The organism is Rhodanobacter ginsengisoli (genome assembly GCF_042657065.1).
Taxonomy (GTDB): domain Bacteria; phylum Pseudomonadota; class Gammaproteobacteria; order Xanthomonadales; family Rhodanobacteraceae; genus Rhodanobacter; species Rhodanobacter ginsengisoli.
This window is the reverse complement of sequence record NZ_JBHSNF010000001.1, coordinates 1,617,543-1,729,506: the sequence shown is the minus strand read 5'-3', so window position 1 is coordinate 1,729,506 and position 111,964 is coordinate 1,617,543. Positions and strand designations below refer to the sequence as shown.

107 protein-coding genes and 1 tRNA gene (1 of these 108 running past the window's edge) are annotated in these 111,964 nt (G+C 66.0%); 42 read left to right on the top strand and 66 right to left on the bottom strand.

Annotation, left to right across the window (positions count from 1 at the left end):
• Positions 1 to 45 precede the first annotated feature (45 nt).
• From ACFPPA_RS07980 to ACFPPA_RS07970, 3 genes are all read right to left on the bottom strand, one after another.
• Positions 46 to 861: an amidohydrolase gene (locus ACFPPA_RS07980; RefSeq protein ID WP_377318997.1), complete on the bottom strand. Its 816-nt coding sequence runs from the start codon at positions 859 to 861 to the stop codon at positions 46 to 48.
• The gene (locus ACFPPA_RS07975; RefSeq protein ID WP_377318995.1) at positions 849 to 1,991 is read right to left on the bottom strand and encodes a pyridoxal phosphate-dependent aminotransferase; all 1,143 of its coding nucleotides are present in this window, start codon (positions 1,989 to 1,991) and stop codon (positions 849 to 851) included. Before ACFPPA_RS07975 ends, ACFPPA_RS07980 begins: the two co-directional genes overlap by 13 nt.
• Before the next feature lie 64 nt (positions 1,992 to 2,055).
• Positions 2,056 to 3,033 carry a LysR substrate-binding domain-containing protein gene (locus tag ACFPPA_RS07970; RefSeq protein ID WP_377318993.1) on the bottom strand — a complete coding sequence of 326 codons (978 nt, stop codon included), beginning with the start codon at positions 3,031 to 3,033 and terminating at the stop codon, positions 2,056 to 2,058.
• Positions 3,034 to 3,145: 112 nt separating this feature from the next.
• On the opposite strand from ACFPPA_RS07970, the gene ACFPPA_RS07965 reads away from it, so the two are divergent.
• The 6 genes from ACFPPA_RS07965 (at position 3,146) to ACFPPA_RS07940 (ending at position 7,479) form a co-directional block, all read left to right on the top strand.
• On the top strand, positions 3,146 to 3,730 hold the full coding sequence (locus tag ACFPPA_RS07965) for an FMN-dependent NADH-azoreductase (protein WP_377318991.1): 585 nt from the start codon (positions 3,146 to 3,148) through the stop codon (positions 3,728 to 3,730).
• A gap of 502 nt (positions 3,731 to 4,232) precedes the next feature.
• Positions 4,233 to 4,574, top strand: a complete 342-nt coding sequence (locus tag ACFPPA_RS07960; protein ID WP_377318989.1) for a hypothetical protein — start codon at positions 4,233 to 4,235, stop codon at positions 4,572 to 4,574.
• A 5-nt stretch (positions 4,575 to 4,579) separates the two neighbouring features.
• Positions 4,580 to 4,969 (top strand): GntR family transcriptional regulator, encoded by a 390-nt coding sequence (locus ACFPPA_RS07955; RefSeq protein ID WP_377318987.1) that lies wholly within the window; start codon positions 4,580 to 4,582, stop codon positions 4,967 to 4,969.
• On the top strand, positions 4,966 to 5,823 hold the full coding sequence (locus ACFPPA_RS07950; protein WP_377318985.1) for an ABC transporter ATP-binding protein: 858 nt from the start codon (positions 4,966 to 4,968) through the stop codon (positions 5,821 to 5,823). Before ACFPPA_RS07955 ends, ACFPPA_RS07950 begins: the two co-directional genes overlap by 4 nt.
• On the top strand, positions 5,820 to 6,776 hold the full coding sequence (locus ACFPPA_RS07945) for a hypothetical protein (protein WP_377318983.1): 957 nt from the start codon (positions 5,820 to 5,822) through the stop codon (positions 6,774 to 6,776). Before ACFPPA_RS07950 ends, ACFPPA_RS07945 begins: the two co-directional genes overlap by 4 nt.
• Before the next feature lie 115 nt (positions 6,777 to 6,891).
• A complete protein-coding gene (locus ACFPPA_RS07940) occupies positions 6,892 to 7,479 on the top strand; it encodes a YggN family protein (RefSeq protein ID WP_377318981.1) in 588 nt (195 codons plus the stop codon).
• Positions 7,480 to 7,504: 25 nt separating this feature from the next.
• Here ACFPPA_RS07940 and ACFPPA_RS07935 read toward each other — a convergent pair whose 3' ends face one another.
• Complete coding sequence (locus ACFPPA_RS07935; protein WP_377318979.1) at positions 7,505 to 8,893, bottom strand: class II fumarate hydratase; 1,389 nt, start codon at positions 8,891 to 8,893, stop codon at positions 7,505 to 7,507.
• 158 nt (positions 8,894 to 9,051) lie between these two features.
• Between ACFPPA_RS07935 and purB the strand changes: the two genes are divergently transcribed.
• Positions 9,052 to 10,419 (top strand): adenylosuccinate lyase, encoded by a 1,368-nt coding sequence (purB, locus tag ACFPPA_RS07930; RefSeq protein WP_377318977.1) that lies wholly within the window; start codon positions 9,052 to 9,054, stop codon positions 10,417 to 10,419.
• Between the two features lie 103 nt (positions 10,420 to 10,522).
• On the opposite strand, the gene murB is transcribed toward purB, so the two are convergent.
• From murB to amaB, 6 genes are all read right to left on the bottom strand, one after another.
• Positions 10,523 to 11,551 carry a UDP-N-acetylmuramate dehydrogenase gene (murB, locus tag ACFPPA_RS07925; RefSeq protein WP_377319463.1) on the bottom strand — a complete coding sequence of 343 codons (1,029 nt, stop codon included), beginning with the start codon at positions 11,549 to 11,551 and terminating at the stop codon, positions 10,523 to 10,525.
• Positions 11,552 to 11,603: 52 nt separating this feature from the next.
• Positions 11,604 to 12,641 (bottom strand): quinone-dependent dihydroorotate dehydrogenase, encoded by a 1,038-nt coding sequence (locus ACFPPA_RS07920; RefSeq protein WP_377318975.1) that lies wholly within the window; start codon positions 12,639 to 12,641, stop codon positions 11,604 to 11,606.
• Positions 12,642 to 12,643: 2 nt separating this feature from the next.
• Complete coding sequence (locus ACFPPA_RS07915) at positions 12,644 to 13,423, bottom strand: class I SAM-dependent methyltransferase (protein ID WP_377318973.1); 780 nt, start codon at positions 13,421 to 13,423, stop codon at positions 12,644 to 12,646.
• The gene (locus ACFPPA_RS07910) at positions 13,416 to 14,192 is read right to left on the bottom strand and encodes an SDR family NAD(P)-dependent oxidoreductase (RefSeq protein ID WP_377318971.1); all 777 of its coding nucleotides are present in this window, start codon (positions 14,190 to 14,192) and stop codon (positions 13,416 to 13,418) included. The genes ACFPPA_RS07915 and ACFPPA_RS07910 overlap by 8 nt, the downstream gene beginning before the upstream one ends.
• A gap of 10 nt (positions 14,193 to 14,202) precedes the next feature.
• Positions 14,203 to 14,505, bottom strand: a complete 303-nt coding sequence (locus tag ACFPPA_RS07905) for a DUF4190 domain-containing protein (protein WP_377318969.1) — start codon at positions 14,503 to 14,505, stop codon at positions 14,203 to 14,205.
• A gap of 108 nt (positions 14,506 to 14,613) precedes the next feature.
• Positions 14,614 to 16,149 (bottom strand): L-piperidine-6-carboxylate dehydrogenase, encoded by a 1,536-nt coding sequence (gene amaB, locus ACFPPA_RS07900; protein ID WP_377318967.1) that lies wholly within the window; start codon positions 16,147 to 16,149, stop codon positions 14,614 to 14,616.
• 173 nt (positions 16,150 to 16,322) lie between these two features.
• Here amaB and ACFPPA_RS07895 point away from each other — a divergent pair.
• Positions 16,323 to 16,399 (top strand) — tRNA-Arg (locus ACFPPA_RS07895).
• Positions 16,400 to 16,460: 61 nt separating this feature from the next.
• On the opposite strand, the gene ACFPPA_RS07890 is transcribed toward ACFPPA_RS07895, so the two are convergent.
• Positions 16,461 to 18,020 (bottom strand): protein adenylyltransferase SelO, encoded by a 1,560-nt coding sequence (locus ACFPPA_RS07890; protein ID WP_377318965.1) that lies wholly within the window; start codon positions 18,018 to 18,020, stop codon positions 16,461 to 16,463.
• A 272-nt stretch (positions 18,021 to 18,292) separates the two neighbouring features.
• Between ACFPPA_RS07890 and ACFPPA_RS07885 the strand changes: the two genes are divergently transcribed.
• Both ACFPPA_RS07885 and ACFPPA_RS07880 read left to right on the top strand, forming a co-directional pair.
• Positions 18,293 to 18,883, top strand: coding sequence for a DUF1415 domain-containing protein (locus ACFPPA_RS07885; protein WP_377318963.1), 591 nt, complete (start codon positions 18,293 to 18,295; stop codon positions 18,881 to 18,883).
• 47 nt (positions 18,884 to 18,930) lie between these two features.
• Positions 18,931 to 19,263: a YkgJ family cysteine cluster protein gene (locus ACFPPA_RS07880; protein ID WP_377318960.1), complete on the top strand. Its 333-nt coding sequence runs from the start codon at positions 18,931 to 18,933 to the stop codon at positions 19,261 to 19,263.
• A gap of 65 nt (positions 19,264 to 19,328) precedes the next feature.
• Here the strand turns inward: ACFPPA_RS07880 and ACFPPA_RS07875 are convergent, their stop codons facing one another.
• From ACFPPA_RS07875 to ACFPPA_RS07850, 6 genes are all read right to left on the bottom strand, one after another.
• The gene (locus ACFPPA_RS07875; RefSeq protein WP_377318958.1) at positions 19,329 to 20,042 is read right to left on the bottom strand and encodes a pseudouridine synthase; all 714 of its coding nucleotides are present in this window, start codon (positions 20,040 to 20,042) and stop codon (positions 19,329 to 19,331) included.
• The gene (locus ACFPPA_RS07870) at positions 20,039 to 21,109 is read right to left on the bottom strand and encodes a class I SAM-dependent methyltransferase (RefSeq protein WP_377318956.1); all 1,071 of its coding nucleotides are present in this window, start codon (positions 21,107 to 21,109) and stop codon (positions 20,039 to 20,041) included. The genes ACFPPA_RS07875 and ACFPPA_RS07870 overlap by 4 nt, the downstream gene beginning before the upstream one ends.
• A 96-nt stretch (positions 21,110 to 21,205) precedes the next feature.
• Positions 21,206 to 21,991 (bottom strand): AcvB/VirJ family lysyl-phosphatidylglycerol hydrolase, encoded by a 786-nt coding sequence (locus ACFPPA_RS07865; protein ID WP_377318954.1) that lies wholly within the window; start codon positions 21,989 to 21,991, stop codon positions 21,206 to 21,208.
• A gap of 17 nt (positions 21,992 to 22,008) precedes the next feature.
• Complete coding sequence (gene mprF / locus ACFPPA_RS07860; RefSeq protein ID WP_377318952.1) at positions 22,009 to 24,615, bottom strand: bifunctional lysylphosphatidylglycerol flippase/synthetase MprF; 2,607 nt, start codon at positions 24,613 to 24,615, stop codon at positions 22,009 to 22,011.
• A gap of 108 nt (positions 24,616 to 24,723) precedes the next feature.
• Positions 24,724 to 26,754: an OPT family oligopeptide transporter gene (locus ACFPPA_RS07855; RefSeq protein WP_377318950.1), complete on the bottom strand. Its 2,031-nt coding sequence runs from the start codon at positions 26,752 to 26,754 to the stop codon at positions 24,724 to 24,726.
• A gap of 108 nt (positions 26,755 to 26,862) precedes the next feature.
• Positions 26,863 to 27,744, bottom strand: a complete 882-nt coding sequence (locus ACFPPA_RS07850; protein ID WP_377318948.1) for a pseudouridine synthase — start codon at positions 27,742 to 27,744, stop codon at positions 26,863 to 26,865.
• A 179-nt stretch (positions 27,745 to 27,923) separates the two neighbouring features.
• Between ACFPPA_RS07850 and ACFPPA_RS07845 the strand changes: the two genes are divergently transcribed.
• Positions 27,924 to 28,481 carry a YaeQ family protein gene (locus ACFPPA_RS07845; protein ID WP_377318946.1) on the top strand — a complete coding sequence of 186 codons (558 nt, stop codon included), beginning with the start codon at positions 27,924 to 27,926 and terminating at the stop codon, positions 28,479 to 28,481.
• A gap of 70 nt (positions 28,482 to 28,551) precedes the next feature.
• A complete protein-coding gene (locus ACFPPA_RS07840; RefSeq protein ID WP_377318944.1) occupies positions 28,552 to 28,986 on the top strand; it encodes an FKBP-type peptidyl-prolyl cis-trans isomerase in 435 nt (144 codons plus the stop codon).
• A gap of 112 nt (positions 28,987 to 29,098) precedes the next feature.
• On the opposite strand, the gene ACFPPA_RS07835 is transcribed toward ACFPPA_RS07840, so the two are convergent.
• Complete coding sequence (locus tag ACFPPA_RS07835; protein ID WP_377318942.1) at positions 29,099 to 29,956, bottom strand: PA4780 family RIO1-like protein kinase; 858 nt, start codon at positions 29,954 to 29,956, stop codon at positions 29,099 to 29,101.
• Between the two features lie 83 nt (positions 29,957 to 30,039).
• Positions 30,040 to 31,050: an LLM class flavin-dependent oxidoreductase gene (locus ACFPPA_RS07830; RefSeq protein WP_377318940.1), complete on the bottom strand. Its 1,011-nt coding sequence runs from the start codon at positions 31,048 to 31,050 to the stop codon at positions 30,040 to 30,042.
• 114 nt (positions 31,051 to 31,164) lie between these two features.
• On the opposite strand from ACFPPA_RS07830, the gene ACFPPA_RS07825 reads away from it, so the two are divergent.
• Positions 31,165 to 31,887, top strand: a complete 723-nt coding sequence (locus ACFPPA_RS07825; protein ID WP_377318938.1) for an rRNA pseudouridine synthase — start codon at positions 31,165 to 31,167, stop codon at positions 31,885 to 31,887.
• A gap of 511 nt (positions 31,888 to 32,398) precedes the next feature.
• Complete coding sequence (locus ACFPPA_RS07820; RefSeq protein ID WP_377318936.1) at positions 32,399 to 33,382, top strand: HDOD domain-containing protein; 984 nt, start codon at positions 32,399 to 32,401, stop codon at positions 33,380 to 33,382.
• An 89-nt stretch (positions 33,383 to 33,471) separates the two neighbouring features.
• On the opposite strand, the gene ACFPPA_RS07815 is transcribed toward ACFPPA_RS07820, so the two are convergent.
• The 6 genes from ACFPPA_RS07815 to ACFPPA_RS07790 all read right to left on the bottom strand — a co-directional run bounded on the left by ACFPPA_RS07815 (position 33,472) and on the right by ACFPPA_RS07790 (position 39,372).
• Positions 33,472 to 33,981: a DUF1993 domain-containing protein gene (locus tag ACFPPA_RS07815; protein ID WP_377318934.1), complete on the bottom strand. Its 510-nt coding sequence runs from the start codon at positions 33,979 to 33,981 to the stop codon at positions 33,472 to 33,474.
• A 119-nt stretch (positions 33,982 to 34,100) separates the two neighbouring features.
• Positions 34,101 to 36,824 carry an Ig-like domain-containing protein gene (locus ACFPPA_RS07810; protein WP_377318932.1) on the bottom strand — a complete coding sequence of 908 codons (2,724 nt, stop codon included), beginning with the start codon at positions 36,822 to 36,824 and terminating at the stop codon, positions 34,101 to 34,103.
• 174 nt (positions 36,825 to 36,998) lie between these two features.
• Positions 36,999 to 37,478, bottom strand: coding sequence for a GNAT family N-acetyltransferase (locus tag ACFPPA_RS07805; RefSeq protein WP_377318930.1), 480 nt, complete (start codon positions 37,476 to 37,478; stop codon positions 36,999 to 37,001).
• 8 nt (positions 37,479 to 37,486) lie between these two features.
• The gene (locus ACFPPA_RS07800) at positions 37,487 to 38,257 is read right to left on the bottom strand and encodes a dimethylarginine dimethylaminohydrolase family protein (protein WP_377318928.1); all 771 of its coding nucleotides are present in this window, start codon (positions 38,255 to 38,257) and stop codon (positions 37,487 to 37,489) included.
• A gap of 27 nt (positions 38,258 to 38,284) precedes the next feature.
• Positions 38,285 to 38,476 carry an oxidoreductase-like domain-containing protein gene (locus tag ACFPPA_RS07795; RefSeq protein WP_377318926.1) on the bottom strand — a complete coding sequence of 64 codons (192 nt, stop codon included), beginning with the start codon at positions 38,474 to 38,476 and terminating at the stop codon, positions 38,285 to 38,287.
• A gap of 122 nt (positions 38,477 to 38,598) precedes the next feature.
• Positions 38,599 to 39,372 carry a class I SAM-dependent methyltransferase gene (locus tag ACFPPA_RS07790; RefSeq protein WP_377318924.1) on the bottom strand — a complete coding sequence of 258 codons (774 nt, stop codon included), beginning with the start codon at positions 39,370 to 39,372 and terminating at the stop codon, positions 38,599 to 38,601.
• Between the two features lie 179 nt (positions 39,373 to 39,551).
• Here ACFPPA_RS07790 and ACFPPA_RS07785 point away from each other — a divergent pair, with 179 nt between their 5' ends.
• The 4 genes from ACFPPA_RS07785 (at position 39,552) to ACFPPA_RS07770 (ending at position 48,878) form a co-directional block, all read left to right on the top strand.
• Positions 39,552 to 41,015, top strand: a complete 1,464-nt coding sequence (locus ACFPPA_RS07785; RefSeq protein ID WP_377318922.1) for a hypothetical protein — start codon at positions 39,552 to 39,554, stop codon at positions 41,013 to 41,015.
• Between the two features lie 151 nt (positions 41,016 to 41,166).
• On the top strand, positions 41,167 to 43,473 hold the full coding sequence (locus tag ACFPPA_RS07780; protein ID WP_377318920.1) for a transferrin receptor-like dimerization domain-containing protein: 2,307 nt from the start codon (positions 41,167 to 41,169) through the stop codon (positions 43,471 to 43,473).
• A gap of 441 nt (positions 43,474 to 43,914) precedes the next feature.
• Positions 43,915 to 45,918, top strand: a complete 2,004-nt coding sequence (locus ACFPPA_RS07775) for an alpha/beta hydrolase family protein (RefSeq protein ID WP_377318918.1) — start codon at positions 43,915 to 43,917, stop codon at positions 45,916 to 45,918.
• Between the two features lie 194 nt (positions 45,919 to 46,112).
• Positions 46,113 to 48,878 (top strand): M14 family zinc carboxypeptidase, encoded by a 2,766-nt coding sequence (locus ACFPPA_RS07770; RefSeq protein WP_377318916.1) that lies wholly within the window; start codon positions 46,113 to 46,115, stop codon positions 48,876 to 48,878.
• Between the two features lie 61 nt (positions 48,879 to 48,939).
• Here the strand turns inward: ACFPPA_RS07770 and ACFPPA_RS07765 are convergent, their stop codons facing one another.
• The 5 genes from ACFPPA_RS07765 to ACFPPA_RS07745 all read right to left on the bottom strand — a co-directional run bounded on the left by ACFPPA_RS07765 (position 48,940) and on the right by ACFPPA_RS07745 (position 54,389).
• Positions 48,940 to 50,646 (bottom strand): M28 family peptidase, encoded by a 1,707-nt coding sequence (locus ACFPPA_RS07765; RefSeq protein ID WP_377318914.1) that lies wholly within the window; start codon positions 50,644 to 50,646, stop codon positions 48,940 to 48,942.
• A 213-nt stretch (positions 50,647 to 50,859) separates the two neighbouring features.
• Positions 50,860 to 52,689 (bottom strand): GGDEF domain-containing protein, encoded by a 1,830-nt coding sequence (locus tag ACFPPA_RS07760; RefSeq protein ID WP_377318912.1) that lies wholly within the window; start codon positions 52,687 to 52,689, stop codon positions 50,860 to 50,862.
• 3 nt (positions 52,690 to 52,692) lie between these two features.
• The gene (locus tag ACFPPA_RS07755; protein WP_377318910.1) at positions 52,693 to 52,995 is read right to left on the bottom strand and encodes a hypothetical protein; all 303 of its coding nucleotides are present in this window, start codon (positions 52,993 to 52,995) and stop codon (positions 52,693 to 52,695) included.
• Between the two features lie 18 nt (positions 52,996 to 53,013).
• The gene (locus ACFPPA_RS07750; protein WP_377318908.1) at positions 53,014 to 53,559 is read right to left on the bottom strand and encodes a GNAT family N-acetyltransferase; all 546 of its coding nucleotides are present in this window, start codon (positions 53,557 to 53,559) and stop codon (positions 53,014 to 53,016) included.
• 20 nt (positions 53,560 to 53,579) lie between these two features.
• Positions 53,580 to 54,389 (bottom strand): SAM-dependent methyltransferase, encoded by an 810-nt coding sequence (locus tag ACFPPA_RS07745; RefSeq protein ID WP_377318906.1) that lies wholly within the window; start codon positions 54,387 to 54,389, stop codon positions 53,580 to 53,582.
• 3 nt (positions 54,390 to 54,392) lie between these two features.
• Here ACFPPA_RS07745 and ACFPPA_RS07740 point away from each other — a divergent pair, with 3 nt between their 5' ends.
• Positions 54,393 to 54,689: a hypothetical protein gene (locus ACFPPA_RS07740; RefSeq protein WP_377318904.1), complete on the top strand. Its 297-nt coding sequence runs from the start codon at positions 54,393 to 54,395 to the stop codon at positions 54,687 to 54,689.
• Here the strand turns inward: ACFPPA_RS07740 and ACFPPA_RS07735 are convergent.
• From ACFPPA_RS07735 to ACFPPA_RS07715, 5 genes are all read right to left on the bottom strand, one after another.
• Positions 54,671 to 56,449, bottom strand: a complete 1,779-nt coding sequence (locus tag ACFPPA_RS07735) for a sensor domain-containing diguanylate cyclase (protein ID WP_377318902.1) — start codon at positions 56,447 to 56,449, stop codon at positions 54,671 to 54,673. The genes ACFPPA_RS07740 and ACFPPA_RS07735 overlap by 19 nt on opposite strands.
• A gap of 52 nt (positions 56,450 to 56,501) precedes the next feature.
• Positions 56,502 to 56,804, bottom strand: coding sequence for a hypothetical protein (locus ACFPPA_RS07730; protein WP_377318900.1), 303 nt, complete (start codon positions 56,802 to 56,804; stop codon positions 56,502 to 56,504).
• 187 nt (positions 56,805 to 56,991) lie between these two features.
• Complete coding sequence (locus ACFPPA_RS07725) at positions 56,992 to 57,801, bottom strand: SAM-dependent methyltransferase (protein WP_377318898.1); 810 nt, start codon at positions 57,799 to 57,801, stop codon at positions 56,992 to 56,994.
• A gap of 81 nt (positions 57,802 to 57,882) precedes the next feature.
• Positions 57,883 to 58,641 carry a slipin family protein gene (locus ACFPPA_RS07720; RefSeq protein ID WP_377318896.1) on the bottom strand — a complete coding sequence of 253 codons (759 nt, stop codon included), beginning with the start codon at positions 58,639 to 58,641 and terminating at the stop codon, positions 57,883 to 57,885.
• Between the two features lie 66 nt (positions 58,642 to 58,707).
• Positions 58,708 to 60,108 (bottom strand): NfeD family protein, encoded by a 1,401-nt coding sequence (locus ACFPPA_RS07715; RefSeq protein ID WP_377318894.1) that lies wholly within the window; start codon positions 60,106 to 60,108, stop codon positions 58,708 to 58,710.
• A gap of 143 nt (positions 60,109 to 60,251) precedes the next feature.
• On the opposite strand from ACFPPA_RS07715, the gene ACFPPA_RS07710 reads away from it, so the two are divergent.
• Complete coding sequence (locus ACFPPA_RS07710) at positions 60,252 to 61,745, top strand: amidase (RefSeq protein ID WP_377318892.1); 1,494 nt, start codon at positions 60,252 to 60,254, stop codon at positions 61,743 to 61,745.
• A 32-nt stretch (positions 61,746 to 61,777) separates the two neighbouring features.
• On the opposite strand, the gene ACFPPA_RS07705 is transcribed toward ACFPPA_RS07710, so the two are convergent.
• From ACFPPA_RS07705 to ACFPPA_RS07695, 3 genes are all read right to left on the bottom strand, one after another.
• Positions 61,778 to 62,836 carry a radical SAM/SPASM domain-containing protein gene (locus tag ACFPPA_RS07705; RefSeq protein WP_377318890.1) on the bottom strand — a complete coding sequence of 353 codons (1,059 nt, stop codon included), beginning with the start codon at positions 62,834 to 62,836 and terminating at the stop codon, positions 61,778 to 61,780.
• A 73-nt stretch (positions 62,837 to 62,909) separates the two neighbouring features.
• Positions 62,910 to 63,245: a hypothetical protein gene (locus ACFPPA_RS07700; RefSeq protein WP_377318888.1), complete on the bottom strand. Its 336-nt coding sequence runs from the start codon at positions 63,243 to 63,245 to the stop codon at positions 62,910 to 62,912.
• A gap of 243 nt (positions 63,246 to 63,488) precedes the next feature.
• Positions 63,489 to 65,327: an ABC transporter ATP-binding protein gene (locus tag ACFPPA_RS07695; RefSeq protein WP_377319462.1), complete on the bottom strand. Its 1,839-nt coding sequence runs from the start codon at positions 65,325 to 65,327 to the stop codon at positions 63,489 to 63,491.
• Between the two features lie 105 nt (positions 65,328 to 65,432).
• Between ACFPPA_RS07695 and ACFPPA_RS07690 the strand changes: the two genes are divergently transcribed.
• The 4 genes from ACFPPA_RS07690 (at position 65,433) to ACFPPA_RS07675 (ending at position 69,808) form a co-directional block, all read left to right on the top strand.
• Positions 65,433 to 65,924: a GFA family protein gene (locus ACFPPA_RS07690; protein WP_377318886.1), complete on the top strand. Its 492-nt coding sequence runs from the start codon at positions 65,433 to 65,435 to the stop codon at positions 65,922 to 65,924.
• A gap of 129 nt (positions 65,925 to 66,053) precedes the next feature.
• The gene (locus ACFPPA_RS07685) at positions 66,054 to 68,459 is read left to right on the top strand and encodes a DUF3772 domain-containing protein (protein WP_377318884.1); all 2,406 of its coding nucleotides are present in this window, start codon (positions 66,054 to 66,056) and stop codon (positions 68,457 to 68,459) included.
• Between the two features lie 39 nt (positions 68,460 to 68,498).
• Positions 68,499 to 69,314, top strand: a complete 816-nt coding sequence (locus ACFPPA_RS07680) for a helix-turn-helix domain-containing protein (protein ID WP_377318882.1) — start codon at positions 68,499 to 68,501, stop codon at positions 69,312 to 69,314.
• A gap of 71 nt (positions 69,315 to 69,385) precedes the next feature.
• Positions 69,386 to 69,808 carry a VOC family protein gene (locus tag ACFPPA_RS07675; RefSeq protein WP_377318880.1) on the top strand — a complete coding sequence of 141 codons (423 nt, stop codon included), beginning with the start codon at positions 69,386 to 69,388 and terminating at the stop codon, positions 69,806 to 69,808.
• Positions 69,809 to 69,878: 70 nt separating this feature from the next.
• Here ACFPPA_RS07675 and ACFPPA_RS07670 read toward each other — a convergent pair whose 3' ends face one another.
• Positions 69,879 to 71,525 carry an alpha/beta hydrolase-fold protein gene (locus ACFPPA_RS07670; protein ID WP_377318878.1) on the bottom strand — a complete coding sequence of 549 codons (1,647 nt, stop codon included), beginning with the start codon at positions 71,523 to 71,525 and terminating at the stop codon, positions 69,879 to 69,881.
• Between the two features lie 113 nt (positions 71,526 to 71,638).
• Positions 71,639 to 73,345, bottom strand: a complete 1,707-nt coding sequence (locus tag ACFPPA_RS07665; RefSeq protein ID WP_377318876.1) for a serine hydrolase — start codon at positions 73,343 to 73,345, stop codon at positions 71,639 to 71,641.
• A gap of 165 nt (positions 73,346 to 73,510) precedes the next feature.
• Between ACFPPA_RS07665 and ACFPPA_RS07660 the strand changes: the two genes are divergently transcribed.
• From ACFPPA_RS07660 to ACFPPA_RS07630, 7 genes are all read left to right on the top strand, one after another.
• Positions 73,511 to 73,765: a phosphatase PAP2 family protein gene (locus tag ACFPPA_RS07660; protein WP_377318874.1), complete on the top strand. Its 255-nt coding sequence runs from the start codon at positions 73,511 to 73,513 to the stop codon at positions 73,763 to 73,765.
• Positions 73,762 to 74,595: a DUF72 domain-containing protein gene (locus tag ACFPPA_RS07655; RefSeq protein WP_377318872.1), complete on the top strand. Its 834-nt coding sequence runs from the start codon at positions 73,762 to 73,764 to the stop codon at positions 74,593 to 74,595. The genes ACFPPA_RS07660 and ACFPPA_RS07655 overlap by 4 nt, the downstream gene beginning before the upstream one ends.
• A gap of 91 nt (positions 74,596 to 74,686) precedes the next feature.
• On the top strand, positions 74,687 to 75,121 hold the full coding sequence (locus ACFPPA_RS07650; protein ID WP_377318870.1) for a guanyl-specific ribonuclease: 435 nt from the start codon (positions 74,687 to 74,689) through the stop codon (positions 75,119 to 75,121).
• Positions 75,118 to 75,561, top strand: a complete 444-nt coding sequence (locus ACFPPA_RS07645) for a barstar family protein (protein WP_377318868.1) — start codon at positions 75,118 to 75,120, stop codon at positions 75,559 to 75,561. Before ACFPPA_RS07650 ends, ACFPPA_RS07645 begins: the two co-directional genes overlap by 4 nt.
• A gap of 41 nt (positions 75,562 to 75,602) precedes the next feature.
• On the top strand, positions 75,603 to 75,827 hold the full coding sequence (locus tag ACFPPA_RS07640; protein WP_377318866.1) for an RNA-binding S4 domain-containing protein: 225 nt from the start codon (positions 75,603 to 75,605) through the stop codon (positions 75,825 to 75,827).
• 419 nt (positions 75,828 to 76,246) lie between these two features.
• A complete protein-coding gene (gene msrA, locus ACFPPA_RS07635; RefSeq protein ID WP_377318864.1) occupies positions 76,247 to 76,960 on the top strand; it encodes a peptide-methionine (S)-S-oxide reductase MsrA in 714 nt (237 codons plus the stop codon).
• A 107-nt stretch (positions 76,961 to 77,067) separates the two neighbouring features.
• Positions 77,068 to 78,915, top strand: coding sequence for an ABC transporter ATP-binding protein (locus tag ACFPPA_RS07630; protein WP_377318862.1), 1,848 nt, complete (start codon positions 77,068 to 77,070; stop codon positions 78,913 to 78,915).
• Positions 78,916 to 78,936: 21 nt separating this feature from the next.
• On the opposite strand, the gene ACFPPA_RS07625 is transcribed toward ACFPPA_RS07630, so the two are convergent.
• Together ACFPPA_RS07625 and ACFPPA_RS07620 are read right to left on the bottom strand one after the other, a co-directional pair.
• Positions 78,937 to 79,359, bottom strand: a complete 423-nt coding sequence (locus tag ACFPPA_RS07625; protein WP_377318860.1) for a hypothetical protein — start codon at positions 79,357 to 79,359, stop codon at positions 78,937 to 78,939.
• Positions 79,360 to 80,547, bottom strand: a complete 1,188-nt coding sequence (locus ACFPPA_RS07620) for a DUF6861 domain-containing protein (RefSeq protein ID WP_377318858.1) — start codon at positions 80,545 to 80,547, stop codon at positions 79,360 to 79,362. It lies immediately after the preceding gene.
• Positions 80,548 to 80,873: 326 nt separating this feature from the next.
• Here ACFPPA_RS07620 and parE point away from each other — a divergent pair, with 326 nt between their 5' ends.
• The 3 genes from parE to ACFPPA_RS07605 all read left to right on the top strand — a co-directional run bounded on the left by parE (position 80,874) and on the right by ACFPPA_RS07605 (position 84,182).
• Positions 80,874 to 82,763 carry a DNA topoisomerase IV subunit B gene (gene parE / locus ACFPPA_RS07615; RefSeq protein WP_377318856.1) on the top strand — a complete coding sequence of 630 codons (1,890 nt, stop codon included), beginning with the start codon at positions 80,874 to 80,876 and terminating at the stop codon, positions 82,761 to 82,763.
• A 191-nt stretch (positions 82,764 to 82,954) separates the two neighbouring features.
• A complete protein-coding gene (locus ACFPPA_RS07610) occupies positions 82,955 to 83,548 on the top strand; it encodes a fasciclin domain-containing protein (RefSeq protein ID WP_377318854.1) in 594 nt (197 codons plus the stop codon).
• Positions 83,549 to 83,660: 112 nt separating this feature from the next.
• A complete protein-coding gene (locus ACFPPA_RS07605) occupies positions 83,661 to 84,182 on the top strand; it encodes a 3-hydroxyanthranilate 3,4-dioxygenase (protein WP_377318852.1) in 522 nt (173 codons plus the stop codon).
• A 91-nt stretch (positions 84,183 to 84,273) separates the two neighbouring features.
• Here the strand turns inward: ACFPPA_RS07605 and ACFPPA_RS07600 are convergent, their stop codons facing one another.
• A complete protein-coding gene (locus ACFPPA_RS07600) occupies positions 84,274 to 84,822 on the bottom strand; it encodes an NUDIX hydrolase (RefSeq protein WP_377318850.1) in 549 nt (182 codons plus the stop codon).
• Positions 84,823 to 84,986: 164 nt separating this feature from the next.
• Between ACFPPA_RS07600 and ACFPPA_RS07595 the strand changes: the two genes are divergently transcribed.
• Entirely contained in the window at positions 84,987 to 86,513 is a 1,527-nt protein-coding gene (locus ACFPPA_RS07595; RefSeq protein ID WP_377318848.1) for an amino acid permease, read from the top strand.
• Positions 86,514 to 86,610: 97 nt separating this feature from the next.
• Positions 86,611 to 88,068, top strand: a complete 1,458-nt coding sequence (locus ACFPPA_RS07590) for an amino acid permease (protein WP_377318846.1) — start codon at positions 86,611 to 86,613, stop codon at positions 88,066 to 88,068.
• A gap of 443 nt (positions 88,069 to 88,511) precedes the next feature.
• On the opposite strand, the gene ACFPPA_RS07585 is transcribed toward ACFPPA_RS07590, so the two are convergent.
• Positions 88,512 to 88,844 (bottom strand): high-potential iron-sulfur protein, encoded by a 333-nt coding sequence (locus ACFPPA_RS07585; protein WP_377318844.1) that lies wholly within the window; start codon positions 88,842 to 88,844, stop codon positions 88,512 to 88,514.
• A 165-nt stretch (positions 88,845 to 89,009) separates the two neighbouring features.
• On the opposite strand from ACFPPA_RS07585, the gene ACFPPA_RS07580 reads away from it, so the two are divergent.
• From ACFPPA_RS07580 to ACFPPA_RS07565, 4 genes are all read left to right on the top strand, one after another.
• The gene (locus ACFPPA_RS07580; protein ID WP_377318842.1) at positions 89,010 to 89,660 is read left to right on the top strand and encodes a methylthioribulose 1-phosphate dehydratase; all 651 of its coding nucleotides are present in this window, start codon (positions 89,010 to 89,012) and stop codon (positions 89,658 to 89,660) included.
• On the top strand, positions 89,657 to 90,220 hold the full coding sequence (locus ACFPPA_RS07575; RefSeq protein ID WP_377318840.1) for a 1,2-dihydroxy-3-keto-5-methylthiopentene dioxygenase: 564 nt from the start codon (positions 89,657 to 89,659) through the stop codon (positions 90,218 to 90,220). Before ACFPPA_RS07580 ends, ACFPPA_RS07575 begins: the two co-directional genes overlap by 4 nt.
• A gap of 73 nt (positions 90,221 to 90,293) precedes the next feature.
• A complete protein-coding gene (gene mtnC, locus ACFPPA_RS07570) occupies positions 90,294 to 90,986 on the top strand; it encodes an acireductone synthase (protein ID WP_377318838.1) in 693 nt (230 codons plus the stop codon).
• A gap of 15 nt (positions 90,987 to 91,001) precedes the next feature.
• Positions 91,002 to 92,033 carry a C13 family peptidase gene (locus ACFPPA_RS07565; RefSeq protein ID WP_377318836.1) on the top strand — a complete coding sequence of 344 codons (1,032 nt, stop codon included), beginning with the start codon at positions 91,002 to 91,004 and terminating at the stop codon, positions 92,031 to 92,033.
• 115 nt (positions 92,034 to 92,148) lie between these two features.
• Here the strand turns inward: ACFPPA_RS07565 and ACFPPA_RS07560 are convergent, their stop codons facing one another.
• The 19 genes from ACFPPA_RS07560 to ACFPPA_RS07470 all read right to left on the bottom strand — a co-directional run bounded on the left by ACFPPA_RS07560 (position 92,149) and on the right by ACFPPA_RS07470 (position 106,973).
• The gene (locus ACFPPA_RS07560) at positions 92,149 to 93,276 is read right to left on the bottom strand and encodes a saccharopine dehydrogenase family protein (RefSeq protein WP_377318834.1); all 1,128 of its coding nucleotides are present in this window, start codon (positions 93,274 to 93,276) and stop codon (positions 92,149 to 92,151) included.
• Positions 93,277 to 93,531: 255 nt separating this feature from the next.
• Positions 93,532 to 94,368 (bottom strand): helix-turn-helix transcriptional regulator, encoded by an 837-nt coding sequence (locus ACFPPA_RS07555; RefSeq protein WP_377318832.1) that lies wholly within the window; start codon positions 94,366 to 94,368, stop codon positions 93,532 to 93,534.
• 186 nt (positions 94,369 to 94,554) lie between these two features.
• A complete protein-coding gene (gene hisIE, locus ACFPPA_RS07550) occupies positions 94,555 to 95,190 on the bottom strand; it encodes a bifunctional phosphoribosyl-AMP cyclohydrolase/phosphoribosyl-ATP diphosphatase HisIE (protein ID WP_377318830.1) in 636 nt (211 codons plus the stop codon).
• A gap of 94 nt (positions 95,191 to 95,284) precedes the next feature.
• Positions 95,285 to 96,064, bottom strand: a complete 780-nt coding sequence (hisF, locus tag ACFPPA_RS07545) for an imidazole glycerol phosphate synthase subunit HisF (protein WP_377318828.1) — start codon at positions 96,062 to 96,064, stop codon at positions 95,285 to 95,287.
• Positions 96,058 to 96,786 carry a 1-(5-phosphoribosyl)-5-[(5-phosphoribosylamino)methylideneamino]imidazole-4-carboxamide isomerase gene (gene hisA / locus ACFPPA_RS07540; RefSeq protein WP_377318826.1) on the bottom strand — a complete coding sequence of 243 codons (729 nt, stop codon included), beginning with the start codon at positions 96,784 to 96,786 and terminating at the stop codon, positions 96,058 to 96,060. The genes hisF and hisA overlap by 7 nt, the downstream gene beginning before the upstream one ends.
• Positions 96,783 to 97,373, bottom strand: coding sequence for an imidazole glycerol phosphate synthase subunit HisH (gene hisH / locus ACFPPA_RS07535; RefSeq protein WP_377318824.1), 591 nt, complete (start codon positions 97,371 to 97,373; stop codon positions 96,783 to 96,785). Before hisH ends, hisA begins: the two co-directional genes overlap by 4 nt.
• On the bottom strand, positions 97,373 to 98,437 hold the full coding sequence (gene hisB, locus ACFPPA_RS07530; RefSeq protein WP_377318822.1) for a bifunctional histidinol-phosphatase/imidazoleglycerol-phosphate dehydratase HisB: 1,065 nt from the start codon (positions 98,435 to 98,437) through the stop codon (positions 97,373 to 97,375). The genes hisH and hisB overlap by 1 nt, the downstream gene beginning before the upstream one ends.
• The gene (hisC, locus tag ACFPPA_RS07525; protein WP_377318820.1) at positions 98,434 to 99,540 is read right to left on the bottom strand and encodes a histidinol-phosphate transaminase; all 1,107 of its coding nucleotides are present in this window, start codon (positions 99,538 to 99,540) and stop codon (positions 98,434 to 98,436) included. The genes hisB and hisC overlap by 4 nt, the downstream gene beginning before the upstream one ends.
• Positions 99,537 to 100,874, bottom strand: a complete 1,338-nt coding sequence (hisD, locus tag ACFPPA_RS07520) for a histidinol dehydrogenase (protein ID WP_377318818.1) — start codon at positions 100,872 to 100,874, stop codon at positions 99,537 to 99,539. The genes hisC and hisD overlap by 4 nt, the downstream gene beginning before the upstream one ends.
• Before the next feature lie 58 nt (positions 100,875 to 100,932).
• Positions 100,933 to 101,829 (bottom strand): ATP phosphoribosyltransferase, encoded by an 897-nt coding sequence (gene hisG, locus ACFPPA_RS07515; RefSeq protein WP_377318816.1) that lies wholly within the window; start codon positions 101,827 to 101,829, stop codon positions 100,933 to 100,935.
• A complete protein-coding gene (locus ACFPPA_RS07510) occupies positions 101,826 to 102,164 on the bottom strand; it encodes a YerC/YecD family TrpR-related protein (RefSeq protein WP_377318814.1) in 339 nt (112 codons plus the stop codon). Before ACFPPA_RS07510 ends, hisG begins: the two co-directional genes overlap by 4 nt.
• Positions 102,145 to 102,303 (bottom strand): hypothetical protein, encoded by a 159-nt coding sequence (locus tag ACFPPA_RS07505; protein ID WP_377318812.1) that lies wholly within the window; start codon positions 102,301 to 102,303, stop codon positions 102,145 to 102,147. Before ACFPPA_RS07505 ends, ACFPPA_RS07510 begins: the two co-directional genes overlap by 20 nt.
• Positions 102,304 to 102,397: 94 nt before the next feature.
• Positions 102,398 to 102,559, bottom strand: a complete 162-nt coding sequence (locus ACFPPA_RS07500) for a 30S ribosomal protein THX (protein ID WP_377318810.1) — start codon at positions 102,557 to 102,559, stop codon at positions 102,398 to 102,400.
• 65 nt (positions 102,560 to 102,624) lie between these two features.
• Entirely contained in the window at positions 102,625 to 103,581 is a 957-nt protein-coding gene (locus ACFPPA_RS07495) for a cation diffusion facilitator family transporter (RefSeq protein WP_377318808.1), read from the bottom strand.
• A gap of 73 nt (positions 103,582 to 103,654) precedes the next feature.
• On the bottom strand, positions 103,655 to 104,089 hold the full coding sequence (locus ACFPPA_RS07490; protein ID WP_377318806.1) for a MerC domain-containing protein: 435 nt from the start codon (positions 104,087 to 104,089) through the stop codon (positions 103,655 to 103,657).
• 99 nt (positions 104,090 to 104,188) lie between these two features.
• Positions 104,189 to 104,704 (bottom strand): transcriptional repressor, encoded by a 516-nt coding sequence (locus tag ACFPPA_RS07485; protein ID WP_377318804.1) that lies wholly within the window; start codon positions 104,702 to 104,704, stop codon positions 104,189 to 104,191.
• Between the two features lie 31 nt (positions 104,705 to 104,735).
• On the bottom strand, positions 104,736 to 105,014 hold the full coding sequence (locus tag ACFPPA_RS07480; RefSeq protein ID WP_377318802.1) for a hypothetical protein: 279 nt from the start codon (positions 105,012 to 105,014) through the stop codon (positions 104,736 to 104,738).
• Between the two features lie 35 nt (positions 105,015 to 105,049).
• Positions 105,050 to 106,450 (bottom strand): glutamate--tRNA ligase, encoded by a 1,401-nt coding sequence (gene gltX / locus ACFPPA_RS07475; protein ID WP_377318800.1) that lies wholly within the window; start codon positions 106,448 to 106,450, stop codon positions 105,050 to 105,052.
• A gap of 85 nt (positions 106,451 to 106,535) precedes the next feature.
• Complete coding sequence (locus ACFPPA_RS07470; RefSeq protein ID WP_377318798.1) at positions 106,536 to 106,973, bottom strand: DUF4399 domain-containing protein; 438 nt, start codon at positions 106,971 to 106,973, stop codon at positions 106,536 to 106,538.
• Between the two features lie 167 nt (positions 106,974 to 107,140).
• Here ACFPPA_RS07470 and ACFPPA_RS07465 point away from each other — a divergent pair, with 167 nt between their 5' ends.
• Both ACFPPA_RS07465 and ACFPPA_RS07460 read left to right on the top strand, forming a co-directional pair.
• On the top strand, positions 107,141 to 108,301 hold the full coding sequence (locus tag ACFPPA_RS07465) for a glycosyltransferase family 4 protein (protein WP_377318796.1): 1,161 nt from the start codon (positions 107,141 to 107,143) through the stop codon (positions 108,299 to 108,301).
• Entirely contained in the window at positions 108,270 to 108,833 is a 564-nt protein-coding gene (locus tag ACFPPA_RS07460) for a phosphatase PAP2 family protein (protein ID WP_377318794.1), read from the top strand. The genes ACFPPA_RS07465 and ACFPPA_RS07460 overlap by 32 nt, the downstream gene beginning before the upstream one ends.
• A 475-nt stretch (positions 108,834 to 109,308) precedes the next feature.
• Here ACFPPA_RS07460 and accD read toward each other — a convergent pair whose 3' ends face one another.
• From accD to trpB, 3 genes are all read right to left on the bottom strand, one after another.
• Positions 109,309 to 110,178 (bottom strand): acetyl-CoA carboxylase, carboxyltransferase subunit beta, encoded by an 870-nt coding sequence (gene accD / locus ACFPPA_RS07455; protein ID WP_377318792.1) that lies wholly within the window; start codon positions 110,176 to 110,178, stop codon positions 109,309 to 109,311.
• 46 nt (positions 110,179 to 110,224) lie between these two features.
• On the bottom strand, positions 110,225 to 111,025 hold the full coding sequence (trpA, locus tag ACFPPA_RS07450; protein WP_377318790.1) for a tryptophan synthase subunit alpha: 801 nt from the start codon (positions 111,023 to 111,025) through the stop codon (positions 110,225 to 110,227).
• A gap of 132 nt (positions 111,026 to 111,157) precedes the next feature.
• Positions 111,158 to 111,964 carry the 3' portion of a tryptophan synthase subunit beta gene (gene trpB / locus ACFPPA_RS07445; RefSeq protein WP_377318788.1) on the bottom strand. It continues 405 nt past the right edge of the window, so 807 of the gene's 1,212 nt are visible here — the last part of the coding sequence; the start codon falls outside the window, past its right edge; its stop codon occupies positions 111,158 to 111,160.

The window sequence follows — 111,964 nt, the reverse complement described above, 5'->3', positions numbered from 1 at the left end:
CCAGACGGGGAAACCCGCCTTTCCGGTACCGGATCGGCCGATGGACTAACCCGGGTCGAGCGAAAATCCGTCGGCATCCATCCATGCCGGGAAGCGTTCGCGATGCTCCAGCAAGGCCAGCGGATCAAGCGTGACCGTGGCCAACTGCTCCTGCGCACCGCATTCGATCAGCGGTTCGCCCCGCGGATCGATCACTGCGCTGTCGCCGGCATAGGGCAGTTCGTTGCCGTCCATGCCGACCCGGTTCACCCCGACCACATAGCTGAGGTTCTCGATCGCCCGCGCCCGCAGCAACGTCCGCCACGGCTGCCGGCGCGGTGCCGGCCAATTGGCGACGAACAGGGCCAGGTCGTATTCCATGCCGGCGCCGGCGGACTCCAGCCGGCGATTGCGCAGCCATACCGGGAACCGCAGGTCGTAGCAGACCTGCGGCAGGATCCGCCAGCCCTTCAGCTCGACGATCAAGCGCTCGCTGCCACTGCCGTAACGGGTATGCTCACCGGCCATGCGGAACAGGTGACGCTTGTCGTACCGGGCGAAGCTGCCGTCCGGGCGCGCCCAGAACAGCCGGTTGTAGACGGTGTCGTCTTCCCGGATCGCCAGGCTGCCGCAGATCACCGCGCCGACCTCCGCCGCCAATGCCAGCAACCATGCCACGCCCTCGCCGTCCATGCCTTCGGCGGCGCTGCGGGTATCGTTGCTGAAGCCGGACAGAAACGTCTCCGGCAGCACGATCAGGTCGCTGCCGACGACCTGGCGCACCAGACCGCCGTAGTAATCGCGATTGGCGGCCGAGTCGTGCCAGCGCGTGGCGCCCTGCACCAGCGAAACCTTCAGCGGTTGCAGCTTCACAGTTGGCATAGCCGCTCCGCCGCCGTATCCATGGTCGCGTCACTCTTGGCAAAGCACAGCCGCAACAGGCGTGTCCCCGGCGCGCTCTCGTAGAACGGGGTCAGCGGGATCGCCGCCACGCCACCGTGCTGCACCAGCCAGCGACTGAAGGCGACATCATCCTCGTCACGGATCGCCGAGTAGTCGACCAGCTGGAAATAGCCGCCCGGCACGTCGAGCAGCTTGAAGCGCGACGGCTGCAGCAATGCGCGGAAGCGGTCGCGCTTGGGCTGGTAGAACGCCGGCAGATCCAGATAGTGCTGCGGGTCGCTGGCCAGGAACTCCGCAAACGCCACCTGCGCCGGGTGGAACGTGCAGAACGTGAGGTATTGGTGGACCTTGCGGAACTCGGCCGACAGCGCCGCCGGCGCCACCGCGTAGCCGACCTTCCAGCCGGTGCAGTGATAGGTCTTGCCGAACGAGGAGATCACGATGCTGCGCTCGGCCAGTTCGGGATGGCGCAGCACGCTTTCATGGCGGGCACCGTCGTAGACGATGTGTTCATAGACCTCGTCCGACAACACCACGATGCGAGTGTCGCGCACGATCGCCGCCAGTTCCTCGAGATCGGCTGCCGACAGCACCGCGCCGGACGGATTGTGCGGACTGTTGATCAGGATCATGCGGGTCTTCGGCGTCAGTGCGTCGCGCACGCGCTGCCAGTCGATCGCGAAACTGGGCACGCTCAGCGGGATATGCACCGCTCGTGCCCCCTGCAGCTCGATCGCCGGCTCGTAACAGTCATAGGCCGGATCGAACACGATCACTTCCTCGCCGGTGCGCACCAGCGCGGCGATCGCCGAAAACAGCGCCTCGGTGGCACCGGAAGTGACCGTGATGTCGGTATCGACGTTGACCTTGCGCCCGTACAGCTGCTCGGTCTTGATCGCGATCTGCTCGCGCAGCGCCGCCGTGCCATGGCTCGGCGCGTACTGGTTGCGCCCTTCGTTCATGGCCCGGCTCAGTGCGTCGCGCAACCCCTGCGGCGGCTCGAAATCGGGAAAGCCCTGACCCAGGTTGACCGCCTTGTGCTCCAGCGCCAGCTGGCTCATCACGCTGAAGATGGTGGTGCCGACTTTCGGGAGTTTTGTTTCGATCATCGTCATTCGGCCGTTTGGATGTCCATAAAGTGTCCAGCGTAGCGCATCGATGGCGGCATGCGCATCAGGGCGCCGGCGGCAGTTCATCCAGCGGCCGGCGCTTGCATTGCTCATGCCTGAGCAAGGTGGCGGCGGGCAATCGTTCGGCCAGGAAATCGACCAGTGCGCGCACTCCCGGCAACATGCCGCGCCGACTCGGGTAGACGAAATGCGCGATACCCTCGGGCGCGCTCCAGTCCGGCAGAAGCACTTCCAGCTCGCCACGGGTGATCGCTGGTGCACAGACGAACTCCGGCAGCAGGGCCACGCCCATGCCGCGCCGGGCCGCCTCCAGCAACACCGCGAAATCGCCGGTGATCAGGCGCGCCCGTACCTCGACACTGACCTGCGCACCGTCGGCACCGATCAATTCCCATACCTGAGCCCCTTCGTGTTCACGCATCGACAGCGCCGGCAGCCTGGCCAGCTCGTCGGGCGTGCTCGGGCGGCCCTGCTCATCCAGCAGGCCGGGGCTTGCCACCAGCTTGGTCCGCGCCTGGCCGAACTGGCGGACAACGAGGTTCGCATCCGTATCCAGCTTGTTGCGTACGCGAATCGCCAGATCGTAGCCTTCGCCGATCACGTCGACCCGACGATCGCTCGAGAGCACGCGTACCTGCATCTTCGGGTATTGCGCCAGAAAATCCGGCAGCACATATGCGATGACGGTTTGCGCCAGCGAGACCGGGCAGCTCAGGCGCACCACGCCCCGTGGTTCGGCACGCAACTCGTCCACCGCATCCTGTGCCGCCTGCGCCTCCTCCAGCACCGCACGGCAATGCGCATAGAAGCGCTCGCCGACCTCGGTGACCACGAAGCGCCGGGTGGTTCGTTGCAGCAACCGTACCCCGAGTCGCTCTTCCAGCTGGGCCACCCGTTTGCTCAGTCGCGATTTCGGCACACCGAGCGCGCGGCCGGCCGCGGAGAAACCGGCATGCTCGACCACGGCAGCAAAGAAATACAGGTCATTGAGGTCCTGCAGGGCGCCGCTCAATATCGTCATGATTGTTTCCAAAGTGGAACGATAAGTCCGTTTACTGCCGTCTTATCGGCAGATTGTTTCGAATATATCCTGTTTGCATCGCCGATCAACCGGCTCGACCAGGAACCTCATCATGAAACTGTTGCATATCGATTCCAGCGCACTCGGCGGTTACTCGGTTTCGCGCCAGCTCACGGCCGACATCGTAGCCGAGCTCAAGCTTCAGACGCCCGATGTCGAAATCAGCTATCGCGATCTCGCCGGCCAGCCGCTGCCCCACTGGACGCCGGTCAGCGACGCCAGCGACCCGGTCGCCATCGTGGGCAACGAGGTGATGGACGAGTTCCTGGCCGCCGATATCGTGGTGATCGGCGCCCCGATGTACAACTTCGGCGTGACCAGCTCGCTGAAAGCCTGGATCGACCGCATCCTGGTGGCCGGCAAGACCTTCCAGTACACCGCGAACGGCCCCGAAGGCCTGGCCGGCGGCAAGCGCGTCATCATCGCCTCCAGCCGTGGCGGCCTGTACGGCAAGGACACCGCCGCCGCCGCGATGGACTTCCAGGAGCCCTACCTGCGTGCCGCGTTCGGCTTCATCGGCATCGGCGACGTCGAGTTCGTGCGCGCCGAAGGCGTGGCTTTCGGCGACGAGCAGAAGGCCGCGGCGATCCAGTCGGCGCGTGACAGCATCGGTACGCTGGTGGCCAAGGCCGCCTGATCGTCCCGGGTCATCCTGATACCGATCGACGCCCTCCCGCCCCGGGAGGGCGTTCGCGTTTCTGCAGGGGCTGCGCCACGGTGGCCGGTGGCACACCGGCGGGCTTGCCGACACACGTGAGGACTCGCGCCGTCGACCGGGTTGGCGACAGACACAGACCTGCCCCGCCCAAGAGTGAGTGCGGAGCATCCCCCGACAAGAGGCCCACCTCCGCGGTGGGCTTTTTGCTGATGGTGACGTCGGGATCATCCCCGGTAGCCCGCGCCACCGGCGAGTAACGCTTGTCAGCAACGACGGCCGAGGTTGCTTGCGGGCAGCCTCCAGCCCAGGCGCAAGCCTGTTCCGACCGGCGCGCCTGCCCGCGCGCACGCTGCCCCGCCGGGAAAACCGCGCATAGGCCATCAGTCATGTTGCGAATTGGCATTCTGCCTATTGACGACCTGAAACTCGGTGTTATAGTTCACCACAACACCACCCAACGAGCTCACCAAGGAGGCCCGTCATGAAAGCGCAAAACCTGATCTCCAGCTTCGCCGCTGTCCTGTTCACGTTCGCCAGCCTGAGTGCCGTGAACTACAACGTGGCGCCGCAGCAGCCGGCCGCCACCGGCAACCACACCGCCACGATCACCGATCTGGCTCCTGTCACCGTCCATCCCGGCGCCGCCGAACTGCGCGCTGCCGCGTTGATGAGCGACATGGGCACGGTCAGCTTCGCCACGACGCCATCGCTGTCCCGCGGTGAGGGTGGCAGCGACATGCAGCAGTTCAGTCTGCTCGGGTCGCAATTGGTCATGCCCTACTATTCGTTTGGCAAAAAGTTTGGCCGTATCACCAAGGAATAAACCATATGACCATCACCTGGAACGACAGCGTCCCGATCTATCGCCAACTGCAGCAGCGCGTGGTGGCGATGATCCTGGACGGCGCCTTGAATGAGGGCGACCCGCTGCCGTCGGTGCGCCAGGTGGCAGCGGACTATCAGATCAACCCGCTGACCGTGTCGAAGGCGTATCAGGAACTGGTCGACGAACAACTGGTTGAAAAAAGGAGGGGTTTAGGCATGTTCGTCATCGAGGGCGCCCGCGCGGCGCTGCTGAAATCGGAACGCGAGCGGTTCCTGCGCGAGGAATGGCCGATGCTGTTTGCACGACTGCAGCGGCTGGGGCTGGATCTCAAGACGCTGTTGCGCGAAGCCAGCGCCGAGAAGGATCAGGCCAACCAGGAGGAGCAGTCATGAGCGCGGTGATCACGGCCAGTGGCCTGAGCAAGAGTTACAACTCGTCGGTGGCCCTGGACAATGTCAGCTTCCAGATCCCCGCCGGGCGCATCGTCGGCCTGATCGGCCCCAACGGGGCCGGCAAGACCACCGCGCTGAAGGCCGTCCTCGGCCTCACCGACTTCACCGGTGAACTGAATGTGCTGGGCTTCGACCCGCGCAAGCAGCGTGACAAGCTGATGGGCGAGGTGTGCTTCATTGCCGATGTGGCGGTGCTGCCGCGCTGGATCCGCGTCTCGGAGGTCGTCGACTTCGTCGCCCACGTCCACCCGCGCTTCGATCGCAGCAAGTGCGAGGCGTTCCTGGCCCGCACCAAGCTGCAGGCAGGCCAGCGCGTCAGGCAGATGTCCAAGGGCATGATCGTGCAACTGCACCTGGCCCTGGTGATGGCGATCGACGCCAAGCTGCTGATCCTGGACGAGCCGACGCTGGGCCTGGACATCCTCTATCGCAAGCAGTTCTACCAGAACCTGCTGGAGGACTACTTCGACGAGAACAAGACGATCATCGTGACCACGCACCAGGTCGAGGAAGTCGAGCACATCCTCACCGACCTGATGTTCATCCGCGACGGCCGGATCGTGCTGGATGCGGACATGGATGCGGTCGGCGAGCGCTTCATCGAGGTGATGGTCAACGCCGACAAGGCCGACACCGCGCGCCAGCTGAAACCACTGGACGAGCGCCAGGTGTTCGGCAAGAGCATTTTCCTGTTCGACGGCGTGGGCCGCGATGTACTGGAACAACTGGGCGAGATCCGCCGACCATCCATCAGCGACCTGTTCGTCGCCACCATGAAGGGAACCTACGCATGAAAACCTTCTACTGGCTCGTGAAACGCGAGTTCTGGGAGCACCGGGGCGGCTTCTTCTGGGCCCCGATCATCACCGGCGGCGTCTTTCTGCTGCTGAACATCATGGGCATCATCACCGCCGAGGTGCTCGGTGCCAGCCACGGCATCAGCATCGGTGCCAGCGGCGGGCTGAAGCAGGTCATCGCCCAGATGGACGCCGGTGACATGAGCAAGGTCGGCCTGGCGCTGGATGTCGCGATGTACTCGGCGATGGGTCTGCTGATCGTTGTGCTGGGTTTCGTGGTGTTCTTCTACTGCATCGGCGCACTGTACGACGACCGTCGCGACCGCAGCATCCTGTTCTGGAAGTCGCTGCCGATCTCCGATGCCAGCACCGTGCTGTCCAAGGTGGTCAGTGCCACCGTGCTGGCCCCGGTCATCGCCGTCATCGCGGGCATCGTCGTGGGCATGCTGCAGTTGCTGATCGTGGCGGTCACCCTGTCCTTCCATGGCATCAACGTGTGGCAGTTGCTGGTGCTGGCGCATCCGTTCAAGGTGATGTTCAACCTGATCGGCTACATCCCGCTTTATGTGTTGTGGGCGCTGCCCTCCGTCGGCTGGCTGCTGCTCTGCTCGGCCTGGGCACGCAACAAGCCCTTCCTGTGGGCAGTGGCCTTGCCGGTCGCCACGGGCCTGCTGATCAGCTGGTTCGGCATCATGGGCCTGTTCAACCTGCCGACCACCTGGTTCTGGCGCAACGTCGTGCAACGCAGCCTGCTCAGCGTATTTCCCGGCACCGGCAGCCTGTTCGGCGGCATGCCGCACCATGTCTCCAACATCGATGGCCTGAACGCGCTGGACCTGGGCTCGACCTACCAGCTGCTGGGTTCGCCCAACCTGTGGATCGGCGTGGTGGCGGGAGCCGCCTTGCTCGTCGGCGCCATCTGGTTCCGCCGCTGGCGCGATGACAGCTGAGTGATGCCACGGATGGGTCGCCTCGGCCCATCCGCTTTCATTGAACGGCGAGTTCCCAGTCGCTTCATCGACGCTCACCAAAACCTTTAACGCAAGCCTGCACCGGAGAGTTTCCATGTCACCACGTCACTTGTTCTTCGCCCTGCTCGCCACCGGACTGCTGGCCGGCTGCGGCAACGGTTCGGACATGAGCGATTTCGGCGGCACCTCGATTGCCAATGGCGGCATTCGGGTCAAGCACGGGGTCGCCATCCTGCATGTCAACGGCGCCCCCAACGCGGTGATCTCCGCCGATGGCGAGTTGAGCATCGACGGGAAACCTGTCGCCACCACCCCGGCACAACAGGCGTTGCTCAAGCGCTATGCCCAGTCTGCGCTCGCCGTGCGCGAGCACGGCATTGCCACCGGCAAGGCCGGTGCGGCCGTGGCGGGTGCGGCAATCCAGGGCGTGGTGGCCAGCATCGCCAGCGGCGACAGCAACCAGATCGACAAGCACGTCGACGCCAAGGCGAAACAGGTCGAGGAACAGGCGAACAACATCTGCCTGGATATCGTCCAGATCAAGACGGCCCAGGATGCGCTGGCGGTCCAGCTGCCCGCGTTCAAGCCCTATGCCGGCATCCTCGCCGCCGATGATGGCGAGGATTGCCACAAGCACGACCGCGTGGTGACCCGGGCCGCCGACGACGGCCCTCAGCCATGATGGGCATCGACACGGGCGAGGTCGGCTACTTGCCCTCGCCCTGAATGCCACCACGGGTCAGCGCCAGCGGATCGAGCAGCTTCTTCAGCTCGTCCTTCGGCAGACCGGTGGTCTCCAGCGCCACCTCGAGAATCGGCCGCTTTTCCTTGTACGCCTGCTTGGCGGTGGCAGCACCCTTCTCGTAACCGATCACCGGGTTCAGCGCGGTGACCAGGATCGGGTTCATCGCGAGCGCCTGATTGACCCGTTCCCGGTTGACCTTGAAGCCGGCGATCGCCTGGTCGGCCAGCAGGCGTGACACGTTGGCCAGGATGCCGATCGACTGCAGCAGGTTGTGCGCGATCAGCGGCAGCATCACGTTGAGCTGGAAATTGCCGGACTGGCCGGCGATGGTGATCGAGGCATCGTTGCCGATCACCTGCGCGGCGACCATCGCGGTGGCCTCGGGAATCACCGGATTGACCTTGCCCGGCATGATCGAGGAGCCGGGCTGCAGCGCCGGCAACTCGATCTCGCCCAGACCGGCCAGCGGACCGGAATTCATCCAGCGCAGGTCGTTCGCGATCTTCATCAGCGCCACCGCCAGTGTCTTCAGCTGGCCGGACAGTTCCACCGCGGCGTCCTGTGCCGCCATGCCTTCGAAATAGTTTTCCGCCGACTCGAACTTCACCCCGGTCAGCTTCTTCAGCTGCGCCGCCACCGCCGGGCCGAACGCCGGATCGGCATTGATGCCGGTACCGACCGCGGTACCGCCCAGCGGCAGCCGGCGCATCCGCTTCAAGGCATCCTCGATCCGCTCGCTCGCCGAACCGATCTGCGCCGACCAGCCGGACAGCTCCTGCCCGAAGGTGATCGGCATCGCGTCCATCAGGTGGGTGCGACCGGTCTTGGCCGTGTTCCTCAATTCGCGGGCACGCTTGTCGATCACCTTCCCCAGATGCTTCAACGCCGGCAGCAGTTGCTCACTGGCAGTAAGCGTGGCACTGACATGGATCGCGGTGGGGATCACGTCGTTCGAACTCTGCCCGTAATTGACGTGATCGTTCGGATGCACTCTCGCGCCGCCCTTCACCGCCAGATGCGCGATTACCTCGTTCGCATTCATGTTGGTGCTGGTGCCCGAGCCGGTCTGGAAGATGTCGATCGGGAACTGGGCGTCATGTTCACCGTCGGCCACGGCCAGCGCCGCCTTGCGGATCGCCGCCGCCTGGTTCTTCTTCAGGTGACCCATCGCCAGGTTGACCTCGGCCGCTGCGGCCTTGATCAGGCCCAGGGCACGGATGAACGGGCGCGGCAGGTGCAGGCCGGAGATCGGGAAGTTGTCGATCGCGCGCTGGGTCTGCGCGCCATACAAGGCGTCAGCAGGGACTTTCAGCTCGCCCATGCTGTCGTGTTCGGTACGAAACGTGTTCATGCGCTGTCCTGGGGAGGCGGAGGGGTTTGCCGATGGCCATCTTCTTCACGATAGGCGTGATTCGCCGCAAATCAAGGGACCGTCATCGCCTCGGCGGGTTCGGGCCGCGCGGCGCAGGCTGTAGAATGCGCGTTTCCCTGACCCACCGGAAACCGTCGATGTCCTCTCACGCCCTCACCGCCCTGTCGCCACTGGACGGCCGCTACGCCGGCAAGGTCGAAACGCTGCGCCCGATCTTCAGCGAATTCGGCCTGATGCACCGGCGCGTGCGGGTGGAGATCGAGTGGCTGCTGGCGCTGGCTGCCGATCCGAACATCGCCGAGCTGCCGCCGTTCGATCCGGCGCAGGTCGCCACCTTGAAGGCGATAGCGGAGACCTTCAGCGTGGCCGACGGCGAACGGATCAAGGCGATCGAGGCAACCACCAACCACGACGTGAAGGCGGTCGAGTACTTCATCAAGGAAAAGATCGGCGCCGACGCCGGCCTGGCGCAGGCGAAGGAATTCGTGCATTTCGCCTGCACCAGCGAGGACATCAACAACCTGTCCTACGCGCTGATGCTGCGCGACGCGCGCGATCAGGTGCTGCTGCCGCAGTTCGATGCGGTACTCGCCCAGCTGCGCGAACTGGCGCATGCCAACGCCGCACTGCCGCTGCTTTCGCGCACGCACGGCCAGACCGCCTCACCCAGCACGTTGGGCAAGGAAGTCGCCAACGTGGTGGCACGCCTGCAGCGCCAGCGCCGGCAGCTCGCCGCGGTGGAGATCTCCGGCAAGATCAACGGCGCGGTCGGCAACTACAACGCCCATGTCATCACCTACCCGGAAGTGGACTGGCGCGCATTCTCGCAGCGCTTCGTGGAGAGCCTCGGCCTCGACTACAACGCCTGGACCACCCAGATCGAGCCGCACGACGGCATCGCCGAATACTGCGATGCCGTGCGCCGCGCCAACATCATCCTGATCGACCTGGCGCGCGACATCTGGGGCTACATCTCGCTGGGCTATTTCAAGCAGACCCTGAAGGCCGGCGAAGTCGGCTCCTCGACCATGCCGCACAAGGTCAACCCGATCGACTTCGAGAATGCCGAGGGCAACTTCGGCCTGGCCAATGCCCTGCTCGGCCATTTCGCCGAAAAGCTGCCGATCAGCCGCTGGCAGCGCGACCTCACCGACTCCACCGTGCTGCGCGCACTGGGCACCGCGTTCGGCCACGGCCTGGTCGCGCTGGAGTCGCTGAAGAAAGGCCTGGGCAAGCTCAACGTCAACGCCGAGCGCATCGGTGCCGACCTCGACGCCAGTTGGGAAGTGCTGGCCGAAGCGGTGCAGACCGTCATGCGCCGTTACGGCCTGCCCGAGCCATATGAGCAGCTGAAGGCGCTGACCCGGGGTCACGGGATCACGCAGGAGTCGATGCACGCGTTCATCAGCGGGCTGGACTTGCCGGCCGAGGCGAAGCAGCGTCTGCTGGAGCTGACACCGGGTAGCTATGTGGGGCTGGCCGAGTCGCTGGCAAGGGACATCTGAGCGCGGCACGAAGGGCAAACAGGCCCCTCGATGGAACGACAGCGCGTCGTATGAGGCCCGCCCTTCTCCCCTCGGGGGAACGCGGGCGCAACGGCGCCCGGAATCAGGCGGCGCCGATCACCACCGGCTCCGGCTCCAGTTGCACGCCGAACTTCTCGTGCACGCCAAGCATCACCCGCTGCGCCAGTGCCCACAGCTGCGGTCCCGTGGCCTTGCCGTGATTGACCAGGACCAGCGCATGCCGGTTGGAGATACCGGCATCGCCTTCGCGCACGCCCTTGAAGCCGGCGGCTTCGATCATCCAGGCGGCGGACAGCTTGCGCCGGCCATCGGGCTGAGGCCATGAAGCCATCTCGGGATGTTCGCGCACGAGTGCCTCGGCAACCGCCGCTTCGACGATCGGATTCTTGAAGAAGCTGCCGGCGTTGCCGATCACCGCCGGGTCGGGCAGCTTGCGCGTGCGCAGGTGCACCACCGCTTCGGCGACATGGAACGGCGCGGGCTTGTCCACCCCCATCCGCTGCAGCTCTTCGGCGATGCCCGCGTAATCGGTGCGCAAGGCGCGGCTGCGCGGCAACACGAAGCGCACGGCCGTGACGATGTAGCGACCGGGCTCGCGCTTGAACAGCGAGTCGCGATAGGCAAACGCGCAGGTGGCGTGGTCCAGCATCACCACGCGCCGCTCACGGATGTCCCAGGCTTCCACGCTCTCGATGAACTCGGCCACTTCGCAACCGTAGGCGCCGATGTTCTGGATCGGCGCGGCGCCCACCGTACCGGGAATCAGGATCAGGTTTTCCAGGCCGGCGTAGCCCTGCCCCAGCGTCCAGCGCACGAAATCGTCCCAGCGCTCGCCGGCGGCCACCGCGATGCGCTCGCTGTCGCCGTCGCTTTCCACCTGCACGCCGCGAGTGGACATCAGCAGCACGGTACCGTCGAAGTCGCCGGTGAACAGCAGGTTGCTGCCCTCGCCCAGCACCAGCAGGCGGCCCTGGCGCACCGCGGGAAAATCGAGCAGTTCGGGCAGCTTGCCGGCATCGCGGATATCGGCCAGCAAGGTCGCCCGTGCCGCTACGCGCAAGGTGTTGAACGTGGCCAGCGAAGCCCGTTCGGTCAGCGTATAGCCGCCCATGTCAATGCGCTCCGCGGGCATGCCAGTCCGCTCCGTCGGCAGGTCGAATGGTTCAGCCACCCTGGGTATCCTCGCGCTGGCGCCGGATTTCGTTGACGCACTCTTCGATCAGCTGCGGCCCCCGATAGATCAGGCCGGAATAGATCTGCACCAGCGACGCGCCCGCGTCGATTTTCTCGGCGGCGTCGCTGCCGTCGAGGATGCCACCCACGCCGATCAGCGGGATGCGTCCCTGCAGCCGTTTGTGCATGCCGGCCAGCACCGCGGTGGAACGCTCGAACAGCGGCTTGCCGGACAGCCCGCCGACCTCGCCACCGCGCGGGTCATCGGCAACCGCAGAGTGATCGATCGTGGTGTTGCTGCAGATCACCCCGTCGATACCGGTGCGCAACAGCACTTCGGCGATCGCATCCAGCTCGGCCTCGGTCAGGTCCGGTGCGATCTTCAGCAGCATCGGCTTGCGCCGGCCCTGCTGCGAGCCCAGCCGCTCCTGCGCCGCGCGCAACAGCGAGATGAACTTGTACAACGTGGCTTCCTGCTGCAGGTCGCGCAGGCCCTGGGTATTGGGCGAAGAGATGTTCACGGTGATGTAGCTGGCGCGCTCGTACACCTTGTGCAGGCAAGTCAGGTAGTCGTTGACCGCCTTCTCGTTCGGGGTGTCCTTGTTCTTGCCGATGTTGATGCCGAGCACGCCGTGGTAGCTGGACTCCTGCACGTTGCGCAACAAGGCATCGACGCCACCGTTGTTGAAGCCGAGCCGGTTGATGATCGCCTCGTGCCGCGGCAGCCGGAACATGCGTGGCTTGTCGTTGCCCGGCTGCGGCAACGGCGTGACCGTGCCCACTTCGATGAAACCGAAGCCCAGCGCATCGAGCGCGTCGAGATGCTCGGCATTCTTGTCCAGCCCGGCGGCCAGGCCGACCGGGTTCGGGAAGGTGATCCCGAAAACGTTGGTCGGCAGATCCGCCGGTGGTCGGGCGACCAGATGGGCGAAGCCGCTGCGCTGGGCCACGCCCAGCCCGTACAGGGTGAGGCGATGAGCCGTTTCGGCATCGAGCTTGAACAGCAGCGGGCGCAGGAAGTCGTACATGATCAAACCAGTTGGCCCGCGAAGATGCGGGTGTCGTAATCGAAGCTTACCGTGCCCCGTTCGGCGCAACGGTCGAACAGTTCGCGCAGCGCCTGCAGCATCGGCTCATGCTGCGGATGACCGACCGGTGGCGCGTACGAGGAAGACATCAACCGACCGCGCAGCGCCTCGAAATCCAGCTGCTGGCCGTGCGCGAAACAGGCGCTGCCACGCAGGCCGGCACCGAACCACGCACGCATCCGCCCATCGTCGGCGTAGCGCTCGGCCACGCTGGCGTAGTCGGTACCGAAGGTTTGCAGCAGCGCTTCGTAGCCTTCCAGAAAGCGCGTGCCGCTCAGCCGGCGCGAATTCCACCAGATCGCGACCAGCCCGCCCGGCCGCAGGATGCGCGCGAACTCGCGCCGTGCCGCGTCCTCGTCGAACCAGTGGAAGGCCTGCGCCACGGTGACCAGATCCACGCTGGCGTCAGCCAGCCCGGTCGCATCGGCGCGACCGTCCACGGCCCGGAATGCCTTGCACGCATGCAACCAGCCCTCGGCAGCACGGCGCATCGGCGCATTCGGCTCCACCGCGATCACCGGATAGCCAGCATCGAGAAACATCCTGGAGGAAATCCCCGTCCCGGCGCCGACATCGGCCACCTGCCAGTCGGCATCCACGCCCTGCTCGCGCTGCAACCAGTCGAGCAGCGCAGGCGGGTAATCCGGCCGATAGCGCACGTAGTCGTCGACGCGATCGCTGAAGCGCGCGGTGGCATGCAGCGGCGGGTGCACGTCAGCCATTGAGCATCTGGCCGCCGTCGACCACCAGCGTCTGGCCGGTGATCCAGCCCGCCCACGGGGACGCCAGGAACAGGGCGGCGTGGGCGATCTCCTCCGGCTTGCCGAAGCGGCCGAACGGAATCTTCGCCAGGGTCGCCTGATACAGCTCGGGCTGTTCGAGCCGCCGGTGTTCCCACAGGCCATCGGCGAACGCGATCGAACCCGGCGCGATCGCGTTGACGCGGATGCGCTGCACGGCCAGCGCCAGCGCCTGCGACGTCGTGTACTGGCTCAGCGCCGCCTTCACCGCGGCATACGGTGCACCGCCGGCCCGCGGCCGGAATGCGGCGATAGAACTGGTGTGCAGGATGCAGCCTGCCGGTGATGCCTCGAGATGCGACAAGGCCGCACGCGACGCCCGCACAGCCGCCATCAGATCCACATTGAAACCGGCGATCCACGCCTCGTCGTCATCCGAAAAACCGTAGCCGCTGGCGTTGTTGACCAGCACGTCGATGCCGCCGAGCGCGCCGGCAGCCTCCGCCACATAGGTGTCGATCGCCTTCGGATCGGCCAGGTCGCAGCTGCGTGCATGGGCGGTGACGCCACAGGCGGCAATCGCCTGGCGGGTCTGTTCCAGCGCCGCTTCGCCGCGGGCGCAGACCGACACCGCCGCACCGGCTCCGGCAAAGGCCAGCGCGATGCTGCGACCGATGCCACGGCTGGCGCCGGCCACGACCACGCGATAACCATGAAAATCGAAAGGGGTGACAGGATGCCCGCTGACCATCGACTGCGCCTCAATGCCAGTGCGAGAACGCCACACCGAACACCATCACCGCAACGACCAGAAAGACCAGCAGCACCCACAGCACCAGTTGCGCATAACCGAGCAGCAGCCCGGCCACGGCCATGCCGTCGCCCTCGAGACGGGCATCCGGGCTCGCCCGACGAATTTCACCGCGCGCCATATGGCCGCAGATGATCGCCACGATCGCGCCGACGAACGGCAGCACGCACCAGCTGAGAATGCCGAAGACCAGGCTCACCACCGCCAGCGAACTGGTCGGGGAAGCGGGTTTGTAGGACGGTTGATCGCTCATCGGGTCGCTCACTCATCGAAGGGAACTTTGTCGAAGGAACTCGGCACCGGCATGCATCGTATCGTCATCGGCCACGGGTGGCGAACCACCCGTGGCCGGCTGCATCGCTTACAGGTCGAACTTGATGCCCTGGGCCAGCGGCAGCGAATCGGAGTAGTTGATCGTGTTGGTCTGGCGGCGCATGTAGACCTTCCACGCATCGGAGCCGGACTCGCGGCCACCGCCGGTTTCCTTCTCGCCGCCGAACGCACCGCCGATCTCCGCGCCCGAGGTGCCGATGTTGACGTTGGAGATGCCGCAATCCGAACCGGCAGCCGACAGGTACTTTTCGGCCGACTTCATGCTCTCGGTGAAAAGCGCCGAGGACAGGCCCTGCGGCACGCCGTTCTGCAGTTCGATCGCCTCGTCGAGGGTCTTGAACTTCATCACGTAGAGAATCGGCGCGAAGGTTTCGGTCTGGATGACTTCATCCGAATTCTTCAGGCCGGTGATGATCGTCGGCAGCACGAAGTTGCCCTTGCGATCGGCCAACGCCTTGCCGCCGGTAGCCACGGTGCCGCCGGCCGCCTTGGCCTTCTCGATCGCCCCGAGATAACCCTGCACGGCTTCCTGGCTGTTGAGCGGACCCATCAGCGTGGTGGCTTCGTTCGGATCGCCGATCTTGCCCTCGACCTGGCCGTAGGCCTTGACCAGGGTCTCGAGCACGTTGTCGTAGATCGACTCGTGCACGAACAGGCGGCGGGTGCTGGTGCAGCGCTGGCCGGCGGTGCCGACCGAACCGAACACGATGCCCGGGATGGCCAGCTTCAGGTCGGCCGACTCGTCCAGGATGATCGCGTTGTTGCCGCCCAGCTCGAGCAGCGAGCGGCCCATGCGCTGGGCCACGCGCTCGCCGACCATGCGGCCGACCTTGGTCGAACCGGTGAAGCTGATCAGGCCCACGCGCTTGTCGTCGACGAACGCCTGCGCCAGGTCGCTGCCGGCGTCGTTGAACAGGAAGAACAGGTCCGGATAGCCGCCGTCCTTCAGCGCGTCATTGCAGATCTTCATGGTGGCGATCGCGGTCAGCGGCGTCTTCGGCGACGGCTTCCAGATGCAGATGTCGCCGCAGACGGCGGCCAGCATCGCGTTCCAGGCCCACACCGCGACCGGGAAATTGAACGCGCTGATGATGCCGACGATGCCCAGCGGGTGGTACTGCTCGTACATGCGGTGGCCGGGGCGCTCCGAATGCATGGTGTAGCCGTAGAGCATGCGGCTCTGGCCTACGGCGAAGTCGGCGATGTCGATCATCTCCTGCACTTCGCCGTCGCCCTCGGGCTTGATCTTGCCCATCTCCAGCGACACCAGCGAACCGAGCGCGTCCTTGTGCTTGCGCAGCGCCTCACCGCACAGGCGCACCGCTTCGCCGCGCAGCGGTGCCGGCGTGGTGCGCCAGATCTTGAATGCTTCCTGCGCGCGCCTGACGATCACTTCGTAGTCGGCGGCGCTGGACGCATGCACCGTGGCGATCACTTCACCGGTCGCCGGGTTCACCGGCTGCAGTGCGCCGGCATCGGTGGTCTTCGACCACTCGCCCTGACCGAGGTAGCCGCCGGAATGTTCGTTGCCGATACCGAGCGACTTGAGGATTGCATGGGACATACGTGACTCCTGAAACTGGAAGGTACCCGCCGGCACCGTGAATTGAGAGCGTTTAAACCATTCATTCTAGCAGGCCGCCCTTTATCCCGCCGGAGCGGACATCCCATGCAACACGGTGCCCGCGACCGGGATGGATCGCGCATCGCCGTCATCCATGCGAAAATCGCCGCGCTGCCCTCGTAGCTCAGCTGGATAGAGCGGCCCCCTCCTAAGGGGCAGGTCGGACGTTCGAATCGTCTCGAGGGCACCAACTGCAACGCACACAAGGGTCGGCCATGCCGGCCCTTGTGCTTTTTGGTGTCGGGGCCGGTTCACGAACTGCACGACAGCATCGAGCAACCGGCCTTGTGCCGCGCCCAGTCCGGGCGCTTCTGCGCGAACGCCTCGCGGCCGGGCTGGTCGTCATACGGATGGCGCATCACCTCGAGCAACTCGTGGATGCCGGCCGGATCGCCCAGGGTGGCCCGGTCGATCGCCTGCTGCGCCAGATAGTTGCGCAACACGTAGCGCGGATTCGCCGCCTGCATGCGCGCCCGGCGTTGTTCGGCCGTCAGCGGATCGTCGGCCAGCCGCGCGGCGTAGCGCGCCAGCCAGTCGGCGAGGGCCGGCTCGGCCTCGCGCCGTTTCGTCTCGTCGTAGAACGCATCGCGCATCGGCAACAGTGTCGGCGCCTGCGGATCGAGGTCGGCCAGCGCGCGAAACCACAGCGTCATGTCGATCTCGGCCACGGCCATCACGTCGTGCAGCGACTGCATCAGCGCCACGTCATCGTCACGGCAGGCGGCCAGGCCGAGCTTGCCCGCGATGTTGGCGCGATCGGCCGCGGCGTACACCTGCGCATAGCGATCCAGCCCGGCCTGCAGCGGCGCGACATCGGCAAACAGCGGCGCCAGCGCACCGGCCAGCCGGCTCAGGTTCCACCACGCCACGTTCGGCTGCTGGCCGTAGCGGTAGCGACGGCGCTGGGCGTCGGTGGTGTTCGGCGTCCAGTCCGGATCGTAATTGTCGATCCAGCCATACGGGCCGTAGTCGATGGTCAGGCCGAGGATCGACATGTTGTCGGTGTTCATCACGCCATGCACGAAACCGACCCGCATCCAGTGCGCGACCATCGTGGCGGTGCGCTCGCACACCTGGGCGAACCACTCCGCGTACAGCGCCTCGCCCTGCCCGGCGAGTTCGGGGAAATCACGGCGAATGGTGAAGTCGACCAGCTGCCGCAGCAACGCGGTATCGCCGCGCGAGGCAGGCAATTCGAAATTGCCGAAGCGGATGAACGACGGTGCCACGCGGCAGACGATCGCACCGGGCTCCGGCGCGGCATGACCGTCGTAGAACATGTCGCGCACGACCGGCTCGCCGGTATCGACCAGGCTCAGCGCGCGGGTGGTCGGTACGCCCAGATGATGCATCGCCTCGCTGCACAGGAACTCGCGCACCGACGAACGCAGCACCGCACGGCCGTCCGCACCGCGCGAGTACGGCGTCGGCCCGGCGCCCTTGAGCTGAAGCTCCCAACGCTCGCCGGCGGCGCTGATCACCTCGCCCAGCGAGATCGCCCGGCCGTCGCCGAGCTGACCGGCCCAGTTGCCGAACTGATGACCACCGTAGTTCGCGGCAAACGGTTGCATGCCCTCGAGCAAGGCATTGCCACCGAACAGCTGCGCGAACTCCGGTGCGGTCACTTCGGCTTCGCTGAAACCCAGCTTCGCCGCCATCTCGGCCGAATACGCCAGCAGACGCGGCGCAGCAACCGGGCTGGGCTCGACCCGCGAATACAGTGCGCCCTCGACCTGACGCAGGTGCGGGTCGTGCTCCGGATCACCGGGCAGATCGCGTACGAACGCGTTGTCGAAGTGCAGTGGAAACATCGCGGACGGGGAATCCAATGAAGACATGCAGGCTATATCCGGGCACCCGGGGCCCCATGCAAGGCCCATGGGCCGCCGCGACGTGTCGAGGCCCGCCATCTTGATCCGTCTTGTTCACGCCGAGCCATGCCCGAGCCCCTATCTCGCGCAAGCGCCATGCCGGGCACGCCGGATGGCCGCGTCTGCCTGCGCGCCTTCCGGCACGCCTGCAAAGGCGGGCTGCAGCAGCCGGGGAGCGGTATAGTCGGCGCCGCCCATACGCCGGAAGCCACATGAACGCCTCGCCCTCCACCGACCTCAATGCCGACGCCCTGCCGGCGGACGCGCCGTATCTGAACGCCACCACGCGCTGGCTGGAACGGGCGGTGATCGGCCTGAACCTGTGCCCGTTCGCCCGCGCACCGCACGTGCAGGGCAAGTTGCGCATGCGGGTAAGCCAGGCGCGCGACACCGACGCCCTGCTCGACGACCTGTGCGGCGAGCTGCAGTCGCTGAATGCGCTGACGCCGGACGAGTGCGAGACCGGGCTGCTGATCCACCCGTTCGTGCTGAACGACTTTCTCGACTACAACGATTTCCTCGATGTCGCCGACGCGGCCGTGCAGACCCTGGGACTGGAGGGCGAATGGCAGGTCGCCAGCTTCCACCCCGACTACCAGTTCGCCGACAGCGCGCCCGGGGCGATCGAGAACTTCAGCAACCGTTCGCCGTTCCCCACCCTGCATCTGCTGCGTGAATCGAGCATCGAGCGCGCGATGGAGCAGATGAGCGACACCGACAGCATCTACCGGCGCAATATCGAGACGCTGCAACGGCTGGGCACCGAGGGCTGGCAGGCATTGTGGCGCGACGAGCCCAGCTGATCGCCTGGCACAACAAAGCATTCACGCCGATGCTGTCATGCTTGGGAGTGAATAATCTTCCCGACCCCTACGCCGAGAGCGTCGACCCCAGCGTGCAATGCACGACCTGCGAAGCCGTGTGCTGCCGCCTCACCGTCGTGTTGATGCCCGAGGACCACGTCCCCGAATGGCTGATCGACCGGGACAGCCACGGCATGGAAACCCTGGCCAAGGGCGAGGACGGCTGGTGCGTCGCGGTCGATCCGAACACGTCCGGCTGCACGATCTACGAGGATCGCCCCACCATCTGCCGCAAGTATGCGATGGGCAGCCCCAGCTGCCGCGACGAGCGGCACAAGTGGTTCGGCGCCACGATCCCCACCGCGGTACACATGCTGTAGCCCGACCGGGCCCGGCGAGAGTCCGTCGACCTGGCCCTGCTCGCGGGAGCGCACGGGAGACGTTCCTACAGGTTCCCCGGGGCGGTGAAGATCAGCGCCACGTCGTCGGCATCCAGCACGCGCCATTCCCCCAGCGGCAGCGTGCCCAGCAGGAGCCCGCCCACCGAAATACGTTGCAGCGTCTCGACGTGGTTGCCGGCGGCGGCGAACATCCGCCGCACCTGGTGATAACGCCCCTCGGTAACGGTGAGGCGCGCGCGACGTGGCCCGAGTACCTGGAGCACCGCCGGTGCCAGCGGCTCCTTCTCCGACTCCAGCATCATCGTGCCGCTGGCGAACAGCGGACCCTCGTCACCGCGCAGATCCTCGGCCAGCGTGGCCTCGTACACCTTCGCCACCTGCGCCTTCGGCGAAATGATCCGGTGCAGCAGCGCGCCGTCGTCGGTGAACAGCAGCAGCCCGCTGGTATCGCGATCGAGCCGGCCCACGCTGGACAACACCGGCGAGCGGACGTTGTAGCGCGGCGGCAGCAGGTCGTACACGACCCGGCCCGGGTCCTTGCGCGAACAAGTCACCCCGAGCGGCTTGTTCATCATCAGCACGACGCCCGGCGGCGGATCCAGCGGCTCGTCGTCGACCCGGATGCTCTCGTACGGCACCACGTCGTCGGCGTACAGCACCTCGCCGGCCGCATCCGTGATGCGGCCGGCACGGAACAGCTGGGTGACATCCTTGCGGCTGCCATAGCCCAGGTTCGCAATCAGCTTGACCAGTTTCATGACCGCACCCCCACCGCTTCGATCACCTTGAATCCCTCCTGCGTCGCCAGCTGGCGCACTTCGCGAAAGCGTGCCCCCAGGATCGCCTCGTACGGCAGATGCCGGTTCGCCACCAGCAACAGGCGGCCTTCCGGCACCAGCGCATCGGCGGCACTGACGATGAACGCGCGCCCCAGTTCCGGCAGGTCGGCGCGCCCCTGGTGGAACGGCGGGTTGCTGACGATGGCGTCGTAGCGCTGCGGCAGGCCTTGTGTGACATCGTGCCAGTGCACGGCCAGCTCCACGTCGCGACCGCTCTCGCGCCCGGCCCTGGCCAGATTGGTCCGGGCCGGCCCGATCGCGCGCGCCTCCGCTTCATACAGGTCGATCGCGCCCACGTTCGGACAACGCGCGATGACCTGGCAGGCGAGATAACCGTAACCGGCACCCAGATCGGCCACGCGCCCGCGCAGGTCGTGCGGCAGATGCCCGGCCAGCAAGGCCGAGGCGTGGTCGATGCGATTCCAGGCGAACAGGCCGGGCCGGCTGACATAGCCATCGACGATCTCGCGCGGGGCGTCCAGCGCCAGCCATTCGGTCAGCAGGGCCTGGTCGACCCGATCCGCCGCCGGCGTGCTCCAGAACACCCGGCACTTGTGCTTGGACAGGTGCTGCACGGGGCCGGCCAGCCGGGCCATGTCGGCTTCGCCCGATTTCGCACCCTCGGCATTCGGCATGCTGGCCAGCACGCTGCCGCCCGGCGCCACATGGGTCAGCGCGCGGGCGAACAGGGCGCGCGCCTCGTCGCGCTGCCGCGGCGGCAGCACCAGCACCAGCGGGAACAGCTCGCCCGCCGCCGGCTCGCCCACCTGCATGCCGATGCGGGCCAGCTCGTCGGCGAAAGGCTTGAAGCCCTGCTCGCACAACCAGCCCGGCTGCGCCGTCTCGCGCAGGCGCACGCCGGCGCGAGCCCGCAGAAAGAGCACGCGGCCCTCCGCCGGCAGCGACAGCTGCGCCGATTCGAACGGTACAAACATGGCAGCCAGCGCCGAATCCGGCGCGACCGCGAAAAGTCCTGCGGCAGTCACATCATGTCTTCAAGTGCAAGTGAGGCGCCATTGTACGTGGCAGCCGATCGTCCCGACGCGCCGAGTGCCCCGGGCGGACGACACGAACAGCCCTGCTCAATGGGCGACGCCGGCATCCGTCGTGTGCGCCGGCAACTCGTCCAGCATCTGCCGGGCCAGCGGCTGATAGCCACCATCGAAATGGTGACCGCCGTCCTTCGGGTGAACGATGACCCAACTCGGCAGTGCCGGATCGGTGCAGGCGCTGTCGTCGCGGTCGTCCCGGCCGTAGTAGCACACCACCGGCGGCCGCCCACTCAACGCCTGCAGCGGCGGCAACGCGTCGTGATGCCGGATCGGATTGATGTGTTCCAGCGCGGCCTTGAGGTGTTGCTTGAACCAGCCCTGCCTGATCATGTAGCCCTCGAGCTCGATCTCGAACGTCACGTCGCGACTGGGCGACAGCAGCACCAGCTGGGTGATCCGCGCGCGGTTGGCCGCGCTGAGCCGGTCGACGATGCTCGGCAGCACGTCGGCACCGAAGGAGAATCCCACCAGCCAGATACGCTGCTTGTGCCAGACGCCGAGGTATTTCGTCATCAGCGCGTCGAGCTGGCGCGCCGATTCCTCCGGCGTGCGATCGCGCCAGTAGTACTTGAAGGTACTGACCCCCAGCACCGGAATCCCGCGGGCAACGATGGCCTTGCCCAGTTGCTTGTCCAGGTCGGCCCAGCCGCCGTCGCCGGAGTAGATGATCGTCATCACGTCGCCCTGCCCCGCCGGTGGCGCGATGGAGGTGCTGGCAACCGGCAGCACCACGGTGGCCTTTTCCAGGCTGACCCGCGAAAACGGACTCCAGATCAGCGCCAGAGCCAGCGCGCACGTACCCACGGCAGCGAACATGATCCTGTTCCTTCGTTTCATCGGCGCACCACGCCGGTCAGTCCGCCGGCGATCAGGCTGGCCACGTTGGTCAGGATCATCGGCAAGGCGATGCCGCCGGGCACCGCCATGTAGCGCGACTCCCATTCCGGATCGAATTTGTCCTTGTAGCGCTGCAGCCCGCGGAAATTGTAGAAACGTTCGCCGCGGCCGAACACCAGTGCACCGAAGCGGTTCCACAGCGGTGCCTGGCGCCGGTTCTGCAGCCCGGCCAGCGGCGCCATGCCGAGGTTGAACCAGCGATAGCCCTCGGCCCGCGCCCACAGCATCAGCTCCACAAACAGGTAGTCCATGATCCCGCCCGGGCTGTCCGGCAGGTGCCGCATCAGGTCGACCGAGGCTTCTTCGCGGGTCTCGGTGAGGAACAGGTTGGCGAACGCGACCGGCCGATCGTCCTGCCATACCACCGCCATCGGCGTGCGCACCAGGTAATCCGGATCGAACGCGCCCAGCGAGAAGCGCTTCTCGCGTACGTTCTTGTCGCGCAGCCAGGCATCGGAAATCTGCTTCAGCTGCGGCAGCAGCGGCGCCACCGCGTGGGCCGGCACGATCTCCAGGCGCAGGCCTTCACGCCCCAGCTTGTTGACCGTATTGCGCAGCACTTTCCTGGATTTGCCATCGAGATTGAAGCTGTCCAGCCGCACACGGGCCTCCTCGCCGATCTTCAGCAGGTTCAGGCCCACCTCCAGATACAGATCCAGGTCAGCCGGGCTCACCTGATAGAACACCGGCCAGCCACCCGCGCGTTCGCACTGCTCCAGAAACGTCCAAACCAGCTCGCGCCGGGCCTCCTCGTCGCTGCCCACCGGGTCGCCCATCGCCACCCAGCTGCGCCCCACGGTGTCGAACATCACGAACGCCTTGTGCGCGGGATCGAACAGCAGGCTCTTGTCGCCCATCAATGCAAGATGAGCCTGTGCCGAGTGAAACTGCCGGATCAGCGGCAACGCCTGCGCCAGCTCGGCCTCGCCGGGCCGCTGGCGATGCAGTTGCAGAGGACGGATCAGGCTGGCCAGCGCAAACAACATGCCGGCCACCGCGGCCGCGACCAGCGCCCGCAGCGCGCGGGGCGCACCGCCCTGGTGGAAACTGAACTCCCACCAGAGGTCGGCGCTGTAGTCGACGTGCTTGTAGCTGAACATCACCAGCCAGGCAGCGCAGCCGAACACCGCCACGATCGCCGCGATCCAGCCCAGCGAAAAGCTGGTGCTGAACAACGAGGCGCGCCGGTAGAACAGGCGGTGCGCCGGCGCCAGTGCCAGCGCCAGCAGGATCAGCAGGGTCGCCTCCTCGTAGTCGATGCCCTTCAGCAGCGAGAACACGGCGCCGGCCAGCAGCAGCAACAGGGTCAACCAGTACGCCGCATCCAGCCGGCGCTGCAGGCCGCGAGCCAGGATCAGCAGCAGCATGCCGATCACGCTGGCCAGCAGATGCGAAACCTCAAGCACCGACAGCGGCAACACTTCACTGAGGATCGCCATGCGCACGGGCAATGCACGAGTGGCGCCGGAGAACAGCAGCACGGCACCGGAGACCAGGGTCAGCCCCGCGAAGAACGCCGGCAGCAGGCCGGTGAACCATGGGGCGAGCAGCGATTTCCGGCGCAGCCCACGTGCCTCCCGCTGTAGCACCAGCACCGTGGCCGTGCACAGCGGCAACAGGTAGTAGATGACCCGATAGGCCGCCAGCGCACCCAGGATCGGCGCGGTCAGCGCCGCGTTGCCGGTGGCGCCGAACCCGGCCAGCATCACCGCCTCGAACACGCCCAGGCCACCGGGCACGTGGCTGATAAGGCCGATGATCTGGGCGATCACGAAGATCGCCAGGAAGTGCCCGAAGCCGTTGTTCAACTCATCCGGCATCAGTACGTAGAGCACGGCCGCCGCCAGCCCCCAGTCGCATGCGCCCACCAGGATCTGCTTCAGGCCGGTCAGCGTCGAAGGCATGCTGACCTGCCAACGCCAGATTCGCAGTGGGCGCCGGATCCGCCCACCGGCCAGCCACGCCAGCGGCAGCAGGGTCAGCCCCACGCCAAGCGGCAGGCCGAATGAGGCCAGCGGCAGATCGGGTGGAAGTGGCACCCACAGCAAGGTCACCCCGGTCAGCGCCAGCAGGCCCAGCCAGAAACTGGTGGTGCAGAACAGCACCACCCGGGCCACCTCACCTGTGCTCAGGCCATTCTGGATATAGAAGCGGTAGCGGATCGACCCGGAGACCAGCAGCGACATGCCCAGCGCGTTGCTGAAGGCATAGCTGATGAACGAGATCAGGGTGACCCGGCGCCATGACAGCGGGTGCCCGATCGAGGCCAGCGCGAAGCGGTCGTACAGGGTCATCACTGCATAGCCGAGCAGGGTGAACAGGGCCGCCAGCAACAGCCGCCCCGCCGACAGGCTGTGCACGTACGCGCGCACCTGGTGATAGTTCACCTCGCGGGCCAGCAGGTGCAGTGCCCACAGCGCCAGACACAGCATGCCCACCGACAGCAACGGTCCGGCCAGTCGGCGCCACACCACCATGCGCTGGCTCGCCAGCGCCGGGACCGTCCCTGCGCTCACCGTCTGTTCGACCTGTTGATGCTCCACGTGACGCCCGACTCCGGAGGGGAACTGCCTAGTTTAGGACCTGCGTTCAGTCAGGCGATGGACATACGGCCGCAGCCGGCCATCCGGAGCTGCGGGAGCGTGCCCCGGCTACCCTTCTGCGTCCGTCGTACCCTGGCCCAGCCGGCTCACCCAGCGGTAGAGCAGCAGCATCACCACGGTGAACGCCGTACCGCCGATCCAGAGCGCCGGGCCGCTCGCGAACGTCCCGCTCACCAGGGCGAGCGGATAGTCCTGTCCGGAAAACGCCACGCAGGCGGCGATCGCCACGCCCAGCAATCCCTCGCCAACGATCATGCCTGAGGCGAGCAGTACGCCGAGCTGCTTGGTGGCTTCGGGATTCTTCGACGCGCGATCGGCGCGACGGTCGAACCACCATCCGGCTACCGCGCCGACCACCACCATCAAGGTGCTCTGGGTCGGCAGGTAGATGCCCAGGCCCACCGCCAATGGCGACAGATGGGCGGACTTCGTCGTGCGGCGCAGCACCTCGTCGACGGCGATCATCACCACGCCGATGACCCCGCCGATCTTGATCAGGCCCCAGTCGATGTTGTTCTGGATCACCCCCTGCGCCAGCGCCGAGATCAGGCCGGCCTGCGGTGCGGGCAGCGGATGGTCACGGTGCGGACCGGGCGCGCCGACGAAGCCGTAGGCATGGTTGAGCAGGTCGAGGATCGGCGGAATGATCGCGGCACCGGCGAGTACGCCGATCACCAGCGCCCATTGCTGCTTTGACGGCGTGGCGTCGACCAGTTGGCCCGTCTTCAGATCCTGCAGGTTGTTGTTGGCGATCGCCGCCGCGGCGAACACGATCGAGGTGATGAACAGGGCGAAGGCCACCAGCGCATTCTCGCTGCTGACGGGAAGAGCCGAACGCACGCCGAACACCAGCAGCAATGCCGCGCCGATTACCACGATGATGCCGATGCCCGACAGCGGACTGTTGGAGGAACCGATCAGTCCGGCCATGTAGCCGCATACGGCCGAAACGAAGAAGCTCATCAGCACCACGAAGATCAGGCCACCCACCACCAGCGCCACGATGTGATCGGACAGGCCGTGGCCCGCGCCCCTCACGAAATTCGCAATCAGCCAGCCGATGGGCACCAGGCAGGCCAGCGAAATGAGGGTGACCTGGCCGATCGGAATGTCCTGCTCGGTGCGCGGAAGCGATGCCGCGTTGCCCGCATCCCGCTCACGCGAGGCGGCCATCGCCGAGGCCAGCCCGCTGATCACCGGCTTCACCAGCTTGGCCAGGGTCCAGATCGCGGCGACACCGATCGTGCCGGCGCCGACAAAGCGAACCTTGTGGCTCCACGTCGCATTGGCCAGATCCGCAATCGAACCGACCGCCGGTGCCAGTGCGGAAAAATGCGGCACACCCCAGCCCCAGCCGATCAGGGCACCCACCAGCATCGCGATGCCCACCCAGAGGCCAACCAGATGGCCGATGCCGAACAGCGCGAACGAGAGGAAGAAGTCGAATCCGGTCACGCCGCCCTTGTCGGCGCTGACGCGGAAGTAATGCACCACGTCGCCGGCGAACACCCGCGTCGCGACCACCACGGCAAACACGCCCGAGACGATCGCACCCCAAAGCACGGCCAGCAGGCCGATGCGGTTGGCCTCGATCGCCGCCGCCGCACCGATGCCTTCGCCGCCGCCGGCACCCACCTTGAGCACCTCCGCGCAGGCCACGCCCTCGGGATAGGGCAGATCGGAATTGGTCACCAGCGCCCGGCGCAGCGGGATCGAATACATCACACCCAGGATGCCGCCCAGCGCGCAGATGGCGAACGAGGTCCAGTAATTGAAGCCGGTCCACCACCCGATCAGGATCAGGCCCGGCAGCACGAAAATGATCGAAGACAAGGTGCCGGCCGCCGAGGCGACCGTCTGCACGATGTTGTTCTCCTGCATCGTGGCGCCCTTGAAGTAGCGCAACACCGCCATCGAGATCACCGCCGCCGGAATCGAGGTGGCGAACGTCAGACCGGCCTTGAGACCGAAGAACACATTCGCCGCGGTGAACACCACGGTGATCAACACGCCGATGATCAGGCCGCGGACGGTCAGCTCGGCGCGCGGCTCGGCCCCAGCCGATGATGGATGACTCATGAAGCTCTCTCCCCCGATGGATGCTGCTGCGAAAGATAGCGTGGATGGGTGGCCGGTGGGTATGCCCGCAGCTCGAGGTGCCCACGGAGATCGCCAGCCGCAGCCCCCTCAAAGATGCAGCAGGCTCTCGAACCGACGCGGTTCTGCCGACAACGGATCCAGAAAGGCCAGCTCCCGCGCCAGCAGTTTCAGCGGCCGCCGATGATCGTCGTCGGCCGCTTCGGCCAGCTGCGGATAACAGGTGTCGTGCATGATTGCCGCGCCCAGCGCCGCCATGTGCACGCGCAACTGGTGCTTGCGCCCGGTGACCGGATGCAGCGCATAGCGCCAGCAATCCTCCCTGCGCTCGATCACCTCGATCCGGGTCTCGCTGTTGGCCATGCCTTCGGCCTCGCGCATGCGGAAAAACGGCTCGCCGGTCGCGATGCGTGAACGGCGAACCAATGGAAACGCCAGCTCCGGCAAAGGTGCCGCCAGCGCCTCGTAGCCCTTGTCGATCCGGCGTTCGCGAAACAGGGCCTGATAGGCCGAGCGGCTGCCCGGATTCGCCGAGAACAGCACCAGCCCGGCGGTGGCCCGGTCGATCCGGTGCAGCGGTACCAGCGCGGGATTGCCCAGACGCCGGATCAACCGCCGCAGCAGGGTCTGCTCGACAAATCCGCCCGCCGGCGTCACCGGCAGGAAGTGCGGCTTGTCCGCCACCACCAGATGCTCATCCGCATACAGCACGGTTTCGATGAACGGGATCGGCGTTTCCTCCTCCACCTCGCGGTAATAGTGGATGCGCAGGCCGGCCCGGTGCGGTGTCTGCGGCGTGATCGCCACGCCCTGCCCGTCCAGCACCCGCCCACGCGCGATGCGATCCAGCCAGGTGTCGCGATCGATCGCGGCGAACCGGGCGCACAGCGCATCGAGCACGCTCGCCCACTCGCCCGCGGGCAGATGCACGGTGCTGGCGTGGGTGTCGCGGCGGAAGGTCGAGCTGGGCATGATGGCGTCAGTCTAGCGTTGCACCGTGGGAGCGGCTTCAGCCGCGATGCCCGTGGATTTTCCCGGCATGGCGAGACCATCGCGGCTGAAGCCGCTCCCACCGACCATACACACCCGCCAGGAAACCAACCGGAACGCCAGGGCGTACAATGGGTGGTTGTTGTCCCGAGGCATGGCCCATGGCGCTCAATTCCACCATCTACAAAGTCGAACTGCAGATCAGCGACATGGACCGGCACTATTACGCCACCCATGCGCTGACCCTGGCGCGGCATCCCTCGGAAACCGAGGAGCGGCTGATGGTGCGGCTGCTGGCGTTTGCCTTGTATGCAGACGACCGGCTGGAGTTCGGCAAGGGCATCAGCGACGAGGACGAGCCGGCGCTGTGGCGCAAGGCGTACACCGACGAGATCGAGTTGTGGATCGAACTGGGCCAGCCCGACGAGACGCGCATCCGCAAGGCCTGCGGCCGCTCGCGCCAGGTGGTGGTGATCAACTACGGTGGCAACGTGGCGGAGATATGGTGGAGCAAGGTCGGTGTTTCGCTGGCCCGCAGCAAGAACCTCACCGTGCTCGACATCGCTCCCGCCACCGTCGCCGAACTGGTCGCCCTGCTGCAGCGTGGCATGCGCCTGCAGTGCCTGATCCAGGACGGCCAGCTGCAGGTCATGAACGATGCCGATGCGGTGGCGGTCGATCCGCAGATCCGCATGGCACCGGCCGAGACGGTGAGCTGACCGCTGGCCCGGCCGGCCGACCGCATCGCCCTGCCATCCCTCCATTCATCCCTTTGCCCGGAGTCATCCCATGCGTTGGTTGCTGTCCTTGCTCGCCCTGATCACCCTCGCCGCCTGCACCGCCACACCGCCGGCGCATGCCAGCGGACAAGTCGACAAGCTGAGCATGATCGACACCACGGTCGGTACCGGCGCCGAGGCGAAAGCCGGCATGAAGGTCACCGTGCAATACACCGGCTGGCTGTACGACGACAGCGCGAAGGACAAGCACGGCACCCAGTTCGACAGCTCGCGCGATCATGGCGAGCCGTTCTCGTTCGTCCTGGGCGCCGGCAACGTGATCGATGGCTGGGACCAGGGCGTCGCCGGCATGCACGTCGGTGGCAAGCGGACCCTGTTGATCCCTGCCTCGCTGGGTTATGGCGCCGAAGGTGCCGGCGGCGACATCCCGCCGAACGCCTCGCTGGTGTTCGACGTGGAACTGCTGGACGCCAGCGCTCCCTGAACCCGGCTTGTGGGAGCGGCTTCAGCCGCGATGTTCTGCTTCATGGTGGAAGAGCATCGCGGCTGAAGCCGCTCCCACATGTGCGCTCCTGCAGCGACGGCGGGAAAGCTGCTCAGCCTTCCTGCGCCGCCTCGTCCCGACCCTGCTGGCGAATGATCGCCTCCTCGCGCGCGTCGATGATCGACTGCATCACGCTGTCGACATCGGCGATGCGTTCGTCGAATTCGAAATGGCCGCTCAGTTCGGTATCCGGGTGCAGCTCGCCCAGCTCGTACAGCGCCCACATCTCCTCGCCGTAGTGCGTATCGAGCAGTTCCGGCGCGAAGCGCGACAGGCTGATGGTGATGTTGCCCACGTCACGCCGCAGCATCGTGCGCGCGCTGTTGTTGCCCGAGGCGCTGACCGCCTGCGGCAGGTCGATGATCACCGGGCCGTCCGGCCCCACCAGCACGTTGTATTCGGACAGGTCGCCGTGGATCAGCCCCACGCACAACATCCTGGCCACCTGCTGCATCAGGAAGCGGTGGTACTCACGTGCGGTCTCGGCTGACAGTTCCACCTCGCCCAGCCGCGGCGCGGAATAGCCGTCCGCGTCGGTGACCAGTTCCATCACCAGCACGCCGTTGAAGTAACCGTACGGCTTGGGCACGCGCACGCCGGCCGCGGTGAGCTGGTACAGCGCGTCGACTTCGGCGTTCTTCCAGGCGGCCTCGGCCTCCTTGCGGCCGAACTTGGTCGCCTTGCCCATCGCGCGCGCCTGCCGGCTGCCGCGTACCTTGCGTCCTTCCTGGTACTGCACGCGCGCCTGGAAACTGCGCTGCGCCATGTCCTTGTAGACCTTGGCGCAACGAATGTCCTCGCCCGAGCGGACGACGTAGACCGCAGCTTCCTTGCCGCTCTTCAGCGGACGCAGCACCTGGTCGATCACACCTTCATCGATCAGATCCTGCAGGCCCTTGGGTGTCTTCATGCGTGTGGAGGGTTCTGCGTCGTGGAATAACCCCCATTATGGCCGATCGGCACCCCGCTTCGGCCGTTTTCCGGCATTGCCGCTCAGCTGGCGTGCAAGCTCGATGTGCCCAGGCGCTCGCGCGCGGCCGCAGCCATCTCGAACGAATGCCGTCTTGCCGCGTGCTCGAAGATGTTCGCGGTGAGCAGCAGCTCGTCCGGTTGGTGCCGCGCGATGAACGCCTCGATGCCGTCCTGCACGGCTGCGGCATCGCCGACCACGGCGCAGGCCAGCGCCCGCTCCAGGCCGGCCTTCTCGACCGGCGTCCAGAATGCCTCGATATCGTCGATCGGCGGCGGGATCAGGCCGGGCCGGCCGCGACGCAGGTTGACGAAGCTCTGCTGCTGGGTGGTGAACAGCCGGCGTGCCTCGGCATCGGTATCCGCGGCCACCACGTTGATGCCGAGCATCGCGTAGGGCTGTCGCAGCCGCGCCGAGGGACGGAAATCGCGGCGATACAGCGCCAGTGCCTCGTCCATCGCGTCGGGGGCAAAGTGCGAAGCGAACGCGAACGGCAGGCCCAGCCGCGCCGACAGCGTGGCGCTGAACAGGCTCGATCCCAGCAGCCATACCGGCACCTCGATGCCGGCGCCGGGCACGGCCCGCACCGGCTGGCCCGGTGTGGCCGGCTCGAAATAGCCGAGCAGTTCCAGCACGTCCTGCGGGAACGCATCGGCACTGTCGAAATAGCGGCGCAGGGCTTTCGCGGTGGGCTGGTCGGTGCCGGGCGCGCGTCCCAGGCCCAGGTCGATCCGGCCCGGATACAGCGAGGCCAGCGTACCGAACGCCTCGGCCACCTGCAGCGGCGCGTGGTTCGGCAGCATGATGCCGCCGGCGCCGACGCGGATGCGCGAGGTGCCGCCGGCCACGTGGCCGATCAGCACCGCCGTGGCCGCGCTGGCGATCCCCGGCATGTTGTGGTGCTCGGCCAGCCAGTAGCGTCGGTAGCCCAGCTGTTCGGCCAGTCGGGCCAGATCCAGCGTATTTCGAAAAGCCTGCGCCGCGTCGCTGCCCTCGGTGACGGGTGCCAGGTCAAGAATGGAAAACGGGATCATCGCGCGGCCTCGCATGGCGGAAGCCCCCGATCTGGGGGCGCTTGCCGTGATTGCCAGCCGATGCGACCCCGCCGTGGCGCATACAATGGGCACTTCTCTCTGCCTGGCATCCCGATGACCGAATCCGTCCGCCTCGCCAAACGCGTCGTCGCGCTGACCGGGTGCTCGCGCCGCGAGGCCGAGCAATACATCGAAGGCGGCTGGGTGCGGGTCGACGGACAGGTGGTGGAAGAACCGCAGTTCATGGTCGACGCGCAGACCGTCGAACTCGACCCCGGGGCCCGCTTGATTCCCACCGAGCCGGCCACCCTGGTACTGCACAAACCGGTGGGTTACGACGCCGGCAACGGCCCGAACCCGGCCAGCGCCCTGGTCACTCCGGCCACCCGTTCGGCCGATGATGCCTCCGGCGTGCGCCCGCTGAAGCGTCATCTGCAGCGACTGCTCTCGCCGCTGGCACTGCCGACGGAGGCCAGCGGCCTGCTGATCTTCACCCAGGACTGGCGCGTCACCCGCAAGCTCAGCGAAGACATCGACCGGGTCGAGCAGGAGTTCGAGGTCGACATCAGCGGCGAGTTGATCCCGAACGGGCTGGCCCTGCTCAATCACGGCCTGCGCTTCAACAATTACGCCATGCCGCCGATCAAGGTCAGCTGGCAGAGCGAGCAACGCCTGCGCTTCGCCTTCAAGGGCCTGCAACCCACCCAGATCGAGCCGATGTGCCAGGCGGTCGGACTCAAGGTGCTGGCGATGAAGCGCCTGCGCGTGGGGCGCATCCCGCTGGCGAAACTGCCCCCCGGGCAATGGCGCTATCTGGCCCCGGGCGAACGCATCTGACCGTCACTCGCCGGAATCCACCGCCGGGGCCCCGCTTGCGGCGTAAACTCCGTCAGCGCGCCGCATGCCACGTGTCCCGTGGCTGAAGGTGCCCGGCGTCAGCTTTGTCACAAACCGCAACCCACACCATCCACATCCGGGAGAGCAGCATGAGCAAGGGCATGGATTCAAAGAAAAGCGAGAAGAAAAAGCCGGCCAAGACCATGAAGGAAAAGAAGGCCGCCAAGCAGGAAAAGAAGAAGAACCAGTAAACGGTTCCACTGCGGGACATGGGGAAATCGCAGCGCTGCGGTTTGCCCGGCGGGGGCGGCGACGCGGCATGTCGCCGGCTGACAAGGGCCGCCCGGCCTGCTGCCGCTAAATATTACAGGGCAGCGGCCGATACCCAGAGCAGCACAAGCGGAGCCAGCGCCCTGGTAATGAAGGAAAGTCTATGAGGAGCATCTGGCGGCGCCTCTTCGGCAATTACGGGGTTGCTGCGACCTGGGCGAGACCAAATGCAGCCACGCCTGTGCGTGCCCGGGTCGCCGCGACCACCATCCAGCCGGGGAATGCCCCGGCGGCCTGCCCGGCCGCCACGCCGGACGAGATCGAGGATCGCTTCCATCGGTTCGTGTTCGGCTTGCCGGACAGCGATGCCCATCAACTGTCCAGCGCCGAGCTGGCCACGCTCAATCGCCTGGAACCGCTCAGCAAGCGCTTCGACATGCGCAGCCTGCCGCGCCTGCCAGCGGTGCTGCCCCAGCTGCTTCGCATGCTCAAGAGCGACAAGTCCTCGGGCGGCCAGGTCGCCAAGCTGGTCGGCCGGGATCCGCTGATGGTCGGCGAAGTCATGCGTGCCACCAGCAGCGTGTATTACCGCTCCGCGCAACCCATCACCAGCCTGCAGCAGGCCGTCATCCTGATGGGCCAGGAGGGTCTGCACCGGGTACTCACCCAGCATGTGATGAAGCCCATCCTGCAAGCCAGCGGGATCGCCCCGGGACGCACTGCCACGGGCGAACGGCTGTGGGATCACGCCGAGCGCTGCTCCCATGCCTGCGCCTGGTTCGCCAAGAATAGTGGGGGAAGCGATACCTTCGAGGCGTATCTGGCCGGCATCATCTGCCAGACCGGTACCGGCGCGGTGGTACGCCTGCTGGACCGGTTGATGCCGTCCCCTCCCGAGGCGGTCTCGTCCGCGTTTCTCGCTGGCTGCGCCAGGCTCGCCGCACGGCTGTCAGTGCAGGCTGCGCACTACTGGGAGTTGCCCCCGGCCGTCATCGACGCATTGACCGAACGCCAGAACGCCGGCAGGCAGCCGGTATCCACACCGCTTGGCAAGGCGCTTCTGAGCGCCAATCTGCTGGCCATGGCACAGGTGCTGGGCGAGCATGAGCTGATTTCCGGCGAACTGGATTTTGACGAAGGCTGGCCGGACAGCTACCCGCCTTCCCTGCTCGCGCGCTGCCAGTTGGACATGCGCAACAACTTCCCGCCCGACGAGGACGCCTGATCCGGGCGAGTTCCTGCGCGTGCAGGCCAGTGGCGCGATACCGGGTCCGTCCGGCACCGGCGAAAGGCGCCGCGACGGCGTCAGGCCACTCAATACTGACCCATGTAATCCCGCTTGCCGATCTCGACGCCGTTGTGGCGCAGCAGCGCGTAAGCCGTGGTGACGTGGAAGAAGAACTGCGGCAGGCCATAGCTCAGCAGATAGGTCTGGCCATCGAAGCGACGCTCCTTCGGCGTACCCGGCCGTGTCACGATCTCACGCCCGGCAGCCCCTTCGAACTGTGCCGGACCGAAGCCGCCGATGAAGCCCAGCGTGCGCTCGATCAGCTCACGCAGTTCGGCGAAGCTCTGTTCCTGGTCCTCGTACTTGGGTACCTCGGCCCCGGCCAGCCGCGCCGACACGCCGCGCGCGAAATCGCAGGCGATCTGCACCTGCCGTCGCATGGGAAACATGTCGGGAAACAGTCGTGCCTGGGTCAGCGCCGTCACGTCGATGTTCTTTTCGGCGGCATGCGCTTCGGCCTTGGCCAGGATCGCGGCGAGGCCGCCCAGCATCTGCTTGAACACGGGGATGGAGCTGGCGTACATGGCATCGGTCACGGGCATTTTCCTGGAGTGTCGACAAGTGATCGACACAGTGTAGCCCGGCCATGCCGCGGGGTCGGTGAAATCCGCCCGGCGTGTGACAGGAGGCGCCGCGGCGCCTCCTGTCAGCAGGTTTACAGCGCCTTGACGCTGACGTCGTCGATCACGAACGAAGTCTGCTGGGTGCTGTCTTCCACCCCGTAGAAATTGATCTGCAGGGTCTGTCCCTTGTAGGCATTCAGGTTGATCGTGTGTTCCTGGTAACCACCGGCCGCGTCCTTGTTGGAGAACGTGGCCAGGGTGACGTAGTTGCCGGTGGACGTGATCACCTGGACCTGCAGGGTGTCGTAAGCGGTGCTGCCGGACTCGGCGGTGTCGATATGCATGAAGAAGTCCAGAGTCGCATTGGACACGCCGGCCGGAATGCTGATCTGCTGCCGCACGTAGTCGGTGTGCGTGCTGCCGTAGCCATCCAGCCATGCCTTCCAGCTGCCGGCGTGGGCCGCTTCGCTGCTGGAGCTGGTGATCACGCCGCTGGTCTGCGTCCAGCTTGCCGTGCCGCTCTCGAAGCCGCCGTTGCCGATCAGCTCGACTGGGCTGCCGCCACCGTTGGATACGCTGAAGCCGACCGAACTGCTGCTGCCCACATTGCCGGCCGCGTCATAGGCCTTCGCGAGCAGCGTGTGGCTGCCATCGGCCAACGTGGTCGAATCCAGCGTGGCCGCATACGGCGAGCTGGTGTCGGTGGCCTTCAGCGCGCCATCGACATAGAACTCCACCCGGGTGACCCCGACGTTGTCCGTGGCACTGGCCGCGAACGTGATCGTGCCACCGCTGCCGCTTTCCGACGCGCTGACCGTCGGCGCCGTGGTGTCGCCGACGGCGTTGGACACGCTGAAGCCGACCGAGCTGCTGCTGCCGACATTGCCGGCCGCGTCATAGGCCTTCGCGAGCAGCGTATGGCTGCCGTCGGCCAGCGTGGTCGAATCCAGCGTGGCCGCATACGGCAAGCTGGTGTCGGTGGCCTTCAGCGCGCCATCGACGTAGAACTCCACCCGGGTGACCCCGACGTTGTCCGTGGCGCTGGCCGCGAACGTGATCGTGCCGCTGCCGCCGCTCTCGCTCGCACTGACCGTCGGCGGCGTGGTGTCGCCGCCGCCCGCACTCTCGGTCACCCAGACCGGTGCCGACCACAGCAGCTGGCCGTTGGCCTCGGTGATCTTGGCGTAGTAGAAATGATCGCCCAGGCTTGGCGTGACGGTGGTGGTCGCGGTTTCCGACAGGCTGCCCACCGTGCCGTTGCTGCCGGGCACCCCTTCGAACAATTGCACACGCTGCACGGTCTGCCCGTTGGCGCTGGCATAGTTGACGGTGAGCGTCAGCGGGCCGCTGTTGCTGAAGCGCTCGCCCATCACATGGCCGTTCGCGGTCAGCACGATCTGCGCGTTCTTGTCCTCGGTGGCGAACACGCGACGGGCATTCAGGGCATCCACGAAACTGCTCAGGCTCAGCGCGATGCCGCTCGGGATCAGCACGCCGGTGCGGTTGGTGGAGCTGGCGCCCCAGTTCGCGCAGTGGTTGTCCTGGTCCGAACTGGGTGCGACGTGATAGCCGCGCTCGAGAATGGTGTTGAAGGCCGTCTCGTAGCTGTGCAGGCTGGTCTCGGTCTCGGTGGTGTTGCTGGAGAATGCCGAACTGTTCAGCACCTCGGCCAGCACCATCACCTGATCACCGTCCGCGGTATAGCCGAAGTTGGTGCCGTTGACGGTGAACTGGCCGCTCGAGGCCGGGTGGTTGAACTGGCCGACCCAGCCCTTGGTCTTCATCAGCGTGTACAGCGAGGCATAGTCGCCCTTGGCGATCTCGTAGTCGCCGATCAGCTGGCCGGCACTGTTCTTCTCCCACTCGATCAGGCCATCGGCATTCATGATGTTCAGGTGTCCGCCGTTGCTGATCACGCCCCACTCCTGGCCATAGATCGGCAGGAAGTCCGGGTGTGCGGCGTGGAACGAACTGGCCGCCGCCAGGCCCGAGGCGAACAGGTTCTTCGCCGTGGCCGGATCGGCGGACAGGTTGGTGCCGGTGGAGCCGTCGTACATGTGGTTGTGCTCGGACGTCATCAGGATGTCCAGGCCACGGTTCATCGCGTACAGGTACGCGTCGGCGGGGCCGTAGGGACTGCTCTGCGGTGCCTGCGCGCCGGTGCAACTGCTGAGATCGCCACCGCCATCGCTGTGGTTGGTCTGGCTGTGCAGGTTGCCGTAGTAGATCGTGTAGGGCAGCCCGCTGGCGACGACCGACAGCGACAGTGCATGCGCCCCACCCGCACCGTGCCGCGGCAGGGCATTGAACGTGGGCATGGTCGCAGGCGTCAGCTGGCCCACCTGGATGTCCTGACGCTGTTCCTCGACCTGGGTCGGCGCCAGACGTTCGGCCAGCTTGAGCGCATGGGTCGCGATGCCGGTACCGATGCGCCGCGCGTTGTCCTCGTCGAGTGCGATCGCCCGCATGCGTACCGTGTAATAACCCGCTGGCAGCGCGTGGTGCCGGCTGTCCAGGCCATCCCAGCTGACGCTGGCCTGGCTCTGGCGTGCGTGCAGGGCGGTGCTGCCGTTCCACTCCCTCAGCGGATTGCCGCTGCGATCCAGCAGTACGATCTGCCACGCCACCGGCGTGCCCACGGCGGCGCCGGGATATTCGAAATGCATGATGAAAGAGCGCGCAGCCGCCGCTTGAAACGGTACCTGCAAGGCGGCGTCGAACTCCTGGTGATCAGGCAATACCGCTGGCCCGGCCAGCGTCGGCAAACACACTACCAGCCCCGCAAGCACGAGGCTGCGGGTTATCATTTTTTTCATTGACATCGCTATATCCCTACGCGGTTGTAAGAATTCCCCCAGCGCAGTTATATGCGACCACTGCTTGCAGCGGTATGACAAAAAGTCCTAGGAACCGCCGCAAGATCGTACGGTCCGCGCGTCATGCGATGAATGCGGAAGGCATCGGCACGTAGACCGATCCCACCCATCGCCTCACCTGCCGGAAGGCAGATCCAGATGCATCGGGCGGGTGATCAAACCGGTATCGGAAACGATGTGCGGCCCGCTCGGCACGAAGCCGAAACGCCGGTAGACCGGCTCGGCCATCGCCGAAGACTTCAGCGTGAAGTGCCGCGTACCCGCGCGACGAACGGCATCGCGCATCACGCGCTGCCACAGCTGGCGCGCGATACCTTGCCGCTGCAGCCGGGTGCTCACGAAGAACTGGAACAGGTGGGCATCGTCGCGCATCGCTGCCACGCCGACCAGGCGCTCGCCGTCCAGCCACGCAAGATGAAAGCGCTGGCCGGCCACGATCTTCTTGCGAATCGCCCGGGCCTTCATGCCGGCGAGCAGCAGCGGCGCCGCGCTGTCGGGCTGATCGGGCAGGATCCAGCGTCGCGTCACCCGTCGAGCCAGCACACCGATGGCGCGCGCATCCTGCGGCCGGCCGAGGCGGTAACGGATACGCATCGCCGCGCTCACCCGCCTGCCCGGAACACCAGGCTGCAGCAGGTCACCGCGCCCTCGGCCTTCTGCAGTTCGCTGACGTCGACAGTGGTGACCTTGTAGCCGGCGTCGATCAATCGCTGCCGGGTGCGCGGGAAGCTCGCCGGCATCAGCAACGCCTCGCCGATGCGCACCACGTTCGCCGCGTGCGGTTCGGCGGGATCGACTTCGATCACGCGAAAATCGGCGAAGCGTTCGCGCTCGACCCACGCCGGTTGCAGCAGCAGCGTATCGTCGTCCAGCTGGGTCACGGCGGATTTCAAGTGCAGGCAACCGCGGGTCGGCACGCCTTGCACGGCGTAGCCGAAGCCGGCCAGCAGGTCGCGCAATTGCGCGATGCCCTCGGCGTTGCTGCGCGCCGACTGGCCCACGTACAGCGTGCGACCGAGCCGCAGCACATCGCCGCCGTCGATGGTGCCGGGCGCATCGATCGCCAGCACGGGCCGGTGGCGGCGCAACGCCACCGCGACACTGGCTACCTCATCGCGCCGGGACGCCGCACCGGGTCGGGTGACGATCGCCACCTCGTCCAGCACGATCGCCACGTCCTCGACGAACACCGAATCGGGCAGCGCGGGCTCGGCCGGCAGAACCAGTACGCGACAACCAAGTGCCTCCAGTGCACGCCGGTAGTCGCGGTGCTGCGCGTCGGCCAGCGCGACATCGATCGCCTTGCGCGGGATGTGCGACAACTCGCAATCGGCGAGCGCGGCGCTGACTTCGCGGGTAATGGCAGTCCACATGCTGTTTCCTCGGAAATACGGCGGGGCTCACGATTCGGGGTGGCGCGCTCGCCATGCCGCCAGGGCGGTCTTGTAACGCTCGAGCGCCTCGTCGTAGACGTCATAAACGCAACGCGCGCAGCCCTCGCCGCAGCAATCGGCCGCATCCGGCTCGAGCGGAGGCACCGGCGCCGGATCGGCGGCCGCAGTCTCCGGCGCGCCGGGGTCGGCAGGACTCACGGTGTTGTTCCCACGGTTTTCATCACGCACCCGGCAGCCGCATCATCGAGATGCCCGATGGTGCAGCCAATCACCGTTTCAGCTCAAGCGCAGCCATGGCCGGACCGCCATGGTCCGAGGGGTTATTTCGCCGGCTTGCGGAAGCGGTAGATGAACTGGTCGGTGTGACCGCGTATCGACTTGTCGAACACCTTGTTGGTGTGTGGATCCTGCGGGTTGCGCAGGGCATCGCTCTCGCCGTCGAAGACGAATCCAGCGGACTCCACCTCACGCCTGACCACCGCCGGATCGATGCGATGCAGCGTGTTCGTGTCGGCGAGGCCGGAACCGGCCGGAGCCACATGGTCGATCACCACGAACAGGCCGCCGGGCTTCAGTGCGTCGTAGACCTGCCTGTCGAACTTCGCCATGTCCACCGGCCCCATGAACGGGTCGTGGTAATCGTGATAATTCTGCGACGTGAACACCAGGTCCACCGGCATCGGCACGCTCAACTTCGCCGCCGGCTGTACCAGCAGGCTGACATTGGCATAGTGCGGCGTGGCGACCAGCTTGTTCCAGCTGGCCAGGCTCTCGGTGGAATATTTTCCCATCTCGTCCGGCCAGACGGTGTAGACATGCCCCTTCGGACCCACGATGGCGCTGAACACCCGCGTCCAGTAACCCTTGCCCGGCACCAGCTCCAGCACCTTCTGGCCTGGTTTGACGCCGGCGAACATCATGACCTGGGCCATCTTGCGTCGGGCATCGTCCGCCTTGTCGGTCGCGCGGGCCGGATCGGCGATAGCCTTGCGCACGGTGGCAGTGACCGCACCGTCATGTGGTTTAGGCACCCCGGCCTGTGCAACCGCGGGTAGCGCGAGGGTGATCAAGAGGGCAAGCATGGTCGGACGCATGACGTACTCCGCTTGTTGGGTTCAGTTGCGGAAGTGTGCTACGGAATCCTCTCCGCTGCTCTATGCCAGTTGGCACGGGCAAGCCGCCTCGTCGCTGCTATCTTGTCGATATGGCATCGTTTCAGACCATGGGTAATACAGACATGCAAACCTACCGACCCGGATCACTCGACAGTTCCATGCCTACGTTCCGCAGATGGATCACGCTCGGCTGCACCCTGCTTGCCGGCGTCGTCGCCGCGCAGGCGCAAACGGCCTCCCAGTGGCAAGCCCGACAGGTCGAGGCTGCGCGCAAGTCCGAAGCGATCATGCACGATGCCGACAAGCACAGGGGCCTGCTGGCGCAATACCAGGTCATGCGCTACGCCTTTGCCGGCGACAAGGATCCCGCCTTCCGCCTGATCTTTGGCCAGTACGTGAGCTGGTACCAGACCTTCATCGGCGACTATCCCGATGCCTCGTCCAGCTTCTCGATCAAGCAGCTCCCCTTGCCAGGCGACCATCCCTCGCCGCTGTCCGATCCCGATTACACCGCCCGGCCGGCGCTGGAGGCCATTCCCGAACTGGCCAGGAACTACCAGTCCGTCTTCTTCAACGAAGCTCACAACGTGCCCCTCACGCGCACCCTGACGGTGCAGCTGCTGAGCAAACTGCGTGCTGAAGGATTCAACTACTTTGCCGCCGAAACGCTCTACCAGACAGATACCAAGCTGGCGTCGCGCGGCTATCCGGTCAAGGACAGCGGTTTCTACACCGAGGAGCCGATCTGCGCCGAAATGGTGCGCACCGCGCTGAAGCTCGGCTTCAAGGTGATCGCCTACGAGGCCCTCTCCAATGCCACCGGCAATGCCCGCGAAGCCGAGCAGGCGCGCAACATCTACCGGCAGGTTTTCCAGAAGGACCCTTCCGCCCGTCTGGTGGTGGATGCCGGCTATGCCCACATCCAGGAGTCGGGCATTTACCTCGGCGGCTCGTCGATGGCCGAGCACCTGCACAAGCTCACCGGCATCGATCCACTCACGGTCGAGCAGACCGTGCTGTTCCCGCATCAATCCGCCGCTGACGATTACCCCTACTACACCGCGGTCATGCAGAAGCTGCAGCCCGCGGTACCGATCGTGTTCATGAACAAGGCAGGGAAGCCGTGGGCGCTGCGCGATGGCTATGACGTCAGCGTGTTCTTTCCGCCGCAACAGTTCCACCGGGAGCGGCCCACCTGGCTCACTCTCGGCGGATTGCGCAAGCGCTACTTCGTCAGCGGCCAGCGGTGCAACCACACCTTTCCCTGCCTCGTCGAGGCACGCTATGCCGACGAAGGCGCCGACGCCATTCCTGCCGACCGCATGGCACTCGATCCGGTGCCACTGGATGCCGTAACCAGCGAAAAGGTGAGCAACGGTTTCATCATGCCGGTCAGCGAGCTCTATCTGCGCCCGGGCAAATACCGGCTCACCTACAGCGATCAGGACGCACAGCTGCTGTTCCAGCAGGAGATCACCGTCCCGGAAAATGGCGCTGCGGCTTCCCCCGATGATTCCCCTGCGACTGCGAAGACGGCAAAGGACCTGTCGCGTCCCTGTGTGCCCCCGGTGACATTGCCCGGGAAATTCCAGGGCCGCGTCTCCGATTGCATGACTCGCTGAACGGGGATGCCTGCGGCAGACAGATCGAGCGACGCCCACCCGTGCCGTTTCCGTGCAAGCCGAGGGACCCGCCATCCGTGGCTGATCCCCGCGGCATACCGACAGGCATGGCAAATCGAGACGACACCACCACCCAGAGGGATATGAACCGATGACAAGTTTGAGGATAAGGCCGCTGCTGGCCGCGGCCTGTCTGCTGGCCACCGTTGGCTCGGCCATGGCCGCCGCCCAGGGGACTCACGACGACGGCGCCATGCTGGGCTTCAGCTCCGACAACGCCATCGCGCAACGGCAGCTGGAACAACGCTTCGATGCCCTGCTCGATCCGGCCGACCAGCGCGCATGGCTCAAGCAGATGTCGTCTGCACCGAACCAGGTCGGCTCGCCGCATGACAAGGCCAACGCCGAGTTCATGCTGGCGAAGTTCCGTGAATGGGGCTGGGATGCGCATATCGAAACCTTCAGCGTGCTCTACCCCACGCCGAAGAAGGTGGCACTTGAACTGCTCGGCGCCAAGCCGTACACCGCCACGCTGCGCGAGCCGGCGGTGGCCGGCGACGCCACCTCGGATATCCGCAAGGACAGCTTGCCGCCGTACAACGTCTACGGTGGTGACGGCGACGTCACCGCCGAACTGGTCTATGCCAACTACGGCATGCCGGACGACTACAAGGCACTGGCCCGGCGTGGCATCGACGTTCGCGGCAAGATCGTCATCACCCGCTACGGTGGCGGCTGGCGCGGACTGAAACCCAAGCTGGCGCAGGAACACGGCGCCGTGGGCTGCCTGATCTATTCCGACCCCAGCGATGACGGTTACGCCCAGGGCGATGTATATCCCAAGGGAGGCTGGCGTCCGGCCGAGGGCGTGCAACGCGGCTCCGTAGCGGACATGCAGCTGTATCCGGGCGACCCGTTGACGCCCGGCATCGGTTCCACCGCCAGCGCGAAACGACTGGCGCTGAAAGATGCCAGGACCATCCTGAAGATTCCGGTGCTGCCGATCTCCTATGCCGATGCCACGCCGCTGCTTGAGGCCCTGACCGGGCCGGTCGCCCCCGCCGGCTGGCGGGGCGCGCTGCCGCTGACCTATCACGTCGGTCCCGGGCCGGCCAGGGTGCACCTGACCGTGGAGTCGGACTGGAGCCGCAAGCCGATCTACGATGTGATCGCGAAACTCAAGGGCTCCACCGCACCGGATCAATGGATCGTGCGTGGCAACCATCACGATGGCTGGATGTTCGGTGCCTGGGATCCGCTCGCCGGCAACGTGGCGCTGCTGGCCGAGGCCAAGGCGATCGGCGGTCTGGTCAAGCAGGGCTGGCGGCCGCAGCGCACCCTGGTCTATGCCAGCTGGGACGGCGAGGAGCCGGGCCTGCTCGGCTCCACCGAATGGGCCGAAACCCACGCGAAGGAGCTGCAGGCCAAGGCCGTGCTGTACGTCAATTCGGACACCAACGGTCGCGGCTTTCTCGATGCCGAAGGCAGCCATTCGCTGCAACACCTGGTCAACCAGGTCGCCGATGGCGTGACCGATCCGGAAACCCGGGTGAGCGTGCGCGAACGTCTGCGTGCGCACATGCTGGTGGACGGAACCCGCAAGGACGCCAAGCCCGAGGCCAAGGCCATCGCCAAACTGGCCGAGGCCGGCGGCGACGTGCCGATCGGCGCGCTGGGCTCGGGCTCGGACTACAGCGCCTTCCTGGAACACCTAGGCATCGCCTCGCTGAACCTCGGCTTCGGCGGCGAGGACGACAACGGCGGCATCTACCACTCGCGCTACGATTCGTTCGACCACTATGTGCGCTTCGGCGACCCCACGTTCGAGTACGGCGTGGCGCTATCCAGGGTCGCAGGCCACATCGTGCTGCGCAGCGCCGACGCCAGCGTGCTGCCGATGCGCTTCGGCGACTTCAGCAGCACGCTCGACCGTTATGTGGGTGAGCTGCACAAGCTGGTCGACAGCACGCGCAAGGACACCGCACAGCAGCACCGGTTGCTGGATATGCACGCGTTCTCGCTCGATGCCGATCCGGCCCGACCGCTGGCGCCACCGGCGCGCGATTCCGATGTTCCTGCGATCGACCTGGCCCCGCTGGATCGGGCGGCGAAACAGCTCGGACAGAGTGCGCAGGCATTCCAGCTCGCCTACGCCAGGCGCGCCAGTACGGGCTTCAATCTGCCCGCCCCGCAGCAGCGCCAGTTGAACCAGCTGATGGGCCGCATGGAACAGGCCCTGACCAACCCCGACGGCCTGCCCGGCCGGCCCTGGTTCAAGCACATGATCTATGCCCCTGGCATGCTCACCGGCTACGGCGTCAAGACCGTGCCCGGCGTGCGCGAGGCGATCGAGGCACGACGCTGGGACGAAGCCAACCGCTATGCCGTGATCACCGCCAGGGTGCTCGACGGTTACCGGGTGCAACTCGACCGACTGACCACGCTGCTGGACAAGTGACCCCGGAAGTCATCCGGTCCGAATGAAAAGGGCGGCCGCCGGGCCGCCCTTTTCATTTCGGTCGTGGCTCACCCACTCACCTCGACGACTGACGTGACTCAAGCGCCAGCAGTTGTGCCCCACTCGGACGCTCCCTCTGCGCCTGTTGCGCGCAGCCACGCCATCCCATCGCCGCCGCGGCCCGTCTCCCCCCTCGATTCGCGCTGTTCCACCTGTTTGATATTTACCGCGCAGCCACACGATGCGCGCGACAGCAAGCCGCGCCATGACAGACTCTGATGCCAGCGCCAAATCCTGGATGGGCTTGCTGGCCATTGGAGCACTCGCCGATCTGGGCGAAAGGACGCCCGGCCCGCTCGCAAATGTCCACGATTGCGATAAAGTGAACCGGCCCGCGGATGGGCATGAAGTACCGCCAGGCCATCAGGACAGGGGAATGTGATGACGGGGATGCGACGCTGGATCGTTGCCGGGTTGCTTGCGCTTGCTGGTGGCGTGCTGCATGCACAGCCAGTGTCGTTCGCTGACCTGGCGCGCCATGATCAGTACAGGGACGTGAAGATTTCGCCGGATGGCAAGTACCTGGCCGCCACCGCCGTGGTGAAGGGGCAGACCGTGCTGGCGCTGATTCGCCTTTCCGACAAGAAGGGCAATCTGGTGCGCCCCCGGGGAGAGGACGATGTCATCAGCTTTCGGTGGGTCTCGCCTACCCGTGTCGTCTACTCCGTAGGAGTCCGCCTGGGCGGCTACGACGTGCCACTGCGTACCGGCGAACTGTTCGCAGTCAATGCCGACGGGACCGGTGCCAAGTTGTTGTACGGTTACCGCGCCGGTGGCATGAGCAACGCCGCTTCGCACATCCAGCGCGTGCCGCCGGAACGCGGCACGGCCGAATTCATTGCAGCCATTCCCGACGATCCACATCACATGCTGGTGGCGATCAGCTCCTGGAATGCCGCCGGATTCGAGCGGGAGCTGCCGATCGCGTATCGCATGGACGTGCGCGATGGCATGAAGAGCAAGATCGTCACGGCGCCCATGCGCGGCGCGACCTTCGTCGCCGATCATCAGGGGCGAATCCGCTTTGCCTATGCCGAGGCGAATGACGGCAGTGCAAAGGTCTATCAGTATCCGATCGGCGGAGGGGGCTGGCAATTTATGCAGCAGCGTAGCGATGAGCGCTCGTTTCCCTGGGCGTTCAGCCGCGATGACAGCGTGGTGTATTTCAACTGCCTACCCGGAAACGGCCTCGGCGTGTGCGAATTGAACCCGACCACCGGCGTATGGAAGGCGGTCTGGAGCAATCCCACAGTAGAAGCGGACTCGCTCGTGCAGGGCATGGCCGAGGACGACTTCATCGGCGTGGGCTTCCTCGATGGCCGCCCGGGTGTGGGATTGTTCGAAGGCCACCAGGCCGACGCGGAGACGCTGATCAGGCTGATGAAGCGGTTTCCGGGAGAGAACGTGCGATTCACCTCCGGCACCCGCGACGGTCGGCTCAGCGTGTTGCTGGTGCAGGCGGATGCCGATCCGGGCACGTTCTATCTGTACGACCGCGCCACGCACAAGCTCTCCGCCTTGCTGGCGCGGGCGTCGTGGATCGATCCGGAGCAGATGGCGTCCAAGCAACCGTTCGAGTTTGCCGCACGCGACGGCTTGAAGCTGCAGGGTTATGTGAGTTATCCGCCGGGTGAAGAGACTGCCAAACACCTGCCGATGGTGGTCTTCGTCCACGGCGGCCCGTACGGCATTCAGGACGACTGGGACTTCGATCCCTATGTGCAGGCCATGGCCACCCGCGGCTACGCCGTGCTGCAGGTCAATTATCGCGGTTCCGGCGGACGGGGTTACGAGTTCATGCACTCCGGCTGGCGCGAGTGGGGCGGCAAGATGCAGGACGATGTCACCGACGCCACGCGCTGGGCGATCGCCCAGGGCATCGCCGATCCGCAGCGTATCTGCATTTTCGGCGGCAGCTACGGCGGCTACGCGGCGCTCGAAGGCGCGGTGAAGGAGCCGGACCTGTACAAGTGCGCCATCGGCTATGTCGGTGTCTACGATCTGGCGCTGATGTACAGGCGCGGCGACATCCCGCAATCGAGCTATGGCGAGAGCTATCTGAAACAGGTACTGGGCGGGGACATGGCCGTGCTGGCCCAGCGCTCGCCGATCGACCAGCTCGACCGACTCAAGGCCCACGTCATGCTCGTGGTCGGCGGCAAGGATACGAGGGTACCGCCAATCCAGGGCAGCAACCTCCACGTGGCGCTGAACAACCGGCACATACCCCATGTCTGGATCGACAAGCCGAACGAGACGCATGGCTTCTACGACGAGGGCAACCTGACCGAGCTGTACACGCAGATCGTGCAGTTCCTCGGCGCCAGCATCGGCCCCGGCGTCACCGCCAGGGGCGCCACCGCGGGCAGCGCACCCACGCACTGAGTCCCCCGCCGAAGTACGCCGCCGCTCTCCGAACGGGGGCTGCGGCGCTTCGGGCGGATCGAGGGTGGCAGCCCCCAATCCGCCGGCCCTGCCCCGGAACCTTTTCGCTACCCAACGGATGGGCTACGCGCCATCGCACGGGTTCTGGCAAAGTGCAGCGATCCGTTGCCATGTCATCCCGGGGAATTGTTGCCATGCATGCCTATCGTCGATTTTCACTGTCCGCCCTGCTCGCGCTCGGCGGCTTCAGCGCCGTTGCAGCCACCGCCCCGAATGGCTCGATGTCCTACGCGCGCGATCCGGCACAGCCGATCGATCAGGCCTATACCGCGCAGATCCTCAAGGACACCACCGATCCGTCGTTCAATTCGCCCTTGACCGACTACCTGCCCGCCTCGGCCAGCGTGCCGACGCCGGAGAAGGTGCTCGGCCACATCGCGGGCGCACCGAACTACCTGCCCTATTCGGCCGACGTCTACCGCTACTTCCGTGCGCTGGCCGCGGCCAGTCCGCGGGTCAAGGTATTCACCATCGGCAAGACCGAGGAAGGCCGCGAGATGATCGCCGTGGCGATCGCCGACGAAAGCCTGCTGGCCGACCTCGACGCGAACAAGGCGCGCCTGGCCAAACTGGCCGATCCGCGCAGCATCGGCATGGACGACGCCACCGCCGACCGGCTGATCGCCCAGTCCACCCCGATCTACTACATCACCGGCACCATCCACTCGGTCGAGACCGGCGCGCCCACCGCGCTGATGGAGCTGGCCTACCGCCTGGCGGTGGACGACGCGCCGTACGTCAAGCACATCCGCTCCCATGTGATCACCCTGATCACCCCGGTGGTCGAGGTCGATGGCCGCGACCGCATGGTCGACCTGTACAACTGGCACCTGGCGCACCCGGGGCAGGAATACCCACCGCTGCTGTACTGGGGTCACTATGTCGCGCACGACAACAACCGCGATGCGATGGCGATGACGCTGAACCTCACGCGCAATGTGGCCGACACCTATATCGGCTGGCATGCGCAGGTGCTGCACGACCTGCACGAGTCGGTGCCGTTCTTCTACGACAACACCGTCGGCGATGGCCCCTACAACGCCTGGATCGACCCGATCCTCACCGGCGAATGGCAGCAACTGGGCTGGAACAACGTGCAGCAGATGACCAAGTTCGGCATGCCGGGCGTGTTCACCCATGGCGACTTCGACACCTGGAGCCCGGGCTACCTGATGTTCATCGCCGCCATGCACAACGGCATCAGCCGGCTCTACGAGACCTTCGGCAACGGCGGCGCCGACACGGTCAAGCGCATGCTGGACCCCAGCGAGTACCAGCGCACCTGGTACAAGCCGAACCCGCCGCTGCCGGTGGTGACCTGGTCGCAGCGCGACAACAACAACTACGAGCAGACCGGCCTGCTCACCGCGCTGGATTATTTCTCCAGCAACAGCCAGCTGTTCCTGAAGAACTTCTATCTGAAGAGCAAACGCTCGATCGAGAAGCCGCAGGACGCGGGCCCGGCTGCTTACGTCTTGCCGGCCGACGACAAGCGCCCCGGCTCGCAGGCCCAGTTGCTGCGGATCATGCAGCGCCAGCATGTCGAGATCAGTCGCAGCACGGCACCGATCACGGTGAGCCTGCCCGCGCAGCAGTCCGACCGCGACGAGAAGGGCGAAAAATCCGACCAGTCCCGCTCGCGCACGTTCGCCGCCGGCAGCTACATCGTGCGGATGGATCAACCGTACTCGCGCATCGCCGACACCCTGCTCGATCGCCAGTACTGGTCGCCGAAGGATCCCCAGCAGCATCCCTACGACGATACCGCGTGGTCGATGGGCGACCTGTTCGACGTCAAGGTGGTGCGGGTCACCGACGACAGCATCCTGAAGGCGCCGATGAATCCGGTCAGCGGTGCCGTCACGGTGCCGCAGGGGCTGGCCGCGGTCGACCTGCCGAACGCGAGACTGCCGCGCATCGCGCTGATGCACACCTGGCTGGATACACAGACCGAAGGCTGGTGGCGGATGGCGCTGGACAACCTGCACGTCAAATACGATTACATCAGCACCCAGGACGTGGCGAAGATCGGCAACCTGCGCGCGAAGTACGACGTGATCCTGTTCGGACCGATCGGCGGCGCCAGCTCGCAGCAGATCGTCGATGGCCTGCCGATGTGGGGCAACCCGATGCCCTGGAAAACCAGCAAGCTCACCCCGAACCTCGGTCGCATCGACAGCACCGACGATATCCGCCCCGGTCTGGGCGAAAGCGGCGTGTCCAGCCTGAAGCGCTTCGTGCGCGACGGCGGCCTGCTGATCACCGCCGAGGACAGTGCGAAGTTCGCGATCGACGAAGGCCTGGCCCCCGGCGTGTTCGTCACCCCCACCAGCAAGCTCAAGGTCGTCGGCAGCGTGCTGCAGACGACCTTCGTCGATCGCCGCAGTCCGATCGCCGCCAGCTACACCGCGGACGACCTGGCCATCTACAGCGCCGCGGGCCAGTCGTTCACCGTGTCCAACCTGGTCACCGGCGACAAGGGGCTGCCGACCGCGAAGGACTTCCAGCGCCCGACCGGACGCGGCGGCCCGCACGACACCGATCTGCCCGAGGGACGTGCCTCGATCGCGCCACCGGCACTGCCGGACGTGAAGCCGTGGCAGGCGCTGCCGTTGAATGCCGAGCAGATGCGCCACAACCCGTGGGTGATTCCGGCCGACCAGCGGCCGCAGGTGATCCTGCGCTTCGCCGCGGCGGACAAGCTGCTGATTGCCGGCCTGCTCGATGGCGGCAGCGAGATGGCCGAACGGGCCGCCGTGGTCGACGCCCGCTACGGCAAGGGCCACGTGCTGCTGTTCGCCAGCAATCCGATGTGGCGCGGCGAAACCATCGGCAGTTACCCGCTGGTGCTCAACGCGATCACCCACTTCGACAGGCTGGATACGCCGGCGAAGCCCTGACGCCGGCTCAGGCGGGAACCTCGGAACAGCGACTGTCCGAGGTTCCCGTTCGTACCGGCGACTACTTCGCTGCCGGCTTGACCGGCGGCGCCATCATCTTCTCGCGTTTGGCCCGGAACGGGCTGTCGGCATACCACTGCGGCCAGACGCCGGCGTGGCTGAGGTACTCGCCCAGGTCGTACAGCGCCTGGGTGTCCTCGAGGATGCCGGAGTAGTCCCAGTCCGGATTGAACACGTCGTTCGGCGTGTGATACCGATGCGCGGTGTAGTCGTCGGCAGCCTTCTTGCCCGCCGCCTTGCCGCCGTCGAGCAGGTCCAGGCCCGAGCTGGCCAGCATCGCCGGCACCCCGGCCCTGGCGAAGTTGAAGTGATCGGAACGGAAGTAGAAGCCGTTCTCCGGCGTGGCCTCCGGCGAGATCACCCGCCCCTGCGTCTTCAGCACATCGGCCAGCATGTCTTCCAGTTGCGACTGGCCCTTGCCGATCACGGTCATGTCGTGGGCGCGGCCGATGATCGGCAGCGCATCCACCGCGATGTCGGCCACCGTCTTGCGCAGCGGGAACACCGGCCGGGCCGCATAGTATTGCGAGCCGAGCAGGCCCGACTCCTCCAGCGTGGGCATGAAGAACAGCACGCTGCGCTCCGGCGGCGTGCGCTGGTGGGCGAAAGCGTCGGCCAGTTCGAGCAGCATGCTCAGGCCGGTGCCGTTGTCGATCGCGCCACCGTAGACCTTGTGCCCCTTCAGCGAGGGATCCGTGCCCAGGTGATCCCAGTGCGCGGTGTACACCACCACTTCGTCCGGCTTGTCGCTGCCCGGCGCCATCGCCAGCACGTTCCTCGACTCGAAGTGGCTGATCTTGTTGTGCAGGCTGATCGAGGCGGTGGCCTGCAACGGCACCGGCTTGAAGCCGGGCTTCGCCGCGCTGGCCGCGAGCGCGTCGAAGTCCAGCCCGGCATCGGCAAACAGCCGGGTCGCCGCGGAATGCGTGAGCCATCCGGCCACCGGCAGGCGCGGCGCGGGATCGACGCTGGGCGGCAGGCTCAGCTGCGGACCGCTGCCGCTGTTCTGCAGCACGCTGAACGGGTAGCCCGCGGCCGCGTCGCTGGTGTGCACGATGAAGCAGGCGGCGGCACCCTGCAGCGCGGCCTCGGCGTACTTGTAGGTCCAGCGGCCGTAGTAGGTCATCGCGCGGCCGTTGAAGAGTTTGGGATCGGACGTGGCGAAACCCGGATCGTTGACCAGCACGATCACCGTCTTGCCCTTCACGTCAACGCCCCGGTAGTCGTTCCAGTGCCAGTTCGGCGCGTCCACGCCGTAGCCGAGGAACACGATCGGCGAGTTCTTCAGATCGACCTGCGCCTTCGCCTGCAGCGTCTGCGCCATCATGTCGGTACGGTAGGCGAAGCTCGCGTGCTTGCCGTGCGTGGCGATATTCAGCGCGACACCGGTATTCAGCAGCAGGGTGCCGTCAGCCGGCACGGTCTGGAAAAACGAACCGTGATTGCCCGGCTGCAGTCCCATGCGCCTGAACTCCGCCACCAGAAAATCGGTGGTGCGCCGGGCACCGACGGTGCCTGGCTTGCGCCCGCCGAACGCGTCGGAACTGAGCGTCTTGTCGAAGCGGGCGAAATCGGTGGCATTGATCTGCGGTGCCAGCTCAACCGCTTTGCTGGTCGCGGGATCGGGCGCCTGCGCTGGTTGGGCCGCCAGGAGCGGGCTCGCGAACGCGCTCAAGGCAACCAGGGAAACGAACATCGTGACGCGCATCGGACAGCTCCTGCATTGGCGAACAAGCGTCCTTTCTAACGCGCCTGTCCGCTGCTGTCCACGACCCGGCATCCCCAACGCGCGTCGCCTCCTGTTTGCGCGCAGCGCATGCGCCGCGGCTGGAGCAAGCCCCTCAACGCGATGCAGCGATCAACGCGCGCTCCATCCGCACCGCGCAGACGTGGCAACCCACGGCATCACCTGTCGCTGGAATCAGACCTGATCGGCGATATCGACCACGGGTGCACCCGCGCGCGACTTTCGCATCTCTTCGTGGGAATCGCCTTTCGAGGCATCGAATACGACGGCACGATTGCGCCCGGTATTCTTGGCCTGGTACAGCGCGTCGTCGGCATGGATGAGCAACTCGCGCAGATCGTAGCCGGATTGCTCCGTCGCCGAGACGCCGAAGCTGCCGGACACCGAGACATCGAGCGTGTCCCGCTCGGCCACTGAGGCGATCGCCAGACGCAACTGCTCGACCCGTCCGACCACCTGCTCCAGCGAGCATTCGGGCAGCAGGATGCCGAACTCCTCCCCGCCCAGGCGGCCGAAGATGTCGGTCGAGCGCAGATGCGCCTGGCAAGCCTCCACCGCGCGCTTGAGTACACGATCACCGGTCGAATGGCCGAACGTGTCGTTGACGACCTTGAAATGATCCAGGTCGATCAGGACCAGGCAGGCATCACGCGTCGACTTCCTGCAGTACTGCAATTGCCGCTCGGCCTCGGTGACGAAATGCTGCCGGTTGTAAATTCCGGTCAGCCCGTCGCGGCGAGCCAGTCGCATGAACTTCAGCTGGGAGCGCTTGATCCGGTAGGTCAGGAAGGCAATGAACGCCAGCACCGACAGCAGCAGGATGATCCACAACCGGCCCGCTTCCACATCCTTCTTGCTGAGCGCCTGCTGCAGTTGCAGTATCCTGTTTTCCTTGTTCAGCGCGGCGACCTGCAGCTTCTTCGCCAGTACCTGCTGCTTGACGGTCTGATAGGCCAGCGCCTTGGTGCTCAGCGAGTTCAAATAGCCCTTGTCGGCCGCCATGTATTTTTCGTGGTAGTCGAGGGCTGCAGCGAAATTGCCTTGTTGCTTTTCTATTTGGTAGAGCAATTTGTAAGCCAGGGCCAGCGGCTCGGTATATTCGTTCTTGATGGCGCTGCTTACCGCGTCGAGCGCAGCTTCCTGTGCCCGGGTAGCATCGCCGGATCCCCAGTAAGCTCGCGCCAGCACTTCATTGAACTCGGAAATCAGCCTTGGATAGTGCGTGTTGCGAACCGTTCTGGCATTGGCATGCAACAACGTGATCGCCTCTTTGAACTGTCCATGGCGGATTTCGTAGTCCGCTATGAATGAACGAATCAAGTTTGCAAAAAGAGGTTCCTTGGCCCTGACACAGATGCCGACTGCCTGACGGACTTCCGGATCAAGTGTCGAAAACTTTCCACTTTTGTGAAGCACAAAAAGCTTTACGTAGTTTGCTCTACAGGTATCGCCCGGGGTCGAACCTTCATAGAGCATCTGATCGGCACTGTTCGCGGCAAGATCGTACTGACCAGCTTCCGTGTACAACAATGATGAAACACCCATGGCCTGCAATCGCGTCGGCTTATCGGTCACCTGGGGAAGCAGATCCAACAACTGATTGAGTTTGGAAAAAGCTTCTTCATAGCGAAAAGACAGCCCAAGGACATTGACCTCCGTGGAAAGTGCGCGGAGCCGCAACGTAGGGTTTGAACTTTCGTCGATCACGCTATCGAGCAGAAGCACCGCGTCCTTGTTGTCGCCTTTGTAGGCAAGCTGAAACGCGTTGAGATAGCGCAGCCGCAACTGCTGCTCGTGGGAGAGGGGGATCGAACCGCTGTTCAGTTGTTGAAGAATCGCCGAGAACCTGGCAACGTCCGACGTTTCAACGGCCCGCGCTTGCCCCAGCAGTTGCTCTGCACGGTCAACCGAAGGCGACTGTGCAAAAGCCGCAGCCACCAGAAAAAGCGGCAGCAGGACACCCCCATAAAGGAATGTCCTGCGCACGTTGCCACAGCGAAACATCAATTAGCCTGCCGAGGCCACGACTCGAAGTGGGCCGCGCAAGGAAATTTCGGAATCCTCGCGTGAAGGCATCTCCTCGCCATCGTCCTCCTCTTCCTCATCCTGTTTGCCGGGCAACAACCCACAGAAGACATTGCTGCTCCCCAGCAAAGCCTCAAGAAGCCGCTGATCTTTGGCGAGGATGGCTTCCCTCACTCGCGGATCGATCTGAGCGCTGTCCAGAGCCTGTGCCACGTCATTGGACGACGCGTCACGCATCTGAGGGTCCTGCCCCATCTTCTCAAGCAAGTCGATCACGTTGGACATTTGCACATTCCCCTTTGCCTATTGAAATGATCTGGTAGGGCACTGCGGTTGTCGCTGGGCTGACCAATAGCATCTGGACGAATCTCGACCATCCGATGGAACACTAGTACAAGGCAAGAAGCCCACGCTGGAAGCCAACTTTTGCGCAGCAACGTTTTCAGGAGAAAACCGCACACACAGCTCTTGAATCCGGGAAGCCAAAAAAACGTTTTCCACCAATGCGGCCAAGGCTTCCCTTGCAAACCCCTGCTTGCGCCCTTCGTGAGTCAAGACCAGCCCGACCTCCAACGCCCCCGTTTTCGCATCATAGTCGGAAGTACCACAAATGCCGATAGCCTTGTGCGTCTCCCGTACCAGTATCACAAGGTACTTGCCCTCCGCGGTGGCTTCGAGCTGCCGCCTGACGATCTTCCGGAATCGGCCTGCGGCCTGCGTTTCAGTCAAAGGCGTGCCAATGAAGCGCATGATTTCCGGATCGGTGTAGATCGCATGAAAAAAAGCTTCATCGCCTTCCGCCAGCGGTCGCAGGAGCAACCGCTCGGTCTCGCACGAAAACGATTTCACGCCGAGCGCATCCATCGGGATCAGGCGTTCTCAGCCATCGCCAGGTCCAGCACCTTCAGCCGCGCCCGGATCTCGGAATCCACCTGCAGCGGCCGTGACGGCGGAATCACCACGGTGTCGGCGATCTCGATGGTCGCCCGCGGCAGGTCGCCCAGCGCCATCCGCTCGATCCGCGCCTGCTGGATAGGCAACGTCGGCGTGCGATAGATGATCACTTCATGGTCGAGCGGATAGTCCCGCGCCAGCACGTCGACCAGCACCTGCCGGTAGGCCGGACCGGTGGAGAAGCGCGCCAGCGACTGGTCGCCGACCAGGCCCACCTGCCACAGCACCAGGTATGCCGTGGGATCGATCCGGCGCTGGTAGAACAGCAGCTGGCTGGCTTCGTAGTGCTGGCAGCCGTAGGTGCCCGGGTCGATGCCCAGGTCCGCGTACAGGCAGTCCTCGGCGGAGATGCCCGGCTCCATGTGCGCGGCGTAGCCCTCGCTGCGCGCCACCGCGATCGACTTGTGCGGCGCCCAGGCGAACACGCCGGGGTGGCCGTAGAACACGCCGCAGACCTTCTTGCCCCCGCGCACTTCAGTGAGGATCGCCTCGACCATCTGCCGATAGGTCTGCATGCGCGACTTGCCCTCGCGGTAGTACGGCTGCAGGCTGCGTACGTCCTTGTGCATGCGCTGCAGCCACAGCTCCACCACACCGTCGGAAACCCCGGCAAACACCACGTCGGCCTGCTCGATGTAGCTGCGCGCCAGCGGGCCCAGATGCGAGCCCAGGGTCATGCCTATGCCCACGCAGACCAGGCTTCCGGGCAAACGGGTGTCGTCCATGCGATGGATTCATGTCGTAAAGGGAAACGCGACCATATCGCGATTGCCTGCAATGACTCCAGCCCGGCGGAACGGCGCCACCATGACACCGATGAAAACGCCTCCATCAGCGCCCGGATCCGGTCTGATGGCAGCACCGAGGACTTGCCGTTGTGGATCTGGCACGCCTTTGGCATGGACCACCGCGGCACGGTCGCCGCGCTCGGCCCTGGCCGCCGTGATGACCAGCGCCTTGAACAGGGGGAGCGGGCCAGATTGAAACATGCGTTGCACGCAATGCCTCAGACGAGATTCGGCTGAACCGGCGGGCGTTCGAACAGGTAGACCCGGTTGCGGCCCTCGCGCTTGGCCCGATACAGCGCATTATCGGCATCCTTCATCAACTGCCGCAGGTCGTACCCCGAGCACGTCACGGTGCTGACACCGAAACTGGCCGAAATGGCAACGTCGGAAACGTCCTTGCCAACAGAGACTGTGGCAATTGCCGCGCGCATCTGCTCAACCCGGCTCATCACCTGATCCAGATCGCACTCGGGCAGAAGTATGCCGAATTCCTCACCACCCAGGCGGCCGAACACATCCATGGAGCGAAGGTGTGCCTTGCAAGTCGCTACGGCGCGCTTGAGCACGTGATCGCCGACGTCGTGACCATGCGAGTCATTGACCTCCTTGAAATGATCCAGGTCGATCAGGACCAGGGAGGCCTCACGTCCCGACTTGCTGCAATAGCGCAGCTGCTGCTCGGCCGAGCTGACGAAGTGCTGCCGATTGAAGATGCCAGTGAGGCCGTCCCGTCGGGCCAGTTTCATGAAACGCAACTGCGAACGTTTGATCCGGTAGGTCCACACGGCGATCGACGCCAGCACCAGCAACAGCAGCATCACAGACAGCCGACTGGTTTCAGCCGCCTTGCGATCCAGCTCTCCTTGCAGGGTGAGAATCCTGTTCTTCTTGTCCAGCCCCTCGATCTGCAGCTTTTTCGCCAACACCTTCTGCTTGACGATCTGATAGGCAAGCGCTTTTGCGCTGAGGCGACTCTGATAGCCCCCTTCGGCGACGACGTATTTTTCGAGGTTTGCCAAGGCACCGGTGCCGTCACCCGCCTTTTTGTCAGCTTGGTAAAGCACCTGATAGGCGATGGCTGTCGACTCCGAATATGGCCTGTTGATATTGGTAGCCAGGGCGCTTTTGGCGAATTTCGCTGCCGAGACAAGGTCGCCCTCCATCCGGTAAGCCCTGGCCAGCGTAGCCTCGAACTCCGAAATCTGCGGCGGAAAGCCTGCTCGCAGGACCTTTGGGTAGTTCGCTTGCAGCAGGCGGATGGCCAAATCAGGCCGGCCGTGTCGCATGTCGAAACTGGCCAGCAAATACCGATAACTGAGAGAAAACAGCGTATCGCCTGCCTTTCCGCATGCTTCCGCGCCATCGTGAAGTTGATCGGCGGGCAACTGTGCACTGCCACTTCCAAACAGCGCGGCGGACTTGTAGAACCAGCCTCTACATGCGTTTTTGGCGTCGGTGCTTTCCTTGACTATTTGATCGGCATAGCGAATGGACGCATCGTATTGACTCGCCTCGTTATACAACTGTGCCGCGACACCGAGACCCTGCATGCGAACGTCGTGTTCCTTCATCTTCGGCAACTGGCCCAGCAATGGATCCAACCTCGCAAAGGCTTCCTCATAGCGGGATTCGGCCACCAACAGATCGATCACGTTGGCGTCGGCGCGGAATGCCAGAACAGGATCCGCCGTTTGATCAGCGATTGCCGTCAACGGCGGCAGGGCTGCGTCAAAGTTGCCCGCAAAGGCGATTTGCCGCGCGTGGAGATAGCGCCAATGCAGCTTCTGTTGCGGTGAGAGCCTCGTTGCGGCCTCGTCGAGTCGACGCATGAGTTCGTTGAACTCGGCATGACTGGAGGGTTCGATGCTTTCAGCCCGTTTTATCAGTTGCGCAGGATCATTGGATACGGGCGCAGCCGCAGCAACCACGCCGGCGACAAACGAAAGCAGAAGCGCACAGCGGGGCAACACCGACCTGCATTTGCCCGCCCGGTCCATGGGCTAGCCGGTGGTTACAGGCGCGGAAACGGCCAGTCGTGACGTCTGGTCTTTAATCACTATCCCTGCCCTTGTCTTTGTCGCCGGCCTTGTCCTCACCGTTCTCACAGCTGCCGTCACACTCTTCCTGCTCTTCATCCTGATCCTCATCTGGTTTGGCAGGATTGATCAGACAGCAGAAGGGATCCCGGCCCAGCAATACCTGCAACCCCCGTTCATCCCTGGCAAGGATCGCCACCTGCAACTCCGGATCAATTTGCGTTGCGCTCAATGCGGCCGCCAGCGCCGCCGTGTCCGCATGACGCAACTGTGCACCCTCACCGACACTTTCGAGAAAATCGATGACATCGAACACGGATCATCCCCCTGTTATCTGGATGGTCGACACCCTTCCCGGACAAGGTACCACTTTGCAGTGTCCGGCAAGCCAAGTCCCTCCGCCCGATGCCAGACTTGCAGAAACGCTCTCGTCAGTCGCAATTCTTCCCCGCGCGGTGTCCCCTGATTTTCCGAGGCATGTGAAATGCCTGTTGCAGTTTCCTTCAGACAGTATCGGACGTGTCTCGATCCAGCGCGGCGAGGCGTGCCCGCATCTCGTGATCGACCTGCAGCGGGTGCGCTGGTGGAATCACCACCGTGTCCGCCATGTCGATCTCTACCCGTGGCAGGTCGCCCAACGCCACCCGCACGATCCGCGCCTGCTGGATCGGCAGCGTCGGCGTGCGATAGATGATCACTTCATGGTCGAGCGGATAGTCCCGCGCCAGCACGTCGACCAGCACCTGCTTGTAAGCCGGGCCGGTGGAGAAGCGTGCCAGCGACTGGTCACCGACCATGCCTACCTGCCACAGCACCAGGTATGCCGTGGGATCGATCCGACGCTGGTAGAACAGCAACTGGCTGGCTTCGTAGTGCTGGCAGCCGTAGGTGCCCGGGTCGATGCCCAGGTCCGCGTACAGGCAGTCCTCGGCGGAGATGCCCGGCTCCATGTGCGCGGCGTAACCCTCGCTGCGCGCCACCGCGATCGACTTGTGCGGCGCCCAGGCGAACACGCCGGGGTGGCCGTAGAACACGCCGCAGACCTTCTTGCCCGCACGCACTTCGGTCAGGATCGCCTCGACCATCTGCCGATAGGTCTGCATGCGCGACTTGCCCTCGCGGTAGTATGGCTGCAGGCTGCGTACGTCCTTGTGCATGCGCTGCAGCCACAGCTCCACCACACCGTCGGAAACCCCGGCAAACACCACATCGGACTGCTCGATGTAGCTGCGCGCCAGCGGGCCCAGATGCGAGCCCAGGGTCATGCCTATGCCCACGCAGACCAGGCTTCCGGGCAAACGGGTGTCGTCCATGCGAGTGGCTCGTGCGGACAGTGAGGTCGGGCGCATTATCGCCGTTGCGGGCGATTGCGCCAGTTCCGCGGGCGGGGCCGACTACGACTTCGAGGGAAACGCATCCATCAACGGCTTGATCAGGTCCAGCGGCAGCGGGAACACGATGGTCGAGGACTTGCCGTTGTTGGACATGTCGGCCAGCGTCTGCAGGTAACGCAGCTGCAGGGCCTGCGGTTGCTGCGACAGCATCGCGGCGGCGTCGCGCAGTTTTTCGGCGGCCTGCATCTCGCCCTCGGCGTGGATCACCTTGGCGCGGCGCTCGCGCTCGGCCTCGGCCTGGCGGGCGATCGCGCGGACCATGGTGTCGTTGAGGTCGACATCCTTGATCTCGACGTTCGCCACCTTGATGCCCCAGGGATCGGTGGCCTCGTCGAGGATCGTCTGCAGGGTGCGGTTGATCGACTCGCGCTGCGACAGGATCTCGTCCAGCTCGTGCTGGCCCAGCACCGAGCGCAAGCGCGTCTGCGCCAGCTGGCTGGTGGCCTGGTAGAAGTCGGCCACCTGCAGCACGGACTTGTCCGGTTCCACCACGCGGAAATACACCACCGCGTTGACCCGCACCGACACGTTGTCGCGCGAGATCACGTCCTGCGGCGGCACGTCCATCACGGTGATGCGCAGGTCGACCCGCATCATCCGCTGCACCATCGGGATCAGCAGCACCAGGCCCGGCCCCTTGGTGCCGGTGTAGCGGCCCAGGGTCAGCACCACGCCGCGCTCGTACTCCGGCAGGATCTTGATCGCCGAGAACAGCAGCATCACCACGAGTATTACCACTACACCCAGGAATCCGAACATGATCATCTCCAGTGAATCGCAAGTTGTCCCGGCACTGCACCACGCCTGACTTCGTCGCGCGGTGACTCACACGGGCTCAACCCACAGTAACAGCCCCTGTCGCCGCACGACGCGTACCGGCGCGCCGGCCGGCAGTGCGGAAGTACAGCGCACGCGCCAGCGCTCGCCGTGCAGCATCATCCAGCTCTCGCCATCGGCGGATACCGGTTCCAGCAGCGCGCCGGTATCCATCAGCATGGCCTCGTCGCCGGTGAACTGGCGGGCCCGGCGCGAACGAAACACCAGCCACAGGATCAGGCCCAGCAGCGCCGCCGCGCACACGGCGATGCCGGCAATGACGCCGAGATTGACCGCATAACCGGGTACCCCGGTATTCATCAGCATGACCGACCCTGTCACGAAGGAAACCACCCCGCCCACGCCCAGCGCGCCCACCGTGGGCTGGACCGCCTCGCCCACCAGCATACCCACGCCCAGCGCCATCAGGGCCAGCCCGGCGTAGTTCACCGGCAACAGCTGCAGCGCATACAGGCCGACCAGCAGGCAGATCGCACCCACGATGCCCGGCAGCATCGCGCCGGGGTGCAGGGCCTCCAGCAGCAGGCCGAAGATGCCGCCCAGCAGCAGCAGATAGGCGATCGTGGGGTTGGTGATGATCGCCAGGAAGCGCGTGCGGGCGCCCGGCGGATAGTCACGCACCGTGGCACCCTTGATTCGCAGGGTGACGTTGCGACCGCCCACCTGCACCGTGCGGCCGTCGGCCCTGGCCAGCAGGTCGGTCACGTCGGTCGCCACGAAGTCGATCACGTGCTGCTGCGCCGCCTCGGTGGCGGTGAGCGTGGCCGCGCCGCGCACCGCCTGTTCGGCCCACTGCGCATTGCGTCCCCGCAGCTGCGCCAGCGAGCGGATGTAGGCGATCGCGTCGTTCACGACCTTGTGCGACTCGGCATCGTCGTCGGCCTGGTCCGGCCTGTCCAACGCGGAAGATCCCGCGCCGGCCGGATGATCGTCGGCCCCGGGCAACGCCGGCATCGGCGTGCGCCTGCCCAGTTTCACCGGCGTCGCCGCGCCCAGGTGCGTGGCCGGAGCCATCGCGGCGATCTGCCCCGCATACAGGATGTAGGTGCCGGCCGAGGCGGCGCGCGCGCCCGCCGGCGCCACGTACACCAGCACCGGGATCCGGCTCGCCAGCATGCTGCTGATGATCTGCCGCATCGAATCGGACAGCCCGCCGGGCGTATCCAGCCGCAGCACGATGGCCAGCGCGCCGTCGGCCTGTGCACGATCCGAGGCGTCGTCGAAGTACTCGGCCGCCGCCGGGCCGATCGGGCCATCCAGCGCGATCTGCGCCACGCTGCCGGGGCTCGCCGCCTGGTCGGCAGCGATCGGCGCATCGGCCGAGACGAACGGCGTCGCCAGCAGGCAAAGAAGCGCCAATCCGATCCGCGAGAACCAGCGTGTGACCACGGCGACCTCCGCAAGACATCCGCGACGTTGACGCACTGTACCCCGGCCGGCGTTCAAATCCGATGATCGACGCAGATGGCCGGCGAGCAACAGCCGCCGGCGCCCGTGCCATGATCTGACCAGGTTTGCCGCCCGGACTGCCCATGTTCAAGGAATACCTCCGCCACGACGCCACCGGCCTGGCCACGCTGATCGCCGGCGGTGAGATATCGGCCGGCGAGGCGCTGGAAGCGGCGCTGGCGCGGATGGCCGAAGTCAATCCGCGGCTGGCGGCGATCTGCATACCGATGGAGGCGATCGCGCGGCAGCGGGCGCAGGCACCGCTGCGCGGACCGTTCGCCGGCGTGCCGTTCCTGCTCAAGGACATCGCGCAGGACTATGCCGGTGTACCGAGTACCTCGGGCAGTCGTGCGCTGCGTGACTGGGTGCCGCGGCAGCACGCGGAGATCGTGCAACGATTCCTCGATGCCGGCCTGGTGGTGTTCGGCAAGACCGCCACGCCGGAGTTCGCGCTGAAGGCGGAGACCGCGCCGCAGCTGTGGGAGCAACCGACGCGCAATCCATGGGACCTTGCGCGCACGCCCGGCGGCTCCTCCGGCGGCGCGGCGGCGGCGGTCGCGGCCGGCATCGTGCCCGTGGCCGGAGCCTCCGATGGTGGCGGCTCGATCCGCATTCCCGCCGCCTACTGCGGCCTGTTCGGGCTGCGCCCCTCGCGCGGCCGCGTGCCCAGCGGCCCCGATTACGGCGAGTTCTGGGATGGCGCGTCGAGCCAGCACGTGCTGACCCGCAGCGTGCGCGATTCGGCGCGCATGCTCGATGCGATCGCCGGCGCCGATGCCGGCGCGCCGTTCGCGATCGGCCTGCCCGAGCGCGCGTATGCCGAGGAGATCCAGCGTCCGCCGGGGAAACTGCGCATCGGCTTCAGCACCGAGTCGCCGCTGGGCACGCCGGTGCATCCGGAATGCGTGCAGGCGGTGATGCACGCGGCCAGGCTGCTGACCGATCTCGGTCACGCGGTGGAACCGGCCCGGCCCCAGATCGACGGCCACGCACTGGCCCGCAGCTTCATCGGCATGTATTTCGGCCAGACCGCGGCAAGCGTCGCGCGGGCGCGGCGACTGACCGGCGCGGGCGCGCGGGCGTTCGAACTGGAGACGCGCATCCTGGCCCTGCTCGGTCGCAGCCTGAGTGCCGGTGACTACGTGGACGAACGGCTGCGCTGGAACGACTATGCGCGGGCGCTGGGACGCTTCCATCAAACCTACGACCTGTATCTCACCCCGACCACCGCGCAACCGCCGAACCGCATCGGCGAGCTGGCCACGCCGCCGCTGCAGCAAGCGGCGGCGAAGGTGGTGCTCGCGCTGCATGCGGGGCGCCTGCTACTGAAGAGCGGCATGGTCGATACGCTGGTGACCACCAGCCTGCAGCGGGTACCGTTCACCCAGCTGTCCAACCTCACCGGCACGCCGAGCATGTCGGTGCCGTTGCACCGGGCGCCGGCCGAAGCGGGCGGCGCGCAGCTGCCGTACGGCGTGCAGTTCGTGGCGCGGTTCGGTGAGGAAGCCACCCTGCTGCGCCTGGCCGCGCAACTGGAACAGGCCCGACCCTGGGGCGGATTCCGGCCGCCACTGTGAGCCGCGTCAGACGGGCTGCACCCTGATCGCCCCTACACGCTCAATTGCACCGGCGTGCCCACCGGCCGTGCCGCCCGGCGACGGGCGCTCGCCGTGGTGATCGCCGCGTACCAATTGGTGAACGGCAGGTGCTCGGGAGCGTCCCCGATCTCCGCCCATACGCGCTGGGCCAGCGCGGCGAAGCGCGGATGCTGCTGGCGCTTCCAACGGGCCGCCTGCGCCCGGAACGGGCCGCGATCCAGATGGGCGATCGCGTAGTCGGTGCCGAAGCCGTGCTGGATCGGCACCACCCAGCCATCCTCCTGCACCACCAGCGGCGAGACCAGCGACGCCAGCGGACTGGCGATCGCCACCTCCGCGGCGGGTGCAGGACCGGCGAATGCACGACAGGGTTCGCGCGCGACCAGCTGGCGATCGGCGACGTCGAACTGCAGGGTGAGCCGGTCGCGATACTGCCGTTGCAGCCGCGCCACCTCCAGGAAGCCGTACGACAGCTCCAGCTCGTCCGGCGGCAACAGCTGGTAGTCGCGGGCACGGCCCACCTGTTCCAGCGGATGGATCTGCAGCAACTTCGCGCCCTCGGCGCAGGCGAAGGCGGCGACCCAGTCCAGCTCGGACAGGTTCTGCAGGGTCAGGGTGAAGATGAAGCCGAACGGCACGCCGGCCGCGCGCAGCAGATCCAGCTTGCCACGCATCTGTTCGAACGCGCGCGGACGCCCGCGCATGCGGTCGTGGCTTTCCGGCACGCCATCGAGGCTGATCGCCAGCAGCGCCAGGTGCGGAGCCAGTTGCGCCAGCCGTCGGGCGTCGAGCAGCAAGCCGTTGCTGGTGACCGAGGTGGTGAAGCCCAGCGCGCGGGCCGATGCCAGCAGCCGCGGCAGCGGCTTCCAGGTCAGCGGCTCGCCACCGGACAGGCCGATCGCGTTGTAGCCCTCGCTCGCGGCGTCGGCGAGGAAGCGCTGCAGCACGTCCAGCGCCAGCTCCCCCTTCTGCTCCGGCCCGGAGGTCGAATAGCAGTGCTGGCAACGCAGGTTGCAGCGCAAGGTGGGATGGATCTGGATGACGTTGACGGCGTCGCCGGTGGGGCCCATGGCGTTCTCGCAGCAAGGCGGCACGCCGGGCGGGAAGCCCCGCCCGGCGGTGGGGGACGAGCGATCGCCCGCTTCAGCGACCGACGGCGTTGCGGATCGACACTTCCACGCGATACCACTCCGGCACCGGAATGCCGTAGGGGAAGCAGCGTGCGGTCACCTGCATCGCGGGACCGTTGAGGTGCATCAGCTGGCTGATGACCGGTCCGATCTGCTTGGTATCGACTTGCAGCTGCGCATTGATCAGATCGATCGCCGGCTGCCCGTATTTCCACCACCATTTCACTTCGTAATCGCTGCGCGCCATGCCGAGTGCCTTCGCGATGCCGGCGTGGTCGTTGGGCTTGAGCGTGAACAGCTTGGCGGAGCCCCTGTCTGCGCTGCTTGCGGTCTTGCGAGTCGTGGCCATGAAGTTGCCTCCTGCGGCGGATTGCCCGGTGCCCGGACGGTCATTCGGGTCGAGCTGGCATGTGCCCGCCGGCTTGCGGGCTGCCGACGCCATTCGACCCGTGTCGAGACCGAGCAAGCGACGTGCCAGCAGCGGGCGTGCCGCAAACCCCATGCGCGTTGGCCGGCCCCGCGCCGGGCCGGGGCTGGCCTGACCCGATGCCCGTACCAGCCGGGTCAGGCCATACCCGCCAGGCGAATTCGCTCAGGCCGCGTCGTCGGCCGCCACGAAGCCGCCGGTCTGCCGCCGCCACAGCCGCGCATACAAGCCTTCGTGCGCGATCAGCTCGGCATGCGTGCCGCTCTCCACGATCACGCCCTTGTCCAGCACCACCAGCCGATCCATTCGCGCGATGGTGGACAGGCGATGCGCGATGGCGATCACCGTCTTGCCCTGCATCAGCAGGTCGAGGCTGTCCTGGATCGCCGCCTCGGCTTCCGAATCCAGCGCGGAGGTGGCTTCGTCCAGTACCAGGATCGGCGCATCCTTCAGCAGCACGCGGGCGATCGCGATGCGCTGGCGCTGGCCGCCCGACAGCTTCACGCCACGCTCGCCGACCAGGGCGTCATAGCCCGCCCGGCCTTCGCCATCGACCAGTTGCGGAATGAACTCGTCGGCCCGTGCCTTGCGCACGGCGGCACGTATCTGTGCCTCGCTGGCATCCGGACGGCCATACAGGATGTTGTCGCGGATCGAGCGATGCAGCAGCGAGGTGTCCTGGGTGACCACGCCGATCTGCGAACGCAGGCTCTCCTGCGCCACCTGCGCGATGTCCTGGCCGTCGATCAGGATGCGCCCGCCCTCGAGGTCGTACAACCGCAGCAGCACGTTGACCAGGGTCGACTTGCCGGCGCCGGACGGGCCGACCACGCCGATCTTCTCGCCCGCGCGCACGGCCAGGTCCAGCCCCGCCATCACGCCGCCCCGCTTGCCGTAATGGAAGTGGATGTGCTCGAAGCGCACCGCGCCGTTGGTCACTTCCAGCGGCATCGCGCCTTCGCGGTCCTGCACGGCACGCGGCTGCGAGATCGTGGTGATGCCGTCCTGCACGGTGCCCACGTTCTCGAAGATGCCGTTGACCACCCACATGATCCAGCCCGACATGTTGTTGATGCGGATCACCAGCCCGGTCGACAGCGCGATCGCGCCCACGGTCACCCTGCCCTCGCTCCACAGCCACAGTGCCAGTGCCGAGGTGCCGACGATCAGGAAACCGTTGAGCACGGTGATGCTGGCGTCCATCGCCGTGGTCAACCGGGTCATCCGGCGCAACCGGTCAGTCTGTTCGGCCATCGCCTCGGCCACATAGGCTTCCTCGCGCCGGGTGTGCGCGAACAGCTTGAGCGTGAGCACGTTGCTGTAACCGTCGACGATGCGTCCCATCAGTTTCGACCGGGCCTCCGACGCCTTCCACGAGCGCTGCTTGACCCGAGGGATGAAGAACCCGAGCAGGCCGACATACGCAAAAACCCACAGCACCAGCGGCACCGCCAGCCACGCGTCGGCCTGCGCGAACAACACGATCGCGCTGCCGGTATAGATCGTGACGTACCAGATCGCGTCGACGATCTGCACCGCCGATTCGCGCAGGCTGGCGCCGGTCTGCATGATCCGGTTGGCGATGCGCCCGGCGTAGTCGTTCTGGAAGAAGCCGAGGCTCTGGCGGATCACGTAGCGGTGGTTCTGCCAGCGGATGCGGTTGGTCAGGCTGGGCAGGATCGCCTGGTTCACCAGCAGGTCGTGCAGGCTGTTCAGCAGCGGTCGCGCCACCAGCGCCACCAGCGCCATCCACAGCAGCGTGTGGCCGTGCAGATGGAAGAACGCCGCACCGGGCGTGCCTTTCGCCATGTCGACGATGCTGCCGATGAAACCGAACAGCGAGACCTCCACCGTCGCCACGCCGAACCCCACCACGATCGCGGCCAGGAACACCGGCCAGACCTGGCGCAGGTAGAACGCGTAGAAGCGCCACACCGACTTCGGCGGCATGTCGTCGACGGGTTCCTTGAACGCGTCGATCAGGGATTCGAACCAGCGGAAGATCATGGGGTGTTCCGGGCTTGCGTGTTCCGCCATTGTGATTGAAGCTCGACCGCCGTGGCAGTGACAAGACGACACCGAGCTGCTGCTCGAACAGGAGAACCCGCCATGACCAGCGAGACCTTCGAAGGCGCCTGCACCTGCGGCGAGATCCGCTACCGGATGACCAGCGCACCGCTGTTCGTGCACTGCTGCCATTGCACCTGGTGCCAGCGCGAATCCGGCGCGGCGTTCGCCCTGAACGCGATGATCGAGACCGATCGACTGCAATTGCTGCAGGGAACGCCGGAACTGGTGGACACGCCCTCGAACAGCGGCAAGGGCCAGCTGATCGCACGCTGTCCGCGCTGCCGCGTGGCGCTGTGGAGCCACTACGCCGGCGCCGGCAAGGCTCTGGCTTTCGTGCGCGTGGGCACGCTGAAGGAACCGGCGCGGATGCCGCCGGACATCCATATCTTCACCTCGACCAGGCAGCCGTGGGTGCAGCTGTCGCCGGACATCCCCGCGGTGGCCGAGTACTACGATCGGGCCAGCTACTGGCCGGCGGAGAGCCTGGCGCGGCGCGAAGCGGCACTGGCGAGCGCGGCACGCCAGCCCTGAGGCATCGAAGCCGCGGCGGCCGTCGCCGGCGGGCCGGCACGCCGCCAATCTGAACGCTCGCCGTCGTCGGCGCCCGCGCAGGTCCTCGTCGCGATTGACCGCCTGCGGCATCGCTCCGATCATGCCCGGATGCCTATCCTTTTGCGTTACGTCCTGTTCCTTCTGCTGAGTCTCGGCACCGCCTCCCTGCTGCACGCCCAGAGCAGCAACCCCTCGCCCGCTTCCGCGGCGTCCGCGGCGACGCCTGCACAGACGCTGGATCAACTGGACAGCCAGCTCGATACGGTCAGGAGCGTGCTGAAGGACAAGAGCGCCGACGCGCCGATCGCCGACCTGCGCAGCACCGCCCTGAGCGTGCAGGATCAGGCGCGCCAGCTGGCCGCCAGCCTGGCACCGCAGATGGCCGCGCTGCAGGCCCAGCTCGCCGTGCTCGGCCCGCCGCCGGCGAAGGGCGCGCCACCCGAGGCCGCGGAGGTCGCCTCCCGGCGCCGGCAACTGGACAAGGCCCAGGCCGGGCTCGACGCGCAGATCAAGCAGGCGCAACTGCTCGACCAGAACGCGCTGCAGCTCACCGAGCAGCTCACCGGCCTGCGCAACGACCAGTTCCAGGCACGACTGGCATCACGCACGGCGACTCCCTTCAGCCAGACCTTCTGGGTCGATCCGGTGCGCACCTTTCCGGACGACGAGGCGCGGCTGAAGCGGCTGCTTGCGCGCTGCTCCGACGCCTGGAGCGAGGCCTGGCAACCGCCGAACCGGCAACCCCTGCTGCTGTGCCTGATCGCCGCGGCCTTGCTGCTGGCGGGCGGGCGCTGGTTGCTGGAGCGGCTGTTGCTGACGCTGGCCACGCATCACGTGCCGGACGGTCACCTGCGCCGCAGCGCGATGGCCATGGCGGTGGCGCTGACCGCCGTGCTGACCACCGGACTGGCGGCGCAGCTGGTGTACCTGGGGCTGAACTGGAACGACATCCTCGATCCCGACCTGGACGCGCTGGCCGAAGCCTCGGTGCGGCTGGTCTGCTTCGCTGCCTACGTGACCGGGCTCGGGCGCGCCCTGCTGTCGGTGCGCCGGCCCTCGTGGCGCCTGCCGGCGCTGCCCGATCTGGCCGCCCAGCGCTTGCGCCGGTTTCCCTGGCTGCTCGGTGCCGCCGCCCTGCTGTTCGGCCTGTTCGAGCGTACCAGCCGCGCGATCGGCTCCAGCCTGCCGGCCACCGTCGCCACGCGCGGCCTGATGGCACTGGTGGTCAGCGGCCTGATCGGGATGGCCCTGCTGCGCCTGCGGCACGCCCGCAGGGAGCTGGCGGCCGCCGGCGGCGAACTCCCGGCGCGACCGCTCTGGATCGGACTGCTGGCGGCCGCGGCCACCCTGGGCGTGGTCGTCAGCTGGCTGGGCGTGGCCACCGGCTTCATCGCGCTGGCGTTCTTCGTCGCCGTGCAGATGCTGTGGGTCGGCGTGATCGTGGTCACGGTCTATCTGCTGATTCACCTGTTGACCGACCTGGCCAACACGCTGCTGTTGCCGCGCGGGCGCAGCGGCAAGCGGCTGCAGGCCGCGTTCGAGCTGGCGCCGCACACGCTGGAACAGGCGGCCACGCTGTTTTCCGGACTGATCCGGGTCGTGCTGGTCGTGCTGGCGATGGCCACCGTGCTGACGCCGTTCGGCGCCGGCCCGAGCGACCTGCTGGCCAGCGCGGGCCGCACGTTCAGCGGGCTGAAGCTCGGCCAGCTGGCGATCGACCCGGGCAGCATCTTCACCGCCGTGCTGGTGCTGCTGGTGGGCTGGTTCGTGCTGCGCACGCTCAAGCGCTGGTTGCGCGAGCAACTGCTGCCGAAATCCACGATGGAACCGGGCATGCAGGATTCCATCATCACCCTGTTCGGCTACCTCGGTGGCCTGCTGGTGCTGGTGCTGACCCTGGCCGCGCTGCACGTGGACCTGAAAAGCATCACCTGGATCGTCAGCGCGCTGTCGGTGGGCATCGGTTTCGGCCTGCAGGCGATCGTGCAGAACTTCATCTCCGGCCTGATCCTGCTGGTCGAGCGGCCGGTGAAGGTGGGCGACTGGGTCAGCCTGGGCACGGTCGAGGGCGATATCCGCCGGATCAACGTACGCGCCACCGAGATCCAGCTGTGGGACCGCTCTACCGTGATCGTGCCGAACTCGCAGCTGATCACCGAGAACGTGCGCAACGTGACCCAGTCCAATGCGCTGGGCCGCGCCCAGATCAAGCTGCCGATGCCGCTGGATACCAATGCCGGCAAGGTGCGCGAGCTGGTGCTGGAGGTCCTCGGCGCGCATCCCGGGACGCTGGCCACGCCGGCGCCTTACGTGCTGCTGGAGAACCTCGATGCCGGCTCGATGACGTTCAACTGCGTGGCCTACGTCGGCAGCCCGCGCGAGGTCGCCGGAGTGAAGAGCGAACTGCTGTTCGAGATGCTCGAGCGCCTGCGGCTCGCCCGGCTGGCGCTGATCCGGCCACAGCTGATCCGCACCCTGCCGCCGCTGGCCGAGAACGACGAAGGCACCGGCTGAGCCGGGGCATACAATCGGTTCCAGCCAAGGAGCCTGCCGATGGGATTCCACTGCTGCCAGCCCGGTCCACCGCTCGATGCGCTGATCGCGAAGGTGTGGGACTGGGACATGCCCGCCGCCGCCCATCACTACGAGCGGGTGCTGCCGCAACCCGGCGCGCAGCTGATCATCAACCTGCACGAGGACGAGACGCGGGTCTACACCGACGATGACGCGCGCCGCTGCATCCGCTCGTCCGGCAGCGTGCTCGGTGGCCCCACCCTGCGCAGCGAGATCATCGACACAGCCGAACAGATTCGCGTGATGGGCGTGGTGTTCCGTCCCGGCGGCGCTCATGCACTGACCGGCGAGGACGCCACCAGGCTGGCCGGTCGCGACATCGATCTCGCCGACCTGTTTGGCCGCCGCGCCACCTTGCTGCGGCAGCAGTTGCTGGAAACGAGCGACGCCCACGAGCGCCTGCGCACGCTCTCCCGATGGCTGCGGCAGCAACTGCACTCGCCGGTGCTGGAGCCCGCGGTGACCCATGCACTGACTGCGCTTGCCGAGCTGCCGCAGGTCACCCGCATCCCTTTGCTGGCACGCGACGCCGGCCTGTCCGAACGCCGGCTCGGTCTGCTATTTCAACGCCAGGTCGGCATGCGCCCCAAGCACTACGCCCGGCTGGTGCGCTTCCGTGCCGTGGTGACGCAGGCCCAGGGCCAGCCGACGGTGAACTGGAGTCACGTCGCCGCCGACTGCGGCTACTGCGACCAGGCCCACCTGACGCACGAGTTCCGGCGGTTCGCGGGCATCACGCCCGGCGCGTTCATGGCCGCACGCGGACCGTACCCGAACCATCTGCCGCTGGACTGACCGGCGGAAATCTACAAGACGGCCGGCGCGTCGCTGGCTAACCTCGTGCCAGGTCAACCAGGGAGATTCCCATGTCCCATTCGAACGGCAGCAGCATCATCCCCTGCCTGCGCTACCGTGATGGCCATGCCGCCATCGACTGGTTGTGCAAGGCGTTCGGCTTCGAAAGGCACGCCGTCTACGAAAACGAGCGAGGCCGCGTGGAACACGCCCAGCTGACGTACGGCAACGGCATGATCATGCTCGGCGAGGTCAGCGACAACGCGTTCGGCCAGCACATCGCCCAGCCCGACGAGATCGGCGGCCGCGAAACCCAATGCGCCTGCGTCACCGTCAGCGACTGCAAGGCGCACTACGAGCGGGCCCGTTCCGCCGGTGCCGTGATCGTCGACGACTATGCCGAGAAGGACTACGGCGGAGCCGGCTACAGCTGCCACGACCCGGAAGGCCACCTGTGGTACTTCGGCAGCTACGACCCATGGCAGCCGGCGTGAGCGCGGCCCGCCAACCGGGTTGACCGCCGTCCTCCGTGCAAGACGTCGGTCGACCGGTCGGTGGCATCACTCAATGCGCTTCGGCCTCCGCCTTCAAACGTGAATCCGGTCGCGCGATCGCATACATCGCCCAGCTGATCTGCTTGAGCAGGCCACGCCGGTCGTCGCCCACCTTGTACAGGTCGAAGTGGGTGCGATCCGGCAGGAAGCGGAATTCCGACCGGGCATGCAGGCCGTCCAGCACGGCCTTCAGGCGGTGCGCGGCACCGTCCAGATAGAACGTGTCGGCGGTGCCGACATACAGGTGGATCTTGCCATCCAGATCGGGCTTCAGCCGCGGCCACTGTTGCTGCAATCGATACGCGATGTCGTAGTGATCGCGCCAGTACGCCACGACCGCCGGGTCGACATCGCCGGTGTCGCGATCGAACATCGGCTGGGGCCGGCCGTCCTGCCCACGCGGCGAGAACACCCAGTCGAACGAGGCCAGCTGGCCACCGTAGCCACCGAGGACGCGCTCGAGCCCGGCGAACTGCTCGAACGTGCCCAGCACCCTGGCGTGATCGCGCACCAGCGGCCAGGCCGAACCATCCGGACGGTGATAGACATTGGCATGCGGCGCGTACAGGTCGATGCCGGTGAAGTCATGAAAGTCGCCCGGATCCGGCGAGGTCGACCAGGTGCCTCCGAATATCTTCGGGTAGCGCGTCTGCAACCACAGCGTGGCCCAGCCTCCGGAGGAATGGCCATTGAGGAACCGCCCGCTCGTCCGGCCATCCATCCGGTACTGCGATTCCAGCGCGGGAATCAGCTCGGTGGTCAGCGCCTGACCCCACGGCCCGTTGTTCACCGAGTCGGCGAATTCATGCGTACCGGTGGGACTCGACTCGTCCAGGAATACCCAGATCATCGGCGGCATCTCGCGCTTGTCCATCGCCGCGTAGATATCGACCAGGGTGCCGATGACCCGATCGTTGTTGCCACCGAAACCTTGCGTGTAATAGACCGTGGGATAGCGCGCGGCCGCCTTTGCGTCGTAACCCGGTGGCGTCAGCACCCGGCCGTGCATGTGGATCGGGCGTCCCCAGAACGCACTCAGGGCGGGACTGACGAAGTCGATCGGGGTCGCGTGCCGGCGTGCGTCGGGAAGTGCCTGGCGTACCGCGGACGGCGTCGAGGCAGACAGCGCCCACGGATCGTCCGCCGGCAACGCCTTGACCAGGCTCAGCGTCGGCACGCTGCTCGACGGCAGATGCAATTTCGTCACGGCACTGACCAGATCGCCCGTACCGCGGCCGCCGTAGTTGTAGCTGTGATCGACATCGAGCACCGCCTGCACCAGGTAGTCGCCCGGCGGCAGCTGCGAATAGCCGGTCGGAAAGGCCCGCCGGTCGGCGTCGATGTCGATGCCCTGCCCGGGTTCCCATCGGCTTACCTCGCGGGCGGCCACCGCGGTCTGGGTGGCCCTGAACGGGTTGGCGTCCACCTCCCCGACCGTGCCGTCCTTGCCCTTGGACTGCTTCAGCGCCTGCGCCTCGGCAACCTTCGCATCGATCGCGAACAGCAGCAGCCGACCGGATGTCGGCTGGGTCGAGGCGGCTCCCATCCGCACCCGGAAGAACTCATGCGCTTCGACGGCACCGGTTCGCGCATGGGCCGCACCGGCCAGCAATCCAAGACACAGCAACGCCGCAACGGCGTGACGACGACAGCGCATGATGCATTCCCCTGTGGCAAGCGGTGGTGCGTGGCATGAATCCACCCACGGCGCCGCACCCCATGCGCCATCGGCGGCTCGACCGGACGCATCCGGGCGGGCCCTTGTTGCGGTCAGTCGTCCTGCTCGCCCGGAGTCTTCGGGGTGGGTACCGGCACCAGGCGCAGGTCCTGGAAATCGAAGCTGAAATCCGTCATTGGCGACACCGGTTGCATGCGCACTTCGCGGATATGGCCGTCCATGTCCAGGCTGAAATCGACGAACGCATCGGCATTCAGCGCGCGGTCGTCCCAGCGCACCACGAAGCTGTCGTGCTGCCACGGCGTCATCGTGCCGATCAGTTGCGCGGTCTTGCTGAAGCGAAGGCGCAGCTTGCCATGCTCGTCGCTGATCACGACATCGCCGTACCACGGATCGCGGTAAGTACCGGCATATTTCGCCAGCGGCAGCGACGGCTTGCCGTGCTTGTCGCGCGCCGCCTCGTGCCTGGCCTGACTCTCGTCGGCGTTCGCCTCGGCGTGCTTCACCGCCTTGTCGTACACGACGACCCAGTCCGTCTTGCGTTCCGGGTTCAGGTACGCGTCGAGTACACGCCAGGTCACGGCATTGAACGCGGCGCCGGACTCGGCATTGGTCAGCACCACCACCCCCAGGTGCAGCCCCGGCACCAGGGTCACCCGCGAGACCATGCCCGGCCAGCCACCGGTATGCCAGACCAGCCGCTGGCCGCGGTAGTCGGACAGGAACCAGCCTTCGCCATAGCCGTAGAAGTCCGGCACCAGCGGCGCCAGTTCCGGAATCGGCGGCTTGCCGATCGGGATCGGCGTCAGCATCGACCACATCTGCTGCTGGCTGTCCGCGGAGAACAACCGCTGCGGCTTGCCGTCCTTGCCGAGGGTCGGCAATGCGCCGCCGGCCAGCTGCACGTTCATCCACTTGGCCAGGTCGTGCACGCTGGCGTAGATGCCGCCCGCCCCCGGATCGTTGAGCCAGGCCATCGGCGGCACCGGCTTCAGCTGCTTGAAGTCGAGGCGGGCATGGCCCATCGCCACATCCATGCCGGGCTTGAGGTAGGTCTTGTCGATCCGCGATTCATCCATGCCGACCGGCTGGAAGATGTGCTCGCGCACGTAGTCGGCGTAGCTCTGGCCCGAGGCCTGCTCGATCACCAGCGTCGCCACCGCGAACAGGATGTTGTCGTAGGCGTAGTGGCTGCGAAAACCATTCTTGATCGGCACGTGGCGCAGCCGCTCGACCACTTCCTTCGTGGTGTACGAAGTCGGCGGCCAGTACAGCAGGTCGCCGGCCCCCAGGCTCAACCCGCTGCGGTGCGCCAGCAGATCGCGGATGCGCATCTCGTGGGTCACGTACGGGTCGGACATGCGGAACCACGGCAGGTGGTCGATCACCCGATCGTCCATCTTCAGCTTGCCGGCTTCGGCCAGCTGCTGCAGCGAGGCGGCAGTGAATGCCTTGGTGTTGGAGGCGATCGCGAACAGGGTGTGCGCGTCGACCTTGTCCGGCTTGCCGATCTCGCGCAGGCCGAAGCCCTGCTCCATCACCACCCTGCCGTCCTTGACGATCGCCACCGCGATGCCCGGCACGTCGAAGGTCTTGCGCGCGCTGTCGACATAGGCGGCAAGATCCTGCAGTTGCGCCGGCGGCAGCGGACGCACGATGTCGTGGATCGACACCGGCGGCGGCAACCGCTTCGCCGCCGCCGGCGCCTGCGCCCAGGCGCCCGTGGCGACGACGAACAGGGCGCAGCAGGCGGCCAGCCTGGCCGATGGCAGGCGCGGGGAGTGGAATCGCTGGGGCATCGAGGGCTCCGCTGAAGGCAATCTTCCAACTATCGCGGCAAACCGCCCGCCAGGCCAGCGCTGGAAGTCACGCCCCCGACAACTTCGCTCGACTCACCGGGCCGCAGCCCCGATCATCTCGCCCATGGCAACATCAGGCATACGCATGGCAAACCCGGGAGCCCGATGAATCCCCTGGCCGAATCGATGGCTGCAAACGCACTGCTCGCATGGATCCTCTCGCTGGCCGTCGGCGGGCCGGGTCTGATCGGAGCGATCGGGATCAGCCGGATCCTGTCGCAGGCGCGTGATTTCAGCGACCTGCTGGCCGGTTACACCGGCGCTGCGGCATGGCTGGTGCCGTGCATCGGCGTTACCGAATACCTGCGCGACAGTACGACCCGCGGCGCAGGAAACCCCTCCCCGGAGCCGCCGCCATGAACGACCTGTTCGCCCCCGCACCGTTCGCTGGCCCGCACATCCGCGTCGGCATCGGCGGCTGGACCTATGCGCCGTGGCGCGACAACTTCTACCCGGCCGGGCTGGTGCAACGGCGCGAACTGGAATACGCCAGCCGCCAGTTGCGCGCGATCGAGATCAACGGCACCTTCTACGGCGCCCAGAAACCGGCGACGTATGCGAAGTGGGCGGCCGAGACGCCGGCTGGTTTCGTGTTCTCGCTGAAGGCGCCGCGCTACATCACCGAAGGCCGGCGGCTGGCCGAGACCGGCAAGGGCATCGCGGGTTTCGTGCATGGCGGACTGGCCGAATTCGGCGACCGGCTGGGGCCGATCCTGTGGCAACTGCCGCCGTCGCGACCGTTCGACGCCGGCGACCTGGCCGCGTTTCTGGACGCGCTGCCGCGCGAACTGGCCGGCCAGCCGCTACGCCACGTGCTGGAAGTACGCCACCCCGGCTTCCAGTGCGAGTCCTATGTGGCGCTGGTGCGCGCGCATGGTGTGCCGACCGTGTTCACCGACTCGCCGGTCCATCCCTCGCTGGCCGACCTCAGCGGCGACTTCAGCTATGCGCGGCTGATGCGCAGCGCCGACGAGATTCCCACCGGCTACACCCCCGAGGCACTGGACCGGTGGGCCGGACAGGCGCGCGACTGGGCCGCCGGGAAGGACATCGGCGCGCTGCCCCATGTCGCGCCGCTGCAACCGGATGGCCCGGCGCGCGACGTGTTCGTGTTCTTCATCGCCAGCGCCAAGCATCGCAATCCGGCGGCCGCGATGGCGCTGCAGTCGCGGATCGATCGGCTCCGCTGAATGGCGTCGCACGGCAACCTTCGATGTTCCGGTTTATCGGCAAACGGGGCCGCATTAAGCTCCACCCCTGCCCTTGGTCCCGTGAAACCGCATGCGCCGACTCAATCCCGTCATCCTGATCGCCGCGCTGGCCTTCGCGGTCGTGCTGTGGCAACGGCATGCGCCCGCGCCGACGCTGGCGGGGCCCGCGGCCGAGGTGACTCGCTCCGGGCAGGGCCGGGTTTCTCACGATCAGGGCGCGACAGCCGCGGCACCGGGTTTCCTGCCGGTCGAAGCACGCGCCCTGGTGGCCAGGATCGCCAGCGGCGGCCCGTACGACCACCCCCAGGACGGTGCGGTATTCGGCAACTACGAAGGCCTGCTGCCCGCGCAGCCGCGCGGCTATTACCACGAGTACACGGTGGAAACCCCCGGCGCCCACAGTCGCGGCGCACGGCGCATCATCACCGGTGGCACGCCGCCCGTGGCCTGGTACTACACCGACGACCACTACCGCAGCTTTCGCCGTTTCGAGGCGAGCCGATGAGCACGAAAGGCTTCGACCTGGATCTCACCCGGCCGGCCCATGGCGGCGTCTACTTCGTCGGCGTCAACGACCTGGACCGGCTGGCCCGGGCCGCCGCGCGCGATGAGCTGGGGGTCCGCCGGATCGACCTTGCCGGTTGCCGCGACAAGGACGAGCTGTTGCGCCGGCTCGCCATCTCGCTGCAACTTCCCGCCACGTTCGGCCACAACTGGGATGCACTGGCTGACTGCCTGCGCGACCTCGGCTGGATACCGGCCTGGGGACACGTGCTGCTGTTCGAGCATGCCGACGAGTTGCGCCGGGCGGCCGGGGCGGACTTCGATATCCTGCTCGGCATCCTCGACGACGCGGCCACGTTCGGGCAGGACAACGACCGGCCGTGGTTCGCCTTCGTCGCCCTGCCCGACAGCGCTTTCGATGCCGCCCCCACTTCAGCCTGAAAGCGTGTCACCCTCTCGACCCACCGATTCCCCGGACAACCATGCAAACCATCGATTTTGAACTGGAAGGCACCTACGTCGAGCTCAACATGCTGTTGAAGCTGACCGGCCTGTGCGACAGCGGCGGCGCGGGCAAGGCCATCGTGGCCACCGGCGCCGTGGCCGTGGACGGCCAGATCGAGCTGCGCAAGACCTGCAAGATCCACGCGGGCCAGGTCGTCACCATCGACGACGTGGAAATCCACGTGCTGCCCGATTCGCGCTGAACGACGGAGACAGCGGCGGCTGAGCTGACGCCGGAGCGGGAACCCGTCGACGCCGCGGCGCCCTGCCCGGCCCGTGGCGCACGGCCACCGAACCACTGCGCGGCACGGCCGCGACCGGCAGCACCCGTCGACGCGCCGCCCGAACCGCCGACAACACCGCCACGCCACCGCTACCCGGGACCCCGACCTGCAGGCGTGGTCTGTCTGGCAACGGCCGCAGACAATCCTGGCCTGACGAATAGACGCTGCATGTAACCCCGGCCGGCCGAACGGCGAATTGACGGGTGAGAGCCATCCGCCGCGGATTCGATGGCGACCGGCCCGGCTGGACAGGGCGGTTGCATCCACCGCGACGGCCGGCTCGTAACTGCATGCACCGGATGCCGCCCTGCGCATCCCCAACGTCAGCGAGGCCTGCCATGATTCGCCGCTCCGCATTCAAAGCCCTTCCGCTGGTCGCCGCCCTGCTCGTGGCCGGCCTGACCGCCTGCCGCCCGGTTTCGGCCACCAGCGATTTCGTGAAACTCCCCGCACCCGCCGTCGACGCGCCGAAGATGGCCGCGGCGCATGACCAGGTGGCGGTGCTTGCCGGTGGCTGCTTCTGGGGCATCGAGGCCGTGTTCGAGCACGTCAAGGGCGTGCACAAGGTGACCGCCGGCTATTCCGGCGGCGATGCGGACACCGCCCACTACGACGAAGTCAGCGACGGCAATACCGGTCATGCCGAATCGGTGCAGGTGCAGTTCGACCCGGCCCAGGTCAGCTACGGCCAGCTGCTGCAGGTGTTCTTCTCGGTCGCGCTGGATCCGACCGAGTTGAACCGGCAGGGCCCGGACAGCGGCACGCAATACCGCTCGGTGATCTTCTACGGCAACGACGAGCAGAAGAAGATCGCCAGCAACTACATCGCGCAGCTGACCACCGCGAAGTCGTTCCCGGCGCCGATCGTGACCCAGGTGGTCCCGCTGAAGGCGTTCTATCCGGCCGAGGCCTACCACCAGCACTACTTCCAGCTGCATCCGAACAATCCCTACATCGTCTTTAACGATGCGCCCAAGGTGGCCCATCTGCAGCAGCTGTTTCCCGAGCTGTACCAGCCGGACCAGCAATTCGTCGAGGTACAGCTGCACTGAGCGGGCAGTCAGGTCCGACTTGCGGGCCGATGGCTTGCATGAGGCGGCACGGCCCCCATGTCGGTAACTTCGCGCCCGCTCGCGCGCCTGCCTGACATCCTCCCCACGTGCCGCCTCACGGATCCATCCCGCCCAACGAACCCACCGACCTCACGCGCAGTTTCCTGGGCGTGTTCCGCTTCAGCGGGCGCGCGCTGGAACTGGTCTGGAGCACCAGTCGCCGACTGACGATCGCACTGGCCCTGCTCACCCTCGTCGCCGGCCTGCTGCCGGCGGGCGTGGCCTTTGTCGGCGCACACATCGTCGATGCGGTGGTCGGTGCCAGCCGATTGTGGGCCTCGCGCGGATCCGCACCGCTGCGACCGGTGTTCGAATGGGTCGCGCTGGAAGGCGCGCTGGTGGCGGCGCTGGCCGGCGCGCAACGCGGGCTGTCGCTGTGCCAGTCGCTGCTGCGCGCGCAGCTCGGCCAGCGCGTCAACGTGATGATCCTGGAGAAGGCGCTGACCCTGGAGCTGGCGCACTTCGAGGACTCCGAGTTCTACGACAAGCTGACCCGCGCCCGCCGCGAGGCCTCGAGCCGGCCGCTGTCGCTGGTCACGCGGACTTTCGGGCTGGGCCAGAACGCGATCTCGCTGGTCAGCTACGGCAGCCTGCTGTTCCAGTTCTCGCCGTGGGCCGTGCTGGTGCTGCTGCTGGCCGGCCTGCCGTCGTTCCTGGCCGAGACGAAGTTTTCCGGCGACGCCTTCCGGCTGTTCCGCTGGCGCTCGCCGGAGACGCGCATGCAGCTGTATCTGGAGACGGTGCTGGCGCGCGAGGATCACGCCAAGGAAGTAAAGCTCTACGGCCTCGGCCCGCTGCTGCTGCAGCGCTACCGCGACATCTTCGACAAGCTCTACCGCGACGACCGCGACCTCACCGTCCGCCGCGACAGCTGGGGCTTCGGACTGGGTCTGCTCGGCACGCTGACCCTGTACGGCGCCTACGCCTGGATCGCGATGAGTACCGTCATCGCACGCATCACTCTGGGCCAGATGACGATGTACCTGATGCTGTTCCGTCAGGGCCAGTCGGCGGTGTCGGCCATGCTGTCGGCGATCGGCGGCATGTACGAGGACAACCTGTACCTGTCGACTCTTTACGAATACCTGGAAACCCCGGTGCCGCCGGCCATCGGCGTCGTGCAGCGTGGCGCGAAACCAGACGACGGCATCCGCTTCGAGCAGGTCAGCTTCAGCTATCCCGGCGCCGGCGAACCCGCGCTGCAGGACATCGACCTGCACATCCGTCCCGGCGAATCACTGGCCCTGGTCGGCCAGAACGGCTCCGGCAAGACCACCCTGATCAAGCTGCTGACGCGCCTGTACACGCCAGACAGCGGCCGCATCCTGCTCGACGGCACCGACCTGCGCGAATGGGACGAGGGCGTGCTGCTGCAGCGCATCGGGGTGATCTTCCAGGACTTCGCGCGCTACCAGATGCGCGTGGGCGAAAACGTCGGCGCCGGTGACGTCAACCACTTCGAGGACGCCGCGCGCTGGCGCGAAGCCAGCGACAAGGGCATGGCCAGCGAGTTCATCGACAGCCTTCCCGCCGGCTTCGATACCCAGCTCGGCAAGTGGTTCAAGGATGGCCGCGAGCTGTCCGGCGGACAATGGCAGAAGATCGCCCTGGCCCGTGCCTTCATGCGCTCGCGCGCCGACATCCTGGTGCTGGACGAACCCACCGCGGCGATGGATGCGGCGGCCGAGGCGACCATCTACCAGCATTTCCGCGACCTCGCCGGCGGCCGCATCGCGATCCTGATCTCGCACCGCTTCTCCACCGTGCGCATGGCCGACCAGATCATCGTGATCCAGGACGGCCGCATCATCGAGCACGGCAGCCACGATCAGTTGATGGCGCAGCAAGGCCACTATGCCCACCTGTTCTCATTGCAGGCGCAGGGGTATCGCTGAGGCCATCACCGCGACGCAGGCTCAGTCGTAATAGCCCGCCGCGAACAGGAGCACGCTTTCCGCCGCGGCTTTGGGGTCCTTCGCTGCATGCGGCGCGTACAGGCTTATCCCCATTGCCAGGGAAATGGCGCCATCGGCCTCTTGATCAAGCTCGGGATCCTTGGCCATCAGAAATTTCACCGCTGCGTCAAAACCCATGCCCAGCAGGTTGATTCCGTAGAGCCTTGGAGTAGCGGGCGATGCCAATTCGATCGCCTCGAGATGCCCCGTCCCGTCGTAGTTGGCGAACACACCTGCGTCGGCAAAGTAGTCGCAAGGGAACGCCGCCTCCGGGGTACGCTTGAACGACTTGAATCCGGTGCCCATCAGCGCCCTGACCCTTCGCGCATCCATCCCGAACAGGATGCCGTCCAGACCCTTGAGTGGAACGATCTCGTATTTCACTTAAGGCCCCTTCTTGTCCGTGTACTTCAGCATCTGGTCGATGGCTTCATCATACTTGTCACCAAACTTTTCCCGCACATCGTCTACATCCATCTTCTGGGCTTCCCTGAATTTCCCATGCTCCAGCAGTTCTGCCTGTCGTTTTCGGTACGCACGCGCCTCCCGCGAACTGCCCCAACTCCCGGTCATGCGATGATCGTCCACCTTCATCGCGATGGAAGGCCCCTGATTGGTCGGTAGTGGGCTGACCGAATCCGGCGGCATGTGATGCGATTCGTACCCCGGCAGGCCCTTGACCTCACCGTGGGCGCCTCCGCGCTGAATGATCGAATCCTTCTGGACTACGGCACTCTCCCTTCCAACAGGAGAGGGCTTCGCTACGGATGATCGGGGCGGTGTCGGTCCGCTCGCGCCGCTTTGGTGAGATACGTTCAATCCACCGGATCCAGCGACTGGCTTGTCAGGCGAGCGCAGCCGCGGATCAGCCTTGAGTTTCGACTCGTTCCTGAGCAGCCATTCCCCGAACTTGCGTCCAAGCCGACCGTTGCCGGCCTTCTCGGCCAGTTCGCGCATGCTGCCTCGTCCCTTGCTGACGTAGGCAACCACAGCCATCAACAGCAGCACGAACATCGCCACATGGCCGCGTGCCATTTTGCTGGCGGCGTGCCTCACGGCGAGGGGATCGACATGCGGCTGGCTCTGCGGCGAGGCTGTGGGCTGGGCGGCCAGCCAGGCCTCCCGCAGACCTTCCCAGTAAGTGCGCCCGATCGCCGGCAACCCGTTGACCACAAATTCGGCGAGCACCTTCAGGCCAATCGCAGCGAGTATCCATTCGCCTGCTTCGGCGCCAAGCGCCGCACCCGCTGCCGCCCCCGGTATGGCCCCCGCACCCAAGCCACCGAAGAACCCTGCGATGCCACCCAGTACCGCTCCGGTGCCGGTGGTCGCCACCATGATCGCGAGACATTCGGTCAGCAGCCGGATGATTTCGTTCGCAATCACCCGGACGTCCAGCTCGTGGAAGTCCCGTTCGATCTGCTCGAGGGCCAGACGCGTCGATAACGTCAAAGCATCCTCAAGGCAGACACTGCGGACAGCCAGCAGGCGGGCATCAGCCCTGAGGGCAGACGCCTGCCGATGCGCCCATTGCTCCAGCTCGATCCACGCACCTCGCATCCCTGGCATCATCTCTGGCATCCTGCCCGGCGGCCCCGTTCAGGTGACAGGATAACCTGCGGGAGCACTAGAGGATGTGACCCGGATCGCCAGGACGAATGACGGGTTGCCACTCGCTCCGCTCAGCGTGTGTCCGAATCATCCATGCCACGCTCTCCTGCGCCGAGACCGACCAGCTGGTTTGCCAACTCGACGTGCGCATCTGGCGGGTTCTGGGGTTGACCCTTGCGATGGCCCCAGCGCGATCTTGGTTCCGCCAGCCGCCGGCAGCATCCGGCTTGACCCTGCCCGCCCGCGCGCCCCATGCTTCGCTGTCTTGAATCATCCGAAACACACGCATGAGCAGTCGCTACAACGCCGCCGATATCGAAGTCCTGTCCGGCCTGGACCCGGTCAAACGCCGCCCTGGCATGTATACCGACACCACCCGACCGAACCATCTGGTACAGGAGGTGGTGGACAACTCGGTCGATGAGGCGCTGGCCGGCCACGCGAAGACCATCGAGGTGGTACTGCACGCCGACGGATCGGTGGAAGTGACCGACGACGGCCGCGGCATGCCGGTGGACATCCATCCCGAGGAAGGCGTTTCCGGCGTCGAGCTGATCATGACCCGGCTGCACGCGGGCGGAAAATTCAGCGGCAAGAACTACAACTTCTCCGGCGGCCTGCATGGCGTGGGCGTGTCGGTGGTCAACGCGCTGTCCGACCGGGTCGAGGTGACGATCCGCCGCGACGGATCCGAATACCGCATGGCGTTCGAGCACGGCGACAAGGTGAGCCCGCTCGAGGTCATCGGCACGGTGCCGAAGAAGCGCACCGGCACCACCCTGCACTTCTGGCCGGAGGCGAAATATTTCGATTCGCCGAAGATCTCGCTGGGCAAGCTCAAGCACCTGCTGCGCGCCAAGGCGGTGCTGTGCGCCGGCCTCAACATGAAGCTCACCGACGAAGCCAGTGGCGAAGTGATCGAGTGGCATTACGAGGACGGCCTGCGCGACTACCTGCGCGGCGAACTCGACGGCGTCGAGGCGTTGCCGAACGAGCTGTTCGTGCACCACATGGCGCGCGACGTCGAAGGCCTGGAAGTGGCGCTGGCCTGGCTGCCCGAGGGCGAACTGGTGCAGGAGAGCTACGTCAACCTGATCCCCACCGCGCAGGGCGGTACCCACGTCAATGGCCTGCGCACCGGCCTGACCACCGCGATCCGCGAGTTCTGCGACATCCGCAACCTGCTGCCGCGCGGCGTCAAGCTGGCGCCCGAAGACGTGTGGGAAAGGCTCGCCTTCGTGCTGTCGGTGCGGCTGCAAGACCCGCAGTTCGCCGGCCAGACCAAGGAGCGGCTGTCCTCGCGACAGACCGCCGGCATGGTCGAGAACGTCATCCACGACGCCTTCAGCCTGTGGCTGAACCAGCACGTGGAGATGGGCGAGCGCATCGCGCAGCTGGCGATCGAACGCGCCAGCGCCCGGCTGAAGGCAGCCAAGCAGATCGTGCGCAAGAAGATCACCCAGGGTCCGGCGCTGCCCGGCAAGCTGGCCGACTGCACCGCCACCGACCTGACCCGCACCGAGTTGTTCCTGGTCGAGGGCGATTCGGCCGGCGGCAGTGCCAAGCAGGCACGCGACAAGGAGTTCCAGGCGATCCTGCCGTTGCGCGGCAAGATCCTCAACACCTGGGAAGTCGAGTCCGGTTCGGTGCTCGCATCCGAGGAAGTGCACAACCTCGCCATCGCGATCGGTTGCGACCCCGGCAAGGATGATCTTTCCAGCCTGCGCTACGGCAAGGTGATCATCCTGGCCGATGCCGATTCCGATGGCCTGCACATCGCCACGCTGCTGGCGGCCCTGTTCCTCAGGCACTTCCCGAAGCTGGTCAGCGAAGGCCATGTGTTCGTGGCGATGCCGCCGCTGTTTCGCGTCGACGTGGGCAAGCAGGTGTTCTACTGCCTGGACGAGAGCGAGAAACTGGCGATGCTGCAGCGGATCGAGCGCGAGAAGATGAAGGGCGCGGTCAGCACGACCCGCTTCAAGGGTCTGGGCGAGATGAATCCACCGCAGCTGCGCGAATCGACCATCCACCCGGACACGCGCCGGCTGGTACAGCTGACCATCGGCGACGACGACGGCACCAGCAAGCTGATGGACATGCTGCTGGCGAAGAAGCGCGCCAGCGATCGCAAGGCGTGGCTGGAAGAGAAAGGCGACCTGGCCACACTCGAAGTCTGATCGCCTCACTCCACGCCATCGTCACCGGCCATCGATCCGGATGACGATGGCGGCATCGTGCCCGTCCCTGTGCCGTGACGATTTCCATCCCGCCGGACTTCCCGTCGGCGGGAGTGCATCCGTTCGGGCGCGGTTGCCGTATCTCCAACACGCTTCCACTCCGCGAAGCGGAAATCCACTGGAGAACACTCATGAACACTCATTCACCCGTGCGGACACTGGCCATCGGCCTTTCGCTGGCGCTGGCCTCGGTGGCCACGATCCCGATGGCGCTGGCCGGCTCGATGGATTCGATGAGCATGCAGAAGACGGTGATGGTCGGTGGCGCGGCGATGTATCCATCGAAGAACATCATCGAGAATGCGGTGAACTCGAAGGATCACACCACCCTGGTTGCCGCGGTGAAGGCGGCCGGCCTGGTCGACACGTTGTCGGGTCCGGGTCCGTTCACCGTCTTCGCACCGACCAACGAGGCGTTCGCCGCCCTGCCCGCCGGCACCGTCGACACGCTGTTGAAGCCCGAAAACAAGGCCACCCTGAGCAAGATCCTCACCTACCATGTGGTGCCGGGAAAATACACCGCGCATGACCTGGCGAAGGCAGCGAAGGCCGGCGGCGGCAAGGCCGTGCTGAAGACCGTCGAGGGCGATTCGATCACGATCGCCAGGCACCATGGCAAATGGACCGTCACCGATGACAAGGGCGATGTCGCGAACATCACCATCGCCGACGTGGCCCAGTCCAACGGCGAGATCTTCGTGATCGACAAGGTGCTGATGCCGTAACCGCGGCGCCTTCCGGGCTCTCCCCGTGCCGCCCCGGTTCCTTCGCCGGGGCGGCTTCTTTTGCAGCGACGTCGGCGTTATGGTGCGCACTGGTTTCTCGAGAGCAACCCGCATGGCCCTGCTGCCCCCCATCGATCTGCAACGCTGGATCGACGAACACCGCCACCTGCTGAAACCGCCGGTCGGCAACAAGTGCATCGTCGACGGCGACTTCATCATCATGATCGTCGGTGGCCCGAATGCGCGCACCGACTATCACCTCGACGAAGGCCCGGAATTCTTCTACCAGATCGAAGGCGAGATGGTGCTGAAGGTGCAGGACGACGGCCAGGCCCGCGACATTCCGATCCGCGCCGGCGAGATGTTCTATCTGCCGCCGCGCGTGCCGCACTCGCCGCAACGCATGCCTGCATCGATCGGACTGGTGATCGAGCGTCGACGCCTGGCGCACGAGAAGGATGGCCTGCTGTGGTTCTGCGAGCGCTGCAATCACAAACTGTACGAAGAGTATTTCGTGCTCGACAACATCGAACACGATTTCCCGCCGGTATTCGATCGCTTCTACGGTTCACGCGAACTGCGCACCTGCGGCGAATGCGGCCACCTGAACCCGGCGCCTGCGAAATACCCATAGGATCGCGCTTGTGGGAGCGGCTTCAGCCGCGATGCTTTTGTGCAAACTCTCAAGAGCATCGCGGCTGAAGCCGCTCCCACAACAGCCTCGGCTACGAGCGGACCAGCCACTTGCGCGCCATCCGCCGCAGCGAAGTATCCAGGGCAGTGTCGTCCGCCATTTCGGCCACCGATTGCCATGCCAGCGCGTGCGACTCCGGGTTGATCGTGAAGCGTTCGTCCTCTCCGGCACGAATCACGTACCGCACGTCGTAGTGCCAATGCTCGGGCTCGTTGGCACGCGCCGGTATCCGATGACGGTCGATGTCGAAGATGCCGTCTTCGATGCGCAGCCCCGCCACGCCGGTTTCCTCCTGCGCCTCGCGCAAGGCGACCCGTGCCAGGTCGCAGTCGCCGTCGGCATGACCTCCCGGTTGCAGCCATCGGTCCAGTTTGCGGTGATGCATCAGCAGCACGCGTGCGCCATCGGCACTGACCAGCCAGCACGAACCGGTGAAGTGACCGCTCGCATGGCTGCGCTCGAACGCCTCGGGATGATTCTGCAGAAATGCCAGGAACTGCGCGACCGTCGCAACCTCTCCGTGCCATTGGTCACGGTAGCGAGTGAGAGCCTCGATCATGGGGATGGCTGGTTGCTGCATGAACATCCGTGGTGTGATGTGGAATACCTCGCGACAGCCTTCTGCGCGACCTGAATGAAGCTTGTACAACCCTTGGCGCTAGGCTATGTTGACCCGCCATTGCCGGCCCGCATCAATCATCCGCCCCAGAGCGGAAGCGGACAACATCACCTGAGGGGAGCTCGATGATAAAAGGTCTTTTTGCCACCCATGCCATTGAGGCAATGCCTCGCGTGGATGCCGGCGAACCGGTCGAAGGTGGGCCCGAGGGTGAGGTCACGCTGAAACGGGTACTGACGGCAAGGCACCTGGTGATGCTAGGCATCGGCGCGGTGATCGGCGCCGGCATCTTTGCCATTACCGGCACCGCTGCCGCCCAGTTCGCCGGCCCGGCACTGATCATCAGCTTCCTCATCGCCGGTTTTGCCTGCGCCCTCGCCGGCATGTGCTACGCCGAGTTTGCCGCGATGCTGCCGGTCTCCGGCAGCGCGTATTCATATTCCTACGCCACCCTTGGCGAAGTCGTCGCCTGGTTCGTCGGCTGGAACCTGGTGCTGGAATACCTGTTTGCGGCATCGACCGTGGCGGTGGCCTGGTCCGGCTATTTCGGCGAATTGCTGCGCATGCTCAGCGCGGCCACCGGAATGACTCTCACCCTTCCAGCGGTACTGTCCTCGGCTCCGCTGAGGCTGGACGACGCCGGCCACCTCGTCACCACCGGCGCCCTGGTCAACGTGCCGGCGATCCTGATCGTCGGGGCCATCAGCTGGCTTTGCTACCGCGGCATCACGCAATCGGCGACGGTCAACGCGATCATCGTGGGCATCAAGGTCATCGTGATCCTGCTGTTCCTGGCGGTGATGTTCCACTACATCAACCCGGCCCTGTGGCACCCGTTCGTACCGGCCAATGAGGGCGGCTCGAAATTCGGCTGGGCTGGCGTGTACCGTGGCGCGACGCTGGTGTTCTTTGCCTATATCGGATTCGATGCGGTTTCCACCGCCGCAGGCGAGGCGAAAAACCCGCAACGGGACATGCCGATCGGCATCCTCGGCTCGCTGTTCATCTGCACCCTGCTGTACGTCGCGATGGCCGCGACCATGACCGGCGTAACGCCATTCCGCATGCTCAACACGCCCGAGCCCGTCGCCACCGCGATCAGCTACGTCATCGGCACGGTCGCTCCCGGCGGTACCGCCATCCACGTCCTGAGCGGGCTGAAGATCCTGGTCGTGTTTGCCGCGTTGGCCGGCCTGAGTTCGGTGGTGCTGGTGATGCTGATGGGCCAGCCGCGCATCTTCTATTCGATGTCGCGCGACGGACTGCTGCCGAAGGCGCTGGGCCGTCTGCACCCGAAACATCGCACGCCTTACATCGGCACCGTCATCGTCGGCTCGATCGCTGCGGTATTGGCGGGACTGTTCCAGGTGGACCTTCTCGGCGACCTGGTGTCGATGGGTACGTTGCTGGCATTCACCACGGTATGCATCGGCGTGCTGGTACTGCGCCGCACCCGCCCGGAGCTACCGCGCGCGTTCCGCGTGCCATGGCCCTGGGCGGTCTGCCTGGTCGGTGCCGCGGCCTGCCTGTTCCTGTTCTGGCAGGCGTTCAAGGTGCGCTGGCCGTTGCTGATGAGCTGGATCACCATCGGCTTCCTGATCTACGGCTTCTACGGTTACCGGCACAGCAAGCTGCGCCAGAAAACGCACTGACAGACAAGGACCGGCGCCCATGGCGCCGGTCCTTGTGTCTGCCGTCACGTAGCCCGGGCCCGTGAGCTCGACGATCCGCATCCAAAGACGATATCCCATGCTCAAGCAGTTGTTCGCCCGCAAGACCGATTTCAGCAACGATGACAACGTCCATGGCCCGGGGCTGCGCCGCACGCTCGGCCCCTGGGGCATTACCGCACTGGGCATCGGTGCGGTCATCGGCACCGGCATCTTCGTGGTTACCGGCACGGCGGCGGCGGAACACGCCGGCCCGGCGGTCCTGCTGTCTTTCATCATCGCGGCGATATGCAGCGGATTCAGCGCACTCTGCTATGCCGAGTTCGCCACGCTGATCCCGATCTCCGGCAGCTCCTACTCCTATGCCTACGCCTCGCTGGGCGAACTGGCGGCCTGGTTCATCGGCTGGAACATGGTCGCCGAATACGGCATCTCCGCCTCGGCGGTTGCCGCCAGCTGGACCGGCTATTTCACCAGCCTGCTGGACCACATGGGGCTGCACCTGCCGATCGCGCTGACCGAGGCGCCACTGGCCTTCACCAACGGTCATCTGGTCGCCACCGGCCACCTGTTCAACTTGCCCGCCGTGGCCATCGTGATGGCACTGACCTGGCTGTGTTACATCGGCATCCGCGAGTCTTCCGGCCTGAATGCGCTGATGGTGCTGGTCAAGGTCGGCCTGATCATCATCGTGGTGGTGGCTGGCTATCGTTATGTGAACCCCGAGAACTGGCATCCATTCATCCCGGCGGCACAGGGCGACGGCAAGTACGGCTGGTCGGGCATCATGCGCGGGGCGGCGATGGTGTTCTTCGCCTATATCGGTTTCGAGGCGACATCGACCGCGGCACAGGAGTGCAAGAACCCGCAACGCGACCTGCCGTTCGGCATCCTGGTCTCGCTGGTCATCTGCACCGTGCTTTACCTAGCCATGGCGGCGGTGCTGACCGGTCTGGTGCCCTATACCGTGCTGGATACCTCGGAGCCGGTGGTCACCGCGGTCGGCGCGCATCCGCAACTGGACTGGCTGCGCCTGGTGGTGGAAATCGGCGCGATGATCGGGCTGTCCTCGGTGATCCTGGTGATGATCATCGCGCAGCCGCGCATCTTCATGATCATGGCGCGTGACGGCATGCTCCCGCCGGTGTTCGCCCGGGTGCATCCGCGCTATCGCACACCGCACGTCAACACGGTGATCACCGGCACGCTCATTGCCCTGCTGGCCGCGATCTTCCCACTCGACCTGCTGGCCAACCTGACCTCGATGGGTACGCTGATCGCCTTCTCGGCGGTCTGCGCCGGCGTACTGATCCTGCGTCACACCATGCCGGACCTGCCGCGCACATTCCGGGTGCCCTGGGTCTGGTTCACCTGTCTGGCCGGCGTACTCAGCTGCCTGGCGCTGCTGCTCAGCCTGGACTGGTTCAACTGGGCCATCCTGGGGATCTGGACGGCGCTCGGGTTCGCCATCTACTTTTTCTACGGTCGCCGGCACAGCTACCTGCGCCATCCGGTGGACGCCACGAATTTGCCTTGACGGTAATTTCGCCGAAAATGCCTCATTTTCGGCGAAATGTACTGAATAGCATCCTTTTGAGGCGTACCGCCTTGCGTGACTAGTTTCACAGAATTCGTCGAAAAATCAAAAGCAAGTTGTTGTTTTCAATTGATTTAACGAGAATTTTTCAAGAGAAATCCGAAGCCTGGTCGCCCATTCGCCGATCGCGGGAGTATGATCCTCAGTCCGCGGGTTGATCACTTGGCAGTGGGCCCCGGATCGCGGCCCGGCGCGTCAGGTGGGTAGCTCCTCAGCCTGATGTGTCCGGGCCGCACTTTGTCCGGACATCCCCGTTCCCCGCGCGCAACTGCCGCTCGCCAAACGCCCACAGCATCCGCTCGCGCTCATGCGCAAATGAAGAGGCCGGCAGCAATATGCCGGCCCCTGACCATGCTCGATGGCGCTGAATGAAGACGATCCAGTCAGCCCTTCTTCGGCGTGTGCGACACGCACCAGCCCTTGGCAGCCACCGATTTGCCCGGAAACAGCTGGCATGCCCCGCGACCGGTCGCGCCGCCGGTGTAGAACTGGCAGTTGCTGCAATCGTCGCCGGCCTTGTGTTTCGGGTTGGTGCTCTTGCTTGCATCCTCCACGTAGCCAAGAGCTTTCGCGGTCGGATCCGTCTCGCTGACCGGCGGCAGATCCGCGGCACGCGCAAATCGTGGCAAACCACCCATGACAACCGCAGCCACCGTGGTGCCGGCGGCCACCTTGAGGAATTTGCGACGCGATTCGATATCTTTTTCGTTCGACATGGGCAAGCCTCGATCGGTACCTATCCGGTGCACGCTGCGCCGAATTTGACGCAATGTTACGCCAGCCGGTGCAATCTTTGCTGAGTTGCGAGAATGGCTCTCATTCAAGCCAGGCGCCGATTCCGCGCATGCTATCATCCACTTCCATTTGGACGTCCAAACAACATGAGCCAGACCCTGCCAGGCACGATTCCCGCCAGTCTGTTCGACGCATGTGCGGACAGCATCGCGGACGCGGCGCGCGAGCTGTCGGCGCTGGGCTGGACCCCGGCCACCAGCAGCAATTTCTCGATGCGGGTCGATGCCGATCATGCCGCGATCACCGTGTCCGGCCGGCACAAGGGTCGGCTTGGGCGCCACGACATCATGCTGATCGACCTGCGCGGCCACGCCGTGGGCAGCGACGCTCGTCCCAGCGCCGAGACTGCCCTGCATACCCAGATCTATCGGCGCTGGCCGGACATGGGCGCGGTGCTGCATACCCATTCACGCACGCAAAGCGTGGCCTCCCGGCTGTTTGCCGGCAAGGGGCTGATCCGGCTGCAGGGGTGGGAACTGCAGAAAGCGATCACCGGCTACGACACACATGAGAGCGTGCTGGAAATCCCGGTATTCCCCAATACCCAGCACATGCCTGAACTGGTTGCCCGGGTCGAAGCCTGGCTGGATACGGGCAAGCCGCTGCACGCCTATCTGATCGACGGTCACGGGATCTATACCTGGGGTCGTGACATGGCCGAAACCCAGCGCCACCTGGAAGCGCTGGAGTTCCTGCTCGGCTGCGAACTGGACCTGATCAAGCTGAGGGCATCATGAGCCGCCTGCGCATCTTCGACGAAACCCGACCGCACACCCCGCTGGCCACCCGCGACGACCACGCGGCGATTGCCGCCGAGCTGGGCAAGGTCGGTGTCCGCTTCGAACAATGGGAAGCGAGCCAGCCGATCGTGCCGGGTGCGAGCCAGGAGGCGGTGATCGCCGCATACCGCAAGGACATCGAACGGTTGATGGAGGAGAAAGGCTATCAGGCGGTCGACGTGATCAGCCTCACTCCGGATCACCCCGATCGCGCCACGCTGCGGCAGAAGTTCCTCAGCGAACACACCCACAGCGAGGACGAAGTACGTTTCTTCGTCGCCGGCTCCGGCCAGTTCACCCTGCACATCGGTGACAGGATCTACGACATCCTGTGCGAACAGGGTGACCTGATCGGCGTGCCGGATGGCACCCGCCACTGGTTCGACATGAGCGAAACGCCCTACTTCGTGGCCATCCGCCTGTTCACCAACAAGGATGGCTGGGTGGCCCGGTTCACCGGCGACGACATCGCCCAGCGGTTCCCGCGGATGCCTTCGCAACAGGCCCGGCCGGACTGATGCCTTGCCGGCAACCGCCGCATGACTTGCGCTTCGTCTATGCTGCTGGTCACCCTCTCACGCTACTGCCGCCATGATCGAAATCCGCGCCATCGTCACCGACATCGAGGGCACCACCAGCTCGATCAGCTTCGTTCGCGACGTGCTGTTCCCGTATGCGCGCAAGCGCCTGCCCGCCTTCGTCGAAACGCACGGCGACAAGCCCGAACTGCAGCATTGGCTGCATGAGGCCGCCCGCGAGGCCGGTCTGGTCGAGGCCCCCCGCCAGGACATCATCGAACTGCTGCTGCAGTGGATCGATCAGGATCGCAAGTCCACCGCGCTGAAGGCGCTGCAGGGAATGATCTGGCAGGAGGGCTACGCCGCCGGCGACTACCGCGCCCACCTGTACCCCGAAGTCGCCGCCCGACTGCGCGACTGGCGCGCCGACGGCTTGCGGTTGTATGTCTACTCTTCCGGCTCGGTGCCGGCGCAGAAGCTGTTTTTCCGCTACAGCGAAGCCGGCGACCTGACCCCGTTGTTCGCCGGATATTTCGATACCGAAACCGGTCCGAAACGCGAAACCGAGTCGTACCGGCGGATCGCCGACGCGATCGACGAACAGCCCCGGCATCTGCTGTTCCTGTCGGACATCGTGGAAGAGCTCGATGCCGCGAAAGCCGCGGGGTTCCATACCGGCTGGCTGATCCGCGAGCAGCAGCCCATGCCGGACGCAGCGCGCCATCCCGTCTACGCCGATTTCGACGCCATCACCCTCTCCAGCTGACTCACGGATCGAACCATGCGCAGCGTCCTGACCATCCTGCTCGCGTTTGCCGCCGGGGTCCTGGTAACGCTGTGGCTGCCTGGTCGCCCAGGCACGCCTTCGCTACCGGAGCATCACCCGGCGGACCTGCCGCCGGCGTCGGCCAGCATGTCGCCGGGGGTAAGTTACGCCGCGGGATTCGAGGCCGACAGCGAAGGCGACGACTGGCCACCGGAGGGCCCGACCCCGGAGCAGGTGCTCTACGCCCAACCACGACTGCTGCGCGATGCGCTGGCAAGAGTCACCCCGCGCATCGCCGGCAAACCGAATCTGTATCTGCTGACCTTCGCCGGTGACGGTGCCGAGGACGTGTTCCACAACGAAGCCGAATACGCGGCGAAATTGTTCACGACCCGCTTCGGCGCCACTGCTCACTCGCTGGTGCTGGAAAACAATCCGGCCACGTTGACCAGCCACCCACTGGCCAGCTGGAGCAACCTGGATGCCGCCCTTGCGGGCCTGGGCAAGCTGATGCGGCCCGAACAGGACATCCTGCTGCTGTACATCAGCAGTCACGGCAGCGAGGACCACACCCTGCTGGTGGACATGGATCCGCTGCCGCTGGATCAGATCGGCGCGCAGGATCTGGCCGGCATCCTCGCCATGCATCCGTTCAAGTGGAAGGTGGTCGTGATCAACGCCTGCTATTCGGGCGGTTTCGTGCCGCCCCTGCGCGCGCCCGATACCCTGGTGCTTGCCGCCGCCCGCACCGACCGCAGCTCGTTCGGCTGCGGCAGCGATTCGGACATCACCTACTTCGGCAAGGCCTGGCTGGTCGATGCGCTGAACCACACCGACAATTTCGTCGATGCGTTCCGGCAGGCCAGCAGCGAGATTCGCCAGTGGGAAAGGCAGGACAAGCTGACCCCGTCGGAACCGCAGATCGACATTGGCATCGGCATCGAAAACCAGCTCGCCCTGTGGCGCAAAGGCTTCACGCCCGGGCCAGCAGTGGCGTTCAAGCCCCCCGTGGCAGCGCCAGCCGCTGCGGCGACAACGACAAAATAGCGTCCTGCGGACACCTCAAGCCAGCAGACGCACAGGCGCAGAGTGTCTGATCGCGAATGTCTTCCGCGGGCGATGGCAGACGATCGGGGAATTGAGTTCGAAAACCCGCCAGCCGTTATCCCGAGTATCCGGGCTTCGCTCTCGTGATCGAGACTGAGGGCGCTGTCACGCGGCCTTCGTGTTCCGCTTCCGCCGCGCTACCCGATGAGAACCCGATGGTGAGTTGCTCCGGACCAAGTGCCTGGAGGAAATCGTGGGCGTCGAAAATCTGTCCGGGGGCAAAGGCACCACGGAGCTTGGCAGGGTGTTCGGCGATCCGTACCGCGGCCTCCACGATCAACGGCGCACTGATTGCATAGATATCGCGTCCGCTGGCCTTTGCACGTCGCCACTGGCCCCCCTTGCGCACCTTCACATCCACCAGAAACAACTGTGCAGAGCGTCCGCTGTCATCGGAGGCAGTGGGGGCGGGCGTGCCTGGATCGCGGAGGTCCCTCAACGGATTCAGGTTCATGTAGGCGTGTATTTCGGGAATCTGGAGGTGACGCGAGAGGCTGATGATCTCGGACAGTGGCAAGGCAACCACGTCCTGGGTTCCGAACGGCGCTGAAAACTCCCAGCTGCGCGTCTGCGGCGGATTGGCCAGGGGCGCCAACGCCCCCTTGGATACGACAACGCGCGGCACGGTGTTGCGCTCGCCGGTCAGGCGCGTGCCCTTGGTCGGCAACCAGCTATCCAGGGCGACGGCGATCCGGGCTTCATCGGCACTCGTCCAGTCGCCCATGGCAGCGGTGGCCAGCAAGTCGGCCAACCCGCCGTAGAAGGCCATCGCGGGCAACAGAACGACTCCCGCCTCACGGGCGCCGTCGGAATGATTTTCAAAGGTGTCGAGTACCGCCGCCTGCTCGGCAGCCACGTCCAGATAGTGGATCCTGGCGCGCAGGGCAGCCTCGATGACTGGCGCCGCCGTATCCAGGAACGGGCCTGCGCAGTTGATCACGGCCGTGGCACCGACCAACGCACGATCGAGTGAGGCCGGGTCGTCGATGGAGGCAGGCCGCGCGTCCAGCGACGGATACATGGCAGCGAATGCGTGCAGTTGCACCGGATCGCGCCCGCTCAGGATCGGGGTACAGCCGCGTTTGCGCAGCTCCGCCACGACGAAACGACCGGTGTGACCATAAGCGCCATACACGGCAATGGCTCTGTCTTCCCCGCTCGATGGTCTGCTGGTCATGCTCATGCACCGTCCCCGGTGGGCGACACGGCGGCACTGAAGGATTCCTGCAGCTTTGCCGCGCACTCATCGCAACAGACTTCGACCGTTTCCCAACCAAGGGTGACGGATGCTGAGCTGTCGTCCAGTTCGCAGTCACATGCCGCGCAAGTATTTCCAGTCATGGTGTTGCCCTCGATGACCCGCAATCCGGGTAAGGCTATTTAGTCAGGAGCCTTCGCTGGGCGCTGTCAGAATTTTTAGCAACTTGACGCCAGGAGCCTATCGGCGAAGTGCTGCCTGGCGGAATTCAGTCGGAGTCTGGCCGTATGTCTTCAGGAATGACGCGCTGAAATGACTGTGGCTGCCAAACCCGAGGTCGAGGGCCAGTTGGCTCAGATCCTCGTACCGGCTCAACAGATCCAGCGAGCGGGCCAAGCGAAGACGCAACTGATAGCGATACAGCGGGACGCCTTCCACCTGCTGGAATACCTGGGTCAGGTAGACGGGCGAAACACCCACCTCGGCCGCTATATCCGCCAGCGTCCACCTCCGGGAAAGGTCACTGGACAGTATCAGTTTGGCGCGATCGGCCAGCCGCTGCCGTCCTGCATTTGCACCCGCCTTGTGCGACGTGCCTGAATCCAGGCTGCGCTGCACGAGCGTCAATGAAAGACTTTCCGCCTCCAGTCGTTCAACGCTGTTCTCGCGCAAACTGTGGCGCAACAACGCCACCAGCGCCTGGGTTCGCGGGTCGATTCCCAATTGCTGCTGTCGAAACGTGAAAGCGTTCTTGTCTCGGGTCAGCGTCGCGGGCGCCAACTCACGGAGCAACGCCTCGTCCAGCGCCAGGACCAGGCTCGCATCCCCGCCTTCCACTGCCACGGGATGGCTGACCTGATAGCCCTGCCCGGCATTGAACAAGAGCACCTGATTGGATTCGGCAACCGCCTGGGAGTCACCCACATGACGCAGGTAAGTTCCCCGGTAGGGAAACACGAGGTGCGTCTTGCTGGCACACTCTTCGCCGCTCTTGTGCCGGCACGTTCCACTGCAACAGACGTCCCGGACCGTAACGGACGGCGTTTCCAGCAGGCTACGGACGGTGAAATCTGGCATCTGGCCTCCGTATGTGAGCTGCTGCCTCCAGGACAGCGCGAATTCACGTCAAGCAGTGGTTACAGCCATGGAATCGGCAACCGCCTGAAATGGTGCACCAGCGGACCGCGGGCGTCCCGCGACATTCGCACGAATGGCCGTTTCGGGGGAGGGTGTGGACACTCGAATGATCCCTCCCGCCATCACTTATCTGTTGCGTTGAGTATGCCGCTTGGCCAGCACCGCCGCGACATCGGCCAGTGACAGCCCCCGCGCGCGCAGCACCACGGTGAGGTGAAAGATCAGGTCGGCTGCCTCGCCCAGCAGTTCGGCGTCGTCCTGCGCCACGGCGGCCAGTGCGGTCTCGATGCCTTCTTCGCCCACCTTCTGCGCCATCCGGCGGATACCGCCCTCGAACAGGCTGGTGGTGTAACTGCCCTGCGGACGTTCGGCATGGCGCTGCGCCACCAGCGCATCGAGTTCGGCCAGGAAACCCAATGGCGGGTGCACCTCGATGCCGTCGCCAAAGCAACTGGAGGTGCCCAGGTGGCAGGTCGGGCCATGCGGCGCGGCCTGGATCAGCAAGGTGTCGGCATCACAGTCGATGCGGATCGACTTCAGCGCCAGCACGTGGCCCGAGCTTTCGCCCTTGGTCCACAGGCGCCGCTTGCTGCGGCTGTAGAAGGTGACCTGGCCGCTGGCTCGGGTCCGGGCCAGCGCCTCGGCGTTCATGTAGCCCAGCATCAGCACCTCGCCGCTGCTCCAGTGCTGCACGATCGCCGGCAGCAGGCCGTCGCCCTTGGCCCAGTCGGGTTGTCGCGGATTGACGTTGTTGGCACTCATGGTTTCTCTCGTGGTTTGAAGAAACGAATGCGGAGGGGTGAGCAATGAGGGAAAGCCGGTCGACCGCTCCCACCCGTTTCTCACTCCTCCACACTCACTCCTGGCTCAGCCGTACCGGCACGCCCTGCCCGTGCAGGAATCGCTTGAGTTCGGGAATCGCGATCGCGCCCGAATGGAACACGCTGGCGGCCAGCGCGCCGTCCACGTCGGCCTCGACGAAGGCATCGCGAAAATGTTCCGGCGCGCCGGCGCCACCGGAGGCGATCAGCGGGACGCCGCAAAGCGCACGGGCAGCCGCCAGTTGCTCCAGATCGTAGCCGCGGCGCACGCCGTCACTGCCCATGCAGTTGAGCACGATCTCGCCGGCACCGCGCTGTTGCGCCTCGACCATCCAGTCCAGCGTCCGGCGCGCCAGCGCCTGGGTCTTCGCCGGATCGCCGCTGTACTGCCGCACGCGCCATTCGCCATCGGCATCGCGCAGCGAGTCGATGCCGACCACCACGCACTGCACGCCGAAGGCAGCGGCCAGTTCGTCGATCAATGGCGGCCGTTCCAGTGCCGGCGAATTGATCGAGACCTTGTCCGCGCCGGCATGCAATACCGCGCGCGCCTCGTCCACCGAACGAATGCCGCCGGCGACGCAGAACGGAATGTCGATCACCCGCGCCACCCGCTCGACCCAGTCGCGGTCCACGCTGCGCCCTTCCGGGCTCGCGGTGATGTCGTAGAACACCAGCTCGTCGGCGCCTTCGTCGCGGTAGCGCAAGGCCAGATCCACGATCTCGCCCATCACCACGTGATCGCGAAAGCGCACGCCCTTGACCACCTGGCCGTCACGCACATCCAGACAGGGAATGATCCTGCGACTCAGCATGCCAGCGCTTCCTCGAGGGTGAAGCGACCCTCGAGCAAGGCACGCCCGAGGATCACGCCCCGCGCACCCACCTCGCGCGCGGCACGGATATCGGCCAACGAGCGCACGCCGCCGGAAGCCTGCACGGCCAGTTGCGGCGCGATATCCGCCAGGTGGCGATACAGGTCCAGGTTGAAACCGGCCAGCATGCCGTCGCGCTCGATGTCGGTGCACAACAGGTGGCGGGCGCCGCGGGCGACATACCACGGTGCCAGCTCGTCCAGCGTCCGCGCCTCCGGTTCGGTCCAGCCGGCACTGGGCAGGGTCCAGCGGTCGTCGATGCGCCGGGTGTCGAGCGCGATGGTGATCCGCTCGCTGCCGTAGGTCTCCAGCCAGCGCGCGACCTGCTCGGGTTCGCGGATGGCCACGCTGCCGAGCACCACCCGATGCACGCCGACGTCGAACAGGCGGCGCAGGTCGTCCTCGACGCGTACCCCGCCGCCGGCCTGGATCTGCAGGCCGTCCTCTGCAATCGCCTTGATCACCGTGAGGTTGTCCAGGCCACCGGAGCGCGCACCGTCGAGGTCGACCAGGTGCAGCCAGCGCGCACCGTCATGCAGGTAACGCAGGGCCAGTTCGCGCGGATCGGTCGCGTAGGTCGTCTGTTGGGCGTAGTCGCCCTGCCGCAGGCGCACCACGCGGCCGTCGCGCAGATCGATCGCGGGAATGATGTCGAAGTTCATAGCTCGAGGAAATTCTGCAGGAGCTTCGCGCCGACGGCGGCGGAACGCTCGGGGTGGAATTGCATGCCGTGGAAATTGTCGCGCGCGATCACCGCCGAGAACGCACCGGCATAGTCGGTGCTGGCCAGGCTGTAGTCGCCCAGCGGCACCGCGTAGCTGTGCACGAAATAGGCCTGGTCGCCCTCGACCAGGCCGGTCAGCAACGGGTGCGGCCGGCGCGCGACCAGGGTGTTCCAGCCCATGTGCGGCACGCGCAATCCGGGCGCCTCGACAAAGCGGCGCACGCTGGCCGGGACCAGACCCAGGCACTCGGTGTCACCCTCCTCCGAATGCGCGCACAGCAACTGCATGCCCAGGCAGACGCCGAGTACCGGCTGGGTCAGCGAACGCAGCAGCTCGACCAGACCCAGCTCGCGCAGCCGCGCCATGCCGGGACCGGCCGCGCCCACGCCGGGCAGGATCACCTTGTCGGCCGCCCGGATGCCCGCGGCATCCGCGCTCAGCGCCGCATCCACGCCCAGCCGCTGCAGTGCATAGCGCACCGAACCGATGTTGGTACCGCCGGCATCGACCAGCACGATGCTCATCAGAGTGCGCCCTTGGTGCTGGGCAGCTCGCTGCCCTCACGGCGGATGGCCTGGCGCAGCGTGCGCGCGACCGCCTTGAAACAGGCCTCGACCATGTGATGCGCGTTGTCGCCGTGCACGCTCAGGTGCAGGTTCGCGCCCAGGCTTTCGCACAGCGAGCGGAAGAAGTGCGGCACCAGCTCGGTCGGCACCTCGCCCACCCGCTCACGCGGGAAACTGCCCTCGAACACGAAGTACGGGCGACCGGACAGATCCAGTGCCGCGCTGGCCTGCGATTCGTCCATCGGCAGGGTGAAACCGTAACGACCGATGCCGCGCTTGTCGCCCAGCGCCTGCTTCAACGCCTGGCCCAGCGCCAGCGCGCAGTCCTCGATCGTGTGGTGCTCGTCGATGTGGGTATCCCCGTCGCAGCGAAGCGCCAGCGCGAAGCCGCCATGCTTGCCGATCTGCTCCAGCATGTGATCGAAGAAGCCGAGGCCGGTATGCGCCTGCGGCTCGGCCACGCGGTCCAGATCCACGCTCACCGTGATGCGGGTCTCCCTGGTGTTGCGCTGTACCGTCGCGGTGCGCGGGGCATCCAGCAGCTGATGCGCCAGTTCGTCCCACGCCATGCCGAGCGGTCCCACGCGGCAGCCGCGCACGCCGAGGTTGGCCGCGAGTTGCAGGTCGGTTTCGCGATCGCCGACCATCGCCGAAGCCGCCCGGCTCCAGCCATCGTCGGCAAGATAGTGCCGCAGCATGCCGATGCCCGGCTTGCGGGTATCCCTGCCTTCGTGCGGAAGACTGCGATCGATCAGGATCTCGTGGAACAGGACGCCCTGCGAGGCCAGAATGCGCAGCAGCAGATCGTGCGGCCCGCTGAACCGGGACTCGGGAAAACTGTCGGTGCCCAGGCCGTCCTGGTTGGTCACCATCACCAGTTCGTAACCGGCGCCGACAAAGCGCTGCAGCGCCGCCACGACACCGGGCAACAGGGCCAGCTTCTCGTAGCTGTCGATCTGCTGGTCGGCGGGCTCCTCGATCAGGCAACCGTCCCGGTCGACGAAGAGAATCTTGCGGCTCATGGGTGTTCACCTGCCGTCGAGGTTTCGGTCGCACCACGGCCGGCGACGGGTGGACTGCCCAGTACATCCAGCACGCGGTCGTTTTCCTCCGGCCGGCCGATGGTGATGCGCAGCGCGTCGTGAAGATTCGGGTAGCGGCGTATGTCGCGCACCACCACACCGGCATCCAGCAGCTTTCGATACGCCGCGCCGGCGTCGCCGAAGCGCACCGCCAGAAAGTTCGCCTGCGAAGGCAGCACCGCGCGCACGCCGGGCAAGGCGGCCAGGGCCGCGCGCATCCGCTCGTGCTCGCTCCGCACCGAGGCCATGTGCTCGCGGGCCTGATTCTGGCCCTGCTCCGAAAAGGCGGCCAATGCCGCGGCCAGGCACGGCAGCGGTATCGGATACGGCGGCATGATCAGCCGCAGCAGGGAGATCACCTCGGCGCTGGCCAGCAGGCTGCCGATGCGGGCGCCGGCCAGGGCCCAGGCCTTGGACAGGGTGCGCAGGACCGCCAGGTGCTGATAGCGGTCGATCAGGTCGGCCACGCTGCCATGGTGGGCAAATTCGACATAGGCCTCGTCGACCACCAGCAGGGCCCGGCCGTCCAGGCCCTGCAGCAGTCGCTCGATGTCGTCCCGGGATACGCACTGCCCGCTGGGATTGTTCGGCGTGCACACGAACACCAGCTTCACCGCCGGAGTGATGGCCGCCAGCACGGCATCCACATCCAGCGTGAAATCGTCTGCCAGCGGCACCTCGATCACGGCCGCGTTCTGGATCCGCGCGCTGACCGCATACATGCCGAAGGTCGGCGGCTGGATCAGGATCGCGTCCTGGCCGGCGCGGCAGAACGCCCGCACCAGCAGATCGATTGCCTCGTCACTGCCGCGGCCGACCAGCAGCTGTTCGCGGCGCACGCCGTAAAGCGCCGCCAGCCCCTCGACCAGCGCCTTCGGCTGCGGCTCGGGATAGCGGTTGCAGCCCACGCCGTTGTCGCCCAGCGGGGCCCACGCCGATTCATTGGCGTTGAGGAACACCTGGCCGCCGCTGGCTTCCATCCGCGCCGAGGAATACGGCTGCATGGCCCGGATTTCCGGCCGTGCGAGGTCGAGCACACTCATGCCAGCTTCTCCGCGTCGGGCGCTTCCATGATGACCGTATCCAGCGCCGCCAGCCGCATCGTCACCGCACGCCGGTGGGCTTCCAGTTGTTCGGCCTGCGCCAGGATCGCGGTGCACGGGCCGATGTTGCGAAGGCCGTCCGCGCTGACCTCCTGCACGCTGATCTGCTTCTGGTAGCTTGCGACCGAGACGCCGCTGTAGCTGCGCGCGTAGCCGTAGGTGGGCAGCACATGGTTGCTGCCGCTGCAGTAGTCGCCCACCGATTCGGGCGTCCACTCGCCGAGGAAGACCGATCCGGCACTCTCGATGCCTTCGAGCAAGGCACGTGGCTCGGCTACCTGCAGGATCAGGTGTTCGGGCGCATAGCGGTTGCTCACCTCGACCGCCTGCGCCAGCGACGCCACCGCGATCAGGCGACTCTGCGCCAGCGCCTGCGCGGCGATCGCGGCGCGCGGCAACCCGGCGCGTTGCCGCTCGACCTCGACCGCCACCTGGTCCAGCAGCTCGCCGGACGGACTCAACAGGATCACCTGCGAGTCCGGCCCGTGTTCGGCCTGCGACAGCAGGTCCGCCGCGACGAACGCGGGACTGGCCGCGGCATCGGCGATCACCAGCACCTCGGACGGGCCCGCCGGCATGTCGATGGCCGCCCCGTCCGGATCGGACGACACCTGCAGCTTCGCCTCGGTCACCCAGGCGTTGCCGGGACCGAACAGCTTGTCGCAGCGAGGCACGCTGGCCGTGCCATAGGCCATCGCCGCGATCGCCTGGGCGCCGCCGAGCTTGAATACCCGGTGCACCCCGGTGATGCGGGCGGCATACAGCACGGCCTCGTCGCAACGCCCATCCGCCCGCGCCGGCGAGCACAGCACCACCTCGCGGCAACCGGCAATCTGCGCCGGCAACCCCAGCATCAGCGCGGTCGATGGCAGCGGCGCACTGCCGGCCGGCACGTACAGGCCGACCCGGCCGATCGGGCGCAGCATCCGTTCCACCCGCACGCCGGGAGCGGTGTCGACGGCCACCGGTTGCGCGGCGGCGGCACGGTGGAAGAGCTCGATGCGCCCGGCCGCCTCGCGGATCGCGTTCTTCAATACCTCATCCAGCGACGCCTCGGCGGCGGCGAATTCCGCCTCGTCGACTTCGATCGCCCGCAGCGTGCAGCGATCGTATTTCGCACTGAGCTCAAGCAGGGCGGGATCCCCGCGCTCGCGCACGGCGGCGATGATCTGCGCGACACCGGCGCGCAATTCGTCGGAGCGCGACTGTGCCGGGCGCGCCAGCGCCTCGCGGCGACCCGCTCCATCCAGTGCATTCCAGTCCAGGCGTTTCATCTCGACCAGCTCCTCGTACGGGACCGATTCGTGCAAATCCGCTTCATCCAGGTCGGACTCATGCGAGCATCTTCTCGACCGGCAGCACGAACATCTCGCGCGCGCCGGCCTTCTTGATTTCCTCGAGCTGCCGCCAGCTCACCTCGCCGGCGCACAACGCCTGCAGCATCAACTGATCGGGCTGGCCGGCCACCGGCATCAGGGTCGGTTGCGGCCCGCCCGGCAGCAGCCGGGTCACCGCCTCGAGCGTGGCGCGCGAGGTCTGCAGCAGCAACAGGCGCGACTCGCGCACCTGGATCACCCCGTCCAGCCGCTTCAGCAGCAATTCCAGCATGTCGCCGCGCTCATCCACCGGCAAGGTCAACGGACCGGCCAGCACCGCCTCGCTCTCCAGCAGCACTTCGGTCTCGCGCAACTGGTTCGCCACCAGGGTGCCGCCGCTCTGCACCAGATCGCAGATCGCATCGGCCGTACCCAGCTTCGGCGCAATCTCGACCGAGCCGGCCAGCGTCACCACACCGGCCTTCACCGCATGCGTGCGCAGCCATTCGCCGAGCAGGCCGGGATAGGATGTGGCGATGCGCCGGCCTTCCAGGTGCTGCGGCCCCTCGTAATCCAGCTCCTGCGGCACCGCGATCGACAAGCGGCAGCGACCGAAGCCCAACGGGCGCCACTCGTTCAACGGCTCCGCTTCAAGGCCGGTCGTACTGAGCTTGAATTCGTTCAGCACGTTGCGCCCCACGATGCCCAGGTCGCATACGCCCTGTGCAATCAGGCCGGGAATGTCGTCATCGCGCACCAGCAGCAGATCCACCGGCTCGCCTTCGCCGAACAGGAACAGCTTGTCGCGACTCTGGCGGAAACTCAGCCCGCAACGGTTCAGCAGATCCAGCGCCGGCTCGGTAAGCCGGCCGGATTTCTGCATCGCAATGCGCAAACGGTCGCGCGTCTTCATGCCCTTGCCTTCCTTGCTGCTGTGGATTGCCGTCGCGCGGCCCGTGCGGCGGCAGCCAGATAGCCGCCACTGCCCTGATTGAGATAGCGGGCCACGCGCCCGATGGTGGTGATGCTGACCGCCGTGCGCTCGTGGATCTCCCGATAAGACACCCCCTCGAGCAGAAACGGAACCACCCGCCAGCGATCCACCAGCACTTCCAGCTCCGCCGGCGTGCACAGGTCGCACAGGAAGGCGCCCATCTCGTCGGCGTTCTTCAGCGAAAGCAGCGCCTCGTACAAGCTCAGGCTGGCGGATTCGGCGGGGGTCTCGGGATCAATCGATCGTCGCTTCATAATGTACTAATGCATTAATACGTGAGATGACATCATACATGGCATGCGGCGGCGCGACAAACCAGCCGCCAGCCACTGTCCGCCTGTGTTCAGGATCCCGGCTGCGCTGCAGGCGCAGGCGGTTCACACCTGCCGCCATGCGCCCGCTCGCCGGACCAGGCTCGTGCCGGACCCACCAACAAAAACCCCCGCCGAAGCGGGGGTCTTGTCGATCGGTGCAGACTGAAACCAACTCAGGCCGACTTCTTCTTCGGCGCAGCCTTCTTGGCAGCAGCCGGCTTGGTTACGGTCGGCTTGGCGCCGACAACGGCCGGCGACACGGTATGCGCACGGGAATTGCCGTAGCTGCTGCGATTGATCTTGCCGCGACGGGTCTTGCGATCGCCCTTGCCCATGGGAACACCTTGATTTGTTGGATGAACGGTCGACCATGATAGCAGTGCGGGGGCAAACACCATAGTCAGGCGTGGCCATGCCTGGCACAGCCCTGCGCCCGGTCCTGGCACTCGCCCGGATCGATCTGCACCGTCACATGCTGGATCTCGAAGCGCTCCAGCAATATCCGCTTTATCGCCTGCAGCGCCTGCGCGCTGTCGCCCGACTCGTGCAGCTCCGCGTGCAGCGTCGCCATGCGCGAACCCGAGGCCAGTTGCCATACGTGCAGGTGGTGAATGCCGCGGATGGCGGGATCGGCGTCGCGCAGGGAGGCCGCCACGGCCGCGCTGTCCATGCCGTCCGGCACACCTTCCAGCAGGATATGCGCGGACTGGCGCAGCAGCCGCCACGCGCTGCTCAGGATCAGCAGCGACACCAGCAACGACAGCACCGGGTCAGCCCACAGCCAGCCAAACCAGCGGATCGCCAGTGCCGCGAGCACGGCCGCCAGCGAGCCAAGCAGGTCGCCCAGCACATGCAGGCTGGCGCCGGCCAGATTGACGTCGTCATGGGCATGTCCGTGCAGCGTGCGCAGCACCAGGGCATTCACCAGCAGGCCGGCGATGGCCACCACCAGCATCACCCCGGAAAGGATTTCCCCGGGGTGCAGCAGCCGACCGATCGCCTCGTAGAAGATCCAGCTGACCAGCACGAACTGGCTCAGCGCGTTGACGAAGCCGACCAGCACCTCGATCCGGCCATAGCCGTAGCTGCGCCGCGCATCGGCGGGCCGGGTGGCCATCACGGCGCCGACCACCGCAAGCAGCAAGGCCAGCGCATCGACCATCATGTGACCGGCATCGGCCAGCAGGGCCAGCGATCCGGACCAGAAACCACCGATCACCTCGACCGCCATCATCACGGTGGTCAACACGAAGGCGAACATCAGCTTGCGACCGCGCTGATCGGCAACACCCGTCCGGTCGTGCGAATGCCCGTGTGAATGCGAATGATCGTGCGAATGGGTATGCGGTGTGCTCATGCGCGCATGCTAGGAATGCCGGTCGCCGTTACACAATCACAGCGCCCCGGGGGGATCGCGCGACCCGACCGGTTCAGTGCGCGCATTGGGGACCATGCACGTGGTCATCGCCGTGACGGCTGTCCCGATGCAGATTGACGAAATGCGCCGCCGCCAGCAGCAGGCCACCGGACGTCACCATCACGCTGTGCACGATGACCGAATAACCCTCGGCATAGGTGACGCCGAGCAGCAGCAGGGCGAGTCCCGGCGCAGCCAGCAATAGCGGCAACGGCTGCTGATGCCGACGATAGCCGCGAACCAAAGCGAACACCGCCAGCAGGCAGGCAAACGACACGAACCCGCGCTCGAAATGAGGGGACGCCAGAAACTCCAGGCCCAGGAATGGCAACAGCGCGAGCACGAACGGCAGCAGCGCACAGTGGATCGCGCACAGGAAGGACGCCGTCGCACCGATGCGATCGGCCATGCGCCACCAACGGGTCTTGTTTGCCTGCTCGGAATCCATCGGCCTGTCCGGCGTCGCCAGACATGGCGACTCTGCTCCCGGTGGCGACATGTTACTTTATAACATAATCAAGCGCCAGACCCCCACCGACTCCGGCCATCAGGACTTGCGGCAATCCTTGCATGTGCCGTGCACTTCCAGCGTCTGCGCCTGGGGACGGAACCCGAGCGCCTTTGCCTGCGCCTCGATCAGCTCGGCCACCCGGTCGTCGCAGACTTCCTCTGCGTTGGAGCAGATATCGCAGATCAGGAACGGCACCTGGTGCGCTTCCGCCGGGTGATGACAGGAGACGAATGCGTTGACCGATTCCAGTTTGTGGATGAAACCGTTCTCGAGCAGGAAGTCGAGCGCGCGATAGACCGTCGGCGGTGCCGCATTGCCATGCTTCTCGCGCAACTGGTCGAGCAGGTCGTATGCCTTGACCGGCTTGCGCACGGCCGCGATCAGCTCCAGCACTTCCCTGCGCAAGGGCGTCAGGCGCAGGCCGCGTTGCTTGCTGGCAAGCTCCACCGCCCGCACGAACCCCTTCGCGTCATCATGATGATGATGCGGATGATGCGCGTGCTGCTTGTCGGTGCCTTCATGGCTCAAAACCTTCACCTCGCCGTCGATCATACATCGCCACCCGCCCACACCGCGTCAACATTCAGCGGGGCAATGGCGGTGGTTCCGCGGGTGGTTTCGGGCGGGGCTTCAGCACGATCACGATCCAGCCGATCGGCCCCAGCACCCATGCCCACAACGCACCCTCGAGCAACCTGCCACGCCACCAGCCGAGCAGCAGGCCGACAGCCACGAACAGCAGGTTCCACCAGAACATGGCTGCCCACGGCAGCATATTCAACAGGTTGAGGAAGACATGCCAGGACGCACCGGGCGCGTCGAGGTCGACGCCCCGGGTCGCCCTGGCCAGCAACTCATCCATGTCGACACCGGTACGCCATCGACATGCCGGAAAGCTCAGCCCTGCGCCAGGGCGATCGCGCTGTCGATGCGCCCGATTGCCGGGCCGCGCCCGGCCAGGTAGATCGTGTGATCGATCGACGGCGAAACCTGGGTGCCGGTCATCGCCACGCGCAGTGGCTGGGCGACCTTGCCCATGCCCAGCCCGAGCTTCGCGGCGACCTGCTCGATGACCTGGTGGATCGGCTCCGGCTGCCAGGCGCAATCGGCGAGCAGCAGCTTCGCCGCCTCGAGCACGGCCACCGCACTGTCGTTCCTCAGGTGCCTGGCCACCGCCTTGTCGTCCCATTCGGAGATCGGGCCGTACCAGATCTTCGCGCGCTCGGCCATTTCCTTGAGCGTATGCACCCGATCGCGCAACGCCACGATCACGTCGACCGGCGCCGGCCCGTGCGCGGTGTCGATGCCGGCGCGCGCCAGGTGCCAGGCGAACTCCGCCGCCAGCGTCTGCGGCTCGTCGGTCTTCAGGTAATGCTGGTTGATCCAGGCCAGCTTCTCGGTGTCGAAACGCGAGGCCGCCTTGTTGACATCGGCGACATCGAACAGGGCAATCATCTCCTGCAGCGAGAAGATTTCCTGGTCGCCATGCGACCAGCCCAGCCGCACGAGGTAGTTCAGCAACGCATGCGGCAGGAAGCCGTCGTCGCGATACTCCATCACGCTGACCGCGCTGGTGCGCTTGGACAGCTTCTTGCCCTCCTTGTCGAGGATCATCGGCAAGTGCGCAAACTCCGGCACCGTGGCGCCCAGCGCCTTGTAGATATTGATCTGGCGTGGCGTGTTGTTGACGTGGTCGTCGCCGCGGATCACCTCGGTGATGCCCATGTCGATGTCGTCGACGACCACCGCGAAGTTGTAGGTCGGCCAGCCGTCGGAGCGGAAGATCACCAGATCGTCCAGCTCGCTGTTGTTCCATTCGATGCGACCCTTCACCTTGTCGTCGAACACCACCGAACCTTCGCTCGGGTTGCGGAAGCGGATCACCCGATTCGGATCATCGCGCAGCGGCTCGTTGCGATCGCGGTAGTAGCCGTTGTAACGCGGCTTCTCCCCCTTCGCCATCGCCGCCTCGCGCATCGCCTCGATTTCCTCCTTGCTCTCATAGGCGTAATAGGCCTTGCCGGCAGCGACCAGTTCATCGGCCACCTGCCTGTAGCGGTCCAGCCGTTGGGTCTGGTAGAACGGGCCTTCATCATGATCGAGGCCCAGCCACTGCATGGCATCGAGAATCGCCTGCACCGCGACATCCGTCGAACGCTCGCGATCGGTGTCCTCGATCCGCAACACGAACTGCCCGCCGCGACGGCGCGATTCCAGCCAGCAATACAACGCGGTGCGGGCCCCGCCGATGTGCAGGAAACCGGTGGGGCTGGGAGCGAAGCGGGTGCGTACGGTCATCAGGATATCGACGGCATGGGAACGAAGCCGTCGATTTTAACCGATCCGTGCGGCGCAACCGACGCCGGCGCGATCCTGTCGGCGATCATTTCACGTGAATGGTGATCTTCTTCGATACCAGCGGCGGATCGAAGGGCACGTGGTTCTGGTCGCCCAGCTCCAGCTGCAGGGTATGCGTACCGGGAGACAGCTGCAGCGTGGTCTGGGTCTGCCCGCCACCGAAATGGAGGTGGTGGGCATCCTTCGGGATCGGCTGCCCGGCCGCCGGCAGGACCTTCACGTCGACCAGCAGGTGATGATGGCCGGTATCTTTCCTGTCGACCCCGGCCGGTGCCACGCCCATGCCCTTGAGTCCGAAACGCACGGTCACCTGCTGCCCGGTGCTGGCGCCGTCGCGCGGAGAGATGATGTAGACCTCGGCCCCGCCGGGGGCCCTGGTCACCGGCAGACCCTGAGCGCGGACAGCCAACGAGGCGCCGCTCAGTCCGGCGGCGAGGGAAAGCGCAAGCAGGATGCGTTTCATCGGTGATCTCCACGGCGGCGAGAGCTGCAGTGTAGGCGTCCCGGCTCCGCGAATGCACCCTGCCCCGGTGCCCGCCGGCGGCCTCGCGTCATCGCGATGTCACGCCGCCGCCACTCATCCGCAACGCCCCTCGCCCAAGCTGTGGCCCAGCCAGCACGGGTATCGTCATGCGCATCGGCATCGTCAGCGAAACCTATCCACCCGAGATCAACGGCGTCGCACTGACCGTGCACAGCCTCGCCAGCGGCCTTGCCGAGCGCGGCCACAGCGTCGACCTGATCCGGCCGCGGCAATCGCAACCCCACGCCGACGAGCCCGGCATCGACGTGCTCAGCATGCGCGGCGGAGCGCTGCCCCGCTACCCCGGCTTGCGCTTCGGCCTGCCCGCTGGACGCAAGCTTCACCAGCACTGGCAGCAGCATCGACCCGATGCGGTGTATGTCGCCACCGAGGGGCCGCTCGGCTGGTCGGCCGTGCGTGCGGCCAGACGGCTGGGCATCCCGGTCAGCAGCGGTTTCCATACCCGCTTCGACAGCTATGCCGATCATTACGGCCTGGGGCTGCTGACACCACTGGTGCGCGGCTACCTGCGCCGCTTTCACCAGCGCGCCGCCGCCACCCTGGTGCCGACCGACGCCCTCGCCGACGAGCTGCTCGGCATGGGCATATCCAACGCACGCCTGCTGCGTCGCGCCGTGGACACGCAGCTGTTCCATCCGCGCCAGCGTGATGACGGACTGCGCGCCGGTTGGGGCGTGGATGCGGTGGCCCCGATCGTGCTGTACGTGGGACGCATCGCCGCGGAAAAGAATCTCGAACTCGCGGTGGAGGCCTTTCGCGCCGTGCAGCAACGGGTATCGGGCGCACGCTACGTGTGGGTCGGCGACGGCCCCGCGCGCGCGGCACTGCAGGCAGCGCATCCCGATTTCATCTTCGCCGGCGTGCAGCGCGGCGAAGCGCTGGCACGGCATTTCGCCAGCGCCGACCTGTTCCCGTTTCCCAGCCTCAGCGAAACCTTCGGCAACGTGATCATCGAGGCACTGGCGGCCGGGCTGCCGGTGGTGGCCTACGCCGAGGGCGCCGCGCGCGAGCATCTCGTCGACGGGGTCAACGGCTACTGCATCGAGTCGGGCAACGCCAAGGCATTCGTCGAGGCGACCGCCACGCTGGCCAGCAATCCGGGCCTGATCCGGCACATGGGCCGTGCCGCCCATGCCGGCATGGCCGGACTGTCACCGGACGCGGTGATCCGCGATTTCGAAGCCCTGCTGCGCGAACTGGCCGAGGAGCATCCGCATGAGCACGCTGCCACCGTTGCCCACGCCTGAGCTTCCGCTCGGGCCACGTTTCGCCTTGGATCGACATGTCTGCGTGCTGGCCAATCGCTGGGGCGCGCGACGTGTGGTCGGCGTGTTCTTCGGCGCCATCAGCCGGCTCGGCGACGGCGTGTTCTGGTATGCATTGATGACGGTACTGGCCCTGGTCGGGGGTCAGCGCGGCCTGACCGCGGCCGCGCACATGGCCGTTACCGGACTCGCCGCCCTGCTGCTGTACCGCCTGCTGAAACGCTGGACCCGTCGACCGCGACCGTACCGCGTCTGTGCGGGCGTGATCGCCCACGTGCCGCCGCTGGACGAATTCAGCTTTCCCTCGGGGCATACCTTGCAGGCGGTAAGTTTCAGCATCGTCGCACTGGCCTGGTATCCCCTGCTGGCACCGCTGCTGCTGGGCTTCACCGGTCTGGTCGCCGCATCGCGGGTGATCCTCGGCCTGCACTACCCCAGCGACGTGCTGGCCGCCATCGCGATCGGCGGCAGTCTCGGCACGGCATCCCTGTGGCTGCTGCCGCTGCCGATGTGAGTGTGCCTCGTCGGCCTCGCGCTGCGCAGCCTTTGCGCACGCCGTCACAAGCTCCTTTGCGGTCAGACAGATAGCCTACTTGTGCACAGGCTTTACCGCCCGCGCTCCACAATCGCTGTGGAAAACTTCGCGCGAGCCGATGGCGACTGGTCAAGACAACGACAACGCGTGGCAAGTGCTTGTCGGCAAAGAGCACAGCCGCTGTTGTCCACAGGCTTGTACAGGAGGCACGCACAGTTGCTGTGGAAAACTGTTGCGCCGATCCCGGGCGCAGCCACCGGTGCGACGAACCGATCCGGCAGGCCGCCACTGCGCAATACCTGAGCAACGCGTAGCAAGTGCTTGATGGACAAGCGGCAAACCCGGCTTGTCCACAGGCTTTACCGGAACGCTTCCACAGCCGCTGTGGAAAACACTTGCGCCAAAACGACGATGCCGCCCGGCGGCGGCATCGCTTCGGATCGATGGCGCAGCGTCAGGCGGCGCGCGGCGCCTTCATCAGGATACCGAGCAGGTCGGCCAGCTTGTCGCGCATCTCGCGTCGATCGACGATCAGATCGATGGCACCATGCTCGACCAGGAATTCCGACCGCTGGAAGCCCTCGGGCAGCGTCTCGCGCACGGTCTGCTCGATCACGCGAGCACCGGCGAAACCGATCAAAGCCTTCGGCTCGCCGATGTTGATGTCGCCGAGCATGCCAAGGCTGGCGGACACACCGCCGGTGGTCGGATTGGTCAGCACGCTGATGTACGGCACCCCGGCATCACGCAGGCGGGCCAGCGCGGCCGACACCTTGGCCATCTGCATCAACGAAAAGAGCGCTTCCTGCATGCGCATGCCGCCACTGGCGGCAAAACACACGAAGGCGCTGCGATCGGCCAGCGCACGCTCGGCGGCGCGCGCGAACTTCTCGCCGCCTACCGAGCCCATCGAACCGCCCATGTAGGCGAAATCGAAGGCCACGGCCATCAGCGGGCGGCCCTTGAGCTTGCCGCTCATCGCCAGCAGGGAATCCTTCTCGCCGAATTTCTTCTGGGCGGCATTGATGCGCTCGCGATACTTCTTGGAGTCGCGGAATTTCAGCGGATCGGTGGGCTCCATGCTGGCCCACAGCTCCTGGGTGGAGCCTTCATCCAGCAAGGCGTCGAGGCGCATCCGCGCGCTGATGTAATGGTGATGGTCACATTTCGGACAGACCATCAGATTGCGCTCGAGCTCCGGCCGGTACAGCACCGTGCCGCAACCCTTGCACTTGTCCCACACGCCCTCGGGCACCGAGCCCTTGCCGGCCGTCGTGTTCTGCGTGCGTGCACGCGGAGTCATGATTTTCTGCAACCAGTTCATCGCAACACCTCAAACGTTCCTGACCCGAAACGGCCAGCTGACCGTCTCAGTGTGCATCCAGCGCGGTACGGATCGGCAGCAGGAAGCTCCGCACGCGATCGGCGATATCCGCCGCCGTCGCGGCACCCGCCAACCGCTCGACCAACGCACTGCCAATCACTACCGCATCGGCAAACCCGGCGATCGCCTTCGCGCTGGTCGCATCGCGCACGCCGAAGCCGACTGCCACCGGCGCACTCGCACGGGATCGGATATCGGCCACACGGGCAGCGATGTCCGTGGTGCTCAAATGCCCCGCGCCGGTGATGCCGGCAAACGACACATAGTACAGGAAACCCTCCGCCATCCCGCACAGCTGCGCCATACGCGCGGGTGCGGTGGTGGGCGCCGCCAGCATGATCCGGCGCAGGCCCGCCTCGCGCAGCGGGCTCAGCACGTCCGCTTCCTCCAGCGGACAATCCACCAGCAGCACGCCATCCACGCCGGCGGCCACCGCCTCGGCGGCAAAACGCGCGTAACCGTGGATTTCGAGCGGGTTGAGATAACCCATCAGCACCACCGGCGTGGTGGCATCGCGCTGGCGAAATTCAGCGACCCAGCCCAGCACGTCGAGCAGCCCCACGCCCCTGGCGATCGCCCGTTCGCTGGCATGCTGGATCACCGGGCCATCGGCCATCGGATCGGAGAACGGCACGCCCAGCTCGATCAGGTCGGCGCCCGCCTCGACCAGCGCATGCATCAGTCCGACCATATGCTCGGGCGAGGGATCGCCGGCGGTGACGAACGGGATCAGGCCAGTGCGGCCGGCAGCCTTGAGCTCGGCGAAGCGGCGGTCGATGCGGTTCATGGCGAGGAACGGGTGAAGAGGAGTGAGGAACGCGTGTTCATGCTGACGCCTTGTGTTGACCGGGTTGAAAATTGAAGGTGCGCTAGCCGCTGCCTTTCTCTCATCTCTCACTCCTCTTCACTCGTTCCTGCCTCATACCTCGACACCTTCGCGCGCCGCGATGGTATGCACGTCCTTGTCGCCACGACCGGAAAGATTGCACAACACGATGCCGTCCTTCGGCAGCTCGCGCGCCAGCTTCATCGCCTGGGCCACGGCGTGGCTGGATTCCAGCGCCGCCAGGATGCCCTCGGTGCGGGCCAGCAGATGGAAGGCCTCCAGCGCCTCGTCATCGGTCACGCCCACGTATTCCGCGCGGCCGGCATCCTTGAGGAAAGCATGCTCGGGACCGACGCCGGGATAGTCCAGGCCGGCGGATACCGAATGCGTCTCGGTGATCTGGCCGTTGTCATCGCACAGCACGTAGGTGCGGTTGCCGTGCAGCACGCCGGGCCGGCCCGCCGCCAGCGAGGCCGCATGATGGCCGCTGGCAATGCCCTCACCCGCCGCTTCGGCGCCGACGATGCGCACGTCGGCGTCGTTGAGGAATTCATGGAACAGCCCGATCGCGTTCGAGCCGCCGCCGACGCAGGCGGTGAGCACGTCCGGCAGGCGACCGTACTGCTCCAGCATCTGCGCCCGCGCCTCGCGCCCCACGATCGCATTGAAGTCGCGCACCATCTTCGGATACGGGTGCGGGCCGGCCACGGTACCGATGATGTAGAAGGTATCGGCCACGTTGGTGACCCAGTCGCGCATCGCCTCGTTCAACGCATCCTTCAGCGTATTCGAGCCCGACGTCACCGGAATGACTTCCGCGCCGAGCAGCTTCATCCGGTACACGTTGATCTTCTGCCGCTCGATGTCGACCGCACCCATGTAGACCACGCATTGCATGCC

Excerpts from the sequence above, each read along its gene's own strand:
- ACFPPA_RS07825 (WP_377318938.1), top strand. The coding sequence starts at position 31,165 with ATGACCGAATCCGTCCGCCTCGCCAAACGCGTCGTCGCGCTGACCGGG.
- ACFPPA_RS07590 (WP_377318846.1), top strand. The coding sequence starts at position 86,611 with ATGCTCAAGCAGTTGTTCGCCCGCAAGACCGATTTCAGCAACGATGAC.
- ACFPPA_RS07755 (WP_377318910.1), bottom strand. The coding sequence starts at position 52,995 with ATGTCCAACGTGATCGACTTGCTTGAGAAGATGGGGCAGGACCCTCAG.
- hisF (WP_377318828.1), bottom strand. The coding sequence starts at position 96,064 with ATGCTGAGTCGCAGGATCATTCCCTGTCTGGATGTGCGTGACGGCCAG.
- ACFPPA_RS07690 (WP_377318886.1), top strand. The coding sequence starts at position 65,433 with ATGACCAGCGAGACCTTCGAAGGCGCCTGCACCTGCGGCGAGATCCGC.
- ACFPPA_RS07510 (WP_377318814.1), bottom strand. The coding sequence starts at position 102,164 with ATGAAGCGACGATCGATTGATCCCGAGACCCCCGCCGAATCCGCCAGC.
- ACFPPA_RS07480 (WP_377318802.1), bottom strand. The coding sequence starts at position 105,014 with ATGGATGAGTTGCTGGCCAGGGCGACCCGGGGCGTCGACCTCGACGCG.
- ACFPPA_RS07765 (WP_377318914.1), bottom strand. The coding sequence starts at position 50,646 with ATGCGCGTCACGATGTTCGTTTCCCTGGTTGCCTTGAGCGCGTTCGCG.
- ACFPPA_RS07680 (WP_377318882.1), top strand. The coding sequence starts at position 68,499 with ATGGGATTCCACTGCTGCCAGCCCGGTCCACCGCTCGATGCGCTGATC.
- hisC (WP_377318820.1), bottom strand. The coding sequence starts at position 99,540 with ATGAGTGTGCTCGACCTCGCACGGCCGGAAATCCGGGCCATGCAGCCG.
- ACFPPA_RS07505 (WP_377318812.1), bottom strand. The coding sequence starts at position 102,303 with ATGGCGGCAGGTGTGAACCGCCTGCGCCTGCAGCGCAGCCGGGATCCT.
- ACFPPA_RS07660 (WP_377318874.1), top strand. The coding sequence starts at position 73,511 with ATGAATCCCCTGGCCGAATCGATGGCTGCAAACGCACTGCTCGCATGG.
- hisH (WP_377318824.1), bottom strand. The coding sequence starts at position 97,373 with ATGAGCATCGTGCTGGTCGATGCCGGCGGTACCAACATCGGTTCGGTG.
- ACFPPA_RS07950 (WP_377318985.1), top strand. The coding sequence starts at position 4,966 with ATGAGCGCGGTGATCACGGCCAGTGGCCTGAGCAAGAGTTACAACTCG.
- ACFPPA_RS07740 (WP_377318904.1), top strand. The coding sequence starts at position 54,393 with ATGGATTCATGTCGTAAAGGGAAACGCGACCATATCGCGATTGCCTGC.
- ACFPPA_RS07595 (WP_377318848.1), top strand. The coding sequence starts at position 84,987 with ATGATAAAAGGTCTTTTTGCCACCCATGCCATTGAGGCAATGCCTCGC.
- ACFPPA_RS07800 (WP_377318928.1), bottom strand. The coding sequence starts at position 38,257 with ATGTGGACTGCCATTACCCGCGAAGTCAGCGCCGCGCTCGCCGATTGC.
- ACFPPA_RS07610 (WP_377318854.1), top strand. The coding sequence starts at position 82,955 with ATGAACACTCATTCACCCGTGCGGACACTGGCCATCGGCCTTTCGCTG.
- ACFPPA_RS07960 (WP_377318989.1), top strand. The coding sequence starts at position 4,233 with ATGAAAGCGCAAAACCTGATCTCCAGCTTCGCCGCTGTCCTGTTCACG.
- ACFPPA_RS07855 (WP_377318950.1), bottom strand. The coding sequence starts at position 26,754 with ATGAGTCATCCATCATCGGCTGGGGCCGAGCCGCGCGCCGAGCTGACC.
- ACFPPA_RS07500 (WP_377318810.1), bottom strand. The coding sequence starts at position 102,559 with ATGGGCAAGGGCGATCGCAAGACCCGTCGCGGCAAGATCAATCGCAGC.
- hisD (WP_377318818.1), bottom strand. The coding sequence starts at position 100,874 with ATGAAACGCCTGGACTGGAATGCACTGGATGGAGCGGGTCGCCGCGAG.
- hisA (WP_377318826.1), bottom strand. The coding sequence starts at position 96,786 with ATGAACTTCGACATCATTCCCGCGATCGATCTGCGCGACGGCCGCGTG.
- ACFPPA_RS07490 (WP_377318806.1), bottom strand. The coding sequence starts at position 104,089 with ATGGATTCCGAGCAGGCAAACAAGACCCGTTGGTGGCGCATGGCCGAT.
- ACFPPA_RS07790 (WP_377318924.1), bottom strand. The coding sequence starts at position 39,372 with ATGCGTCCGACCATGCTTGCCCTCTTGATCACCCTCGCGCTACCCGCG.
- ACFPPA_RS07845 (WP_377318946.1), top strand. The coding sequence starts at position 27,924 with ATGGCGCTCAATTCCACCATCTACAAAGTCGAACTGCAGATCAGCGAC.
- mtnC (WP_377318838.1), top strand. The coding sequence starts at position 90,294 with ATGATCGAAATCCGCGCCATCGTCACCGACATCGAGGGCACCACCAGC.
- ACFPPA_RS07850 (WP_377318948.1), bottom strand. The coding sequence starts at position 27,744 with ATGCCCAGCTCGACCTTCCGCCGCGACACCCACGCCAGCACCGTGCAT.
- hisB (WP_377318822.1), bottom strand. The coding sequence starts at position 98,437 with ATGAGCCGCAAGATTCTCTTCGTCGACCGGGACGGTTGCCTGATCGAG.
- ACFPPA_RS07580 (WP_377318842.1), top strand. The coding sequence starts at position 89,010 with ATGAGCCAGACCCTGCCAGGCACGATTCCCGCCAGTCTGTTCGACGCA.
- ACFPPA_RS07770 (WP_377318916.1), top strand. The coding sequence starts at position 46,113 with ATGCATGCCTATCGTCGATTTTCACTGTCCGCCCTGCTCGCGCTCGGC.
- ACFPPA_RS07780 (WP_377318920.1), top strand. The coding sequence starts at position 41,167 with ATGACAAGTTTGAGGATAAGGCCGCTGCTGGCCGCGGCCTGTCTGCTG.
- ACFPPA_RS07725 (WP_377318898.1), bottom strand. The coding sequence starts at position 57,801 with ATGGACGACACCCGTTTGCCCGGAAGCCTGGTCTGCGTGGGCATAGGC.
- gltX (WP_377318800.1), bottom strand. The coding sequence starts at position 106,450 with ATGACCGTACGCACCCGCTTCGCTCCCAGCCCCACCGGTTTCCTGCAC.
- ACFPPA_RS07555 (WP_377318832.1), bottom strand. The coding sequence starts at position 94,368 with ATGCCAGATTTCACCGTCCGTAGCCTGCTGGAAACGCCGTCCGTTACG.
- ACFPPA_RS07970 (WP_377318993.1), bottom strand. The coding sequence starts at position 3,033 with ATGACGATATTGAGCGGCGCCCTGCAGGACCTCAATGACCTGTATTTC.
- ACFPPA_RS07710 (WP_377318892.1), top strand. The coding sequence starts at position 60,252 with ATGTTCAAGGAATACCTCCGCCACGACGCCACCGGCCTGGCCACGCTG.
- ACFPPA_RS07935 (WP_377318979.1), bottom strand. The coding sequence starts at position 8,893 with ATGAACACGTTTCGTACCGAACACGACAGCATGGGCGAGCTGAAAGTC.
- ACFPPA_RS07760 (WP_377318912.1), bottom strand. The coding sequence starts at position 52,689 with ATGTTTCGCTGTGGCAACGTGCGCAGGACATTCCTTTATGGGGGTGTC.
- purB (WP_377318977.1), top strand. The coding sequence starts at position 9,052 with ATGTCCTCTCACGCCCTCACCGCCCTGTCGCCACTGGACGGCCGCTAC.
- ACFPPA_RS07585 (WP_377318844.1), bottom strand. The coding sequence starts at position 88,844 with ATGTCGAACGAAAAAGATATCGAATCGCGTCGCAAATTCCTCAAGGTG.
- ACFPPA_RS07650 (WP_377318870.1), top strand. The coding sequence starts at position 74,687 with ATGCGCCGACTCAATCCCGTCATCCTGATCGCCGCGCTGGCCTTCGCG.
- ACFPPA_RS07640 (WP_377318866.1), top strand. The coding sequence starts at position 75,603 with ATGCAAACCATCGATTTTGAACTGGAAGGCACCTACGTCGAGCTCAAC.
- ACFPPA_RS07805 (WP_377318930.1), bottom strand. The coding sequence starts at position 37,478 with ATGCGTATCCGTTACCGCCTCGGCCGGCCGCAGGATGCGCGCGCCATC.
- ACFPPA_RS07915 (WP_377318973.1), bottom strand. The coding sequence starts at position 13,423 with ATGGCTGACGTGCACCCGCCGCTGCATGCCACCGCGCGCTTCAGCGAT.
- ACFPPA_RS07575 (WP_377318840.1), top strand. The coding sequence starts at position 89,657 with ATGAGCCGCCTGCGCATCTTCGACGAAACCCGACCGCACACCCCGCTG.
- ACFPPA_RS07810 (WP_377318932.1), bottom strand. The coding sequence starts at position 36,824 with ATGAAAAAAATGATAACCCGCAGCCTCGTGCTTGCGGGGCTGGTAGTG.
- hisG (WP_377318816.1), bottom strand. The coding sequence starts at position 101,829 with ATGAAGACGCGCGACCGTTTGCGCATTGCGATGCAGAAATCCGGCCGG.
- ACFPPA_RS07670 (WP_377318878.1), bottom strand. The coding sequence starts at position 71,525 with ATGCGCTGTCGTCGTCACGCCGTTGCGGCGTTGCTGTGTCTTGGATTG.
- hisIE (WP_377318830.1), bottom strand. The coding sequence starts at position 95,190 with ATGAGTGCCAACAACGTCAATCCGCGACAACCCGACTGGGCCAAGGGC.
- ACFPPA_RS07655 (WP_377318872.1), top strand. The coding sequence starts at position 73,762 with ATGAACGACCTGTTCGCCCCCGCACCGTTCGCTGGCCCGCACATCCGC.
- ACFPPA_RS07460 (WP_377318794.1), top strand. The coding sequence starts at position 108,270 with ATGAGCACGCTGCCACCGTTGCCCACGCCTGAGCTTCCGCTCGGGCCA.
- ACFPPA_RS07485 (WP_377318804.1), bottom strand. The coding sequence starts at position 104,704 with ATGATCGACGGCGAGGTGAAGGTTTTGAGCCATGAAGGCACCGACAAG.
- ACFPPA_RS07945 (WP_377318983.1), top strand. The coding sequence starts at position 5,820 with ATGAAAACCTTCTACTGGCTCGTGAAACGCGAGTTCTGGGAGCACCGG.
- trpA (WP_377318790.1), bottom strand. The coding sequence starts at position 111,025 with ATGAACCGCATCGACCGCCGCTTCGCCGAGCTCAAGGCTGCCGGCCGC.
- ACFPPA_RS07645 (WP_377318868.1), top strand. The coding sequence starts at position 75,118 with ATGAGCACGAAAGGCTTCGACCTGGATCTCACCCGGCCGGCCCATGGC.
- ACFPPA_RS07745 (WP_377318906.1), bottom strand. The coding sequence starts at position 54,389 with ATGGACGACACCCGTTTGCCCGGAAGCCTGGTCTGCGTGGGCATAGGC.
- ACFPPA_RS07955 (WP_377318987.1), top strand. The coding sequence starts at position 4,580 with ATGACCATCACCTGGAACGACAGCGTCCCGATCTATCGCCAACTGCAG.
- ACFPPA_RS07905 (WP_377318969.1), bottom strand. The coding sequence starts at position 14,505 with ATGAGCGATCAACCGTCCTACAAACCCGCTTCCCCGACCAGTTCGCTG.
- ACFPPA_RS07495 (WP_377318808.1), bottom strand. The coding sequence starts at position 103,581 with ATGAGCACACCGCATACCCATTCGCACGATCATTCGCATTCACACGGG.
- murB (WP_377319463.1), bottom strand. The coding sequence starts at position 11,551 with ATGGGCGGCTATACGCTGACCGAACGGGCTTCGCTGGCCACGTTCAAC.
- ACFPPA_RS07910 (WP_377318971.1), bottom strand. The coding sequence starts at position 14,192 with ATGGTCAGCGGGCATCCTGTCACCCCTTTCGATTTTCATGGTTATCGC.
- ACFPPA_RS07885 (WP_377318963.1), top strand. The coding sequence starts at position 18,293 with ATGAACGCCTCGCCCTCCACCGACCTCAATGCCGACGCCCTGCCGGCG.
- accD (WP_377318792.1), bottom strand. The coding sequence starts at position 110,178 with ATGAACTGGTTGCAGAAAATCATGACTCCGCGTGCACGCACGCAGAAC.
- ACFPPA_RS07775 (WP_377318918.1), top strand. The coding sequence starts at position 43,915 with ATGACGGGGATGCGACGCTGGATCGTTGCCGGGTTGCTTGCGCTTGCT.
- ACFPPA_RS07470 (WP_377318798.1), bottom strand. The coding sequence starts at position 106,973 with ATGAAACGCATCCTGCTTGCGCTTTCCCTCGCCGCCGGACTGAGCGGC.
- ACFPPA_RS07665 (WP_377318876.1), bottom strand. The coding sequence starts at position 73,345 with ATGCCCCAGCGATTCCACTCCCCGCGCCTGCCATCGGCCAGGCTGGCC.
- ACFPPA_RS07620 (WP_377318858.1), bottom strand. The coding sequence starts at position 80,547 with ATGATGCCAGGGATGCGAGGTGCGTGGATCGAGCTGGAGCAATGGGCG.
- ACFPPA_RS07890 (WP_377318965.1), bottom strand. The coding sequence starts at position 18,020 with ATGTTTCCACTGCACTTCGACAACGCGTTCGTACGCGATCTGCCCGGT.
- ACFPPA_RS07675 (WP_377318880.1), top strand. The coding sequence starts at position 69,386 with ATGTCCCATTCGAACGGCAGCAGCATCATCCCCTGCCTGCGCTACCGT.
- ACFPPA_RS07465 (WP_377318796.1), top strand. The coding sequence starts at position 107,141 with ATGCGCATCGGCATCGTCAGCGAAACCTATCCACCCGAGATCAACGGC.
- ACFPPA_RS07700 (WP_377318888.1), bottom strand. The coding sequence starts at position 63,245 with ATGGCCACGACTCGCAAGACCGCAAGCAGCGCAGACAGGGGCTCCGCC.
- ACFPPA_RS07785 (WP_377318922.1), top strand. The coding sequence starts at position 39,552 with ATGCCTACGTTCCGCAGATGGATCACGCTCGGCTGCACCCTGCTTGCC.
- ACFPPA_RS07940 (WP_377318981.1), top strand. The coding sequence starts at position 6,892 with ATGTCACCACGTCACTTGTTCTTCGCCCTGCTCGCCACCGGACTGCTG.
- ACFPPA_RS07705 (WP_377318890.1), bottom strand. The coding sequence starts at position 62,836 with ATGGGCCCCACCGGCGACGCCGTCAACGTCATCCAGATCCATCCCACC.
- ACFPPA_RS07975 (WP_377318995.1), bottom strand. The coding sequence starts at position 1,991 with ATGATCGAAACAAAACTCCCGAAAGTCGGCACCACCATCTTCAGCGTG.
- ACFPPA_RS07920 (WP_377318975.1), bottom strand. The coding sequence starts at position 12,641 with ATGTACGACTTCCTGCGCCCGCTGCTGTTCAAGCTCGATGCCGAAACG.
- ACFPPA_RS07835 (WP_377318942.1), bottom strand. The coding sequence starts at position 29,956 with ATGAAGACACCCAAGGGCCTGCAGGATCTGATCGATGAAGGTGTGATC.
- ACFPPA_RS07980 (WP_377318997.1), bottom strand. The coding sequence starts at position 861 with ATGCCAACTGTGAAGCTGCAACCGCTGAAGGTTTCGCTGGTGCAGGGC.
- amaB (WP_377318967.1), bottom strand. The coding sequence starts at position 16,149 with ATGTCCCATGCAATCCTCAAGTCGCTCGGTATCGGCAACGAACATTCC.
- ACFPPA_RS07565 (WP_377318836.1), top strand. The coding sequence starts at position 91,002 with ATGCGCAGCGTCCTGACCATCCTGCTCGCGTTTGCCGCCGGGGTCCTG.
- ACFPPA_RS07875 (WP_377318958.1), bottom strand. The coding sequence starts at position 20,042 with ATGAAACTGGTCAAGCTGATTGCGAACCTGGGCTATGGCAGCCGCAAG.
- ACFPPA_RS07605 (WP_377318852.1), top strand. The coding sequence starts at position 83,661 with ATGGCCCTGCTGCCCCCCATCGATCTGCAACGCTGGATCGACGAACAC.
- ACFPPA_RS07720 (WP_377318896.1), bottom strand. The coding sequence starts at position 58,641 with ATGTTCGGATTCCTGGGTGTAGTGGTAATACTCGTGGTGATGCTGCTG.
- ACFPPA_RS07830 (WP_377318940.1), bottom strand. The coding sequence starts at position 31,050 with ATGATCCCGTTTTCCATTCTTGACCTGGCACCCGTCACCGAGGGCAGC.
- ACFPPA_RS07560 (WP_377318834.1), bottom strand. The coding sequence starts at position 93,276 with ATGAGCATGACCAGCAGACCATCGAGCGGGGAAGACAGAGCCATTGCC.
- ACFPPA_RS07600 (WP_377318850.1), bottom strand. The coding sequence starts at position 84,822 with ATGCAGCAACCAGCCATCCCCATGATCGAGGCTCTCACTCGCTACCGT.
- ACFPPA_RS07735 (WP_377318902.1), bottom strand. The coding sequence starts at position 56,449 with ATGGACCGGGCGGGCAAATGCAGGTCGGTGTTGCCCCGCTGTGCGCTT.
- msrA (WP_377318864.1), top strand. The coding sequence starts at position 76,247 with ATGATTCGCCGCTCCGCATTCAAAGCCCTTCCGCTGGTCGCCGCCCTG.
- ACFPPA_RS07840 (WP_377318944.1), top strand. The coding sequence starts at position 28,552 with ATGCGTTGGTTGCTGTCCTTGCTCGCCCTGATCACCCTCGCCGCCTGC.
- ACFPPA_RS07685 (WP_377318884.1), top strand. The coding sequence starts at position 66,054 with ATGCCTATCCTTTTGCGTTACGTCCTGTTCCTTCTGCTGAGTCTCGGC.
- ACFPPA_RS07865 (WP_377318954.1), bottom strand. The coding sequence starts at position 21,991 with ATGTTCGCTGCCGTGGGTACGTGCGCGCTGGCTCTGGCGCTGATCTGG.
- ACFPPA_RS07965 (WP_377318991.1), top strand. The coding sequence starts at position 3,146 with ATGAAACTGTTGCATATCGATTCCAGCGCACTCGGCGGTTACTCGGTT.
- parE (WP_377318856.1), top strand. The coding sequence starts at position 80,874 with ATGAGCAGTCGCTACAACGCCGCCGATATCGAAGTCCTGTCCGGCCTG.